Genomic DNA, 114,216 nt, shown 5'->3' on the forward strand with positions numbered 1-114,216 from the left:
CCGGACGGTACGCTCTAGCGGTTACAATACCGCCCATTCCCCAATGCGAGACCTTATAAGCTCGCCGCCTCCTTTCTCAGGCCTCTATTCTGACATCGGCTGCAATGTCGCGGCTGAATTCGAGAAGGAGGCTAATATGGAACGTCAAGACCATCTGGAGGCTGAGCTGATCGACCTGGGATCAGTGATCGAAGAGACCAGGGGGCCGGGCCCGGTCGGCCTCGATTTCATCGGTCCTCAGCAGACCGAAGCCGGGATCTCCGACGACTGATTGCAAATGGGCACGCGAGCGCGCCGCTCGCGTGCCTTTAACTGGGAAGGCTTCTCATGGCCTTTAGACTTCGTGATGACCTCCACTTCTGCGTCGCCGGTGAACGGGTCATCTTGCTGGATCCGGTCGGCGGCCATTATCGGGCGCTGACGCAGGAGCAGACACCCGCGTTTCGGCGTTGGGCCATGGGAAACGCATTGGTCGGTTCCGATTGCCAGCGCCTTCAGGAGTTGGAGGCGCGCAATGTGCTGGTCGCCAGCAAGTTGGATGATCCGCCAATGGCATTGACATCGGCGCGCGCCGTTGTGGCAGAAGCAGCGCCAGATGTGACATCTGAAACGGCTTCCGTCCGAACCGTCCTTGCCGCTGTGGCTGCACAGCTGGTTTGGAGCAGAAGGATCAGATACTGGCCTCTCGGCCGACTTCTTACCCGACTTTCGAACAGATCCCCGCACGGTGATCATAAGCCTCTGTGCGCCGTAGCCATAAAACGCAACGTGATCGTACGAGCCTTCGCTACGGCGGACATGCTGCTAGGCAGTCATGACCGGTGCCTGGTTCGATCACTCGCGCTCGCAGCGGTCTGCCGCAGGCAGGGCTTTCTTCCACGCTCGTAATCGGCGTCCAGCCGAACCCCTTTGCCGCGCACTGCTGGGTGCAGGATGGGAGCATGGTCTTAAATGACAAGCCCGACCGCGTACAAATGTTCGCTCCTATCCTGGCGGTGTAAACATGCGATATCTTCTGATCGTTCCGCGACCCTCAGGGGCGATGACCAGGCAGCAAAGCGACCAGATGGCCTCCAGGGTTGGACTGATGGTCGTGCATCACACGCCTGATATGGTTTTGCTCGTAGATAACCCCGCAGACGTCATCGTTGTAGACGATGGCATCGGCCTTATCGTGGGAAAACTCTTCTCGCGCCATGGCCCTCCCGAACAGGTGCGCGGCCTGAAAGACGGTGAAACCAGGAGCGCAGCCCTCAGCTCGGGGCGACACCTGGTCGGGAGTTTCTGGGGGAGCTATGTCGCGGCGTTCAAATCTGCCGCTGGCCTATCCGTCCTGCGAGATCCTTCCGGTGGTCTTCCTTGCTATTACACTCAAGGTGATTTCGGCACCGCCTTTACGTCAGACTTCAAGCTGCTCGCGGCTGAAGGTTTGCTCGTTCCCAAAGTCGACTGGGAGGTCGTCGGCCGGGCGCTCTATCTGCAACATCTCCCTTTCGAGAAAACAGCGATTTGCGGGGTCACCCAGCTTCTGGCGGGTTGCGCCGTCGATGTTGCAACGCCGTCTCGGGCAGCCGGTTGCGTGTGGAGCCCGTGGGACCATGTCGCTCCACGGCCGGACGATGAGCCTGCGAGCGAGCGGCTCAACCGGATCGTAAGAAACACGCACAGGGCTTGGGCTTCGTGTTTCCAACGCCCCATCGTCGGCCTCTCTGGAGGACTGGATTCCTCAATCGTCGTTGCCTGTCTCGCCGGCGCATCCGCGTCCATTTCGTGCGTAACCCTGAGCACTTCCGATCGGCCAGGCGATGAGCGTATCTACGCCCGGGAGGTGTCGACTGCATTCAACGCGACGTTGATGGAAGCCGTCCACGCAATGGATGCCATTGACCTCGATACTTCCGTTGCAGAAGGTGTACCGGTGCCATGCGGCAAGCTTCACGAAATGGCGTATAACCAAGCTATCCGCGAAGCGGTCAACCTCTCAGACGCTGACGGATTTTTTGTTGGGGCCGGCGGAGATAACGTGTTTTATCTCACCCATTCAGCAAGGCCGCTAATCGATCGATACGAAACAGAAGGCTGGTCAGGCGGAACTTTTTCCACCTTCAAGGACCTCTGCGCCCTCACTGGTGCGAGCGGTTGGCAGATGCTGCGTGAGGGGATACGGGTAAGCCGCGCTCGCAGTGAGCGGATGGCTTGGAAAAGGGATCCCGAACTTCTTCACCCCGATTTCCTCGCAGTTCAAGCGGAGCAACCCGTCGATCATCCCTGGTTCGACCATCCAGCCGGAACGCCGCTCGGCAAGATCGGGCACGTGACCCTTCTCCTGCGGGCCATGAACCACATCGAGCACCGTGACAAAAAGCTAACCGTGCCGATGGTAAGCCCGTTGTTGTCCCAGCCGATCGTGGAACTGTGCCTTGGTATCCCGTCATGGCAGGTCTGCGAAGGCGGCATCGATCGTGCGGTAGCCCGTAAGGCCTTCGCAAATGCGCTGCCACCCAGGGTCATGGGACGTCATGGCAAGGGCACGCCTGAAGGCTTCGTTGCCAACTTCATCGAGCAGCGCCGCCCTCATATTGCTGAAAGACTTCTCGACGGAGAACTCGTCAAGAACAGGATAGCCGATCGCAGAAAACTCGAGGCGCTCCTTGCGCCACGTGGAGTGATTGGTGCCGCCGGCCCCAGGCTCATGGCTCTGCTTGATACTGAAGCCTGGGCAAGGCACTGGGGCAGGGCGGGCTCCGCGCTCGCAGGATAGACGTGTGACCACCCGGTTCGATGTCAGCGAGATCGTCCTTCGCCGGCCGCAGGAACAGGGGTTTTCGGAGCTGAGGAGAGAGCTGCTTTCCATTCCTCGCGCATCTCCTGCCATCGCACTGCCTCCTGATGCTCTACAGGATCGGAAGGGAGTAACCCCTTCAACCAGAAATCGAACCAGGCGGTATTGCGCTTGTAAACAGAAAGCTGATGGGCGGGCTGAAGCTTGAGGTGGAATTCGTCGGGGAAAATGAAGAGGTCAGTGGGGACCTTGGCCTGGCGAAGTGCGGTAAAGCTGGGAAGCGCAGCGAGGTATTCGTTGTCCGATGGTTGAAAGAGCAAGGGAAACCTCACTTTCAGCGGGCTCTTCCAGAGAGTCACTTGCTTCCAGATCGCGGCATCGCCATCAGCTATTCTGGGCCATCCGGCCTCCTGGTAGACCTGAGAGATCATCGGTCCCATGAAGGCGTCCTGGGTGGGATCGAAGCAACACGTGCTCAGCGAGCCTGCTGCGAAGAGCGAACTGTGCATCGCGGCAAGCTGGACGGTTTGAGCTCCTGCGCTCAGCCCCGTGATGCCGATGCGACTTCTGTCTACCAGACCTCTCTCGACCAGTGCTGCAACCTGGCTCTCGATCCCCGAGAGAACGTTTCTCACGCCGATCATTTCGCGCTCATAGGCATATTGAAGTGCTGCCGCGCTCTTTTGCGGACCGACTATGGCCTCCGCGTTTCGGATGTCGGCGACCAGTACAAAGTAACCACGGTTTGCAAGCGCCTGGATCGGCACCTCATCACCTGTGCCGCCGCGCAAAAAGCCCTTTGAGCGGTACTGCACGACGACAAGAGGGAAACGATCTTTCCCGTTGTATCCCACTGGATACACCAGATCGCCATAGAAGGGGACGTCAGACGGATTTCGCCAATGAACGCGCTCGACACGTCCGAGGGAATGCGAGGTAAACTGCGGGTTCGGGTCAAAAAGCACCTGCTCGCGGGTCCCGGCAAGGCCCAGCGTGACGAGGCGCCGCGGTATGGTCGAACTCTCTCGTAAGCATAAAAGGTCGCTTCCCAGGGGGCGGCAATCGATCAGCGCATCCGATGTCAGTAAGAGCCGACGAGGGGCCTGCATATCTGGAGCCCACTCATAAACGGCCGTCAAGCTGTCCGCCCACCCCTCTCGGCGAGTGAAACGCACTCTGCTGCCATCAGCGGTCCACCATAGGCGAGAGAAAAATCAGGACGACAAACCTCCGGCGAGCAAACGTTTCTCGTCCCGTCTGAGGCCTGTATCACAAGGTCGAAGGGGGCAGGATATAGAGCATCCTTCTTGGGCTCGATCCACGCCAATCGATCGTGATAGCTTGCAATGCTCTTCGCCTGGGCCGGAACACCTTTTGGGGGCCCGAATACTGCCACTTCTTCAGCGGATGCCGGGCGCGGGGTTCCGCCGGAAACGTCAATCGCAAAGTAGCGCCACGACACTCCAGGAACGCGAGGCCGTGCCCCACGAAGAGGCAGGGAACGCCAGTCGGCTCGCCAACCTCTAAGGCCTTCGCGATCAATTGCGGAGTTTTCGTCCGCAAGCTGGGGGCGTGCCGCGTACACGATGGTACGTCCATTTGCCACGATGCGCAGATCTTCGGCATCCGCGTCAGAATGCGTGAGTTGGCGGGACTTGCCGGTATTGATGTCGGCAACCCATACCTGCGTCTTTCCGGCACTTCGTTTCAGATAGGCAATCCAGCGCCCGTCTGGAGCCCAATGCGGTGTGATGGCGGCTGATACGCCTGTTTCGAACGCGTCCCATCTGAAACCTGGTGTGCGGTCGAGGATCAGTTCGTCCCCAACATCGACCAGGATTGGCTTCGCGCCTGCTTGCAGCGGTACCACTATCATGGCCGTGCAATAGCTGTTCGTCGACGGGTCGCCACGATGAAGCTCGAAGGCGACCGCTTTGGCGTCGGGAGATACCGCAAGGATCCCGCGGGTCGCATCAGCTCGGTAAATTGGTCCAATATCACGCAGGCCGACCAGCGTCTCTTCCGTGACAGGCGCCCCTTGCCGGGTTGGCGTAGGGGCGAGCAGGGCGCTTTCGCACGGACTTGCGGCAATACACGGTGCCGATACACCGGCGACAAGAATTGTCGTCAGCGACTTAAGGACAACTGCTCGTGTCATTTTACCAGGCTTTCGTAAGGGTGAGAGTGACCACCCGACCTAGGAAGGACTGGCTGAGCGAATCGAAAGGAGGAAGCGAGGGCCGACTGGTTCGGATAACGGACGGTTTGGTGTTGAACAGGTTTTGAACCCCGACCCTCCACTGGAGGTTCGCCAGAATTCCGCTTTCTTCTGTGCTGCGGATCGAGGCGACTGTATCGAGTGTCGTGAAGGATGCGACCCGGGGGCGGGATTATAGCGGTTGTCGGTTGTTCCGCCGACGTAATTGCCGATCGCGGTGACCGTGACATTCTCGCGCTCCCAGCTTGCCGTCATTCGACCGCGCCAGTGCGGAGGGGTGAAAACCACTCCCGACTGCGGGACGACGGGAAGGGAAGCCGTTACCTTGCGAGTACTATCGATGTAGCTTGCTGAGCCTCTGACCGACAAGCGGCTGTTCGGCGCGAAGCGGTGATCGTAGTTCAGGGCGATATCCACACCGTGCAAAGATTGTAATGACACGTTCTGGAGGTTGTCTCGAACTATCGCCGAAACCGCCCCAGGGTCGAAAGCGCCGGGTGTCAGGTTCTGGAATACGCCTGTGATTCCATTTACCGCTGAAGTTACATCCTCGGCGCTTGGGTTCAGCTCGACGTAGTCATGGTAGATGGGCTGAAACGCCCGCAAAGAGTTCACCAATGGTGCCGCGACCCTATTGCGGTATTGTACATTAAAGTAGCCGATCTCTGCCCTGAAACCTTCAAGGAAGGCAGGCTTGATTACACCCGAGATGTTCCAGGTTGTCGCACGTTCCGGTTTCAGGTTCGGATTACCGCCAAAAAGATACAGAACGGGAAGGGCGCCGGGCGGGGCGGGAGTGTACGTTGCAGCAGTGACAAGTTGGGCATTGCTGGCCTGACCCAGCTGGAACAGGGTCGGGGCCTTGAATGATTTGCCCCAGTTCGCTTTCAGTTCCAGGCCGTCGATGGGGGCATATACCATGCCCACCTTCGGAGTGGTTACACGGTCGATACCCTCATGGTCTTCGTAACGGATGGCCCCGACGAACTGAAGCGTGTTGGCAAAAGGAACGGTATTTTGTGGCGAAACGAGCGGAACGAACAGCTCGCCATAAACAAATCCGACTTTGCTCGTCTGCTTGAAAACGCCGATCGGGCTCTCGACCCCGTTCGCATAACTGCGAACGTCGTAGTCCAGTCTGCTGGCGCGATAACCTGCTCCCACCGCGAGGCGCGCATCACCACCGGGAAGCCTGAAGAGGGGCCTTCGGCACCGACTTCAAGGGACTTCAGGTCGTTATCGTAATTCGGTTTGTAGACCGCGACTTCTTTTGCGGCCACAATGTTCCGTGTCGTGACGGCCGTCTTGCTCTGGCTGTAGGTGCCCGCCACCCGGGCTACCCAGCCGGATCCGACATCCAGGCGCAATGTGGGCGAGAGGGACCAACTGTCGACGGTCGAGAAAGCGACACTGCCATTATCATAGCATGAGTCCGGAGCCAGGACGGTGACCGTCAGGCACTGGGGCTGGGTGCGATGCAGGTAATTGCCGTCCACCTCAAGCCGGATTCTGATCCGTGAGGTCCTGGTACCCGGCCATGACCAAGCTGATTTGCTTTTGCCCCGCCATCAATGTTCCGTCGGGTGAAAGCTGGCCGGTATAGGAACGATGCCGGCCCGCAATCTCGCTCGCGTGGCGGTAGTTTGCAGCTGCCATGAAGCTTCCCGATGACCAGCTCGGACCGGTGACAATATCGACTTGCCGTGTCACAGCCCCGCCCTCGGTTGCAGCACCAAGGGTAGCAGAGGTGATAACGCCATCGACACGGCGGCGCAGGATCACATTGGCAACGCCGCCAACTGCGTCGGAGCCGTAAAGTGCTGAAGCTCCGTCAGCAGCCACGTCAATGCGCTCGATAGCCGCAAGCGGGATCGCGGAAATGTCGACACCCTGATAAATGGCGTCGAATGCAAGTCTATGGCCGTTCACCAGCGTCAGGGAGGCATCAGGTCCCAAGCCGCGTAGATTTATTGCGGATGAGCCTGACCCGTTCTGTGTTCCTCCCTGGCCGGAGCCTGCAATCGTAGGATTTGTGCCACCCGCGAAATTCTGGGGAAGGTCGCGGACGATCTGTCCCAGATCGATCTGACCGCGGGCCTCTGCCTCCTCTCGGCTTATGGTGGTTATCGGCGATGTCGAAGGAGCTCCGCGTATGCGCGTGCCGACGACCTCAATAGCCTCCTGTGCATCACCTGCCTGAGGTGGCGTTGGCGGGAACCGGGCCTGAATAACGGTGGCATCTCCGCTCTGTGAAGCCGTGAGACCAGAACCGCGAAGAAGGACGGTAATCGCTTCATCCGGGCTGTAAGTGCCATCCAGCGCAGGGCTTCGTTTCCCTTCGACAGCCTGCACCTGAAACATTATCTCTCGGTTCGAAGCGTGACCGATTGCGCGCAGTGCACTGCCAAGATCCTGCGCGGGAAGATGATACTCCTGTCGATCGTCCTCGGCGCAGGCAGGTGCTGCCATGACGGCAGCTAACCCCATCGCAGATATGAAAAGTCTTGCTTTGAAGTTCCCCATGACGCTCCCCTGTTTTACGGCCGAAGCGATCGGCCTTCCGGGGAGACGACAACTGCATGACGCGATTTATGAGGGCGGCTGACAGATTTCTCGTTCAATGCCGTCGCAGGACCGTGTCAACACCAAGGCGGTGGGTGAAGTTACCAGCGAGAGGCTGAGTAACTTGGCCAGACTTCGCGCCATGTGGTGCGGGTCGGATAAGCGAAATGTTCCGGACACCCTCATATTATCCAGATCATTCGAGGCGGTGCGGACCGGAAGCGAACTGTTGCGGTTTGCCTCGGACAAAAGGTCGGCAAGGCGCACATTCTCGTACTCGTGGAGCGGGCGGGAGCCTGGTGCAGGGACGGTCAACTCCCGCATCCCGCGTTCGGGTTGTGCCAGAGGAACGTCAGTGAACGCGTAGTGTTCGCCGGGACGGAGACGAACGCGGCTGAGTTTGCCCTCTTGGCCCTGATCCGGAAGATCTACGTCCACGGAGCCCTTGACCAACTCCACCGTGATGCCGCGACCTTTTGAAACGGTGACGTCAAAGATCGTGCCACGCGCAGTGACCGCGCCGCGCCCGGCGGCGACCACGAAAGGGCGGGCCTCGTGCGCCACCTCGAAGCGGACGTGTCCGCTGACGACGCGCAAATTTCGATGCTGCTCATCGAACGAGACCAGCAGGACGCTTCCAGTGTCGAGCGTCACCGTTGAACCGTCGATGAGCTTGAACGAGCGGCGAGGGCCAAGTTCGTTCGTCAATGTCGTGGAGTTCGCACCAGGCCTCGTCAATGCGAACCCACCCACCGCGTTCGGGCTACTGGTCGCGGAAGGGGCGGCCCACAAGAAGGACACGGCCCAGCAAACCACGATCACGGCGCCCAGTACAAATGCTGCACGGACCCTCCTTATGCGAGTGCTGGGAGATCCTTCCGTGTCGCGGGCTGTTGCCTTTGATAAAGCGTTGTCATATTTCAAAAATTTGCCGTAGCTGAACGTCTCGGCGATACGATTGTAGGCATGGCGATGGGCGGGACTCGCTGCAAGCCAGGCATCAAATTCGGAGCGGCGGTCTTCGGCCTCCGGACCGCGCATCACTGCAAACCATTCCGCTGCCGCGCTCCTGAGGAGACTGTTGTCCCTGGCCGATTGTTTGTTTTCCATCATCCCTGCTCCAGAGCGGCGTCAATGTGAGCAAGGGCGCGCGCAACGTGATACTGCACCGTCGGGACCGATATTCCGAGCCTTTCTCCGATTTCTCTGTACGTCAGCTCCTCCACCCGGTGAAGGAGAAATACCTGCCGCGTCTTTTCCGGAAGCTCGCTCAACGCCCGGCGGTAGATCCGCATCATATCTTCAACCTCGATACGGTCACATTGATCGGGTGGTGTTGCATGCTCGTAACCGTCATCGAAAGACACGTGATACGGCGCCAGCTGATTCTCGAGCCGCTTGCTGCGATTGAACAGCAGATTGCGCGCGATGCGCTGAAGATAGGCGGCAGGGCGTTGCGGCCGCTCGCGTGCCATGACGCGCAAGAGGCGCGCAAATGCCTCCTGAACGAGATCGCCCGCTTCATCGCCGCTGCGCAGGCGTGTGCGAAAGTACTTCCGCAGTCGTGGAGCCTCCACCGCATAAATGGAGCTGATGTCCGTCTCCTCGACCGGTGTTGCTGCCGGCTGTCCACATTGATCTCGATGATACGTGAGATTGGGCACCCGCGAATTCTCGGCATCAGCTGTCATCGGGGCACGCTTTCAACAAAGGCGGCGCGATTGCCATGGGTACTTCAGGTACGGGCGGAACTGCGCACGCTGACTGGCTTCGCATGACCGATCTAAAAACGATCTCGAACGTTCGAGTTCAACGATCATTATCGCATACGAACGGGTGCGTGCTCGATCCCCGATCAATTTCAGTACCATGGCGCAGACGTAGTACCAGATCAAGAGAAAGGTACTAACATGATGACAGTACAAGCTCTGGCAGGGCCCTGTCTGCTTTTGGGCCGGACGGGCTCGAAGGCTTGCCGCGCGTGCAGCCCGATGGCCACGCATTCGAGCGTGGGGCAGCGGGATCGACGCACTCAGCAAAATGTGTGTGTCCGGCAGCGCGCATATCGCCCAGCTGACCCCGGGTATCTATGCGTCGAGCCGTCTGGGCGGGGCAGAGCCCGCAGGTCACCGTGCGCGGCCTGACGCAGTCGGACTTCAACAAATCCGTCGAAGTCTTCAAAGGGCCTTGAGGAACGCTGTTCGGGGCGTACCGCGACCGGTGGCCTGGTCAATACGCCGGTCGTCGAGGCGAGTTACCGCCAAATTTCCGGATCTGGGGATGCGAGCTGTGGCCGTTTTGACGAAACTGACGTCGCAGGCGCCCTCGATGTATCGCTTGGCGAGCATGCCGCCGTGCGGGCCTCCGGAGACTATGGTCGCCTGCAACTGCGGGAAGAACGCCTATCCAAAGGGCGTGGCGGCCGGTACACCGCCCAAGCTCGGACCTCCCGGCGTTCAGCCCGCGCACGTGCTGCGAAAACGAGGGGCGGAGGCGAGACCTGCGCGGGCCGCCTGCAGCTCCAGGGCCGAGCTGGTCGATATCGTGACGTTCCGCCTCGTGGGTCAAGGCGCGCACCGGAAACTATCCTCCGCGCCCATACCGCGGCGCCTGCCATCGGCACATACGAAGCGCAGGGACGCCTGATCCAGTCCGAACGCGCCGCGCCGGGCGAGACATGTCTGGCGATCGGGCCTGACGGCGGGGGTTACACGAATTTCGCGGCGATTGCCTTCACAGGTCCATCCAGGAGGTTCTCCGGATCGCTAACAGGCTTGCCCAATGTCAGATCAAGCCGGCTTACATCATCGCATGGTAATGTTGGCGGCGCGCTCGCCAAGCTGCGCCCCCACGCGCTCATGCAAAACTGAAAATAGAACCGTAATGCCGGCGCCTGAAGCCAGAGTTTTGGCCCGCGCCATTGGCGCGAGACGAATATATAGTGTGCTGGATCGGGTGCCCCATTGTATGGGGCACCCGGATTTCGGTAGTTTTCGAGTGACGAAGGGCTCAACGAAAACGGAAGCTTCCGGTGACGCCGTAAGTGCGCGGCCGCCCGGCGTAGCGCATCGCTGCGTCGGGGCCGTTGAAGGCCACGTTGTTCCAGTAATAAGTATCGCCCAGATTGCGCACGAAGCCGGAGACACGCCAGCTATCGTCGTCGGCATGAACGCCAAAACGCAGGTCGACAAGGGTATAGGCCTTCACGTCGAAGAGCGGTTCCTCGCCCAGCGCGGCATTGGTGCTGCTTTGGTGTGTGGCGCTGGCTCCAAAGAAAGCGTTCATGCTGTCGCTGACCGGGAAGTCATACTGCGCATCGCCCGAAAGCTGCCACTTGGGGGTGAGCGGGAAGGCCTCGCCGCTCATCAGCTTTTCGGCGCCCAGCGGGGTGTAGTTGGAGAAGTTCCCCTGGATCTTGGAATCCACGTAAGTAGCGCCGCCGTTGAAGGTCAGCCCGTGCACCGGCTCCCAGATCAGCTGTAGCTCGGCACCTGCAATGCGAGACTTGGGAATGTTGATCAGGCGGTTAAGGCCGCCCAGGGTGGGGTCGATCACGCGGCCGCGGATCTGCTTGTCCTTGTAGTCATAGTAGAACCCGGCACCGTTGAGCTGCAAGGAGCGCCCAAGGAGGCCCAGCTTGAAACCGGCCTCGTAAGCAACAACGGATTCCTGCGTAGCCGGTTCCAGCTGCGCGGCAAAGGTAGCGCCAGTGGTGATGAACAGGCCGTTCTTGTACCCCTTGCTGACACTTGCGTAGAGCAGCTTGCGCGGATCGACCTGCCAGTTGACCCCGGCCTTCCATGAAAGGTTCTTCTCGTTCAGCGAGTCGGCGAAGATGCCGGGCTTGAAGGTCACCGAATCCAGCGTGACGCAGGCACCGGGCGCAATCGTGGTCGGCGTGCCGCTGAGCCGGGTGGAAGTGGCAGCGACAGCGGCGGAAAGGTCGCCAGCGCCGGAGTCGTACAGGCAGCCCACGTAATCGCGGTTCTGCCAGGTATAGCGCAAGCCCCCGTTGAGCGTGACGTCTGGGACGACTTCCCAGTCGACGTTGCCGAACACGGCGTAAGTATCGATCTTGTTGGCACCTACTGCCGTGGCGATGTCGAACGGGAAGCTCGAATCCTGAGCATGGGGAGAGAACGCGTCGTTGGTGCTGTCGTGCTGGTAGTTGCCGCCGATCATCCAGTCCACGGTCGCCCCGGCCTTGCCCGCGACGCGCAGTTCCTGCGAGAAGGTCTTGATCGATCCCACGTTGCGCGCGGCGAAGTTCTGCACCGGCGTACCATCGGCGTCGACATAGGTATCGCGCTGCATTTCTTCATAAGCGCTGATCGATGTGACGGTCAGCTCGTCGGTGACTTCGTAGTCCGCTCGCAGCGAAGTCTGCCAGAAGTTGTCATCCGTATAAAGATCGGCGCCTTCGTCCCAGTCGGCAATGCGCGGGCTGCCGATGGTCAGGGTTGGGCCCGCAGGGCCGCCGGCGCGCGTGAACTCAGGATGCCGACGTATTGCCCGGCCTGGCCGTCGGACTTGTCCTGCCAGCCGTTGATATTCAGCGACAGCGAAAGGCGGTCGGTAGCGTCCCAGTCCACCAGCACGCGGCCTTGCACGCGGTCAGTTCCGCCCATCGTATCGCCAGGGCGTGAAGCGCTTTTCTGCCAGTCTCCGCCGTATTCCTTGCGTACCGCGACGCGCGCACGCAGCGTATCGCTGAGCGGGCCGCTGACGAAGGCGCTGGTATCGATCTGGTCGAACCGGCCGACGGTGAGGTCGAATCCCGCTTCCAATGACGTGGTCGGCTTGGCGGCGATGTAGTTGATCGCGCCGCCGGTGGAGTTCTGGCCGAACAGGGTGCCCTGCGGGCCCTTCAGGACCTCCACGCGTTCCACGTCCAGCGCGGCACCCTGCGTCATCGCGGAATAGGGCAGCGGTACTTCATCGACATAGACCGAAACCGTCGGCGATGCGGCCAGCGTCGTCTCGTTGAAGCCGATGCCGCGCAGGGTAAAGATGGGCGAGCCGTAGATGCTGCGGGTGAAGTTGAAGCCGGGGACGATTTTCACCAGCTGTTCGGGACTGGTTATGCCCTGCTGGGTCAGCGTGTCACCGGTGAAGGCGTTGATCGACATGCCGACGTTGTTGCTGGTTTCCTGCCGCTTGCGGGCAGTCACCACGATATCGCCGACGCCGCGCTGTTCGGCGCTGTCATCTGTCGCTTGCGGGGCCGCATCCTGCGCGAAGGCTGCCCCCGCCATCATCAGCGAACAGGCGCTGCCGCCGAGCAGCAGTACACGCGCGAAATTCCTCATGCTCATGGTACTCCCCTTGGGATTTTTAAGCCGCCGTTCCTCCTGCTCAGAACGGGTAATATATTATGCTTTTCACTTAATCTTGACCATTTCGCGGGATTGTCAAGCGCTATCCGGAGCGGCGGTGTGCGGAGCTTGAGAGGCTATTCGAAAAGGCCGTCCGGCTCCGTTGGAACCCCAGAATACGTGGGATTTTTGGCATGACGGAAGACCGTTCTTTACCAATGCTGTGGTCCATGATACATGATATTTCAAGAAATTATGATATTTATGCCACAGGCCGGATGCGGGCGTCACGCCTGTTGCTCCCTTGCGCGCATCGTCCGCAGGACGCGCGGTGAATCCGACCGTCGCTTCCCTGCCTAAAACGAACGGTGCTTGCGCGATGCGCATAGCGTGTGTGCAAGCCGTTATGGTCAAAGAAGGCGTACTTCCTGCCAGAAAGGGTCGCGATGCGCTTTTCCTTCAACACTGCCCGGATTGCGGCTGCAGCAGCGTCTTTCGTCGGATTGGGATCGGCCGCGATCGGCGCTCCGGATGCGCCGTCGGGCGAAGCTTTGTTGAAACAGCGCGGCTGCATGGTCTGTCATTCGCTGACCATGGGCAAGAATCTGAACGGCCCTTCGCTTTCGGGTGTCTACGGCAGGGCAATGGGCAAGGCGGTTGGGTACAAGTATTCGCCCAGCCTCGGGGCGGCGAAGGGTAAATGGGACGCGGCCACGCTGGATCGCTGGCTGGCCGACCCGCGCGCGATGGTGCCGGGTACGAAGATGGCGGTAAAGGTCGCCTCACCCCAAGACCGGGCGGCTCTTATCGCCTATCTCAGGAGCGCGCAGACAAAGTAGACCGGCGGTTGCGCAGCGTTTCGGAGGGACTGCAACCGTACTGCTGCCGGTAATACTGCGCATAGCGGCCGAAATTGGTGATCCCGCAATCGAGCATCTTCCCGGTGATGCTCGATTGCGGATCGCCGGTGCTGAGAGCGGTATGCAACTGCTCCAGCCGGTGCCGCCGCACGTATTCGACGGGCGTAAGGCCAAGGAACTGACGGAAGCCGTTCTGCAGGCTTCGCACGCTGACCCCAACCTGCATGGCAAGATCGGTGACGGAGATGGTATCTTCCAGGGCGCCATGGATGATGTCGCGCGCGCGCCGCACGTGCCATGGCGTGATGTCGTTCCCATGCAGCGAAAGCTGATCGGAATAGCTGTTGGGATAATGATTCAGCAGCAGGTCGACCATGACCGTCGCATACTGCCGCTGGGTTTGCGCAGAGGCCATCAGTGCGGGCGCGATCTCCAGTTGCGTGATGATGTGCGAAAGCAGGTTGCGCCAGACTTGCGGCAGTTCGCGGCCACTATCGGAACCGGCGCGAAAACGCACCGGGCGACTGGCGGGGATATGCATGAACTGCGTCAGGTAATCTTCGAAGGCCCGCGTGGCGATGCGCACGGTAAGGTGACGGCATTCGCGCGTCATGCGGATGCGCGTGCCCTGTCCGGGGCAGCTGATGTAGAGGTTATCCGGCTGGATGAAGTGTTCCACTCCGTCCCCCCAGATCGACGTACGCCCCTGCATCGCCGCATGGATCAGGAAGTGCGCATCCAGATCGATCGCCTCAATCGCCACATCGGCGCCATAGGCGATATCGACCAGATGGGCCTGCGCAATCTGGAAGCTGCGCAGCTTGAGATCCATCGCCTCCGGGTTGGGCATGTCCATCCCGTGGGGCGCTAGGCTGCGGCCGACATAGTCGACGATTTCGTCTGCATTGCGCGAACGAAAGTCGCTGACGGCAGGTGGCCTTGCGATGGCGGACGTCATGGTGGCGGTTGCAGTAAGCACGGCTCCTCCTTGCCGTCATTGCATGGTGACGGATCGATTCGAGGCAGTATTTCGAGCCTGGATTTTCTTCCCTGAACGCCAAGGAAAACGCGATTTAGTTGAATTGTCAAGCGCTCGTTGAGCTTGCGGAACGTACAGCGTTTACCTGCCTGATCGGTACTGGAACTGCGCTTTGTGCATAGCGGCGTGTAAACGGCGCCTTAGGCTCAGCACTGCTACTTCATCAGTTCCCGAGAGGATTCCATGCGCGAAACCGCTGACCAGACCAGCCTGCTTTCGGAGGCCGGGCGGGCCTTCGTCTCCACGCCGCTGTCGATGCTCATCGACGGTGAGTGGACCGCGTCCGAGACAGGCCGCACCATCACCGTAACCGATCCGGCAACGGGCCTTGCGATCACGACCGTTCCCAAAGGGTCCGCGGCCGACGTCGACCGCGCCGTCGCGGCGGCGCGGCGGGCGTTCGAGGGGCCATGGGCGGCGACCCGGCCGGTTGAGCGCGAACGCCTGCTGTTGCGGCTGGCCGACATGCTCGAAGCGCGTGCGGATGAGTTCGCCGAACTGGAGACGCTGGATAACGGCAAGATCCTGAAGATGGCGCGGTATGGCGATCTCAGCCTTGCGGTGGATTCGCTGCGCTACATGGCGGGGTGGGCAACCAAGATAGAGGGCACCACGATATCGCCTTCGTTCGCATATGTGCCCGACATGCGCTTCACCTCCTACACCCTGCGTGAGCCGGTGGGCGTTATCGGCCAGATCATCCCGTGGAATTTCCCGCTCGTGATGGCGATCTGGAAGATCGCGCCGGCGCTGGCGGCGGGCTGCACGGTGGTGCTCAAGCCCGCGGAAGACACGCCGCTCAGCGCACTGCGCCTGGGCCAGCTGATCTGCGAGGCGGGCTTCCCGGTGGGCGTCGTCAATATCGTAACCGGCGATGCGGAGCCGGGGCAGGCGCTGGTGGATCACCCGGATGTCGACAAGATCGCCTTCACCGGCTCGACCGAGGTGGGCAAGATCATCCAGCAACGCGCGGCGGGCACGATGAAACGCCTGTCGCTCGAACTGGGGGCAAATCGCCGGTGGTGATCCTGAAGGACGCCGATGTCGGCATGGCCGTGCAGGGCGCGGCGCAGGCGATCTTCTTCAACCACGGGCAGGTCTGCACCGCCGGATCGCGCCTGTTCGTCGAGCGGCCGATCTACGATGCGGTGGTCGACGGATTGGCGCAAGTGGCGGACGGTTTCCGGCTGGGATCGGGCTTCGACCCCGACGCCCAGATGGGGCCGCTGGTATCCCCGGGGCAGCGCGCGCGGGTGCAGGGTTTTCTTGACCGGGGCCTTGCCGAAGGAGGCCGCCTGGTCGCGGGCGGTGGCGAGGTGGACGGGCCGGGCAATTTCCTGCGTCCGGCGGTTTTCGCGGACGTGAGCCCGGACATGACGATCTACCGGGAGGAAATCTTCGGGCCGGTCCTTGCCGCCACGCCTTTCGACGATGTCGATACGGCAATGGCATTGGCCAACGACAGCAGTTACGGCCTGGGCGCCAGCGTCTGGACGGGCGACATGCGGCTGGCCAACCACTTCGTCCGCAAGCTCAAGGCGGGCAATGTCTGGGTCAATGCGCACAACCTGCTTGATCCTGCGGTGCCGTTCGGAGGCTATCGCATGTCGGGCTATGGCCGCGAACTGGGTCACGCTGCGCGCGATCTCTACACCGAATCGAAGTCGGTAACGATGGCGCTGTGACCCAATGGGCGCGCGCGGGCCGTTATGGGCACCAGCTGCGCGCCCTTATTTCCATACCCAAGGTGCATAACCGCTGCGCAATCGGGATAGCCCGCGCAACCGCAGCCTGACAGCATCACCGTGCAAGATCGGCATCAAAAGACCGACAACGCCCGCAGGACGCGCCGCCGCAGCGGCTCAGGGCCAAGAACCAAGTGCTTCGCAGGATCATCGATCACGCGTCTCGTCGGGGAAACGGTTCCGTCGGGGCGACAGGGTTTCAGGGGAAATCACATGACACTTGCCACAACACGAAAAGCAATGCGCCTGCGCTGCGTCATCGGGATGCTTGCACTGGCTGGCGCCGGGGCCGGATACGCTGCGCCGGCACTGGCGCAGGACAGTGCCGAACCCGAAGGGCTGGAAACGATCACCGTCACCGCGCGCAAGCAGACCGAGAACCTTCAGTCCACGCCGATTTCCATCACCGCCTTCAGCGCGGAAAGGCTGGAGGCGCAGGGGATCACGCAGGTCAACCGCATCCAGGACTTCACGCCGAACCTGACTTTCGCGAACATCCCGTCGAACAGCGGCATCGCCTCCAACGCGGCGGTCTATATCCGTGGTATCGGCCAGAACGACTTTGCACCCACGGTTGAGCCGGGCGTGGGCATCTACATCGACGGCGTGTATCTTGGCCGCACGGCAGGCGGTGTGTTCGACCTGATCGACGTGGCATCGATCGAGGTTTTGCGCGGGCCGCAAGGCACGCTGTTCGGCCGCAACACGATCGGCGGCGCGATTAATCTCACCACCTTGCAGCCCGATGACACGCTGCGCGCCAAGATGGACATGAAATACGGCACCGACGATCTGGTGAACGTGCGCGCGATGGTGTCCGGGCCGCTGGCGGATGGGCTGTTCGCCAAGGTCAGCGCCGGGATTTCGCGCCAGGACGGCTATGTCGATGCACCCAGCCTTGGAGTGAAGTTCGGTAACAAGGACACCAAAACGGTGCGCGGCGCCTTGCGCTTCGCCCCCGGCGGCAGCCCGCTGGAGGTGACGCTGGCAGGGGACTATACCCGCGACAAGAGCAACGGCGCGCCGGTAGTCGTCACCGGCATCGACGAGACGGCGACCGGCAGCTTCGTGACCCTTGCCAACGTGATCGGCAGCGGCACCGGCAACCCCGGTGACTGCCTTACCGCAGCGGCCGCCAGCAACATCGCCTGCTACAATTCGCGCCTTTACAGCCGCGATACCAACTATGCCACGGATCCCACCTTTTCCGACCTTGAACTGTGGTCGGCCGCGCTCACTGTGTCCTACCGGCTGGCGGACGAGATCGAGGTCAGGTCGATCACTGCGCTGCGGCGGATCAACGGCACTTTCGCGCAGGACCGCGACGGGTCGAACCTGGGTATCAACTACGTCTACGACACCTTCACCCAGAAGCAGTTCAGCCAGGAACTCCAGATCGTCGGCGAGGCACTGGACGGCCGCCTGAACTGGGTCACGGGCCTCTACTTCTTCAAGGAGAAAGGCAAGGATATCAATCCGATCGACTTCCTTGTCGTCTACGCCAATTCGGGCGGATACTACGATTACAAGAACTGGGCGGCCTTCGCGCAACTGGGTTTCGAGATCACCGACGGCCTGACTCTGACGGGTGGTATCCGCTATACCGACGATCGCAAGTCCTACCTGCCGGATCAGTACGTCATTTCTACGCTGGAGCCGTTCCTTTCGATCCCCACCGCAACGCGTATCGTTCCTTATGAATGGGTGGATGCCAACGTGAAGAAGTGGACGCCGATGGCGAACCTTTCGTGGCAGGCAACCCCTGACCTGATGGCTTATGTAACCTATTCGCAGGGCTTCAAGGGCGGCGGTTACACCCAGCGGGTCTTCCCGCCGGAGGAATCGCTGCCAAGCTTCCGGCCGGAAACGGTCGATTCCTACGAAGCCGGCTTCAAGCTGATGGCGCTTGGCAACCGGCTGCGCTTCAACGGAGCGGCGTTCTACACCGATTACAACGACATGCAGTTGCTGGTTGCCGATGCATCACGGGTGGGACCGTTCATCACCAACGCAGGCAAGGCGCGCATCCAGGGCTTCGAACTGGAAACCAACATCGCGCCCGGCCGCGGCTTCCGGTTCAACGCGGCGGTCGGCATGACCGATGCGAAGTTCAAGCGGCTGGAAGATGGCGTGCAGGGCCTGACGCTCGATTCCAAATTCGTGATGGTGTCCAAGTGGACGGTGAGCGCATCTGCCGAGAAGGAATTCGTGATGGATGCGGCAGGCACGCTGACGCCCCATCTGGACTGGTCCTATCGATCCGGCTTCTACACCAATGCCAATGGCATCAATACGCCCGAACTTTATCAGCCGGGCTACAGCGTCTTCAATGCGAACTTGCGCTGGCTGGATGAAGGGCAGCACCTGTCGCTGACGCTGGGTGTGGACAATATCGGCAATCGCAAGTTCCGCACTTTCGGCGATTATCAGCCGTCTTTCGGCTTCTACATGCAGGCCTTCGATCGCGGCCGGCAGTATTACGCAAAGCTTGGCTACAGCTTCTGATCAGGGACATGACCATGACTTTCATGCTTACCCGCCGCGCCGTGGTGGGCAAGATGGCTCTGGCCGCAATGCTGCCAGCCATCGCCGCCAGCCCGCTGTCCGCAATCGCTGCTACGGCCACACCAAAGCCGACGCCGGAGGAGCCGGCCACTGCCGCGCTGCTGCACACAGCGTTCCCCACGGCCGGCTGGATGCGGCATTCTATTCAGGGGTCGCCGGCCGCTATCTGGCCGAGATCGCGAAAGACCCCGCCGCGATGGCCGAGCATCGCCGCGGGCTGGCGCTGCTTGACGGCTCCTACATCGCCCCCTTCGCGCAACTGCCTGAAATGGTGCGCCGCTCGATGGTGGCCAGGTATGATCAGGAGCCGTTCTTCAAGGCGCTCATCTGGCGCGGGGCGGAGCTGATCTATCGCGATGCGGCAGTCTGGAAGATGGTTGGCTACGAAGGGTCGTCGGTCGAATACGGCGGCTACATCGAACGCGGCTTCGACGACATAGACTGGCTGCCCGCTGCGGGAGGCGCGAAATGACGCAGTTCTCGCTGGATGACAGTTCGGTCTTCGTCGTTATCGGCTCGGGCGCGGGCGGCGGCGTTCTGGGCAATGAACTGGCGCAAAAGGGGCACAAGGTGGTGTGCCTTGAGGCGGGGCGGCGGCTTGAAATGTCGGACATCGTCAACGACGAGGCCGAGATGTTCGGCAAGCTCACCTGGCTCGAGAGGCGCATGGCGACCGGCAAGCCGGACCCCAACTTTCCGGTATGGGGCTGCAAGACGGTAGGCGGCACGACCATGCACTGGACCGGGGCCTGCCCGCGCTTCGAACCGCATGAAATGCGGGCGCGGACTACTTACGGCGCACTGCCGGACACCACGCTGGTGGACTGGCCGGTGACGCCCGAGGAAATCGCGCCGTGGTACGACAAGGCCGAAGTGCGCATGGGTGTCACCGGGCGGCAGGGCATGCCGTTCCTGCCGCCGGGTAACAACTTCAAGGTGCTGGAAGCGGGCGCGCGCAAGTGCGGCTATATCGACATCGACACGCACAACATGGCGATCAATTCGATCGAGCGGGACGATCGCCCTTCGTGCCATCAGCTGGGCTTCTGCACGTCGGGTTGCGCGGTCGGCGCGAAGTGGTCTACGCTCTACACCGAAATCCCGAAGGCGGAGGAGACAGGCCGCTTCGAACTGCGCCCCGAATGCATGGTGACGGGTATCGAACTGGGGCAGGACGGACGCGTTTCGGGCGTCACGTATCTGCATCAGGGCAAGCGGGTGACGCAAAAGGCGCGCGCGGTCGCAGTGGCGGGCAACGTGGTGGAAACCACGCGCCTGCTGCTCAACAACTCCAGCGACCGGCATCCGCAGGGACTGGCCAATTCCAGCGGACTGGTGGGGCGCAACTACATGCGCCATTTCACGATTCAGGTCATGGGCGTGATGCCCGGCAAGGTTCACTTCCACCGCCAGACGCATCTTGCGGGCGTGGTCCGGGACGAGCGCGGCCACCGGCCGGAGCGCGGCTTTGCGGGCGGCTTCCTGATTTCGACAGTGCCCTTCACGCCTGAAATCCTGGCGAAGAACATGATCACCGGCGGCTGGGGGCGCGATCTGACCGAAGTGCTCGACAAGTATGACCAGCTTGCCGGGATGCTGCTGACGGGGAGGATCCGCCGCAGCTGTCCAACCGCATCACCCTGCACCCCACCGAGCGCGACGGCTATGGCCTGCCGGTGCCGGTGATCCATTACGAGGACCATCCCAACACGATCGCGATGAAGGAATATGCCTGGCAGGCGGGACGGCGCATCTACGAGGCGCTGGGAGCGGAGAACGTGATCGAGATGGGTGATTACATCCCCGCCACCCACAACATGGGCACTGCGCGCATGGGCGATGATCCCAGGGCAAGCGTGTGTACACCGTTCGGCCGCACGCACGATGTCGCCAATCTCTACATCGCCGACGGCAGCCTGTTTCCAACGGCCGGCGGCTGCAATCCCACGCTGACGATCGTTGCGCTGGCCTTGCGGCAGGCGCAGCACATCGACCGCGAGGTCGCGGCGGGGCGGTTGTAGAAATGGCTTAACATGCGGTGGCCGCCATGCGATGCAACTTGAAACTTCAACTAAAATCGTGTGGGGCGCGCATGAAGATTGCAGTCGTTGGAGCAGGCGCAATGGGCGCGCTGTTCGCCGCGCGCATGGCGGCTGGCGGGCTGGCCGTCACGCTGGTCGATATCGATCCGGTGCGGATCGCGCAGATTGCCGCCGATGGTCTGCGGGCAAGTGTCGCAGGGCAGGCGCTGTGCAGCGACACCCTTTGCGTGGCGCCCGAAACGCTGGGTTCCGGGCAGGATCTGATCGTCCTGTTCACCAAGTTCGCCGCCTTGCGTCCGGCTCTGGCGCAGGCGTGCCATGCCCTTGCGCCCGATGGTATCGTGGCCGTGCTGGCGAACGGGCTGGACGCGGCGGGGCAACTTGACGGGCTTGTGCCCGCCGAACGGCTGGTCATCGGCGTTACCGACGTGGCGGCGGATTTGCGCAATGGCATCGCCCATAGCGACGGCTCTGGCGTGGTCAAACTGGGCATGGCCGATCCGGCGTCGTCGGCCCGTCCCTGCGGGCGTGTTGCGGCGTGGTTTGAAAGGGCAGGCTTTGCGGTATCACAGCAGGCGGATATCCGGACTGCCGTGTGGGAAAAGGTGGCGTTCAACGCCGGCTTCAATGCACTGGCAACGCTCGCCGATGCCTGCGTGCGCGATCTCGACAATGAGCCCGGACGGCGGATCGTCGGTTCGGTGCTGGACGAAGTGGCCGCCGTCGCCAAAGTCGCTGGGGTGCCTTTTGACCTGGGTTCGGTACGCGCGCGCGTGGATGCGGCGTTCGCGCTTCAGGGCGGGCACCGCCCTTCCATGGCGCAGGATCGCCGGGCAGGCAGGCGCACGGAAATAGAGGCGATCAACGGCGCCGTGGCCGCCTGTGCCCAGCGGTTGGGAATGGCCGCGCCGGTCAATCGGACGCTGACGGATCTGGTCCTGCTGACCGGCGGGTAAGATGATTTCGGGCACGCACTATTTTACTTGAAATATCAATTGAGACCTAGCAGCATGCGGCCACAACCAAACATATAAGCACCTTCGGGGGTAAAGTGGTTCAGCAACAGCATCGGCGCGCCTGGCTGGTCGTGGCGCTATGCATGATCGCCTACGTGTTTTCGTTCATCGACAGGCAGATCCTTGCGCTGCTGATCGAGCCGATCAAGGCCGACCTCTCGCTAAGCGATACGCAGTTCGGGCTGCTTCAGGGGCTGGCGTTCTCGTTGTTCTACGCGACGATGGGCATACCCATCGCCAGCCTGGCGGACCGCTATCCGCGTCCGCTGATCATCGTTGCCGGCGTCGCCTTCTGGAGCGTTGCGACGATGGCCTGTGGGTTTGCGCGCAGTTTCGGGCACCTGTTCGTGGCGCGCCTTGGTGTGGGGGCAGGGGAGGCCGCGCTGTCTCCAGCAACGTATTCGCTGATCAGCGACCTGTTCCCGCGTGAGAAACTGGGGCGCGCGGTTGGCGTCTATTCCATGGGATCGTTCCTGGGTGCGGGGATCGCGTTCCTGGTCGGCGGCAGCGTGATCGGCATGGTCGCTTCGCTGCAGGGGATGGAATTGTTGGGGCAGCCGATGGCGTCGTGGCAGCTGGTCTTCGTGATCGTCGGCCTGCCGGGCGTTGTGCTTGCCGCGATCATCGCCCTGCTGGTACGAGAACCGCGCAGCGCCACGGGCGAAGTGCGCGGAAAGGACGTGCCTTCCACCCCGGCGGTGTTCCGGTTCCTGTGGAGCAGGCGGGCGATCTTCGTGCCGCACATGCTGGGTTTTTCGCTGATGGCGACGTCGCTTTATGCGGTCCTTGGCTGGTCCCCGGCCTATCTGATGCGCACCTTCGGCATGACGGCTGCGGAGTGCGGCCTCAGACTGGGCGTGGCTGCACTGACGGCGGGCGCTGCGGGCGTCTTCGCCAGCGGCTGGTTCATGGACCGGCTTACGATTGCCGGGCGGCGCGATGCGCCGTTTGTTACCGGCATCGTCGGCTCGGCGGGCGCCATTGCTTCGGTCGCAGCGCTGCCGTTCACGACTTCGGGCAACGTGGCGACGGTGCTGCTGGGCTGCGCGCTGTTCTTCGTATCGACCCCGATGGCCCCGTCCACCGCCGTGATGCAGGTAGTGCCGCCCCCTTCCATGCGATCGCGGGTTTCGGGCATCTTCCTGTTCTTCAACAGCTTCGTGGGGCTGGCGATGGGCTCTGCCGTGGTTGGCCTGCTGAACGACAAGGTCTTTTCCGGCGTGGGTCAGTCGGTAGCGACGATCGTGGTGCTGGCATCGATCCTGGCGATCACGCTGCTGAGTGCGGGGCGCAGGCCCTACGCCGCAGCGGTGGCAGGCTGAATGCAGATCGGCCCGGCTTTTCCGAGGAGGAAGGCCGGGCCGACATAGGGAAAATTGACGCTGCGCGTTACTTCAGATCGGTCAGCCTGATCCGGTAGATGGTGGCGACCCCGCGTTTCGGCAGCGAATTGGCGAAGACCTTTTCCGACAGACGCGCATCGGCGATGTAAAGGTATCCGCCCGCGACGGAGAACCCGTCACCCCAGGCGATCGCTTCCGTTTGCGGCACCACATGCGATGCCAGCGTCCTGCCGGTGGAGCGCAGGCCGACGATGCCGCCATGTTCCAGATCGCCGCCATAGAGCGTGCCCTGCGGTGTCATGATGATCCCGCCGGTGATCGGACCTTTGCCAAGGAACTCCACACTGGCAGCGAGCTTCGCGACGGGCAGAGCTGGATCCGCCAGCGCGGCGGCGGGCACGCGCCAGTAGTTGTGATCGGTCAGCGTGCGATAGTAGACCCACTGGCCATCGGGGGACATGTCTATGCCGTCCGCATGGACGAGCGGGAGCTTGCCGCTGCGCAGCAGGCCAACCTTGCCGCCGATGTGCAGGTGTTCTGCCGGGTCTGCGCGGGTAGAGCGGTCTGCGATCAGCACCTGCCGTGCCTTGCCGGTCTTGAGGTCAAGCACCACAAGACTGCCTTCGCGGTCGATGTTGGTAAGGTACGCCAGCCCGCGCCGGTTATCGATCCTGAGATCGTTGAGCAGATCCCCGGCATCCACCGCACCTTCGAAATCGTAGGTGCGTTCCACCAGGTTGCCCGCCAGGTCGAATTTGACAAGCTTCGCCGGGCCGGTCGGCGCGGGCGAGGGAGAGTCGGGCGACCTGAGTCCAGCACCCACAGGGTGCCGGCATCGTCCACCCACAGCGCTTGCGGCGCGAACCAGCAGTGCCGGGTGTCTTGCCCCGAAACCTGCCAGCCGACGGCAGGAAAGGGGGTGATGGCGCCGGTGCGGGGATCGATCTCGATCACCTTGTTGCCACTGGTCGCGGCGGGAGCGCTGGCGAAGATGCGCCCCGCCGGGGTGACGGCGACCCCGATCAGGCCGAACCCGTCCAGTTGGCGCACAACTTCCAGTCGTTTGGCAGCAGGGGCCGGTGCATCGGCAAGCGCGCCCCAGCCCCCGCCAGAGAGTCCGCCAGCACCAGTGAGACGGCCAGTAGCGATGCCTGCGCCTTCATTGCACCGCTCCCCGGATCGCGGGCATCATGTCACGGTGGCGAAGCATGGCGACGAATTCGCTCAGCCGTCCGGCGCGATAGGCGGCAAGATCCATGTCCTGATAGTCATAGAAGCCCTTGCCGTCGCGCACGCCGTTGTGCCCTTGCGCCATGTTGCGTTCGACCACTTCGGGTGCGGCGAAGCGCTGCGGGTCAAGCGTGCCGGAAAGGTAGCGACTGGCATGGAACAGGATGTCGCCGCCGCCCCAGTCGATGAACTCCAGAAGGCCGAGCACGGCGAAGCGGAACCCGAAGCCGACGCGGATGGCGGTATCGACATCCTCTGCGCTGGCCACGCCTTCCTCTACCAGTCGCGCCGCTTCGTTCATGGCCAGCGCCTGGATGCGCGGCACGATGTAGCCGGGTGACGAACGGCACACGACGGGTACTTTGCCGATGCCGCGCAGGATCGCGCAAAGCGCCTCCACTTGCGCGGGATCGGTGGCGTTCGCGGGGCTGACCTCGATCAGGGGCACCAGATGCGCCGGGTTCAGCCAATGCGCGTTCATGAAGCGCTGCGGTTCCGGCAGCATCTCTGCAAGCGTATTGGCATCGATGGTGGACGTCGTCGACGCGACAAGGGCATCGGCGCGCGCGGCCTTGCCGATCGCGGCGAAGGCTTCCTGCTTGGCGGGGATGGTTTCGGGCACGGCTTCGAACACCAGATCGCAGCCCGCCAGAAGCGCGCACGCCTCTGCGGCCGGAGCGACAAGGACGTCATCCAGCACGCGTGCCATGGTTGCGGCGTCAAGCAAGCCCGCTTCCGCAAGGAAAGCCACGTCGCGTTCCACGTCGAGGCGGGCGGCGGCGGCAAGGTGCGCAAAGTCTTGGGCACTGCGCTGGCGCAAGTCGAGCAGGCGCACCGGATGGCCGGCCAGGGCAAAGGCGGTGGCGATGCCCCGGCCCATGCGCCCCGCTCCGACCACGCCGATCACGGCGTCAGAACCCGTCATGGAGACGTTCCTGCAAGGTTGCCCGATCGCAGTCCGCAAGGCCCAGACGTTCCAGCGTGCGCCCCGCAGCATAGAGGTCTTCCCCGGTGATCGCGGAGGCCAGCGCCAGCAGTCCTTCGCCCACCGGCATCGGCTTGCCCGCCCAGCGTGCGATCGAGGTAAACAGGGAAAGCCCGATCGCGGTGTCTTCGCGCATGTAGCGGTGGCTCTGCAGGTTGATCTTCTCGCGCCAGTCGCCGCTGTCGGTCAGCTTTTCATGCGCGGCATTGCCGTACATCCACTCATCGCCATCGGGGCTGTAATGGTCGGCCAGCGGGAAATGCGGAGCGGCATAGCCAAGATGCTCGCGCACTGCGATGCGCTCGGCATCCAGCGCATTGGTGACCGCGCGGATCGACGCCTGGGTGCCTTCGTTGTGGATGTCCCACGCGTCGAAATGCTCAAGCGGCCCGGCGTTCATCATGATCAGCGGGGGTGGATGATCGGCCCGGCATTCATGAGCGCGCCGGAAAGCACGTCACCGGCAGGCTCGACGCAGGGGTAGGCCTGCTGCAGCAGCGCGATCACTTCGTCCGCATCGCGCGCGGGGAACACGCCGGTCGGCAGGCGCGTGGCATAGACGCTGACGACGATGCTGGCGGGGCCGTGCTTGCGCACCAGGTAGGGCAGGGTGCCGGTTTCGGCGAAGCGAACGCGGGCCTCGTTTCCGGCGGCGCGGGCGGCTTCCACGAAGATCAGCGAACCCAGTGTGCCGGGTGGCAGGAACACCACCTGCCCATCGCGCCAGTGCGGGGCGCAGGCCCTGGCAAGATCTTCATGCGCGGTGGCAGGCAGCGGGATCACGACCAGTTCGGCTGCCGCCAGAGCCTCTTCCAGCGAAGAGGTGAGGTGGGCGATCGGCACGGTGCGCGTTCCCGCATGGTCGCGCACTTCGACGCCGCCCTGCGCTTCGATGGCGGCGAAGGCACCCGCATCGCGGCGCCAGAACCAGACCTCGTGACCCCTCTCGCTCATTTCCGCCGCGGCGGCGTAAGAGCCGTGTCCTCCGCCCAGTACTGCGATACGCATGATGCTCTCCTTGATGTGACGGAGGGCATTGTGCGCAGGCGCGCCGCCATGTGCTATCCGCTTCGCGCAACGCCGTGCGCGAGGTGCAGCAAAATGCGGCTCAATCGTCTTCGAGGCGCACCACCACCTGACGCAGCTGACGGTTGAGGGCGTCGAAGTCCATGCCCTCATCGCCCGTGAACACGCGCGAGAAGATCTTGCCCGCAGTCTGCCAGGCGCGGGTGCGGGCGGCCAGACCGTCCTTGGTCAGCGAAACGTCGGTGACGCGCCCGTCGGTGGCGCGCGCCTCGCACGAAACAAGGCCCTCTGCCTCCATGCGCTGGATAAGCTTCATCATGGTCGGCAACTTGACGATGGCGAGTTCGGAAATCTCGCTCACGCTCAGCGCCTGACCAGGCTGCACGCACATCAGCACGCGCCAGCGGCCGATGTCGAGACCGACCTTCTTCAGCCCGCGCTCAAGCCGGCTGAGGTAGAGGCCGGTGGCATGTGTCAGCCAGAAGAACGGCCATTCGCGCGCGTCGAATTCGCTGCCGTCCGAATTCGGATCGGGCGGGGTCGCGCTGCGTCGCTTTGCCTTTGTTGCCTTGGTGGCCATAGGCTCCTGCTCCACGTCCTTCATTTTTACAGTCTTTCTCCGAGTATCCGATCGCTGCGCCGGAGGAAATACCCGGCATATCTCACTTGAAATATCAATTATTATGCGGCAGCCATACCAGAACACGGTAGGCTTCTGCAAACCAGTGCGATTTCCTTGGGTTTTGCGCCCGTGCAGGCGACGCCGGGGCGATCGGCGAATCTTCAGGTAAGCGAGGGCGAGTTGAAAATTCGGGCGAGCCGATCATCCAGATCCGGGCATCATCGGTGCTAGGCGCGCCGCTTCTGCCCTCGCGCCGGTATCGCCTTCGCGGTGATCCGCAGCGAGCGCTGTCGATCGCCGAACTGCGCGCCATGGCGCTGCATCGATTGCCTGCGCTGGCGGCGGAATATCTTGAAGGCGGGGCCGAAGACGAGATCGCGCTTGCCGCCAATCGTCAGGCTTTCGACCGCTTGCGGTTCCGTCCGCGTCTTGCGGAGGGTGACGCACCTGCGGGCAAATGCCGGTTTCCCTACGTTATCGCACCCACCGGGCTCAACGGCCTTTACTGGCACGGAGCCGACCTTGCGCTGGCGCGCGCTGCGGCGAAGGCCGGGGTCCCTTTCACGCAAAGCACCGTCTCCAATGTACTGCTGGAGGATGTGGCAAAGGTGCGAGGGCTGGAGCACTGGTTCCAGCTTTACATCTTCAGCGAGATGGCGCTGGTCGAAAGGCTGCTTGGCCGGGTGGCTGCGGCCGGTGTGCGAACGCTTGTCGTGACGATCGATGCCAACACCTTTGGCAACCGGGAATGGAATGCGCGGCTCTACGCGGCAGAGGGTCAGGCAACGCTGGCTGCACGGATGGATGCGCTGCGCCACCCCCGCTGGATGGCGCAGGTCTTCCGCAAGGGTCTGCCGGGCTTTCCCAACATCGCCGAATGGTTGGGCGCCGGTTCCGCCGATCTGCTGGAGGCAAGCCGCTGGCTGCGGCAGAACATCGCACCGACCGTTTCCTGGCGTGAACTGGAGCATGTGCGGGCGCTCTGGCACGGGCGGATGCTGATCAAGGGGATCGGGCACCCTGCTGACGCGCGGCGTGCCGTCGACATGGGGGCTGATGGCGTCGTGCTGGGTAACCATGGCGGCCGCCAACTTGATGGAGCCGCCCCGGCCTTGAACTGCTGCAGGCGACCCGCGCGGAACTGCGCGCGGACGTTCAGGTGCTGGTGGAAGGCGGTGTCCGGCGCGGTGCCGATATTCTCAAGGCATCCCTGCTGGGCGCCGACGGGGTGATGGGCGGCCGCGCAACGCTCTATGGAGTGGCGGCGGGAGGCGAAGCAGGCGCGACGCGGGCATTGGCGATACTCGAACAGGAATACCGTCGGGCGCGCATTCTGCTGGGTGACGGCGACATGGCCTGCGAGAAAATATAATATTCAATTGACATTGTTATATCGCAGGGCATGCTGCGGCACTCAGGGAGCCAGCCCGACAGAGGCGGCACGGCAACGCACCGGGGAGGTGTCCGGGCATTGGTGTTCAGGCAGGAGGGCTGTTTGATGATCTCGTGGATGTTCCCGCGCCGGCAATGCAGCGCGGCCGGGCAGTTCAAGACGTGAGGGACGGGGGATCGCTGCGATACGCGCTTGATGACGGCCCCTGGACCCGCTTCCAGAAGCAGGCGGGGATCCTTGCGATTCTCGCGGTCGTTCTCGACGGGTTCGACATCCAGCTGATCGGCGTTGCAATCCCGGCGTTGATGAAGGCGTGGTCGCTTCCGCGAGAGGCGTTCGTGCCGGTGTTGGGCCTGGGGCTCGTCGCCATGAGCGTGGGGACGGCGATCAATGGCTGGCTGGGCGACAGGATCGGTCGCAAGGCAACGCTGCTGGCCAGCATGGTGGTGTTCGGGCTGGGCACCCTGGCGTCGGCATTCGCGGGCGGCATGACGCTTTTCCTGGCCAGCCGTCTCGTCGCTTCGGTCGGACTGGGCGGGGCGATGCCAAGCGCCGTGGCGCTGCTTTCCGAATTCACGCCCGTGCGCCGGCGCAGTTTCATGGTGACCTTCGGGATGATCTGTACCCCCGTGGGCGGTGTCATGGCGGGCTTGGTTGCGGCATGGCTATTGCCTGCCCACGGATGGCCCGCGCTGTTCCTTGTTGGCGGCGCCCTGCCGCTGATCCTTGCACTTGTCGTCGCGGTGGTCCTGCCGGAATCGCCCCAGTTTCTTGCGACCCGCCCGGCGCGCCGCGCAGAGCTTGAACGGATCGCACGACGCCTTGGCGCGGCAGACGCAGGCGACTTCGGCCCCATCGCCGGGCAGACGCCTGCGGCAAAGGCAGGTTACGGCGCCTTGCTGCAAGGGGAGGAACGCCTGCCCAGCATCATGCTGTGCGTCCAGTTCCTTGGGGTGCTGACGGCTGCCTACACGGTGTTCAACTGGCTGCCGGTGTTCAGCGTAAGCCGGGGGCTGGACATGGCGGCGGCAGGCACCTTGCTGGCGGCCTTCAATTTTGGCGGCATGGGCGGGGCGCTGATCGGCGCGCTGCTGATCGACCGGACCGGATCGCGCAAGCTGACGCTGACGTTCGGGATCGGCGGCGCACTGAGTTGCCTGCTGACGCTTGCGGCCTTTGCGGCGGGCGCTTCGATGCCGGTGCTGGTGGCGGGGCTGGCGCTTGCCGGACTGTTCATCGCCGGGTTGCAGCCAATGCTCTTTGCGATCGCGGCCAACGCTTATCCTGCTTCGATGCGATCGACGGGCATCGGGGCTGCGCTCGCGATCGGACGGTTCGGCGCGATCGCCAGTTCCTTCATCGGCGCGATGCTGGTCGGTGCGGGGGCGGGCGCGTTCTTTGTATTTCTGTGTACCATGATGCTGATCGTGACGGGCGCCCTGTGGTTCATGCCAAGGCACGTACCGGGCCGCAGCCAGACGGGAGAATGACCATGACCAACTGTTCCGACGAGGAGTGGAAGCTGCGCCACGATCTGGCGAACTTCTATCATCTGATCGAATATTTCGGCTGGCACGAGATGATCATGAACCACATCTCGGTGCGGTTGCCGGAGGGGGATCGTTACCTCGTCAATCCGTTCGGCCTGAACTATTCCGAGATCACGCCCGACAACCTGCTGGTGGTCAACGTCGATGGCGAACTGGTTGGGGAATCCGAATACTGGGCCAATCCGGCGGGCTTCGCCCTGCACGGCGCCATCCACACGCATCGCCATGACGTGCACTGCGTCGCCCACACGCACACCATTCCGATTTCGGCGGTGGCGATGAAGGATGCAGGCTTCGACCATAACAACTTCTACGGGGCGCAGCTGATCGACCGCGTCGGCTATCATGAATTCGAAGGCATCACCCTGTTCGCAGACGAGCGTGACCGCATGGTCGCCAGTCTTGGCGACAAGCACGTGCTGGTCCTTCGCAATCACGGTGTCGCCGTGTGCGAACGGGACATTCCATCGACGTTCATGCTGCACTACATCGTCCAGCGCGCCGCCGAAGTGCAATGTCAGGCAGGCATGATCCCCGGCCCCGACCGCAAGATCGGCGCCGAAGTCATGGAGCGTTGCCGTACTTCCGCCGCTCGTCTCAACGAAAGCAATCGCTTCTCTGCGCTACTGTTCGAAAGCCAGGTGCGTGCCATGCGCAAGGCGAAGCCTGTCGACTGGTATCGGCCCTGACCATGCGGCAGACCGTGGCCGCCTTGCCGCAGCGGATCGAGACGCGCGATGCCGATGCAGTGGTCGCGATGCTTTCGCGCATACTGGCCCCGCACGAGATGGACATGCGGAAAACAGGCCGCACGATCCGCGCGCAAGTGCGCCACGTCGCGGCAGGGCCGTGCCGTCTGGCCGACCTGACTTATGGAGCGCCCGTGCGGATACGCTCGCGCGTGCCGCAGGGGCGGATACTCGTCCATGCCGTTGCCGAAGGGCGCAGCCGCATGGCGCTGGGCGATCGCAAGGTTGCCGTGCTGGAAGCGGGCATGATGCACGTGTCCCCTCCGGGATCGCCGCTGGACATCGCATTCGAAAGCAGCAGCCGGCATTTCACGGCAAATCTGCCGTCCGGTCTGTGGCCTGCGGTATCGGGGCGCTACGACGCGCTTGCCGGCGGTGAGGCGATGGTGTGGATCGACCTCATGCGCTTCATGCTCGGCTGGGCGGAGCTTGGTCCGGGAATGCCGGACCTGTTCGGGGACCGGGCGGCAAGCCTGATCACCGAATTCCTGCGCGACCGGGCTCACGTGTCGAGGCCCGAGGTCGGCGCAGCCGTGCCGTGGTTCGTGAAGCAGGCAAAGGCGGCGATCGCCGGTCTTGTCGCGAATGGTGCACACACGATTTCCCTGTGCGAGATCGCGGCCGATGCGGGTGTAAGCGTGCGAACGCTCCAGTCCGGGTTTCGGCGCTTCCTTGGTCACACGTTTGGAGAGGAAGTGCGGGAGCAGCGGCTGGAACGGCTCGATCACCTGATCGTTGAACGGGGTGACCAGTTTGACGTCACCGCATTGATGCAGGCTTGCGGAATCGTCAGCATGGGCCGGTTCGCAGGATACTATCGTGACCGATTCGGCGTGGCGCCATCGGACCGTCTGCGCCGCCGCCATTGATCGCCGGAACGCGCGCGGATCAGCGGAAATCCGCTTACGGTATAAATTGACATTTCAAGTGAAACAAATATGAGTCTGGATATGTCACGCAACAACGCCATCTTCACGCCGGTGGATCTGGGAAGCGGTGCTGTCACCGTCGCGGTCAAGGACTGCATCGATATCGCAGGGATGCCGACGAAGGGCGGCAGCGCCGCTCTTGATGACGCACCTGCTGCCCAAGCGAATGCCGCAGTGGTCGAAGCGCTGCTGTCGGGCGGCTGCCGGATCGTCGGCAAGGCGAACATGCATGAACTGGCTTACGGCGTTACCGGCATCAATGCCTGGACGGGTTCCGCGATCAATCCGCACTTTCCCGATCGCGTCCCCGGTGGTTCGTCAAGCGGATCGGCTGTCGCGGTGGCCGAAGGGCTGGTGGACTTTGCCATCGGCACGGATACCGGCGGCTCGATCCGAACGCCCGCCGCTTGCTGCGGCGTGTTCGGGCTCAAGCCCACGTTCGGCAGGGTGAGCCGGGCAGGGGCTTGGCCGCGCGCATCGTCGCTGGACTGTATCGGGCCGTTTGCCCGTTCCATGGCGCAGATCGAGGCGGCAATGCGCATTATCGCGCCCGGCTACGCCCCGTCGGCAGATGCTCCGCCGCGTTTCGCGATCGTCCAGGCAGAGGGCGTCGATGCTGCCGTGCAGGCGGCGTTCGATGACGCGATGGCGCCGTTTTCTGCGAATGCACAGGTTAGCCTGGCGCAGCTGCCGGACGCCTATGCCGCCAACATCGCAGTGATCGCGGCGGAAACTTACGCTGCCTTCGGCCACCTGCTGGCGGGCGGAAAAGTCGGTACGGACGTGGCGGCGCGGCTTACCGCGGCGGCAAACGTCGATGCGCAAAAGCTGGCGCAGGCCGAAGTGGTGCGCACGCGCTTTACCGCTGAGGTCGATGCGCTGCTTGAACAGCATGAACTGCTGGTGATGCCGACGATGCCGTGTTTCCCGCTGGCGCTGTCCGAAGCCGGCGATGCTGCCGCAGCGCTGCGCATGACCGCGCTGGTGCGCCCGTTCAACCTTTCGGGCCATCCGGCGCTGACCGTTCCGGTGCTTGCCGCAGAAGGGTTGCCGATCGGCATTCAGGTGATCGGCCGGCATGGTGCGGATGAGGCTGTCTGCGCCTTTGGCCGCATGCTGGAAAATATAATTTCCGTGATCATGGACCCAGCAGGGGAGGATACCAACCGATGACCGTTGCCGATATCTCCAAGCCGGGCGAGGCGGCGCCGGGCAAGGCTGAGGCGCTGGAGCGACTGCTTGCCGCCGCGCGTGAACGCCATGCGGAGTTTGCTGGGCAGACCCATGTAAGCGCCGACGTGATCGAACTGATGAAGCAGGCTGGCGTCTACCGCGCCATGGTGGCCAGGCGGTTCGGCGGCGATGAAATGCACCCGTCCGATTTTCTGCGCCTGATCGAGACAATCAGCGAAGCGGACGGGTCTACCGGATGGGTGGCCAGCTTCGGGTTCTCTGCCGTCTATCTCAGCTCGCTGCCGTTGCCGACACTTGAAAAAATGTACGCAAACGGCCCGGACGTGGTCTTTGCCGGCGGTATCTTCCCGCCGCAGTCCGCCGTTCCCGTGGAAGGCGGGGTCGAAGTTTCCGGCCGCTGGAGCTGGGGTTCGGGCTGTCGCGGCGCCGACGTGATCGGCGTGGGCATCAAGGTGGAAGGCGGCGGCCCCACCGGCGGCCTGCCGCTGATCGCGGTCATGCCCGCATCCAGCATCGAGATCGTCGACAACTGGAACGTCACCGGCATGCAGGGTACCGGCAGCCACGACATGGTGGTAGACAAGGTAGTCGTGCCGCAGGATTGGACCTTTATCCGCGGCGGTGCATCCAGTCTGGATACCCCGCTCTATCGCTATCCCTCAATGCCGCTGGCGGCGCAGATGCTGGCGGTCGTCGGTCTGGGTGTGGCGCGTGCTTCGCTGGACTGCCTGATTACGCTGGCGGGCGGGCGCACGTCCATCACCGGGGCGCCGACGCTGGCCGACCGCGCCTATGTCCAGACCGACATTGCCAAGGCCGAGGCGGCGCTGCGTTCGGCGCGCGCGTTCTTCTACGAAACGACCGATGCGGCCTTTGCCCAGCTGGAAGCGGGGGCGGAAGAACTGGACGTGACCACGCGTTCCCTGCTCCGGCTTGCCTCCACCAATGCGGCGCATGTCGCGGCTGAAGTGGCGGGCACGGTCCACAGGCTCAGCGGCACCACCGGGATCGGCGCGGATCACCCCATCGCGCGCTACTTGCGCGATGCGATGGTGGTGCCTCAACATGCCTTCCTGGCCGATGGCACCTGGCAGAACGCCGGCAAGATTATCCTGGGACTTGAAGCGGCCCCCGGCTTTCCCTGATCGAGAAGGATGCAAAAGACATGACCGATACCCCTGCCACCAAGCCCCTCCGCGTCCTGTTCTGCGGCGCTGTGCTGCAGAACTTCTTCGACCTGCCCGCTGCCGAGATCGGCAAGGTCTGGGCCGCGACCGGAGAAATGCTCAAGGGCATTCGCGACCTGCCCGGCGTGACCGTGCTGGGCACGCTGGACGATGACGAAACGATGGTTGGCACCTCGCCCAACGGCTGGCCCTGGACGTTCTATATCCTTGCCGACGTGCCCGACCGCGCCACTGCCGTTGCCGCCTGCAACCTGTTCCGCACGATCGAGGTCGGCGAATACCGTCTGTGGAAGTATATGCGCGTAGAGGCGCGCATCGGCCGGGAACTGGTCATCCCTGCATGAACGAAATGGCTCTTCTGGCCCGGCGCCTCGCGCTGCTGGAGGCGGAAGTGGCGGTGCGCCGCGTGGCTATGCGCTACTTCCGCCTGTGCGACACGCTTGGCCCGGAAACGCCTTTCGACGAGTTGGGCGACTTGTTCGCTGCGGATGCGGTGTGGGAAGGGCGCGGACGCTACCGCAAGGCTTTCGGGCGGCACGAAGGGCGCGACGCGATCGTGGCGATGCTGGCAAGCTATTCGAACCCGCCCCACTTCGCGCTCAATGCTCACTACCTTTCGTCCGAGGTCATCAAGGTTACCGGCGATGACAGCGCTACCGCGGGCTGGATGATGCTTCAGGTGTCAACTTACCGTGATGGACGCTCGGACTTGCGCAGCGCGGCCCTGACGCTGGATTTCCAGCGTCAGGACGGCATCTGGCGCATCGCCCGCTTCGTTACCGAGAACATCTTTTCCCGCGATGTCGGGCCGTGGAACGACGAGGCGCCGATCTCGGTGCCGGACGCATCAGAATAACGACACACATCAGGAGGCAGCTATGAGCGACCATGACTACGCCACGCTCGTCCGCGAAGACCGGGTCCACACCTCGCTTTATCGCGACGGGACCATCTTCGACGAGGAGATGGACCGCATCTTCAAGAACACTTGGGTCTGGGTCGCCCATGAAAGCGACGTTCCCGTAAAGAACAGCTTCAAGACATCGTGGGTCGGCCGCGAGCCGGTGATCGTTACCCGTGACCGCGAGATGAAGGTCAACGTCCTGCTCAACCGCTGCCGCCACCGCGCGGCCAGCGTGTGCGAGAAGAAGAAGGGCAAGGCCAGCGTCTTCGTGTGCCCCTACCACGGCTGGAGCTACGATCCCGACGGCACCTTGCGCAAGGTGCCGCACGCCGCCGGCTACCCGGAAGATTTCGACAAGAGCGAATTCCCGCTGATCTCGCTGCGCGTCGAAACGTACCAGGGCATGATCTTCGCCACGTTCAACAATGATATCCAACCGCTGGTCGATTACCTCGGCCCGGCGCGCAAGTGGATGGACCTGTTCATGAAGCAGGGCGCCGGTTACGGCGTGAAGACCCTTGGCGAACACAAGTTCCGCTTCCCCGGCAATTGGAAGATCCAGCTGGAGAACACGACGGACGCCTACCACTTCCCGATCGTCCACAAGACCTTCCTCGACAGCCTCGATGCCGAGACGGAGAATGTGTTCGACGTGCTGGGGCAGGGCGGCTGGGTCGAGGATCTGGGCAATGGCCATTCGGTCATGGTGATGATCCCCGATCTTATCGACCTTGAAGACAACCTCGACGCGCCGATCCCTGATCGCTTCGCGGAACTGGCGCAGGAACTGCGTGACGAGGGCCACGATGACGCCACGGTGCGCAAGGTCGTGCGCGCAGTGGGCGGTTCGGGCTTCAACCTTAACCTGTTCCCCAACGTCGCCTGTTCGATGGCGTTCTTCCGCGTGCTTCGCCCGGTCACTGTCGAGGAAACCGAGATCATGCACGTGGCGATCGGCATGGACGGCGGCCCGGCTGCGGGCAACCGCGAGCGTCTGCGGCTGCACGAACACTTCCAGGGTCCGATGGGCTTCGGCACCCCCGACGATGCCGAGGGCTGGGAGCGCGTCCAGCGCGGCGCCCATGCGGGCGAGGACTTGTGGATCATGCTCAACCGCGGCGTCGATGCGCCCGCAGGTGTGGCCGAGCCGGGCCATAACGCGGGCGACGTCAGCGCCGAAACCGGCATGCGCGCCGCCTACCAGCAGTGGAAAAGGATGATGACGGCATGAGCGAGGCGCTGGAAATGACCGCAACGATCACGCTGGCCGAAGCCACGCAGTTCATCTGGGCCGAAGCGGACCTGCTTGACCGGCTGGACTACAAGCCCTGGCTCAAGCTGTGGACCGAAGGCGGCAAGTACATCATCCCGACCGAGCGCGATCCGGCCGACTACGCCGAAGTGCTCAACATCGTCTACGACAACAAGGCGATGCGCGAAGCCCGTGCCAAGCGGTTGCTTTCGGGCTTCTCGATGTCCTCTGCGCCGCCCGCGCGCACGGTGCGCACGGTGTCGCGCTTTGTGGTGACGGCATCGGGGGATGATTTCATCGAACTGCGCGCGGCGCAGATGCTGGCCGAATACAAATATGGCCACATGCGCTTCCTGCCTGCCGACATGCGTTATCGCATCGTGCGCGCCCCTGACGGCACCCTGCTGCTTGATGAGAAGATCGTCACCCTCATCAATGCCGAGGATTATCAGTTCGGCATCGGATACCTGCTATGAGCAGCGGACGGACCGTTTTGATCACCGGCGGCGCGCAAGGGCTGGGGGCGGCGCTATCCGCTGCCTTCCACCGCGCGGGCTACTGCGTGGGTGTATCCGATATCGACGAAGCGGCGGCGATCGCCTGTGCCGAAGCCCTTGATCCAACCGGGGAAACGGCGGTGGGCTTCGCGCTCGATGTGCGCGATCAGGCCGCCTTCGAGGCCGCGCGGGACCGGCTCGTCGCGCTATGGGGTTCAGTCGACGCGCTGGTGAACAACGCCGTGGTCACCGTGGCGCGCCCGGTGCTGGAGATCGACCCGGACGAATTCGACCGCGTGGTGCAGGTGAACTTGCGCGGCACGTTCGTAGGCTGCCAGGTCTTCGGGCGCTACTTCAAGGAGCGGGGAGTGGGGCGGATCGTCAACATGGCCTCGCTAGCGGGGCAGAACGGCGGCACTGCCACCGGGGCGCACTATGCCGCGTCCAAGGGCGGGATTATCACGCTTACCAAGGTCTTCGCGCGCGATCTTGGTCCGTTCGGGGTTACGGTCAACGCGATTGCGCCGGGGCCGCTCGACAGTCCTGCCGTGCGCGCGCTGGTGCCGCAGGACAAGCTGGCGGGCATCGTCGCAGGGATTCCGGTGCAGCGCCTGGGCTCGCTCGATTATGTGGCCGACACTGCCGTGCATCTTGCCGGTGAAAACGCCTTCTTCGCCAATGGCGCCACCTGGGACGTCAACGGCGGGCTGTTCATGCGCTGAGGGCCGCTACACGATGATCGAAAGCCCGGACTTCCGTGCGGCCATGGCCCGCCTTGGCGCTGCGGTGAATATCATCACCACTGATGGTCCGGGCGGCCGCCACGGGATGACCGCGTCGGCCGTGTGCAGCATCAGTGATACGCCCGCTTCGCTGCTGGTGTGCATAAACAAGAGCGCGCGCATGCACGCCCTGGTCGAGGCCAACGGCGTTCTGTGCGTCAATGTGCTGAGCGCTGGGCAAGAGCCGCTCTCGGCACTGTTCGCGGGACATGCGGCAAGTGCGGATGAACGATTTGCGCAAGGATCGTGGTCGGCCATGGCCAACGGCGCCGCAGCCTTGTCCGGTGCGCTGTGCACATTTGGATGCCGGGTTACCTCGATCCACGAGGTCGGGACGCACAGCATGTTCGTCTGCGCGGTTGAGGAACTGCGCATGCGCGAGGACGGCGATGGGCTGGTCTACTTCGGCCGCGCCTATCACCGCCTGCCGCAGACGGTGACAGGCTAGGCCAGCCCTCGCCTCATCCCTGCCCTGCCCGGAAACGGCACAGGTCATGGATCAGGCGCGCCACGGGCATGGCAACGCCCGCGTCTTCGGCCAGATCGAAGACCGACTGGCAGATCGCGCCCAGTTCCAGCGGTGTACCGCGCCGATAGTCCTGTGCCATCGACGTGTAGAACGGCCCGGCCCGGCCGCCGATCTCAAGCATCTGTTCCAGAGTGAGGCTGGGCTCGATCCCGTGCGCGCGCGCTACCCGGATGGCCTCTTCGAGCGCCGAGATGACTACCGGTCGCAGCGAGGGTGAATGGAATTGCTGTTCCAGTGTGGCATCGGCAACCACGGACAGCGGATTGGTTGCAAGGTTGAGCGCGACTTTGGCCCAAAGTTCCGGGCGCAGGTCCGACACCGTGCGGACCTCGATCGGGGTGTTCTCGAACAGCGCGGCAACGGTCCCTGTGCCCGCGATTTCCCCGCTTACCACGGGGCCAAGGACAAGGCGTTCCGCGCCGCGCACGTCGATCGCGCCATCCGCAGCCAGGGCACTTGTAAGGAACACGACTGATCCCACGACGCGGTGCGGGTCTAATGCCGCAGCCAAAGCGCCTTCCGGATCGACCGCGGTAATGGGCGCGGCCGTGTGCGGCTGCCGATACCACCAGGGGATGCCGTTGATCAGCGGCACCAGCAGGGTGCGGGGCCCGACGAGCCTGAGCAGGTCGGGCAAGGCTGCGGGAAGATCGCCGCTCTTGAGCGCGATGAAGACGATATCCTGCGGTTCCACATCGCCGGCCTCGCGCGCGTGGACCCTGACGGTGTGGCTGGTCCCATCGGCGCCGCGCATGCGCAGGCCGTTGGCGGCAATGTCCTGCAGACGCGCGCTGCGCGCCACCACTGTCACTTCGTTGCCGGTCAGCGCCACTCTGGCCGCCACCATCGTGCCGATGGCCCCTGCGCCCATCACGCAAATGCGATGCGCCGCGTTCATCGGTGCCCCGCAACGCATATCTGTTGCAGCAGGTGTGGTGGTACAATGTCGGACACGGTGCTTTCCCGGTTGCGAATGGGCTTCAGGCGAGGACTACGCAAAAAGCCGTGCGTTGTGTGTGCGTTATCGCGCCGTTCCCTCTGGATTTTGCAACGAGCGTGCATGGTTGTCGCTTGTCGGTGCAAGCGCCCCTCACGCCTGCCGGCCCGGATCGTTCAGCAATATTCCAGGCTTAGTGCGGTCGTGCTCTTGAGCTGCTGCATGATGATGAAAGTGCGCACGTTGTCGACCTCGTTGCCCGCGAAAAGCTTGGAATTGATGAACTCGCTGTAGGATTGCAGATCTTTGGTGTGGACGCGGAGCATGAAATCGATCTCTCCGGTGGTGTAGTCGCACGACACAATTTCGGGCAGCGTTTCCACTCGCATGCGAAAGGACTGCACCAGTTCCGCAGCCTGCGATCTCAGCCGCACCGAAACATAGGCCGATATTCCAAGGTTCAGCTTTTCAGGATTGAGGATGGCTGCCGTGCGTTCGATATATCCTTCTTCCCGCAGCCGCTGCAGCCTTCGCGACGATTGAGAGGGTGACAGGTGGATGAGAGTGCTCAGTTCGCTGGGGCCAAGGTCGCCGTTGCGTTGGACCAGTTCCAGAATCTTGCGGTCGAAGTGATCGAGGCGGTCCTTGGGCACAATCGAGCTCCTGTTTCGAAAAGAGATGCGGCCTGCGTGCGCATATTTCCATGATTATGAGCGATCCGTGTGAATTATCGGCTTTCGACGCGGAAAAAGCAAACCGTACGCAAGCCCATGAGCGTACAAGGCCCCAAGATTTTGTCGATCAGGGAACGCAATGTTTTTCAATTGTTTGGATGCGCACAAGCCCGACCCCTTGTTGTCGCTTATCGAAGCCTTCGCCAAGGACCAGCGGCCGGGCAAGCTGGATCTCTCGGTCGGGGTCTATCGCGACGATCAGGGCCGCACGCCGGTCATGCGCGCCGTCAAGCTGGCCGAGGAGCGGCTTGTGCGCGATCAGGCTTCCAAGTCCTATCTCGGTCCCGACGGGGATCGCCGCTTTGCCGAATGTCTTGGCGAGCTCGTGCTTGGGCGCGGCCTTTCGGGTCATGCGCGCGGAATACAGACGGTGGGCGGAACCGGGGCGCTCAGCGTCGCGGCAGGGCTGCTTGGCGCTGGCGGTATGCCGCGCACCGTTTGGCTGGCGACGCCGACCTGGAGCAACCACCTGCCGTTGTTCGCGGCAGCGGGCCTGCCGGTCCGCACATATTCCCATGTCGACGAACAGGGCGGAGGCTTCGCGCTGGACGCATTCCTTGCAGCGGTGCAGCAGGCCAGTCCCGGTGACGCTTTCCTGTTGCAAGGCTGCGGTCACAATCCGACCGGGATCGATCCCAACATTGCCACGTGGACGAAGATCGGCCGCGCGCTGGCGGACAAGGGGCTGATCCCACTGATCGATCTCGCCTATCAGGGTTTTGGTGCTGGTGTGGAGGAAGACGCACGCGGTATGCGCGATCTGCTCGGCGTCGTGCCGGAAGCTGTCATCGCAGTGTCGTGCAACAAGACCTTCGGGCTGTATCGCGACAGGGTTGGTGCGCTGCTATGCTATGGAAACGATGTGGCGGGGTTGAATCTGGCGATGGCCAACGCGCGCGCCTTCGCCCGGTCTTCATACTCCATGCCACCCGATCACGGTGCAGCCGTGGTACGCACCATCCTTGATGATGCCGGTCTCGCCGCGATGTGGCGTGAAGAACTGGACGCCATGCGCAACCGCCTGCGCGCGACACGCCGGGCCCTTGCGGCCAGTCCCGGCGCCGACGCCCTCGGCCTTGGCGGTGTGGCAGGGCAGGGCGGCATGTTCTGTCTGTTGCCCCTTGATGACGCGCAGGTGGAGCGCCTGCGTTCGCGCTTTGCCATCTTCGTGGCGCCCGACGGGCGGGTCAATCTTGCCGCCCTGCCGCTGGAGCGCGTCGGCGCATTCACTGAAGCGCTGGCAGACGTTGCGCTGCGGGTCGCTTCATAGTTCAGGGCTAAGGCGCAAAGAAAAAGGCCGGGAGTGGGGCGCCACTCCCGGCCTTTTTCATTTGTCCGGGTCTTACTCAGCGCTGGCCTTCGGGCACCGGCGGCGGGGCAGAGGGCGCGGCATCGGTTACGCCCAACTGCTTCCAGTTGAGCATGGCGTTGTAAAGCATGCGGAATTCGCCGAAGTTCTGCCAGCGCCAGATCGGGTTCGTGGCAAACATCAGTATGCGGCCGTTGCCCTGCGGCACGTTGATGATCGCCGCCCGGTCCTTTACCGCTTCGGCTTCGCGCATGAAGCCGCTCATCACCCCTGCCTTGCCGCCGGCGAACTGCATCAGCACCTGCCCTTTCAGGCGATCTGGCAGGGCGTAGAGGGTGTTATCGGCCCAGCGCACCGGCATTTTCGCGTCGGTCAAGTCGCCCTGATAGCCGTAGAATATCGGGCTTTCGGGCTTGAGCACCTTCGCCGATACGATCGGGCCGGGCGCATAGAAGTCCTTCGGCGGGGCGCTGGTGGTGATATCATCGACAAGGCCGAACTGCACCGGCACCGCGCTGGCATTGCCCGTGGTGATCAGCGTGCCGCCTTCTTCGACGAACTTGCGAAGCGCCATCAGACCTTCCAGCCCCATACCGCCGCGGATATCTTCCGAAGAACCGAAGTCGCCTGAAAAACGGTACTTTTCCGTTTTGGTATAAGGCAGCGGCTTGCCCTTCATCGGCAGGTCGAAGACGATGTCGCGCGCAGACTTGCCCTGATTGGGAAGGATGATCACGTCGAAATCTGCGCGCAGGTTACCCTGCCGCACACGCTCCTTGTAGATCAGGTCGTAGTCGATGTCCTGCTGGTCGAAGGCATATCGCAGCCAGCCCACCTTTTCGGTGGCACCCCATGTGCTGAACACTGCGGTGCGTGGCAGCTTGCTGTCATGGGCGGTGACTGATCCGGATTTGCCAAGGCTCACCGCCTTGAGGCCAAGTTCCTCGACCTGCGGCTTGAGCGTGGCGTAAGCGCTGCCCGGCACCAGGAACGACCCCGCCGGGATCGTCTGGCCGCCGGCCTTCATGGGTGCATCGACAATGCGCACGCCCACGTCCTTCAGGCGATAACGGAGCGTCGCCATATTGACGGAGCCTTCGTCGAGCACCGCATAGGTCGCTGCGCCCGGACCGCTGATCGATCCGGCCAGCACGGCCTTCGCATAACGCGTCACCGGTACATCGAGCACGGCCTTGTCGGTGATTTCGACGATCTTGGTGTGGGTCATCAGACCCATCGTCCATGCAGCGTCGTCGTAAGTCATGAGCTTTTCGTCAGGGTAATTATCCTGCAGACGCAACAGCATCTTGGCAAGGCGCCCATATGGCTGGTTCAGCTTCACCACAAGCGAACCGGCGGGGTAGGTCGCGTCCTTCAGCCTGATCGCCTGGCCTGCCCGGCCGATCTCGATACCCTGCATCTGCAGCACGTCGGTGACGAACTTGAGGCGCGCTTCATCCGCCTGTCCCGCCGGGATGATGTAGGCATAGGGAGCGTCCTTGGTGCCTGCCTCGACCGCGTTGGCGCTCTTCTTGTAGAAGTTTTCAAGGATTACGTTGGGAAAGCGCGATGCCAGATCAAGCGCGGTCAGCACCCCGGTCTCCATGTAGTTGGTATTGTTGCGCATCGACCACATGACTTCCTTGTAGGGAGGCAGAGGGCGATACCAGTCACGCTTGGTGTAGTCGCCGCCGCGCACGGAAGACTGCACTTCCGGTGCCACGTGACGCAGCATGGTAGTTGCGCCGGCATTTCCGAAGGTTTCGTACATGCGCAACATGCCGTTGTGGTTCGACGACATGAAGGCAAGGTAGCCGGGGGTCCAGGCATCGACGAAACCGTGCGTCCACACGCCCGGCATGCCGTACTTGGTCATCTGCGCCATCTCGAAGTTCGAGAACCAGGGCAGTTCGCCGAAGAGAATGGGGTCCAGATCGGGGTTCTGCGGCGCCTGCCCTGAATAGGTGTACATGAAAGGGACGGATTCATGCAGTTCGTGCATGATCGGCGGATGCCAGTCGAGGTAGAACTTCATCAGTTCGCGGGCACTGACGTCCGAGAAATTGATATCACGGTTGTTATCGTGATAAATGTACTTTCCCCAGTACGGAGGTCCGCCGGGTTTGTTCATGTCATCGCGTTCGTCGATAAGGTTGCGATAGTACCAGTCGACGTAACGATCGCGTCCGTCGGCTTCAAGCACCGGCGTAAGTGACACGACGAGGTTTTCGCTGATGGATTTCATCAGCGGGCTGTCTTCCGTCAGCAGACGATAGGCCAGCTCCATCAGCATTTCCGGCGGCCCGGTTTCGGCCGAGTGCAGACCGCCCGAGATGTGATAGATCGGCTTGGTCGCGGCGATGATGTCGGCCGCTTCGGCGGCGCTGATCTGGCGCGGATCGGCAAGGCGGCCAAGGTTCCGGCGGTAGGTGTCGAGCTTCGCGATGTTGGACGGCGAGGAGATCATGACGACCACGTTTTCGCGGCCTTCTTCGGATTTACCGATTTCGATGATCTTCACCCGGTCAGGCGCTGCGGCGGCGAGCGCGCGATAATAGCTGATGATCTGTTCGTAGTAGTGCAGCGTGTTCGGCGCGCCGATGTGCTGGCCCAGCACCTGCTTGGGCGACGGGATGGTGGACGAGGCGGGAAGATGATCCACCAACGGGCTCATGAACTCGGGCTTGGTGGTCCAGTTCTTGACGGAACTGGCGAAATCGCCGTCCATTTGCTGTGCGGATGCTGCGCTGCACAACAGGACGGCGGTTGCGGCCGCGGCAAAGCTCTTGGTGATCATCAGTCCTCCGGCTTCGAGATTGCACCGGCAGGAAACCCGCTCCGACCAAGGCGTCGCAAGGGTGTCCTTCCGGTGTAGCTGGTATGGTTGCCCGCAGGCATCTTTTCCTTTTGGCTGCCTGGATGCAACAATATTTCTGTTTTTTGCCACAGGCTTGGCTAACCGATCGCGCAATCCTGCGGCAAAAATCGGTTTTCACGGCATTGTTTTGCCGATGATCGGCATAAAATTGAATGATCGCGCAAGAAAATTCCATCTTCCGTTTAAAAAATGTGATTTGGATGCGAATTGCCGCGGCAGTTCCGAAATATTTTGTTGACCTCCCCTCGCTCATATTTCACGCTGATCCGGCCTAAGGACCTGGAGACAGCATTGGGCCAAGCCACCGGAATTGAGGCGGCATCATGGGGAGCGACCGTCCGGTCCAGCAACACGGGGTCATTGGAAGCTTTGTCAGGTCGCCATCGCAGATAAGGGCGATGGTGGGAAATATTGCGCCCGCGAAACATGGTGGGCGTGGCAACATGAGGGGTTACAGATGTCGAAATCGAAGTTGCGTCCTGCGTGCGGGCGCCGCGCTCTTGCGACTGTGCTGCTGTTCGGGACGGCTGGAGTGGCGCCTTTTTCGGCGACCGCTCAGGAAAGCGCGGAACAGCCGGTGGGCAACGAGATCGTCGTTACCGCGCTGAAGCGCAGCACGACACTGCAGGAAACCCCTATCTCGATCTCGGCGATTACCGGGGACACGCTGTCGAAGTCTGGCGTGCAGAGCATCGGCGACCTTTCGGCAACCACGCCGGGCCTCAATCTGGTCGACGGCGGCCCTTCGCAGCGTCGTGTCGTGATCCGTGGCATTCAGGGCGCGGGCGAGCCGATGATCGGCACCTACTATGATGAAACCCCGGTCACAGGCATGATCGGGGCCAGCAATGACGCGGGTGGCTCCACGCCGGAACTGCGCCTGTTCGACGTGGAACGGGTCGAAGTGCTGCGCGGTCCGCAGGGCACGCTTTACGGCGCAGGTTCGATGGGCGGCACCTTGCGCATCATCTACAACAAGCCGGTGCTCGACAAGGTCGAAGGCACGGTCGATGCGGGTCTTTCCAACACCGATCATGGCGGCTGGAACTACGAAGGCAGCGCGATGGTTAACGTGCCGCTGGCGACCGACAAGATCGGCGTGCGCGCGGTCGGCTTCTATCGCCGCCAGGACGGCTTCATCGACAATACCACGCTCGATATCGACAACATCAACGTTCTCAAAAGCTACGGCGGCCGTATCATGCTGCGCATGATGCCGTCCGAACGCTGGACCTTCGACGTTGCCGCTTTCATCAACCGTACCCGGATAGACACCGCCGGCTGGGTTGAGGACGCTGGCAAGTACAAGTCCGATGCCTACACGCGCCAGCCGGTGCGCGACGATGTCGAACTTTACAGCATCACGTCGAATTATGAGTTCGATTTCGCCACGCTGACCGCCTCTGGCTCTTACATGCACCGCGAGCTTTCGTCGGTGAGTGACGTTTCCCGGTATATTCGCGGGCAAAGGACTGAAGCGCGCTGCCAGGCACTTGTGGGCGGCGGGGCTCCGTGTAGCGATACCCAGCTTACCAACTTCTACGATCTGGTGGATTCTCAGTCGACGTCCGCGCTTTATCCGCAGCAGGAAATGGACGCCTGGACCGCCGAACTGCGCTTGAGTTCGAACGGCAACGGCCCGCTGAACTGGACGGTCGGCGGCTACTATTCCGATCGCAACATCTTCGTGCAGAACCCGCAGGTGAACGCAGATCCGACCACGGGCCAGATCATCCGCCCGCTGGAAATCGCCACGATCCGCACGATCGACGACACCCTGACCCAGCTGGCCGGGTTTGGCGAAGTTTCGCTTGATGTGTTCGAGGGCTTCAACCTGACCGCAGGTGCACGGTATTTCCACTATGAAAAGGACATCGTCGGCGAGACGACCGTTCCTTCCATCCTTGTCGGCGCAAGGCTGACGCCGCCCACGCGGGTGGCGTCTTCGGAAAATGGCTGGGTGTTCCGCTTCAACGGTTCTTACAAGATCACGCCTGACATCATGCTCTATGCCGAAGCGGCGCAGGGCTTCCGTCCGGGCGGTGCCAACCAGGTGCTTGGTCTTGATGCCGGACTTACCGCCTATAATTCGGACAGCCTGTGGAACTATGAAGTCGGCCTCAAGACCAGCTTCCTCAACCGCATGGGTACTTTCAACGTCGACGTCTATCGTATCGACTGGAGCGACATGCAGATCACGCTGCGCACGCCCAACGGTGCGTTCTCGTACCTGGGCAATGCGGGCAAGGCGCGCGTTGAAGGTGTCGAGGCCGAACTGGGGCTCTTCCCGATCGACGGTCTCGTTATTCAGGGCAATCTGACATACATCGATGCGCGGCTTACCGAAGACCAGAACACGGGCGTGACCGCGACTTCGGGCCTCGATGGCGATCGCATCCCCTACGTGCCAAAGTGGATGGGCGGCGGTTCAATGCAGTACAGCTGGGCGCTGACTGACAAGCTGGGGGCGGTTGCCCGCGTCGATGGCAGCTACGTCGGGGGTTCCTGGTCCGACTTCCGCCACACCTACGTCTATGCGCGTGAAGTGGACGGTTACGCGCTAGTCAATGCCCGCGTCGGCATCGAAGGGCCGGACAAGGCTTGGGGCGCTTACCTGTTCGCCACCAATCTGTTCAACGCCACCGCCATCACCCGCGCCAGTTCAAGCGCAATCGCGGTCGGCCGCACGCTGGTGAACAGCGCCACGCCGCGCACGATCGGCATCAACGTACGCCATAGCTTCTGACGCCGTACCCCCTTTCCCGCATTTACGGATAGATACGATGAATGTTTCGATATTGACCAGGTCCCTGGCGCCGGCGATCGCCATGCTAGTTGGTGCATCCGGTACGGCAATGGCGCGCGATGTTGTGATCCACGCTGGGCAACTTTTCGACGGAACCGGAACCGCGATGCGTGCGAAGGTTTCGGTGGTAATCCATGATGACAGGATCGTCTCGGTGGAGGACGGCTTCGTCACGCGTGACGGCGCGGAGGTCGTCGACCTTTCAGAAGAGACCGTGCTGCCGGGCCTGATCGACACGCATGACCACATCACGATGGGATACAGCGGCAAGAACCCTGTGGCCGAGCGAGCGCAGGAAAGCTCAATCGACAACGCCTATGGCGCGGTCGGCTATGCAAAGGCGACGCTGGATGCCGGCTTTACCACAATCCGCGACGTCGGCGCCGAAACGAAGGTGATTGTCGGGCTAAAGAAGGCGATTGCCGCAGGCAAGTTGCCCGGGCCGCGCATCTGGGCGGCAGGGTATCCGCTCGGCCCGACCGGGGGCCATGGCGATCCGCAGAACGGGATGAGCCCGGAACTGGACTTTCATTCCGAGGGGCGCGTCATCGACGGCGCGAATGAAGCCGCAAGGGTCGTGCGCGGAATGCGGCGCGACGGTGTTGACCTGATCAAGATCATGCCCAGCGGCGGTGTCCTGTCGATCGGTGATGATCCGAATCATCAGACGATGACCGACGAGGAAATTCGTGCCGTCGTCGATACCGCGCACGGGCTCGGCATCAAGGTTGCGGCGCATGCGCACGGGAAGGCGGCCATCCTTCACGCCTCGGAAATGGGCGTCGACTCCATCGAGCATGGTTCATTCGGGGATGCGGAAACCGACCGCGCAATGAAGGCGCATGGCACGTATCTGGTGCCGACGCTGCTGGTCGCGGATACCGTGGTGCAGATCGCCAGGACGCATCCGGAAACCCTAAACCCCTCTTCGGCGGCGAAGGCGCTTGAAGTTGGCCCGATCGTGATGCGTAACCTGAACCGCGCCTACAAAGCCGGAGTGAAAATTGCCTTCGGCACCGATCAGGGGCTTTCGCCGCATGGTCAGAACGCGAAGGAATTCGCGCTTATGGTCAAGGCAGGGATGACGCCTCTCGACGCTATCAGGGCGGCTACGGTGAATGCTGCGGACTTGCTCGGGGCGAGCGATAAGGTGGGTTCAATTCACCCTGGCCGTTACGCCGACATCATCGCTGTGACTGGTGACCCTCTAGTCGACGTCAGCAGCCTTGAGCATGTCGAATTCGTGATGAAGAGCGGCACGATCTATCGCGAACTTTCTCGCCGGTAAGGGAATTCAACTCAGGCCCTCCGTCCTGGCATCCTGCAGTTTCCAAATGGTCGGCGCAATGATCAAAGGCGCATCTCCGAGTCTCGGATGCAATGGTGAGCCCAGGGAATGCATTCAGTGCCCCGGTTGTTTCTCGTCCTGTCGTATCGCCTCGATCTCAATGCCGATCTCAAGAGAAGCCCACGCGCTATCGGCTGTGACCGCCACTGCTGCTTGAGCCATCGCCAGGGCGAGGCAGGACCGATCTCCTAGCGACAATCCCTTTCCGTGTGTGTGGCTACGTAGCTTGGCTCCCATGTCAGCCTGCTCACGATCTGCCGCAACGATGCGGATATCCAATTCGCCAAGCAGCAAGCGGGCTTCCTCCGCCTCGACGCCGCGATCGATCAGCTTTGCCAGGACCTCATGGTAGCTTACCGCTGACACTAAGGCACGGCCTAGGCGCTCCTCCACCTGCTCACAGCCCGGCTCGCCAAACAGCAGGCAGAGCAGCGCCGAGGCATCCATCACATATACCGGCTCAGGCGTCGGCATAGTCAACAGCTCAGGCACGCGCGGCTTCGGCCCGGCGCTCTGCAATCAATTCCTGCGATATCAGCCCGTCGTCGGGAGCAAACGTACGTAACCGCTCCTGAACGCGTCGCAATGCGGATTTTGCGGGTCTGATCCTGACTTCATCGTCCTGAAGCTCGAAAAGCACGGTATCGCCGTTTTCAAAGCCGAGCGCTCGCCGAATCTCCGCAGGCAACGCGATGCGTCCGCCCGCGATAACCTTGCCCCGTACTATCGCCATGTCACTCGGTCCAAATCCCGTAGCATCGTGGGGCTGATACGACGCACGGCATTTGGGTATCAAGGCGCTCGGTACCCGCTGCCGTCCTGCAACAAGCTTACGACCTTCAGGCTGTCTGCCGCCACCAAATCAATCAACAGCGCGACGGCATCGCGCATTCTGGGCGTGAGACTGAGATCAGTGCGTCGATGGTCGAGCGTATCTCCGCGCGGCGCTTCACTTTCCTGTTCAGACGTTCCAGCCGATTGGTAACCGGTATGAGGATGTCGGTGCCGATGTTTCTGCCGCGGCTCGGGTGTTGGCGGTATGGCGCGACCATCCGCGACAAAAGCACCGGAAGCACGAACTTGCGATCAGGTCGATGTGCTCCATGAACTGCGAGCTTGCGTTTGGTAGCTGCCCGCCTCCGTGACTCACCTGGTTGCGCTGCGAGCGCGGATCCGCAGTTGTCGTGTCGCTCGCCGGTCGCGTGACTTTGGCTGACAGGAGCCGCTTATGCGACGCGTCACTGGCATTGATGTTCTCTGAACCTTTGGCGAGGTGGTGATGCGGTAGGAAGGGCGGCTCAGGAATAAGCGCGGCCATTATCCTGTGGTGAGGACAGGACCCCATCTTGCTGCATCCATTCCTGATGCGATGACGGATAGCGCAGCCGGGGCGCTCCAGTTGAATACGACATTGTTGACTTGGGCGGCGGCCATGGGTCGGCCGAAGAGGAACCCTTGCGCTATATCGCACCCCTGCCGCGCGACGTGCGCCGCCTGGAACGGCGTCTCGATACCTTCCGCGACGGTGGTGATGCCCAGCTTCCTGGCCAGATGTATGACCGCGCCGACAATGGCTGTATCTTCGCGGTCGCACGCGTCGAGACGGGAAATGAACGAGCGATCGATCTTGAGCGTGTCCACCGGGAACTGCTTGAGATGGGTGAGAGAGGCATATCCCGTTCCGAAGTCGTCGAGCGCAATCTTCACGCCGGCCTCGGACAGGATGTCGAGGGTCTGGCTAACCGTTTCGGTGAGTTGCCCCATGAACACGGATTCGGTCACCTCCAGCTCGAGGAGGGCTGGTGAAAGTCCCGCTTGTGCTAAGCGGTTCAGTATCCGATCCGCAAAGTCGCCTCGTTGAAAATCCCCCGAGGCGCCGTTGATAGCGATGCGTCCCACTTGTACGCCGCAGTCTTGCCACAATTGCAAGTCGGCGATGACCCGCTCGATCATGCGATCGGTAAGCTTCGAAGAAGTGTCGGTATCGTTGAGAGCAGCACTGATGGCGCCAGGCGAGCGCAGGCCGCCGTGGTGGTGCCAGCGAAGAAGGGCTTCGAAACCCAGACAAGCCCCGGAGCGAAGACAAACCTTGGGTTGATAGAAGGGAACGATACGGTCATCGTGCAGAGCTTCGCGCGCGTCATAAAGCATCTGCGTCTGACGTTCCGCAGCGATCTTCAGTGCGGGCTTGAACCAACAGACCTGACCAGGGCCCTCGCTCTTGGCAGCGTATAACGCGAGATCGGCGTTTTTATGGAGCTCTGCTGGAGTTTGGCCATCACAGAGGGCTGTCGCTGAACCTGCGCTCAGGCTCACATCGAGCTGGCGACCGTTGAAGGTCATCGGCTCGCTCGCTTCCGCAAGCATCTCTTGAACCGCAGTAACTGCGGAATGGCCGTCCTGTGTGCCTGGGCAAATGATCGCGAATTCGTCCCCGCCCAGACGTGCTACGGTTGCGCGGGCTGGGGCGGCTTTGAGGAGCCGGGCAGCGATCTCACACAACAGGGCGTCTCCCGCATCATGCCCAAGCGTGTCGTTCGTGGCCTTGAAGCGATCAACGTCGAGAACGATCAACTGGACCTGACCGCCACTACGGCGCGCCTCATGAAGCGCCGTCTCAAGACGCTCGCTGAACAGGACACGGTTGGGCAGGTTTGTCAGAGCATCATAGTGAGCCGCCTGCCGCAGTTTCTCTTCGTAGCGCTTTTGGCTCGTTACATCCTGGAGAGAGCCAATGAGCCGAGCGGGCCTACCATGCGCATCGCGCACGACGTAACCACGGGCAACCAGATGCAGGTAGGCCCCATCACCGGCCAGGAACCTGAATTCCTGCGTCCACTGCGTGAGGTCAGGCGCATCCAGGTTCTGAAATTGCCCAAGAACGCGCTTGCGATCATCGGGGTGAAGGCGCTCCACCAACCAGCCTCGCGACGTGCTGTGCAGCGCTTCGGGATATCCAAGCACTGTTGCCGCAGCGCCGCTCCATTCGATCCGATCATGGCCGAGCGACACGTCCCAGATCACATCGTTGGTGGCAAGGGAGGCCAGGCGGTAGCGCTCCTCGCTCGCCTGCACGGCTTGTTCAGCAGCAACCTGGTCGTCGATGTCTTCAAGGTTCCCGTACCAGGAGAGGATCTGACCGTCCGCATCGAGGCGGGGAAGAGCACGGGCGCGGAACCAGCGAAAATCGCCAGCGGCAAGCCGAAGGCGATATCGAACGTCGGCATGTCCGCGCCCATCCGAGCATTCCAATGCAGCGGCCCAGATTTCCTGGACGTGCGGCAGATCGTCAGGGTGAACCGCCGCCGTCCAACCCCAGCCGAGAGCTTCCTCACTTCTCATACCGGTCAGCTTCGTCCAGCGGGGACTAAGTTCGATAACGGCGCCGGTTTTGTCTGTGATCCACGGGATCTGCGGGTTGAGTTCAACGGAGTGCCGGTAGTGTTCCTGACTGGATTGCAGAGCATCGATGAGGGCACTCATCTCTGAACGCGAGTGCAGAGTTTCCCTGAAGGCGGCGTGGCTTTTGGAAAGCGATCGCAGGATGACGCCGGACGCTACAAAGAACGTGAGGCCGATGCCCATAAGATAGGTGTCGGATGAAAACACCAGTCGCGCCGTGACGGGCAGAGCGCCGAAGAGGAGGACGCACCATCCTGCCACCGGCAGCGCATGCAGACAGTAGCAACAGCTGATGGACCCCACAAAGACAAACAACGCTATCGAAGGAATACCGACAGGCTCGGCTTCGCTCATGAGCAGATACCCCCAAGCTCCGAACGCGGAACTCAGGAGTACCGATGCCGCGACCGTGCCCATTAGGTAGCGACGAATTCTGGCGGGATCGGGATTTCTTCCGCGACGAAAGAGCCAGGCCGCGGCCCGAACCCCAATCAACGTGCAAAGCACACCCGGCACCCCGACGCTATGCGCGAACGGAACCTGCCCGTACGTCGCGGCCGCCAGGAAGAGCACGTTGACCGCCATGAGCGCGTACATCAGCGGAATTTGCGTCCGCAAAGCAGAGTACTGCGCCTGAAGAACCGCATCGGAGCCATGCGCGATCTGATTACGCGGACTGAATTTCATTGGCGGCATCACTATTTGGCGACTCTACAGGGCCTGATAGAGCCGTTCGGTTAAAAATGAGTGTGGGTTATAGTGATCATAGAGGTTCTTGGGCGGAGGTGAGTGCCTACTAGGCCAAGCGCCTGCACCCCGTGCGATTACCCTTCTCGGATTATGCACGGAGGCGCCAGCGATGCTGCTCCAACGCTGGGAAATCGTTGGCAAACGCGGAACGGTTCACCGCAGCGGTAGGTTTGTCTTAACTTCTCGGCGAGAGATGCTGATCCATGGAGAGAAGACAAGAAGAGCAGATGCGAACGGGAGGGGTATAATGCCGTGGTCTGGACGCGGCAAGGTTCCGGTCTCGGACGCAGTTTACCGCGACCTGGTGTCGACCCTCTTCACCATGCGAGTGCCCATCGCTGGGTTCGGCGCGCTCTACGCCGTTGTCGGTTCGTTGATCTACCTGAAATGGCCCGACACCGTGATAGCCGGTTTGACTGTTGCTGCGGTCGTGGTGACAGCTGCACGCGTCGTTCTCATCAATCGCTATCATCGGGCCGGCGGTGCTTCCCAGGAGGTCGCCGCCCTGCGCCGCTGGGAGTCCGCCTATGAGCTGCTGACGTACCTTTTCGCAATTCTGCTGGCGGTTCTCAACGTTCGGGGGCTGACCGCCCATGCCCCCTGATCCACCTTGCGACGATTAGTCTTGTCTTCACGTTCGGAGCGGGGATCGTCTCGCGGACCTCCTCGAGATTGCGTCTTTGCATGGTGAGCGTCACAATCGCGGTGCTACCGACGGTGACCGCCATGCTGGTCCACGCCGCCAGCGATCATGCCGAGCGGCTCCATTCCGAATTCTTCCTGCTTGAAGCTTTTCTGCTGGTCGCTGTCGGGCTCATGAGTCTGCAGTCTGCCGCGCACCTCTATGCGGCGGCGGTCGAGCATCTATCCACCAAGCAGGATATGGCAAAGCTCGCGAAATATGATCCTCTTACCGGCCTGCCAAATCGGCTCCTGATTCGGGAAGCCTTTCACGAGCTCTTCAATTTTTCCCGGCGGTCGCAAAGCCAACTGGCCGTGCATTACCTCGATCTGGATGGCTTCAAGGCGATCAATGATCGTTATGGGCATCCCGCCGGCGACAAGCTGCTGGTTGAAGTGGCCCAGCGCCTGCTGTCAACCGTCCGGACCTCCGATCTGGCGTGCCGACTTGGCGGTGATGAGTTCCTCGTCATCCAGTCCGATGTCCGGCACCGCGATCAGGCCGAGCTTTTGGGACGCCGCATCATCAGGCAGATCAGCGAAGCCTATGAGATTGAGGGAGCGTCCATGCGGGTCACAGCAAGCATCGGGGTTGCGATGGTACCAGAGTGCGGCATTGAGCTGGAAACGCTGATCGAATGCGCTGACGCGGCACTTTACCAGTCGAAGGCGCGGGGCAAAGCCCAGGTGCTATTCTGCGATCCTGACGATAAGCCGCTGCCTGGGCGGGCAGTAGCCTGAGAACGGAAATGCATGCTGTCTAAAGATGCGGCCCGCCCCGGTACTGCGGCTCGAGGCGAACAGGTTCGCACGCGCTGTCACGGCACCGCCTCGATCTCGATGCCGATTCCAAGGGAAGCCCAGGACCTGTCAACCGTGACCGCAACTGCTCTGCGGGCGAGTGCCAAGGCGAGGCACGACCGATCGCCGAGCGATAGGGCAATTCCGCGTGTAGCGCCGCGCAGCATGGCTCCTGTATCGGCCTGCTCCCGATCAGCCGCTACGATGTCGATATCGAGTTCGCCGAGCAATAATCGGGCCTCATCTGCCTCGACGCCACGATCGATCAGCTTTGCCAGGACCTCATGATAGCTTACCGCTGACACCAAGGCGCCGCCCAGTCGTTCCTCGACCTGCTCACAGCCTGGCTCGCCAAACAGGAGGCAAAGCAGCGCCGAGGCATCCAGCACATATACCGGCTCAGGCGTCGGCGTAGTCAACAGCTCAGGCACGCGCAGCTTCGGCCCGGCGCTCTGCAATTAATTCCTGCGATACCAGCCCGTCGCCGGGAGCAAACAAGCGCAGCCGCTCCTGAACCCGTCGCAATGCGGATTTGGCGGGTCTGATCCTGACTTCATCGCCCTGAAGCTCGAAAAGCACGGTATCGCCGTTTTCAAGGCCGAGCGCACGCCGCATCTCTGCAGGCAACGCAATGCGTCCGCCCGCGATGACCTTGCCCCGTACTATCGTCATGTCACTCGGTCCAAATTCCGTAGCATCGCGGAACCGATACCACGCGCGGCATTTGGGTATCAAGGCGCTCGATGCCCCGCTGCTGCCCTGCAAAAAGCTCGCGATCTGCATGCTGTCTGCCGCCATCCGATCGATCAACGGCGCGATGGCATCACGCATAAGGGGTGTCAGACTGAGATCAGTACGTCGGTGATCGAGCGTATCTCCAGTTCTTCTGATGGCGCCCAATTCTTCCAGCCGCCCGGCGCGGCGATGTGCCTTGGAGGCGATCTCGTCAACCGTCAGGCAGGCCTGGAAGAGCTTCCGTCCCTCCAGTTCGGCAAGGTAGATGCTGAAGAGGGAATAGAAGTAGGGTTTCGCTGAAAGGACCGGACCCATGCGCTTGCGGGCTTCTTCCTCGAACTGCAGCACTAAACGGCAGATAGCTGCGCGCGCTTGTGGAGAGAGGCGGTCATCCCGCGTGGCCCCGGTCGCCAGAACAGCCGCTTCCATCATTTCCTCGCCACTGTCCCGATGCGTGGCAGGCGTTGCCCGGGGCGCACAGACTGCAAGTGCCAAGTGCACGCGTTGCGACAAGAAGCCGCCGGGGGCGAGAAGAGCGGCCCGCTCATTTCAGATATCCGACGCGCCGCAAACTCACCCCGCCGCCCCGCGCGACGATAAAGTAGTCGTGAATCATAATGTGGGGAGGACTTGCCGCCTGCGCGACGCGTGATGTCTCGATCGAACTGCGAGGGGGCCGGATTTCCCGACAAGCGGTTGTGCCCCAGGATGATGGCGGTCGCTTCCAGCTCAAAACATCCTTTCAGGATCTCGCGTGGATAGGCGTGCGCTGCCGAAACCGTGCCGATGGCTATTAGCCCGTCCGCAACGAGGCCGCTGCGTGCATTGAGGAAAAGTATCCGGAACTGATCGACGGGATCAAATGCGAGCACACCGCGCGAGTAATTCACCGCGTGGGTGTGACCCGGCCGCGGGGGCAGCCTGAAATCTGGTCTCGCAGCAGGTGCCGAACGGCTGCCTCGACCCGCTGTAACGTCTCTTCGACGATCTTGGCATCATCCAGGATCATTGTGCGGTTGCGGCCCCGCGCGGCCGGCACACTTTTCAGCGAACCGAACCTGCTCAGCAGCTGTGAAGACAGGAAACCGGCATCTTGGGGGCGAGTGACGGCGATCAGGTCTTCCAGGATGCGTCGGCCCCGCCCAGAGCCACCCGTCTGCGGTGGCGCCAGGTTGCCACGAGCAGAAAAACCTGCGCGGCCCAACTCCACATCGCTGCAGCTGTCATGTAGGCGGCCCAGTCCGAGCGGGGCGCGAAAAGAACGCCAATGTGAACCAGCACTTCTGCTCCAAGAAGCGCCGTGATCCAAAGCGGCCAGAAGCGGGTGCTTCGGATGGAAAGCCATAGGAAGATACCCCATATAGCAACGTCGGTCACGAGGATGCCGGTCTCGACCTGATAGAACCGTGATCCCGCGGGATTCACCATCAGAGCGCTGGTCCACGCGGCAGCAAAGAGGGTGAGAGCGCCAATCTGCTCCGGCCTGCCGCCGCGGGTCAGCGCATAAAATGTGCTGAGTGTGAGCAGCCCAAAAAACAGGAGATGTCTTGTCACGAACCCCCAGGAATAGGGCGGGCGGCAGCGCGGCCCGCCCTGCGTTTCAGACTACGTGCAGCTGTGGCAACTCGGCCGAGTTCGGTTTGATGAGATCGCCATAGCTGGTCGGTGGCAATCCGATCTCATCGCTGGCGTGCTTGAGGTTCGCATGGGCTGCGACGATCTTGCTGCGCGTTTCCGCGACCAGCATCAAGGCAGATGCAGAACTTAGAATGGCATCCTGACCGACGATCGCCGATATCCTGCCATCAAGCCGGGCCAAAGGCAGCGCGGCGTTTAACTCGGCAATACGGGCCACTGCGAGATCAAGGGCATCTTCGGCGGCGAATAGTCGCTCGGCTACCGTACGGGCAATGGCTTGGCGTTGAGCACGCATGGTTTCTCCTTTTCCGCTCCTTCGGGAGACGGGCGAATGCGATTGGATGAAAAAGGTGCTCAGGGACGCAGCAGACTGGTCAGTCCCGTGAGCAGCGATGCGGCGGATCCGACCCCGACAATAGTTCCGAGGGTCATAGCGCCTATGACGATCATGGTATGGACGGACGTCAGGTCATTCTGCGATCTCCCGCGAATACGCATCGGCACGAGGTCCATCAAACCTTGAACAGCTGCGGCAATGGAGTGATCTTGCTGCTGCTCTGCGAACTGGATTGCAGGTGCATCCGCGTCATTGGTGACGGTCACACCTGAGGGAAGATCAGCCCGATCGGAAACACCCAGAAACTGGGGGGATAATTTCTTACCCGCTTCATCCTCGGAAAGTTGCTGCTCCCAAAGTGCGAGATAGCGAGCCGCCTGTCCCCGGGCGGGCACACCAAGCGTCTGGCAAGCAGAGGAGATATGTTTGTACGCTACGCCGACGGAGATACCCAGCTTGATTGCGATCTCCTTGGTTCGATAGCCTTGCGCGACCAGTCGCAGGCAGTCTCGCTGGCGGGGAGTGAGGCGCCGCAGCAGCGCCTCATTTTCTCGGACCCAGGTCATCGCGTGCTCGTCCACTACGTTCTCCTGCGTAGGACCTGTCCGCCCCGGCCAGCCGCAGGTTGCAGGTCAACTCGATCTTCTCTCCCGATCACACAATTTATCGTGCGAACGTAACTCCATAATCCGGCGGAGGTAAATACCTGACGGTGTAGCTCAATTATCCCTACTTACCAGGAAACCATACCTCTCGAAGGAGCGTGGCGAAGGAGGGGAGTGGGGGAGGAACGGGCAGGAATACTGTTCCGGAGCACACCCATGACAACCGAGCATGACCATATACTACGCACATACGTTCGCGCGCTCGCCAGACGTTCGCGACGCCTTCTGGATATCATTCGTCGGGGGCGACGAAATATCATGCGATCATATGCCAGGGCCGCGCTGCCTGCGCAGAGGAAACCTTCAGCCCGCCCATTCGCAACCCCTAAATCCGAACGCAAAGCGCCGCAGCAATGGCGCATCGGCGCCGTGCCCCCGTTGGAAGATTGGCTGGCCGGGGCGGATGGGGCGGGTCACCGATCGGGTAATGGTCAACATGCTGGCGGTGGCCCCACGGCAAAACATATTGCGCGCATGCAAGACACCTTGGACAGTCTGCCACCGATCACCCGCGCTATCTTCGTCGCGCACTGTCTTGACGACCTCACTTTCGAAATGATTGCCAAGCGCTTCGGGATTCCCGTTTGCGACGTGGTGCGCGAATTCTCCCTTGCGCTGGTCGCCCTTGATTGCGTTGACAGCGAAACCGGGGACTGAACGACAGCACACTGGGTCCCCTTGATGGCCAGCAGGGTCGTGCTCCCGCCTACGGCCGTCCAGTATCCACCCTCACGCATCGGGACGAACCGGTACCATGGTTCGTGAACATGCGGCGAACCGTTGACGGCAGGGATGGCGAAGGGCCCCTGGTGACTACCCTTTTGTGCTGCCCGCGTGTGCGACTGTCGGTGTCGCCGCAGTGAGGGTCATCCTCGATATCCCATACCTTCAAGCGCCAACGGACTGCCGCTTCGACACGTTGGATCGGCACTTTTCTGGGCAGGAGCTTTCCCATGTCCCTCCGCTACTCTTTTATTAATCCCGACCTCGATGCCCTCGGTGCCGATATCGTGAAGCGCCTTGGCGGAACGTGGCAATCCGGAAAAGGCCTGTGCTTGTGCCCCGCCCACGACGATCGGCGACCCAGCCTCTCGGTCCGGGTCGGTGAGCGAGCCTTGCTCTTCAAATGTTTCGCCGGCTGCGACACGCGTGATGTGATGAAAGCGGTGCGATCGTTAACCGGGGAAGCGCTCTTCCGCTGCGAGTACCATACCACGCGCCGCGAGTGGATGAGCACCGAATTGTGGCGCCGCCGGCGTGCCCTGGCGTTGTGGCAGGAGGCGACGGAGATTTTCGGAACGCCCGCGCAGTTCTACCTTCGGCGGCGCCACATCACGATCCTGCCCCAAGCGCTGCGTTTCCATCCTCGCACGCCTATCGGAAACGGCTCCGCACTCGAATATCGTCCGGCGATGATAGCCGCGTTGTGCGCCGATGCGTCAGGCGGCAGGCGCTTCCACGCAATCCAGCGAACCTTTTTCGATCGGGAGGACGCGCGGCGAGCACGGGATCTCCCGGATCCGCGCATGACCCTGGGGCGCCCCGCAAATGCGGCTGTGATCCTGGCCGAGGCCACCTCGGAGCTGGGTCTTGCCGAAGGTATCGAGACCGCCCTGTCGGCCATGATGCTGTTCGGCATCCCGGTATGGGCGACACTTGGCAGCGAACGCCTTCATCAAGTCACGATCCCCTCACCCGTGACCCGCCTCGTCCTGTTTCCCGACAACGATCGAGCCGGTGTGCTCGGCAGTATGAACGCAGTGCAATCCCACCGGAGACCGGGCCTCACGATCGAGACCGCTTTCCCGCCTGGGCTTTTCAAGGACTGGAACGACGTGCTTCGCGTTGGAGGGGAGAGAGTGGGGAAGTGGTGGCGGCCAGGGGCCTGACGGTCAGGCTGTCCCCGCCAGGAGATTACCCACATGACCAAACTTCCCATCCTCGTTTCGGCGGCGAACCTCGCCAAGTCGCTGAGCAACGTGCGCACTGTCAGCGATCCGGTGGCCGATGCCCAGCTCGAAGCGAACATCGCCGCGAAGGGCCTGCGCCAGAACCTGATCGGCGTGCCCGTTTCGCGCAAGAAAGGGCACTACCGTATCATTGCGGGCGGCCGCCGCCTCGATGCCGTCCATCGTCTGATCGAGAAGGCCGTGTTCGATGCCGACTACCAGCTTCCGGTGCTGGTGCTCGGCAACGCCAGGGACGCGATCGAGACCAGCCTCGAGGAGAATTTCTTCAGTCTCACGATGAACCCGGCCGACACCTGCCGGGCCTTCCAGGACATCATCGAAAGCGAAGGCAAGACGCCTGAGGACGTGGCCAAGCGTTTCGGCCTCACCGAACGTTTCGTTCGCAGCCGGCTTCGCCTCGCTGATCTGGCCGATCCGGTCTTCGAGGCGCTGCGCAACGGTGAGATCACGCTGAACGTGGCCGTGGCCTATGCCAGCAACAGCGACCGCGCCCGGCAGTCGGAAGTGTTCGATTTGCTGAAGGACGGCTATTACCGGACCAACGTCAATGAGATCAAACGTCAGCTCGCCGAAGATACTTATATCGGCAGCGATCCCAAGGCGCTGCTGGTCGGACGCGACGCTTACATCGAGGCTGGCGGCCGGGTCGATCTCGATCTCTTCTCCGACTCGGCCACCGAGCGCTGGATCGATGGTTACCTCCTCAATCGTCTTGTCGCGGACAAGCTAGCGGTTGCAGCCGAACAGCTGCGCGAACGTGAGGGGCTGGCGGAAGTCCGGATCATTCCTGCGACACATGTCACCTACAATGACACCTGGGATCTGCGTCCGCTCAAGGGCGAGACGCCCGAGCTGACCGCCGAGCAGCAGACGCGCCTGGAACAACTCGAGGTCGAAATCGAAGCGGCCAATGAGGGATGGGACGAGGCCGATGGAGCGGGCCAGGCAGACCTGGCGAACCGGGTCGAGTTGCTCGAGGCGGAATATCGTTCGATCGAAAATCAGACGCCGATCCTGACCGACGAGCAGAAGGCCGGGGCGCTCGCCTATATCGTCATCGGTCATGACGGAGAGCCCCGCCTCCACGAGCAACTCTACATCGCGCCGGTCGAGGACGAAGCCGACAAAGACAGCGCCGAGGAAGGCAGGGATGTTGATGCGGTCGAAACCGGGGTCGTCAATGCGTCGGGCAAGCCCGCCTACAGCCAGCGCCTGTCGCAGGAGCTGGCCGAGATGAAGAGTGAGTTGCTGCGTGTCCATATCGCCAGCGATCCGCGCTTCGCCCTCGACCTGGGGACCTTCTGGATGGTCGACATGGCGACCCGGCCGTCCGGCACCTATGAGCTCGCGACCGAGCTGAAGGCCGACACGCCCTGCTCATCTCTCACCGGCTTTCAAAGCGGTACGCTGGCGGCCGAGGAATGGGGCAAGATCGACGAGGCGCTCGATCGCAGCTGGACCGAGGCGGGCAATGCCTGTCAGCGCTACGATGCCTTCTGCGTCCTTCCCGATGAGGCGCGTGCGGCCTGGCTCGCCTGGGCAGTTGCCCGAACGTTGCATGCGGTCACCGCGGACAGCAAGGCGGTGACCTTCATCAATCATCTTGGCACCAAGCTCGACATCGACGTCGCGGCCTGGTGGCGCCCGACCGCGAACAACTATTTCGACCGCCTGAGCACCAAGGTTGCGATCCTCGCCCATCTCGACGAGATCGGTGGGCAGGAGTTGTCGAGCCGCTACGGCGCATCGAAAAAGCACGATCTCGCGACCTCGGCGGAAAAGATCTTCGCGGGGACCGTTCCGATCGAGGCGGGGATCCGGGATGCGGCTCTCGCCTGGGTTCCGAGTGTCATGCGCTACGCCGCGGTGCCGATCGAGGTCGTAGAAGTCGAGCCGTCGGCGGTGAACGACGAGGAACAGGGTCCGACCGACGACCAGCTGCCCGACGCCGCCTGATCGCCGGTAATGAGTTCGGGGTCGCGGCCATGCGCGGCGACCCCGGACCTATGGGCCTTCGATCGCACGTCTCCATTGCGGACTGTCATCGGCGGCAACGCCTGATCAGTTTGTTCTCCCACTGCACTTTCCAAGGGCCTGGCCTTGCGCCACCGCCCTTTTCGTCTGCCGCAACTCCAGCTCCTCCCGAACGAGGCGCTCGTGAAGGATCTACGCACGGATTACCGCGCCATGGCGCTCATGATGTTCGACGAAAGACTGCCGCCCTTCGATGACATACTGGCGAAGCTCGCGGCCGTACAAGAAACAATAAACGTATAGCACGAAGAAGCCTCGCGGAGTCAGCTCGTTACGTTCCATTGATCTGCGCTTGATTGGGACGCCGCGCGAGACCCTATTCTTTCCACCAGCAAAACGGGTGGAGGGAAGGGGGGATGGGTTGGCCGGTCCGAAGGGGATCGGTCCTTTCCATCAAGGAGATCCTCCCATGGCAACGCTTGCCCAGCAGATTGAAGCGCCTCGAGTTTCCGGCGCGTACAAGGTCGATATCTCCCGGGGTCGCAACATCGGGCGGGTTTCGTCCGAGTGGTTTTCGCGCCCCGATGACGAGAAGTTCCTGTCGCTCGATGATCTTTACGACAGTGTTCGCCGCCGCGCCGATCGCGCCCGCACCCGTGTGGTCGAAAGCCGCGACGTGCGTGTCGCGGCGAGCATGGAAGATGCCGAGCGCCTGAGCCTGATCGTTCCGGGCGAGGCGGAACCGATCTCACCGACCAACTGGTCCTTTGGTCAGCTCTCAAGCCTGGTTGGCGCGCCCGCCTCCTACCTGCGTAATCTCCCCGCAGCTCTTGCCGGGATCAATCTCCAGCACGGCCTGCTCAGTCATCGGGGTGAACAGGTGAAACTGCTCAAGACCCATGAGGGCCGCGCCGAGCTGCGGGCCGTCACCGGTCCGGATTACGGGCGCATCTGGGACCATGAACTGGTCGCGGCCGTCATGAAGATTGCCGGCAACGGGGTGTCGGATACGCGGTGGAAGGTACCTGGCATCCTTGACTGGGGCTCCATGCACTACAACCCCTATGTCGACGTCACACGCGAGACGACCACGCTCTACGCGTCGGATCGCGATGTTTTCCTGTTTCTGGTCGACGATACACATCCGATCGAAGCCGGAAAATTGCCCAATGGCGAGCCCGATCTCTTCTTCAGAGGCTTCTATTGTTGGAACTCGGAAGTCGGCTCCAAGACACTGGGAATCGCGACTTTTTACCTGCGTGCTGTCTGTATGAATCGCAACCTATGGGGCGTCGAAAATTTCGAGGAGATCTCGATCCGGCATTCCAAGTTCGCGGCCAACCGTTTCGCCCATGAAGCCGCACCCGCCCTCGAGACCTTCGCCGACAGCTCGGCCTTGAGCTTCATCGAAGGCATCAAGACAGCACGCGGCCGCATCGTCGCGCGCACCGGTGAAGACCGCGAGAATTTCCTGCGCAAGAACGGCTTCTCGAAGTCCGACACTGCGAAGATCATCCAGTCGGTGATCGCCGAGGAAGGCCATCCGCCCACAAGCCTGTTCGACTTTGTGCAGGGTATCACGGCTTATGCGCGCGCGAAGTCCAATCAGGACACGCGCCTCGAGATCGAAGGCAAAGCACGCAAGCTGTTCGCCAGGGCGAACTGAGGCGACTTCACGAACGAAATGCCGCTCCCGGTCCTCGGGGGGAATGTGTTCCCCAGTCCGGCCGGGTTCCGGCTTCCCAGTCCTGACCACTGCGAGGCGGCTTCGGCCCAGGTCGGAGCCGCCCTTTTCGTTTCGAAAGGATCATATCATGCACGTTTCCGCTCAGACCGAACTGCACAGCTTCACCGTCGACGTCGAATTTTCGAGCGGTGGCGACGCTTATGCGGCCGAGACCTACAAGGTCGAAGCCAGTGACTGGTATCGCGCCCAGCGCGATGTCCTCGAGATGTCGCTCTGCAGCCCCTGCGACAACGTCCGCGTTCCGGATTTGACACGGCGCGTTATCCTCCGATAGCCGGGTCTGGGCTTCGCCTGCCGTCTTCCTGGCCACGGGAGAAGTCCCATCGCTCCGCAATAATCACCACCAGAATCCAGCACCGGCGAGACCGCCGCTCGCTTCTGGATGCATGGCACCGGCTTAACGGTCCCGACCCGAATGAATTTCCATACCTCTGATTACAGAACCCATGGCGGCGATTGCCGCGACAAGGAACCGTCCTTTGATCGGGTACTGCCTGTTACGCCCCAACAATACGACCTCTCTGTTTCACGGCAGCGCGATTGGCTGCGCTCAGAAGACCTGAGCGCAGCTGGAGTTCCACGTCCTGAATTATGTCACGGCCACGGACCGGACAAGGCCAGTGCCGCCCGCCGCCGCCCTTGGTGCAGATATGGCGGAGAGACTATGCTGACCTGGGACGGGTGCCCATCAACGATGGGGAAAGGCACACCGCGCCGTGGCAGCATGCGGACCCATCCACCTGGGACGGGCGTGACTCCGGCCCCGCATTGTCCCGCGCAAGGCACTTTCGCGCAGTTGTGTCGGCTCCATCCGCCCAAACGAAGATCGAAGGCGAGTCGATCAATGCGCGGTAACGTTCACTCGCAACCAATGGCGGGGCGGCGTTGCGCGGCCACGGCGCGAAGCCGTTCAAACACTTGACCATTCGCAGCTCACTGCCCCCATCCCAAACCACACTCATCCCGTGGAGGGACCACCGTCGAGCAGAACGGTTTTGCGAAACACGATCATCTCCTCTGATTGCTGACCGGATCGCCATTTTGAACATCAGGTGTCCGTCGCGGTTCCTGACGAGCCCTTGGAAAGGCCTTGCTCGCCGCATTTAGGTCGCCTTTCGGCTCACCTGCCGGGGCTGGCTTGATGACTGCTGGCTATCGCCGTTCGCGTCACCCGTTACATTCACAGTCTGGCGGCATCGAGAGCCAGATTGGCTGGCAGTGCTTGAAGCCCATGAGTGGACGGGCATCGCTGCCTCCGACTTTTCGCGGATTTATAAGACCATTCTGGGCCGCTTTACCGGGGATCGCGTCATGACCACCCTCGATCGCCCTGGCGGCGATGGCCATGTGTATGTTTCAATCCGGCCTTATCCACGGCACTTACCTGCGTATGTCCATGCTCATGGAGGTTTGATGGCGCCACCCTCCATCCAGTCACGAGCCCACACGCGATGTGATTTTCGACGGATTGCGGTGCCGCAATGGCGACAGGTGCCGACATAGTTCAGTCCATCCCAGGTGACCCCGGACCGAATTGGCGAGTGCCTGTCAAACAGGCAAAACCGAACAGATAGACGCACGCTTGACCCTCGGAGCTTTCTGTTATCGCGCCCGGCAGGAATCACCTCCCATACAATGGTTTCACGGTCATTACCGCTCGGGGGAGAATATGGTGCTAAACCTGCTCCGGCAACCCAGGCGCAGCTCCTTGCAAACCTTGAAAGTACGGCGTCGGAGATGTAAAGTCGCAGCACCTGTAGCTCAACTTAGACGTGCCTTGGCGATGTGATCGCCGAGGCACTTTTTATGGCGTCGCCACCGGACGACCACACCTCGAAAATTGGTGGCCAGGCATCGACCCCACGGCTCGCGTTTCTCAGTTGGAGGGCTCGGCAGCCCCGCTGGAACGCGTCAAACCTGGGGTAAACGCAGACCACGCAATGCATGCCACGTTGCGACCGCTGCGAGAAAATGCCCCGGCAAGGTCGCCTTGCCAGGGCAGGTAGGTCGCTAGACTGTCCCGGTAAGAGGACAGCGCATTTTTACGTCCCGGCAACGGATCGGGCAACAGATTCCGTGACGGCGCGGGACTAAGGCGAGCCGGGCTTCTCAGCACCGAGCGTGGCGATAAGGTCCGCGAAGTCACTGGGCGCAATCAGCCGTTCAAATTGAAATCCAGCCCTGCCACCATGGCGCCAAACGACGTGGGCCTCGATCCGGCCAATCGCTGGCAGCCTGATCGTCAACCGTTCACCGGGCATCAAGTCGAGTTCCTGATCCACCATGAACCCGTGCGGTGATATGTTCGCCATATGCATATCGATCTCGCCGAACTTCGTATGCTCGGCGAGAAAGCGATAATCGACCGATTGGCGGACGATCCGTCTATCATCGACGGGTGGAGAGTGACGGCGACGCACTGAAGGCTCCAAAAATTGCAGGCCTATCCTCGGGGCGAAACCTTACCGGAATGATAATTCATACCCACTCGCGCCCTTTCAGTACAGGCTGAGTTGCCGTTCCGACTGTTCTTGAGCATGTCACTCAGGCGAAAGCGCTTCGTCATCAAGCCACTCGATCACATCCGCCGCCACGGCGTCGCCCAGGATTTCGATGGTTCCCCGGTTGTTGGCAGCAAGACGAATAGCCCGTTTCGGCGATGGGAGCGGCGCGCTTGGGCCTGCGGTGACGTGTTGGCATCGAACGTTCTGAACTATCCGACTGCCGGAGATGGCGACTCCATGTTCGGTCGGGCTGCGACGAGGACGCTTCTCAGCATAAAGCCGTGCGAAATGAACTATATTTCGCTGGCAAAAAGACGTTGTTTATGGCTCTTGACGTCCGCACCGCCCGCAACCGTTTGGTGGCGGTAGAGTTGGATGGGGGCGCGTTCGCACCTTTGAATGATGGATTTCATGGCAACTCTTCCCGAATTTTCTCCTGCATCGCTGTCTTCCGTCTCGCTCGCCAGCGTGCTCGACCAGAGCGTCGATTGCGTAAAGCTGGTCGGGTTGGGCGGTGACGTTCATTACATGAACGCCAACGGCCTGTGCTCGATGGAAATCGACGACTTCGATCTGGTTCGGGGCAAGCAATGGGCGGATCTCTGGCCAGAGGCAAGCAAGGCCCAAATCATAAATGCCTATCTCGAAGCCTGCGCGGGCGAAATCGTGCGCTTTCGTGCGTTTTGCCCGACGATGAAGGGTAGTCCTCGCTGGTGGGACGTGACGGTATCCGCTGTCCTTAACGAGAGCGGGCAGCACGCCGGATATATGGCGATTTCGCGTGATGTGACAGAGAACCAGCAGCGTTTGGACACGGCGATCGTCACGGCAGACGAGCTTCGCCATCGCCTCTCTAACGCCTTCTCGGTTATGTGCGCTGTCATGAACCATTATGCCCGTGGCGACGACAACCGCGTCGCCTTCGCGGAACAGATGTCGCTCATTTTCGCAGCCATGGGCAGAGCGAAGACGCTCTTTGCCAACATGGACGCCCCGCGCCATGTCGATGATCTGATCCCGGCAGTCCTTTCGCCATTCGGAAATCCCGAATGTTCCATTACCATCGAGCGACTGCCCGCCGCCACGGTTGGCCTCGAATGGGCCAATGCGATCGCACTGGTGCTTGGAGAACTGGGCGTAAATTCCACCAAGCACGGCGCGCTCGGATCGGGCGGGAGCATTGTCATAACCGGCAGACGCACTGGACGTGGTTTCACGCTGCTATGGACAGAAAAGTCCAGGAAGGTGGTGCAATGCACCGAGCGGGCTGGCGGCCAGGGCATGCAGATCATGCAACGGGCCATGCATACGCGCGGCGGTACATTGGACATGCGCTGGAGGCGAGATGGGTTGACCGCGGAACTGGCCGTCCCTTTGTGAAATCATTCCCTCCGCGGTGCCTTGTAACGCCATCCAGAGTAGCCGAACACTGTTCGTACCAATGTGGGCCGACGCCAAAGCAGCTATGATCGGCGACCGGGCGAGATGCCTCGAACGCTTTGTCCGGATACGGGAGATCGAACTGTGAAGACCCTGTTCAGCGCGATGTTTTTGGTGGTGCTGGCACTAAACTCTGGTCCTCCGATAGCCTCCGCAAAAGCTGACGAATGGACGGTCTGGGAGAGTAAACCGTTCCCATTTTCGATCTGCTACCCGACCAACGTTTTCCAGCAGCGCAGGGTATCGGACGCGGGTCACGCGATCGCGCTGGAATCGAACGACAGCGCACAACTGATTGCGGGGAGTATCGACTACACCCGCGAAACGCTGGCTGAGCCGCTCCGTATAGAGCAGGAAAGACTTACCCATGTCGCCTTGGTCGCGCGCGGAGAGAACTGGTTTGTCGTATCCGGGACGCGGGTGGACCAGGCCCTCTACACAAAGGCCGTCAGGGTCGGCGACCGGCTGATAGCGATGCGGTTTCGCTACCCCGAAAGCCTTGCAGCCAAGTATGCTCCGATCCTCGAGCGAATGGCGGAATGCCTCAAATTCCCCGAGGATGCCTACTGAGCCCGCGGGGTGGTCACGCGCAGCCCGGCAGCCCTATGGCGCTCGCTTCGATGGTCCCGCGATTGCCGCGTACAGCGCCATTGATCCAGCTGCGAAGACGGCCATCCAGATCGCGACGTTGCCGGCCCGGATGAAGATGAAGGCACCCAAGGAAGCCCCGCAGACCAGGGACGCCCACAAGATCAGATAGGGCACCCAATTCCACCTAGGGCCGCCCATGAGAGCCGACGCCAAATGCTGTCCCAGCTTGACCAGGGCGCCGGTCATGTAGGTCACCCCGATCGACACTTCGCCGTTGCGCTGGAACACGGCATTCACCGCGCCCATGGCCGCCGCCAGAACCATCGCTACCGGCAGGTGAGAAGTCACCCCGCTCAACAATGCGGCGGCGGTAAGAAGCCCGGTCACGAACGCCAGCACGGCGGGTTTACGATGTCGGGTGGCGCGGGAAGCGACGCAGCTTCCGGCAATCACGCCGAAGACGAACCACAGGACCACAGATCCCGCAACGAGTGCGGCCGGGATATCCCGAACCAGCCCGACCGCCACGCGCGTCGAATTGCCGCTCATGAATGAAACGAAAAAGCCGCCAAGGCTGATGAAACCAATTGCGTCAACGAAACCAGCCAGAGCCGCGAGCATCGCGGCCAATACCCAGAACCGCTTCTCGTAGGCGATCATAGTCAGGGGCCTGCAGGGGATCAGTGCGTGTGAAACTTCGGCAGGTCACCCGCCATGCCTGACAGCATCCCGGACCAGACGGCCAGAATGAGGCCTTCTTCCCTGCTGGTTTTCGCGCTGATCACCCCATAGATGCCAAGCTCGCCACCGAGTTCCTTCATCCACAGCAGGCCTTCTCTCTGGAGCAGGGTGGCGACCATCAGGATCGCACCGCCAGGGCCCGAACGAGCGCCTGTTCCGTTTGCGAGAGTGAAGAGGCTTCCGTCATGTCGCTTGGCCTTTCGCCTTGGGCCGCCCCTCAGCGGGCGCAGGGATATTGAACCATAGGGGATCGTACGCCGGCAAGGGCTTCGGCCGCCATCAGGGCCTGCGCCGGCCCACAATCGGATCCTATGCCGATGACTGTCTGAAACTGTCGGCCAGGAAGGCCGGCAAAACATGCCGTCAGCGCCCTGAGCGATTGTTCGCGCCAGACTAAGTCTCTGCCTGTTGCTGGAGATCAGCGCCAAGCATGCATCCTGCGTTGGCGACGCCAGTCCATCCAGCACCGGTGGCCATGTCCGTGATATCAGCGGTAGCCCCCAGGACCTCGATTGCTCCCTTGGAGCGCTTGTCGGCTGCCTTGTTACGGAGGAGCGTGAACACAGGGCGGACCTTATCTCCTCGCGTCTCTATCGTTTCCATCGCGCGCAGTGACTTTCGCGCGAGCGCTCTCGCCGCACACCGTCATTCGAGCAGCCAGGTTCGTTTGCTCCGCATCTGGCTGACTGTGTCAGATTAGCGCTGAGCGGAAAGCTAGCACCTTGAAAAGGATGGCAACTTCCGCAATTATTCCGACGCGGCGACTCATTTGCCGTTCGAGGAGAGTTGGAAGAAAGGAGGCAACGCAATGTCCCTCTCCAAATTTCATCACCCGCTTGACCCGGTTGCGCACCCCCAGTTCGAACATGAGGTCAAACGCGCCATTCTGCAGGCCTGGGCGTCAGATGCTTCCTTGGAAAGCGACCGGCTACCTCCCAGGCAGGCGCAAAGGCAATCCCGACACAAGTCAGTGGGCGCGGTGGTTCGGCGGCAAGCCGACCGAAAGGTGTGACCATGGCAGAGAAGCTGTTCGACTTGTTCCGCAAGGAGCGGAAGCGTCTGGAGCTCGCTCTTGCTGAAGCCGCGGCAAGGGGTTGCACTGACCACTCCGAAATCCGGCGGTTAAAGGCTCTCCACGCTGCCGTCGGCGATCAGATCGTCTGTTGGACGCGCGACCTCTACGGATCGGAACCCCGGAAATGGCGAGCGCAGCGTAAGCGAGCGATGGGCCGGAAGGCAACCTCGGACCTCCGGCCCATCCTCGCGCCGACGCAAGTCATCCGCCAACCGGCGGTACATACCGGCTGGTGGATGCCCTGACCAATATGCACTGCGGCTTCGTGAACTCAGGCTCCTCGGTGCCCGCGGTGCGTTGAAATAACGAGGTGCCTGTGGCCCTGCGCGGTGGCACGCCGTTGCGGTGACGGGGCAGCATTCGCACCCGCGCGCTGGAAGGGGAGGCCGGACTAGACCTGAAAGCGCCACGTCCCCTTGCCGGCAGACTTTGCCGCATAGAGCGCATCGTCAGCGACACAGAACGCCGCACCGAGGGTGTTTTGAGCGGAAGCACCAAGGTTGCAGGTTGCCTTCGATTGCTGCTTTGTCAGTGCGGCTGAGACAGATTCATGAATCTCCTGACATTTCATCTTCGCTACATGCTCGTTGAAAACGAGCAGGCAGAAAGCAAACTCGTCACCGCCTATTCGGGCCAGGGCGTCGTCCTGTCGAGCGGCTGCGCGAAGAGCGCCTGCTGCGACCCGTAGCGCTTCGTCCCCAGCAGCATGTCCGTGGAGGTCATTGACCTGCTTGAAGTTGTCGATGTCGATCAGCCCGCACAGAAGGACCGGGTTGTCGGGATTTCGCTCGCGGCTCAGCCGTCGGCTTTCTATCACGAACGAGCGCCGGTTTCCCAGTCCAGTCAAAGAATCGACGCGTGCAACCGCCCGTTCCCGGTCGAAGGTTCGCCGAAATGCCCCGACGAACAAGATGACGAAGACTACTGCGAAAATGCGCATGCCCGCATTCCACGCTGCGACCGTCAGCGGAATGCTCGACGCCTGGGCGGAAAGTCCGTCCCCAAAACCGTTTATGAGGAGAGTAAGGATCACACCGGCGCCGCCCGACACAAGACCTGCTACCCGGCCCAGGCACCATGTGGTGAAGCACAAGGGCAGCAGATACAAGCTGCTGACGGAGACCAGGCGGCCAGTGCTGGCATCGAGCCCAAGAACGCCAGCCCAGAGCAAGGCGAGGAGTAACGATGCCTGCGAGGCCCGCAAGGCCGATGTCCATTCAAACGCACGCTCCAACGGTGAGCCGGCGTAGGCGACTGGAACGTCTTCGTTCGAGGCAAAGGGCATGGGTCTGCCCTATCGTACAATGGTTAATGGCACATGTAGGTAATCTGGCCCGTGATCGAAAATCAGGAAGTGCGGCGAGATCACGGGACAGGAGATCTCGCCGCAAGGTGTAAAGGCAAGCGAGTCACGCGCTGTGCCCAGATCTTCGACGGGTAATCCCCCCGCTTGAAGCGGCGCGCTCTTATCATGCGTGAACAGCATTTCAAACGAAATAAGATTACATAATGGCGTGTCCAGGCCATGGAAATCACGCCTATCCGCACTTTCCACCGACAACAGGCGTGTCCTTTGTCGATAGGGCCGGGCAAAGGCGGATGCCTGAAGCGTTGCGCACGGTCGCGGGCTGGTGGGCGGGGTCAGTCTGCCGCTTCGTCCGTGAGAGACAAAGATGATCCTTATGGGCGGCGTCTGGCAACAGCGCCGACGCCCGCAGTGTGACATGCAAATTGCCATCGTGCCGGTGACCACAGGGCGCTCGCGGCTAGGTTTCATGGCCTTGGACCATCGTTCCATTCTTTGTAGTCGCGGCAGCATTTACTCCGGCTCGTGCTGGGGTGAAACGCGAAGCCTTTTTCCGGGCACCCTCACGTCGTGCGTACAGGCCAGCCATTGTGCGTCCTCGCGCGACGAACAGCGTCGATAACCATGGTGTCCCGAGCTTAAGCGTGGCCCCAAAGCAGGTCGTAACTTGCGAATTGCGCTGCGACGGCACGAACGGGTCAATCCAAAGGCAAGGTGTAGAACAACCCCGTGGGATGGCAAAATTGCGACCGGCGGATCGACGAGGACGTAGCAGGTTCATGACGCCGTGCTGGCGGCTGCTCTTATGGAAGGTGACTGACGCCGTGACCCACGTTCACGGAGGACACCGGGCAAACGCGGCCGTCCCGCCAACCTTTCGGTCATCGAAACGAGGGCAGCACGATGTTTCGGCCCGAACGGATCAAGTTCGCCCGCAGCTGGTTAAACCATTTCCCCCACAAGGAGAACATCATGACCACGGATAGCACGATCTCCACGCTTAACAGCCTGATCAAGACGACCCTTGATAGCATGAAGGGCTATGAGGACGCTGCCAAGGATGCGTACAGCACCCAGTTCGCTACAATGTTCGCGGAGTTCGCGCGTGACCGTAGTGCGGCGGCGACCGACCTGCAGGCTGAAGTTCGCCGACTGGGCGGAACCCCGGAAGACGATAGCAGCCTTCTGGCCGCCGCTCACCGGACCTTCATGGATCTGAAGCAGGCAATTACCGGCAAGGAAGACAAAGCGATCATTCAGGAAGTCGAGCGTGGTGAAGACCACATCAAGGCCAAGTTCGAAGACGCCTTGCGCGACACAGACCTGGATTCGTCTTCACGTTCGGTAGTGGAAAAGGCTTTCGTTTCGGTCAGGGAAGGCCACGATAAAATGAGCGCGCTCAAGCACAGCATCGCATGACAGCTTGAGGCCGCCCGCTTGCGGGCGGCCTCATGCCGTATCGACGCCGGTTCATCTGCTTCTCCGTCGTCATCCCGTTGAAGGGAGTAAATGTACCCCTGACGGCGAGACGCGACGCGGCGCGCCATGCCGGTTGGCGAACCGCAGCATCCGCGCGCAGGCGTTCCGGCGTCGGTTTCCGCTCAGAGCCCTACCTCAGCACGTTTTGGGCGCAGATGTTAAACTTGATCCCGGCACCAGTGTTGAGTGAAGCTGCTGACTCTGAAGTACCAGCAGCCCATGGTTGTGAAGCCATCGATGGAATGGCGCTGCAAGGCGCGGCCAGTTAAGTGGCGCCTGCTTCGGCACCAACAAACATCCCATACCATTGTCCGGTAATGGTGCGGATCATTAACATCTCTCTATCGTCTCCCTCGGGCTGAAGCCGATAGCGGTCGTGATCGGCATTGTTCCCGAGCCATTCCCGCGCCCAGGTCATCGCTGCAAACTTGCTATCGAGGTCACCCTTCCTCACCGCGATGCTGCCGTTGTCCTCGCGAACCAACTTCCACTCCATTGCCTCGAACCTCCTTTCTCAGGCGCAATCGCGGGGTAAATTTCCGAAGGCAGATCATCGTTCACGAACAGGCTGCCTTCATCCAAGGCGCGAACCTTCATCGGCTGCGCTGTTCTGCACGAGACCTTCATCGCAGGAGGCGGTTCCAGACTAAGGTGCGAAGAGCGCTGCTGTTCGCGGACAGGCGGGCTGTGAGGCTCGCGGCCAGAAAGGTTCGGCGCAGCTCTTGCTCGTTGACGGTATCACTGGCCAGTATCAGGCCGCCGTCATGGATGTGTGCCTGCAGTTCCGGATGAAATCGGGCAATAATCGATCGAACGACCGGCAGAGCCGTCGTGTCGTCCGCACGTGGCCGGCACCATACGCTATTCATCGGATTGCCCCCTGTTACTGCCGGACTATTAGAAAATTCCCGCTGGGGTGCAAGTGCCAAGACACAGATGTCGGACATGGCACTTGCATCCGATGGCGCCAAGGCCGATAGCAACCATCCAGTGGGGGCTGATAGAGATCCAGAATGTCAGGGGCAAATACATCGAACCCGAAAGGCGGCCTGTCGGGCTGGGGAATTGTCGCAGTCGTCGGCGCGGTGTTGTTCGTTATTGCCCAATATTCCGGCACCCCGAACAGCGACCAGCAGGTGGCGGCAGCCAGTTTTACCTCGGAATCCAGCAAGGCGATCGCGAGTGTCGCCCACGCGGTTGTCGAGCCTCTCGAAATGACCAGCGTTCGTGCTGCGGCAAAGGACTTCAAGGCCGTTTACGCAGCACAGCAACTGCCCGGTGCGAAGATTTTCAGCCAGAACTGCTTCGAGGGTCTGGCGCATGAATTCTCATGGTCGCGCCTTGACGAGTGCGGTGCCTTCGACGCCATTGCGGCGGGGCAGCTGGAGACCGAGGCGGACAGCACCTCAAGCGAGTACGCCTATTTCGATCAGGAAACCGCCGCCGGTCGTTATCTTGCTACTGTATCGAGTGCCGGCGAGAGCGCCGATCATGCGGATCTGCGTCTGGAGGATATGCATGCGAAGGTCGTGGCGGCGCCTGCGCCCAGGCCGGCAGCCTTGGCCGATCAAGCGACTGAACCGGCTCCCTCCAGCGACGGCGATGAAGGCTGGGAAGCGAGCGCCTGAAAAAGGGCGCTCCTTCGCCAACAGGCGCGCTTTGGGGTTGTACGGTGCTGCCCTCAAAGGCGGGATCGATCCGGCGAAGGGCATCAGGAAGCAGGGCGCGCCGCGGCCATACTCGAATGAAGGAAGTGCGGGGTCAATGACTTGAACCCGCGACCATTCTTTCTGGCGACACATTTCCCGCAATCGCTCGCTGCTGTCTACCTTCTGGTAATAGACCTCGCCAAGTGCGGCCGTTGCCTTTTCATCGATTATCGGCTTGCCTGATTTGCCAGGAGGGGAGCGGAGTTGGACGTCGTTCGAGACGGGGACTTCATCTGCCGTCGCGATGCCTCCTGCGCATAAAGCTGTTGAGGTACAGTTCGATGCAGGTGTCGGCGATTTCTGTCAGGGTTTCCGTGCTCCATAGTGTTGGAATGCAATCCGAGCCTTGTCGTCCCCTGGTCTGCAAGACTATCGAGGGTATCGGTTTGAGATATGCGGAGTGGGCATGAAGCAGAAGGCCAAGGTTGCGAACGATGCAGCCGTGAAGGCGTTGATCGAAAAGTACGCATGCCCGGTGCCATTCCATGAAGTGCGCACCCGGTTCCTGGGCAATATCGCGACCCCTGAGCTGTCAGCCTCGCCCCTGCAGATAATCCAGGATTTGTGGGGCGGCGAACGATCGAGGACGAGATGGCAGCCGTTGCCAAAGTCGATGAGTTTTTCCCGATATTCGGGGTCCATATCCTCCACCGGACGACCGATACGCGGCGAAGCCGCTCGGATCCTGACCCCGGCGCAGATCGCCGCAACCGCGCGGGTCGCGGCTTCGGCGTCTTCGGGAGAGAGCCAGCGATAGAGACGCTGAACATCGGCCAGCGCATTCGGCGTCCAGATCAGACGTGGCACTTAGGAGGCTCAGGATCGCCTCTAGCCTCGAGCTTCGCCAACCGGGCGTCGGCTTCCTCAAGCGTCAGATGCAAACCCGTCTGCTGGTACTCGTCCCATGCACGAATGGCTTCCTGCCGGAATGCTTCGCGCTTCTCCTCGCGGTCGACATACAGTGCGATCGCTTCCCGCATGATCCAATGTGCGCTGAGCTGCCGCGCATCGGCGAGGTGCTGGACGCGCCCCTTGAGCGCATCATCGAGCTTAATGGATGTTGCTGCTGCCATGATGCGACCTCCGTAGCAAAGGGTACTACCTTACGCTAAGGTAGCCTGAGTGGGCCGCGGCCTCCATCCCCGAAGGCGACGGCAACCGGGGAATTGCGTCTGCGATGCTGACCTGCAAGTCCATAGCCTAACCGCTTCACGCTTTCGGATCCCGGTGCAGCACCCATCCCTTGGATGCCCCGACGCAAGAACCGCGGGTCCTATAGCGCGCGACGAGGCAATGGCCCGTAACGCGACCGCGTTACCCATCGCCGCTTTTGGCCGCTTGCCAGCCGCGCGTAGACCATGGCGCGACACCCTCAGCCGATCGGTCGCCACTGACGGAGCAGGTTTTGCGGTAAGGCCCGAGCGCCGTGCAGCCGTGCAGCAGTGCAGCAGTGCAGCAGTGCAGCAGTGCATTTGCGAAAGTGACAGTTTTGAAAGCGGCTGAAGACGGTCTCGTCATCGTTCCCGATACCAATGTTCTGATCCAGGGCTTGGCCCTGCAGGCGTTGGCGCGGGGAGAACATGGGCGGACGCGGATCGAAGTGGTGATTTGCGGCCCGGTCATTAGCGAACGCGACAGGCTAAAGAATATGCCCGGGCGGGTAGGGCGCCGCGCCCGCCATGAGCGGGACCGTCCGCGATCCGATGGGATCGCCCGAGCGCAGCGACATCGTTCGTCACAACGATCCGCAAATTCGCCGGCGATTGAAAGCGCCATTGCGCTCGGCCAGCTTGGGCTTGAGTTGGCCCGGAACTCTTTGCACAATTCGTCGCCCGGCATCTGCTGTCGCCCCACCGAGCCATTTGCTCCCTGTTATCCAGCTCCTGCTGAGATCTGCGGAAAGGACCGACCGATGGAATACCGCCAGAAGCTTGTCGATGCGGCCGTGGAGCAGCGTTGCTACCTTACCGGTGAACAGGTCGACCAGCACGGTACGTTTGTGCAGGTCGAAAGCAGTTTCAAGATGGCGCGGGTGATCGAGGCGGTGATGCGGGTGGCGTTCGATCATAACGAACCGCTTGTCCGCGAGTTGGCGATCAGTATCACTCCGCCCGGCGAAGACTGGACGGACTATCGGGATCAGGCCGCTGACGGCTTGGTCGCTGTGAGCCGCTCCATACTGTCGCAGCTAGATCCCTTGCCGTGAGGCTGACCGCGTTCGTCGCCAAGGAGATTTTCGCCCTTATCGCCCTGCTCGATGCCGCCGTCGGGCGTCGCATCGAGCAGGGCGATAAGCACGGTGCGGACGTCACGCTTCAGACAGACCTGCAACATCGGAGCAAGATCGTCCCACTCCTCGGCGGTTCGTTCGTAAGCCAGTGCCCGGGCTGCGTGCTCGTTCAGGTCCATCCGTAAATCTCCATGTCCGGACGTGAAATCTATCACCGTCGAGCATTTCCGCTAGCCATATGTGGACGGCCCCCTCTTGCAAGAGGTTTGAGCGGACATTTTGATCAGATCGCTTGCCACCATATGTCCGACCTATTGACGCGGCGCGAACGGCCGCTGGCCAAGATGGTTTTCGCAAAGCGAGTTCCAAACACCAAAGCGACCTCAGACGGCCAGTGGCTAGCGCGGAATGTCTCGCCTCGTGATCGATCGATCAGTCCATCTGCTCGTTTCCTGCAAGTTCACGCATCAGCTCAGCACGGTAGCATTCTGTATCTGCTCACCATGACAAGCCAATCTCAAGCTGCCTTTGCTAACACTGTTTCAGTCGTGCCCCGATACCTTTCACCGCTCACCATCAACTTCCAGGCGATGCGGGCAGTTCGGTTTGCCAGGGCGACCGCCACAAGTTTGGGTTTCTTGTGCTCCAGAAGCTTCTGGAGCCATGGCGATGCGTTTCTGCCTCGACCCGCTCGAACCTGCTTGAGAACAGAAGTGGCGCCATTGACCAGTACGCTTCGCAAGTGTTCGTCTCCAGCGCGCGTTATGCCGCCAGGGCGGGCTCGGCCGGCCGTTGAATGATCCTTGGGCGTCAGGCCCATCCAGGCGGCAAAATCGCGTCCTGACTTGAAGAGTTTGGGGTCGGGCGTTTTCATCATCAGCAGCGATGCGCCAATGGGGCCTACGCCCGGTATCTGAGCAAGGCGTCGGCTGCATTCGTCATTGCGATGCCAATCCATCAGCTTGGCTTCGACCTTTTCGATTTCGGTCTGCAACATCTCATATTCGCGCAGGTGAATCGCAAAGAGATCGCGGGCAAGCTTTGGTACGGTATCGTCGGAGGCGATCTCGTAGAGCAGGGATTCAATGTTACATATGCCCTTCGCCGCAGTAAGCCCGAACTCGGCGCCATAGCCGCGGATCGCGTTGGCAAGCTGGGTTCTGTTCCGCACCAGCCTGTCACGCATGCCAACCAGCATCAAAGCGGCCTGCTGGTCCGCGGTCTTGACCGGTACGAAGCGCATCGTCGGGCGGCTCATCGCCTCACACAGCGCCTCGGCATCGGCGGCATCATTCTTTCCGCGCTTCACGTACGGTTTGGCCAATTGCGGGGCGATCAGTTTTACCTCGTGCCCGAGCGAGCCCAGATGCCTGGCCCAATAGTGCGCGCTGCCGCAAGCTTCGATCGCGATGACGGTCGGTGGAAGATCCTTGAAAAAAGCGATCATCTTTGTGCGGGTCAACTTCTTGCGAACAATCGGATTTTCCGCTGCATCCACACCGTGCAACTGAAACACATTCTTTGACGTATCGACGCCAATGCGTGTAATCTTCTCCATGGACGGTCTCCCTCGCTTGAGTCCTTTGACAAACTCAATCTGGCACATTGCGATGCCGTTGGGAGCCGTCCACCCCAACACCAGCTTCCACCGATTGAGGTGGATCTGAATGTCGCGGGTCCGGCAGTACGGGTCCATTCCGTGCGAACCGGCAGGCTTTGTGAGGCAGGTCCAGAACCGCTCGACCTGCCATCCTTCCGCGACGCCATTGATGGACAGCCAGGCCAGCGCCAGGCGCACCGCGGGTCGCGGCGGTATTGGTGTCTTGTCAGCCTCCACGGCGGCGGCATCGAGGATGTCGATTGCAAGGCGGTTCATGAGCGAGGGCAAGGGCGGCGGAATGGATGCCTTAGCCATCATGGGCGTGGTCGCGATGCGCGACCTTCAGGAACGCGGCGGCGTATTGCCGGAACATCCGTTGCCAATATGGCCCCGCGTTCTCCCATGGCTCCCATTCACTGCCGGCATCGCTATCGATGCACGAAGCCCACATCTCCTGCGCCAGTTCATCAGCAAGTGCTTCGTGATCGTTGGTGGTGCAGATCCGGCAGGCCATCAGTCGCGCCCGACCGGCGAGCATTCGACGTCACGACGTCCGCTCGCCGTGCACTCAGCGGCGCCTTGATAGCTGGCATGCGGGTGTCCAACCCCTTCGTGATGCATGTCTTCGCCAAGGCCTTCGGACCAAGACGCGCGGTATGACCCGAGGGGCATGGTACGCCGACGTCGACGCCTTGCCTGCTGTAGTCGAAGACCGTTTCGAGATCGCTTCGTTCCTATGACGTTCTGCATAACCGATTGTGGAACGAATATGGAACATATAGGTTGAAGACTTTCCAAGATGGAGTGATTCTGAGATGCCCCACCTCGCCAGAATGGACGGCCCACTTGACCTCGGAGCCTCCGGGACCAGAACGAAGTCGCTGCCGTTTGGGCAGTGGATCCTGGAGCAAACCGGGCGGGGCGGCTTCGTCGGACAGCTTGCTTCCATCGCCAAGTCGGATCGCGGCTTTCCAAGAGACGGCACTCCGGATGCGGTACGCAAGCGCCTGGGCCACACGGGCGCCGATCCGGTGATGTTCGACGCGGTAGACGATGCGGAGCTGGATTGGGTGTCATGGTGACGGACGACGCGCTGATTGCGTTGGCGCAGCATCGTTTCGAGCAGGCCGATCGCGCAGACGCCAGCCGTGAAGACTGCCGGCAGCTCCGCGACATTTTCCCGGCGGTGCTACAGCGCCTCCGTGAGAAGGTGGAGATTACCCGCCATCTCGTCGAGCCCGACCCCATGGTAATCGCAAGGCCGAAGGGCTGGGAAAAACAAGCCGCAACTGCTGATGCACCCTCGGATGACGACCAGATGCAGCTCTCGCTGCTTCCGATCTGAATAGGGTCAGAGTGGCATAATGGCGGCGATGGTTAATCACAGAACAGGATTGGCTGAAATCAAAGAGAGGTGCAGGGTCAACGCGGGATGCCGTGATACGCTGGGCTGAATCCGGCAAAACGGCGCAGGCGAGGGCGGATGCCCGCACACGGGCCCGGCTTCGGACCGCGCCGCTTGCGGCTCCGGCAGCCTTGGGAAAGAGCCGACGATAAAGCCGTTGAACATCGGCCGGCGCATTCGGAGGCGAGATCAGACGTAACAAGTGGGCGGCTCTGCATCACCGCCAGCCTCGAGCCGCCCCAATCAGGCACCGGCTTCCTCAGGCGTCGGATGCAAACCCGTCTGCTGGTACTCGTCTCATGCCCACATGGCGTCTCCTCTCGCAACCGAAAGGCCGATTGCCCGTCGTGCCCAGGCGGATTACAAACGTCCTGCGAGCCCGCTGGAACCTTCGAAATGCCCGCGGTTATGTCCAAGCGAGTGCTGCGGGCGATCCCTGCATTGTCGTTTGCCCTTTCGGGCTATCACGCCGCGCAGGCCTGACCGTCGGCAACGTCCGCTTAACAGGCTTGGGCACTCTGACCTGGCGCGTGATCACCGCTCACGACAGGTTCCGGGAGGAGTGGTTCGGGGCATGGGCGTGACGGGGGCGGATGTGAGCGGGGGCCGCTGCCCGCCAGGGCGGGCACCGGGCTCTATCTGCGCTTCGCTCCGACCAAGCCCCTTGCACGGTCTTGTCTGCTTCGCGGCAACGATCCCTGCCGCGGGTGTGTGACGCCCGTCTGGAGCTCGCCCCGGGGTATGGGGATAGTGCGCCCGACCATCGCCATTGAGGCTTCGCCTGAGGAATCGCGCTGACGCGCGATGCGGATCGTGGAGCCGGCAGACACGCCATCACCCCCTTCGCCGCCTCTCAGGATCCGCGCGTTGCAGAACCGGTTTCGGACACAACGAGTTGCGTCGGGGCCAGGCTGCGCTAGGCGAAAAGGGGCCGGCGGTGCCCGTCTGCTGTCAGCAGAAGCGCCGGCCCCTTTTCACCAAGCTTCGCCAGGCCCCTCCCGTGCCTGTTGTGTCCAAGAGCCCGGTCCGGCGCCTTCGGACCTGCGAGGGTGGCTCCGGGTGCGATGGCGTGTCAGCCGGTCCACGCTCCCTTTCCATTCAAGCAGGACCGGCCGCAGGCGGCCGGTGCGTCTTCGTCGTTTGCGGGCCGCTGGTCGCGGCCGGTGGATGCTCGGGCTCACCAGGTACGATGGGATTTATGTCAAGAAATCAATCGCATGGAGGTTTTTGAGGGGAGGTGGTAGAATAAGGGTGTGGTCGGGAAAGAGAAACGGCCACTTCCTAAGAGAAAGGATCAAGTCATGAAGATCGGTTCATTCAAATTCGACGAACGCGCCAGTGACATCATTGGCAAGATCGCCACGCGCGAGCTGCGTTTTCCCTATCTTATCATGCGCCGCGTCGAGGATCGGCAAAGTGAAAGCGCCCCGGTCTACGAGATTTACGAGACGAACCGGGCGGGCGACGAAATTCAGGTCGGCGTCGTCTGGGAACGCAAGATGCGGGCAAATGACGAAGTGTTCCTGTCCGGCATGATCGACGATCCCAGCTTCCAGGTACCGCTTTCCATCGCCCTGTTCGGGGACGAAACCAACGGCTTCGACGTGCAATGGCGGCGCGAGCGGGAGCGCGACGGGCAGGGCGCGGGCTTTGGCGGACGCGGCAATGGCGGGCGTTCGGGCGCAGGGTTCGGCGGACGAAACGGGGGCGGCTTCTCCGGTGGCAGCACCGCAGGACCGGACGGCGGCTATACCGGCGGCAGCCGCAGTCTCGATGAAGAAATCCCCTTCTAGGCGTCAGAAAAAGGCGGGCCGGGGGAGCGCTGGAACGCTTCCCCGGACCCTTGACCGTCACTCGTCATCAGGAGCCCTCCCATGAACAAGCCGACAGCCCTCCCGCGCATTAGCAGTTTTGCCGACCTGCCGGAACTCTACGCAACGTTCACCACGACGCCCGAATTTATCGCCTCGTTCGGCGATCCGCTCCCGCTGTCCATCGTCGAGCCTGACGGTGAACCGGGCGAATATTGCATGCCCGAACCTGTCGCAGCACAGGCCGAGTGCGGCGGTATCGTCGCCGCCATTTTCGACCTGCTCGGCGATACCAGACTGGACCCGCTCGCCGCCGAACTCGCATGGGGCTTCGTCAACAGCTTCCACTTTGTCGCGAGCAAGCTGGAACGGCGGGAAGATCAGCTGGCCGACACCTTGCGCGACATGACCCGCCGTCTGGAACCGAGCGAGGTGTTCACCAAGGAACTCGAAGACACCCAGCTTGAATGCCAATCAGTCGCCGAACAGCGCGAGGCGATGGAGGCCATGCGCGACTATGCCGCCGCCATGTATCGCGCTTATGCCGGGCGGCCATGGTCCCCCGCCAAGGGATCGCGCGCGTCCCACGTTACTACCGCAAGCCAGATCTCCGCGCTCGATTTCCTGCGTGCAAGGTCGGAAAGGCGGCGCGATCGATATGACCCCCAAGGCCCGGTCGTCGTCGTTTCCGGCCCCCAGGACTGGCACGATTGGCGCATTATATGGAACCGGCTCGACCAGATCAGAGCCCGCATCCCGCATATGGTCCTCGTGACCACCGGGCAGCGCCTCGGCGTCGATGCAGCCGCCGCCGCATGGGCCGCCCAGCGCCGTGTCGTGTGCATCGCCTTCGGTCTTTATGGCAGGGCCAAAGGGAAAGGCTTCAAGCGTAATCGCGATATCGCCGAACTTATGCCGGTCGAGGCGCTGCTGTGCGAGGGCTCCGGCATTCAGTCGAGCCTCTACGACCTGTTCAACCCGCAGCAGGGGCACCGTGTCCCCACCCATGTCTTCATGCGGGCGGATCAGGAACCCCCTGTGCCGATCAAACGCAGGCGGCGCGTCATAGCAGCCTGACGGGCAAGCACCTAATGAAAGGCCGGGGCGGGCAACCGCTCCCGGCCCCTTGTCGTGCTTGTCGCACGGGCAAGCGAAACCCGAACTGTTTCCCCACGCCGGTCCTTTTGCGGGGCGTTCCGCCCGTCAACGTCGCTCTCCCTTCCGCTAAAGACGCACGGCCTTTGCGCCGCCATCTTCGCCAAACGGGGCAGCGGTCGCGCGCTTGCGTGACGGCCCCGGCGAGGTTTCCGCCTGGATACTGGAGGCCGCCAACCCCTTGAGCGCGACAATCGCGACGCCGCCGCCGACCCGGATTGCCTGGCTCAGCACATCGCGAAATTCGCGCTCGCTCAGCTTCTCGACCGGCAATTCCGTCGCCAGCTGTCCATAATGCGCGCGCAATCCACGCCTCACCGTCTCAGCCTCTTGGGCAAGGTTGCGCTGATCGGTCTCGATCTTCGCGAGCCGTTCACGATCCGTCATCTTGGGCATTCTTGGACTCCTTAATCAAGGAGGTCTGCCCGCCAGCGCCGACTATCCATCAAGGACCATCGCCATGCAATGCCTTACCCGCAAGTCGGAGCGCGATCGCGCCCGCAAACGCTCCCAACCGGGGAAACCCGCCCACGGTCGAGTCGACGGACGCAGCAGGCAAGCGCGCTGCGGAAGGGGGACGCACGCCGAAGGCGATTGTAATGCACCGTACGCACGGGTGCTGCAGGCGCAAATCGACCGGATTTCTGCGGTTTTCCACCGGTACAGGGCGGCAGTCGATCTGGCACCGGTCGGCAGCCGGTGGCAGCCACACCATGCCGCATAGGTCGCTAAGTGTCTGATACACCTTGGCACTTAGTGGCAGCCAGCGGCAGCTTAGATAAATTATTGAGATCACGGCGTAATTCTGCTATAATGACTGTGCTTCACCACGTTGCTGGCGTGCCGGACAAGGAGTCCGCCGCTTGGCACGCATCACGATCCGCATAGACGACGACCTCTATGCGCGCCTTTCTGTTCAGGCGCGCAATGCTGGTCTCGGCGCCGCGACCTATTGTCGCGACATCCTCGAACGCTTCGAAGGCACCGATCCCTCGGGCTATCATGCCCGCTTCGACGAGATCCATGCGACGGCCATCCAAGCCTTCGCCATCCTCGCGACATCGGTGGGCGAGCGTTCCCCCGACATCCTCCAGAAGGGGCTGGGCGACGCCCGGCGCCTCCTCCGTGAAAGGGGCTGCTCGATCCCGAGCAGGACCGGCCATGAGCATCTTTCGCCACGACACGCTGGGCTCCTGGACGCGGGGCGGCCAGGCGATCGTCCACAATGTCCGCATGACCACCCAGGTCTTCTACCAGACCTTCCTCGCGGGGCTGGTGATCTGGATCGGCGGCATCATCTGGTACGCGTTCGAGAAGTCGTCCGAATATGAGCGCTTCGTGATGTTCAAGATCACGCAGGCCTATTTCATGGGCGACACTCTGCCGGGCAACGCCACGCCGATCCTGTTGAAGACCCCTACAGGCCAGCAATATTGGACCACGCCCAAGGCACTCATCGGTTCCGGCGTCGCGCACAAGACGCTCGCCGCCTTCGAGACCTACCTGCTCCACGGAGCGCTGCTCGCCGGCCTGTTTGCCCTCGCCATGCTGGGATGGGCGTGGTTCTACTTCACCCGGACGGGCAGGGGGCTCGGCTCCAACCAGTTCCTGCGCGGCGCACGGTTCGGAACGGTCAAGCAGGTCCGCCGGGCGCTGTGGCGTTACGCCAAGGGCAGCTTCGACATCGGCGGGGTCAATGTGCCCGACGCCTTCGAGCCCGAGCACATCCTCATCTGCGGCGCACCCGGCACCGGCAAGACCAATATCATCGTCAAGATGCTCCACGGCATTCGGAAGCGGAAGCGCCGCGCCATCGTCTACGATACGGCCGGAACCTTCGTCGAGAAGTTTTACCGGCCGGGGATCGATGTGCTGCTCAATCCGCTCGACGCGCGGGCGGACTGCTGGTCGCCCTGGGTCGATGTTCCCCGCGACTATCATTACGATCAGATCGCCGAGTCCACGATCCCCGACAAGACCGGCGATCCCTTCTGGGCGAAGGCCGCGCGCGGCACGCTGGTTGCCGTTCTGCGGAAGCTCGCGAAGCAGGAACGCACCCTGGTTTCGATCCTGCTCGACACGCTGCTGCGTTCCAAGCTGAAGGACCTTGCCGCCTTCGCTGCGGACACCGATGCGGCAGCCTTCATCTCGACCGAGGGAGAGCGCACCAGCGCTGGCATCCAGGCGGAGCTCGCCTCGGTGATGCGTAGCTTTTCCTATCTCGATGACACCGCCGACGGATTTTCGATCCGCGACTGGGTCGCCAACGAGAAGGATGAAGGCTGGCTCTTCATCACCGTCAAGGCCGACCAGCTTCCCTCACTGCGCCCCCTGATCACGGTGTGGCTCGACATCGCCATCAGCGCGATCATGAGCATGACGCCTGATCCCAACCGGCGCCTCTATTGCGTGATCGACGAGTTGCCGACCCTCCAGCGCCTGCCCTCGCTCGGCGACTTCCTCGCCCGCGCCCGAAAATATGGTGGCTGCGGTATCCTCGGCTTTCAGAGCTACCCGCAGCTCGAAGCGACCTACGGTATCCAGGATGCAGCTGCGATCACCGGCTACTGCTCAACCTGGGTGGCGCTGCGTGCCAACGACACCCCCACCGCCAAGCATGTCAGCGAGAATCTCGGCCAAGTCGAGCAGGTCGAAGCCAATGAGGGCATGTCCTATGGCGTGAACGACATGCGCGACGGTGTGAACCTCTCACGCATGCAGGTGACGCGGCCTCTGGTCATGCACACCGAGGTCACCAATCTGCCCAACCTCATGGGCTATCTGCGGTTCGGTCGAAGCCTGCCGGTGGTTCGGTTCGAGGATAGTTACAACAAGGTCGCTTCTCTCGGCGCAGCCTTCGAGGAGCGGACGACCGCGCCGATCAGGATGGCTGTTCTGGCGGCTACGGTACCCGCAGCCCCGGTGCCATCATCTCCTCCGGCCAAACCGAAGCCCGCGCCTACAAAGCGTCGTCGGCCTACTGCCGACGGGCAGGATGCCGAGCTGCCGCTTTCCCCGCCAGAGGAGCCAGCGAGCGTTCCGGAGAACACGCCGGATGAGGGCACTGTTCAGCCGTCTCCCGAGCCGCAGGGTGATCGTGATCTGGCAACGCCGACACCGCCGCTCGAGCTCTTCGGCAAGCCTGCCGGCTTCCGCCTTCAGCAACATGGTCGCCATGACGGTGCCCGTAACAAGGCGAGGCCGGCATGATCCATCCCCGTCGCCTGAAAGGCAAACCCGCCAGCATCGCCCGCTATTATTCGGTAGGCGACTATTACACCAAAGGCGCCGATGAGCATTCCGAGTGGGGCGGCAAGATCGCCGCCGAACTCGGACTCGAGGGCAAGATCGGTCCCGCCATTTTCGAGGATCTGCTTGCAGGGAAGATCGGCGATCAGCAACTTGGCCGCCGCCGTTCCAACGGCGAGATCCAGCATCATCCCGGCTGGGACTTTGCCGTCAACGCGCCCAAATCGGTGTCGATCATGGCGCTGGTGGCCGGCGACGACCGGATCGTCGCGGCTCACGAAAAAGCTGTCGGAGTGGCGCTCTCCTATCTCGAGGAGCACGCCACGATGCGACACCGGGTCGATGGCGAGGTCGTCGAAAGGACGACCGGGCGACTGATCTTCGCGCGCTTTACCGAGCATGCTTCGCGCAAGCTCGATCCCCACCTCCACACCCATGTCGTCATCATGAACATCACCGATGAGCGGGACGGCGCCAGGAAGGTCAGCCTTGAAACCCGGGCCATGTACGCCGAGCAGATGGCAGCGGGGCAGGTCTATCGTAACGAATTGGCCCACCGCGTTCGTGGACTGGGTTACGCGGTGGAGTTCGACCCGCGGCGCGGCCTCTTCGAGATCAGCGGCGTGCCCAAGAATCTGATCTCGGACATGTCGCAACGCGCCGAGCAGATCGAGGCGCACGCCAAGGAACATGGCCTCACCGGTCAGGCCGCAAGACGTAAATCCTTCTATGAAACTCGCGGGCCCAAGGAGAAGGTCTTGCTGGAGGATCTGCACGCGCAGTGGGACGGCAGGCTTGGACAACATGCCGAGGCGTTGAAGGAAACGCGCGAGGACGCCGACAAGCGGGGCCAACAGACGATCGACGTCGATCCCGCCACCGCCGCGCGGGCGATGCTGTTCGGCATCCGGCAATCGGAAGGGAAGGAGGCCGTCAACAATCTGGGGCGGTTGCTCCAGACGGCGCTGGCCTCGCATGTGGGGGAGGTGCGCCTTGTTGACGTGCGTCCCGTCGTCGAGGAGCATCAGGAGCGCGCCAAGCTCCTCGAAACCCGGCATCGCACCGGGGACGAGATCCACACACGCGGGCGCACGACACGCAGAACGGCGCGGCTCGAACTGGCCTTGTCGGACCAGCTTGCGCTCGCCCTCAACGATGCGCGTCCGCTTGCCTCCATCGAATCCCTTCGCGATGCCGGGATTGCCCATAAGCTGACCCCGGAACAGCGAACGGCGCTCCTTCACCTTGGCACGTCCGAGCATCGTGTCCTGTCGGTCCATGGTGTCGCCGGATCGGGCAAGTCGACCATCATTGGCGCCTTGCGCGACGCGGTAGGCGACGAGGCCATGCTGGTCGCGGTGGCGCCCACGTCATCGGCCGCCGCCGAACTTGGCAAGAAGGCCGGGATCGAATCGCGCACGGTTGCGAGCCTGCTCGCCACTGGCGGGGCAAAGCTCGACGAGCGCGATGTTCTCGTGGTCGATGAGGCGGGACAGCTTGGCAACAGTCAGGCGATGCGATTGCTCGAGATCAGTCGGACCACCGGCGCGCGTCTCATCCTGCTCGGCGATACCCGTCAGACAGGAGCGATCGAACAGGGCAAGCCCCTCTGGCTGATGATGCGTCTGGGGCTTCCTACCGCCGAATTGAGGGACCCAGTCCGGCAACAAGCGGAGGGCATCACCAGGGCGGTGCGTCTCGCGCGCCTCCAGAACTACGATGCCTCGATCGGTGCGCTCGACAAGGTCGTCAGCGGCGAGACCAGCGAGAAGCTGGCGGAAGCCATGGTCGCGGACTGGACGAGTTTGAGCCCCGAACAGCGGGCCAGGACCAACATCCTGGTGCTCGAGAACGCCACTCGTCTGATCGTCAACACCAAGGTTCGCGAGGCGCTCAAGACCGAAGGGGTGATCGCGTGCGAGGAGACCCGGCTGTCGATCCTGTCCCCATCCGGCATGACCGATCAGGAGAAGCACTTCGCGCGCTTCTATTCGCGGGGTCAGGTCGTGACCTTCTCGCGCGACAATGTCGGCCTCGGGGTCGCCCGCGACGTAGAGTATAAGGTGATCGGGGTAGGGCGCGACGCCCGGGGCCGCCAGAAGGTCAACCTGGTCGACGAACATGGGCGAACGATCCAGTGGGATCCACGCGTCGGTCGGGCATCGCAGATCAACGTGTTCAAGGAAGAGCAGCGCGACCTCGCTGCCGGCGACCGTATCCAGTGGCGGCTGGTCAACAAGGACCTGAAGGTCAAAAACGCCGAGCGCGGCACCGTGGAACGGCTCGATGGCGCCGTTGCCACCATACGCTGGGACCGGGGCGGGAAAGGCCAGGAGGTTGACCTTTCCATCTACAAGAACTGGGATCATGGTTATGGCGAAACCGTCTACTCCGCCCAGTCCAAGACCTATGCGCGGGTCTATGTCCTGGCGCCGGTCAACTCACCGCTGGTCACTGGCCAAAACTATTATACGGCTATCACGCGCGCGGAGTTTGGTGCGAGCCTCTGGACCGAAAATCGGGAACGACTCGTCGCGAAACTGAAGTCCCGTTCGGGCGAGAAGACTTCTTCGCTTCAAGGTCTCGGTCGGGTCGATCAGGACAGCGTCAAAGGGCGGATGGTCCGCCATGAGGAGAGGTGGGGCAGGTTGCGCGAGGAGCACCGCACCGATCGCGAGGACCGCAAGGAACAAATGGCGCGCCAACATGGGCCGGCGGAACTCGCCCGAACTGAGGGTTTGGCCGAGCGTATCGCCGACTGTGCCCAATCGGGGGCGGCTTTTCTCGATCGCTGGGTAGTCTCGCTGCTTGACCGAAGTCCCCAGAGGAGCGCCGGTCGCGAGGGCGGCGTTGGTACAACGCCTGCGCAGCAGCCAGCTCCGCAACCTGTTCGAGCCCACACGGATGATCGTGGAGGTGGCCATGATCGTTAAGGCCAGCCACATCCTCTGCCTGAGGGCGTCGGCCATTCTAGCGCTGGCGCCTGCGAGCGCAGATGCTCGGCCGCTATCGTCGCCTGCCCATGAAGCGCGGATCGAAGCTTGCATCAGACAGGCATCTGGAGGTCGCATCTGGCTCGAGAAAACCCTGTGGGGTTTACGAGATCAGGAAGGAGGCTGGATCGGCGCCGAGGTGCCGAACAGCAACGGGAGTCATGATCTTGGGCCGCTTCAGGTCAACAGCTTCTGGGTGGCAAGGCTTGCAACCCTGACAGGACGCCCGGGGATCTGGTTCGGGGGTGGCTGATCAACGATCCATGCTTCAATGTGCAGGCTGCTCGGTGGATTTTCCTGTCTGGACTGGCCGCGACTGAGGACTATTGGAAAGCGATCGGGGTCTATCACAGTCCCACCGCTTGGCGGCAAAGGCGTTACAGCGCCAGCGTTGTGGACCATCTCCGGCGTCGATTTGGCGCTGCGACGTTCGAAAAATAAGGCTGAGAATGCGGACCGGCCTAGCGTGCGGCTTCACCGCCACTTTGTCGTTCGGCGCAGCGCATGAAAATTCAGAGCCGAGATAATCGCGGTCATCGAGGCGCAACTCGCCTGATGCCCACCGACCTTCAGGCCATCTCGCTTGTCACGAATGTGATTGGCGTGGTGGATCATCCACGACGACAGCCATAACAAACGGGTCTCGATATGTTCCAGCGCATTGATCACGCCGCGGCGCGGATGGTCGACAGTCGTTTCCATGGACGTGATGTCAGCCTCTCGAGTTTCGGGTGCGGACGCCTCGCTCGGCATCGCTTTCTTGCGACGGGGCGCTTTCATCAGATCCGGGGGCAATCCGCGCCCTTAAGCCCCAGCATGGCGCGTGCTTCGGCTGGAGTCGCGGGCTCATGGCCCAATTCGGCTAGAATCCTTTTGATCTTCTCGACCTGCTGCGCATTGGATGCGGCAAGCTGGCCTCTTCCCAGATAGAGGCTGTCTTCAAGTCCCACGCGGACGTGGCCGCCGAGCAGGGCCGCCTGCGTGATGAAGGGCATCTGATGCCGGCCCGCGGCGAGCACCGACCACTGATAGGCTTCCTTTCCGAAAAGCCGATCAGCGGTTTCCTTCATGAAAACGAGATTTTCGAGATGCGCGCCGACACCTCCGAGAATGCCGAAGACGATCTGCACAAAAAATGGCGGCTTGATCAGGCCTCGGTCGACGAAATGAGCCAAATTGTACAGGTGAGAAAGGTCGTAGCATTCGTGCTCGAACTTCGTTCCGATATCGCCGAGAGTTTCGAACATGTAGGCAATGTCACGAAAGCTGTTCCGGAAAACATAATCATCAGAATTAAGAATGTATTCCTTTTCCCAAGGATATTTCCATTCCGTGATCTTCCCGGCGACCGGGAAAAGCGCGAAGTTCATACTGCCCATGTTGAGAGAGCACACTTCCGGTTGAAAGCGAACGGCGGCCGCGAGGCGTTCCTGCACCGGCATGGTGAGACTTCCGCCCGTCGTGAGGTTCAAGACAGCGTCGGTTCGTTGTTTGATGACGGGGAGAAAGCGGGCGAATACCTCCGGATCGCCGGTGGGATGGCCATCTTCCGGACGCCGTGCGTGAAGATGAATGATCGCGGCACCCGCCTCGGCGGCCGCGATGGACTCCGCGGCAATTTGCTCGGGCGTGATCGGCAGCGCATCGGACATGGTGGGAGTATGGATGCCGCCCGTGATGGCGCATGAAATGATGACTTTCGCCATGTAACACCTCTCTCGTGATTTTTCGCTTCGCCCGATGGCGCGGAATGCGGCCGATCGAGGCTGTTCATCGGATTTGCTTGGTTGGCGGGGGCGCTGTTGAGGCTAACCGCCCAAACCCGTCATTCTTACGTACGCGTTTCTATCCGTCCGGCAGGAACGCGGTATGGCAGGTGTTCTGTCGCCAAAGGTTTCCGGTTCTCATCCAGGTCTGGGTAACGATGGCCGCGATGTTGAACTGCTCATCGCTCCCGATCGGCCTGAGGGTTTGCGTCAAAGGGCCCACGACGATCGCCACCTCTCCGTAAAGCCGGAAGTTCAACTCACCGCGCTTGATCGTCAGGAACTGGTATTTGTTGCGCACGCCCTCGAGATAGCCGGCCTTGTCGTCGATCTTGCCGGTGCCATGGACATGCACGAGGTCGTCCGCGAGCAGCCGGTCAAGCTCATCAACATCCGCGGCCACCAGGGCGGCGCAGCGACGATCCTCGAGCTCCCTGATCGCTTCCACCATCGGTCGGGTCATTTCATGCGCCCATTCCAGGGCGAGGATCTGATCGAGGCTTCTCGCTGTTCCATCAGATCTTGACCGCTTCAAGTCCGACCGGACCACTCGGCGGGCGCCTTTTCAGCACGCGCTCGTCTTCACCCGCGAGCAGGCGGGCGTAATGGTCGTCGGGATCGAACTCGACGCCGATCGGATTGATGCCGAACTCCTCGCTGAAGAAGAATTGTGTCGACTCGGCGACTGTCTCGAAGTTCTCGACTTGAAACTCGAGGTGGTTGCCATCGGGATCACGGTAATAGAGCGACGTCGTCGGACCGTGATTGATGGACCATGCTGGAACGATGCCAAACTCTTTCAACCTGGCGTGATTGGAGAGTAGGTCGTGCAGCGAGGCATAAGTAAACGCCACATGGTGCAGGCCTGAACCCGATCCGTTTTGTTCTTGGAGATCAGGCATGGCGGCGATCGCGATTCGATGATGCTCATCGTCATACGTAAGAAAGGCCAGACCTGGATTTTCATAGGATGCGCTTGCATGCATCACCAGCTTGTACCAATCGACCAGTTCGTCGAATCGCGATGTACGAAGCACGAAATGAGCTAGTTTGACCGGGGGCACGATCGCGGATGCGATCTCCGACCGGTTCGCGACGGCTATAGCCATGCTTTCTGTCCTCAATTATTGTTGAAATAAATAATAGTGAGGCATGTAGTAAAGATTTATAAAATAAAAACATGTTTCCCGCTATCGCAGAAATAATGGATAATACCTGCGGTCTTCATAGCGGATTATTTACCAGACTCGCGCACGTTATGCGCTGAATTGAATTTATGTATTCAATGCTCGCGGGATGCTATTTCGAGGATCCCGTCTCCATCATCAGCAGCCCCCGCATCATTGCTTGCCATTGCCTCGTGCGCTGCCTTCTCGCGCAACATTCCAAGGTCGGCGGATGAATAGAAGCGGCCGTCATGGATCACGGCGGAGATTTGGTGGAGATTGCGAGCGGACGTGATCGGGTTGGCCTTCAGAAGGACGAGATCGGCGCCGCGACCGGGTTCAACCGTTCCCATCGTGTCCTCGCGACCAAGGAAGCGAGCCGCGTTCAGTGTCGTCATCTGCAGAATTCGCAACGGTGCGAGTCCGGCCTCCGCCAAAAGATCAAACTCTTGATGCAAGCCGAACCCGGAAACGATCCAGCCTCCGCCATAATCGGAGCCGGTCAGCATGGGCACGCCCGTGTCATCGAACAGTTTGACCACGCGCTGTTGAAGCGCGAAAAGTCGTCGCATGGTCTCGCGTCGCGGTGGTGTGAGACGCGCGCCATAATCCCGCGCGACGCTATCCCACATTCGCCGGCGCGCCGCCGGAATGTAGCGTAGGTTTGGATCTTGCGAATAGCGTTGGTCATCGCCGAGTTCCATCGTGCGCAGACGGATGAGTGTCGGCTCCTGCCAGGTGGCATTAGCGACGAATGTCCTCGCGAGGTCCAAGCAGCGATCTGCGCTGAAGGTATCTATGACATGGCCGATGCTAAGGAACGCGCTCGGGTCCAGCGCGGCCATCGGATTTGCGAGCATACGCTCCGCGCCTGTGTTGGCCTGTTTTGCCGGATCGGCGGCAAGGAGGTTGCCGGTTGGTAGGCGGCCCGCCGCCGCCATCTTCGCCCGCATTGCCGTTTCGTCCGAGGAACATCCTAGGAGCAGCGGTATGCCCGGCCCCAAATGCTCGATGGCGCGCATGCCCTGATCCGAAGCCTTCCGCGCATCGACGGCGGGGGCAAGTGTCCCAGGATGGGAAGCCCCAGCCTTGAGGCCTCCGCGAGTGATGCGAAGAATGCCGGTGGTGGCAACTCGACGATCTTGATGAAGTCGGCGCCATCCTCTTTCTGTCGACGGATTTCCGCTAGCGCCGCGTCCGTGGTAGGATCAACGAACGGCGGCGTCAGAAGCTTACCGGGCATAGCGAGAAGTGTGGGTGCGTCCTGCGGCATCAGGGTCCCTGAACGCCGCTGGGCGAGCATCTCGGGCGAGCCGGACATCTGCCGGAATCCGGTTACCCCATTCGCCAGCATCAGTTCCAGCCCTCCGGAGGGTTGACCGGGGTTGAGCTGGTGGGAATGCATGTCATTGAAGCCCGGCACCACGAAAGCGCCTCGCCCGTCGACATGCCGTAAACGCGGCCAGAGCTTGCGGCTTCGCGGGCTGATCTGGGCGATCTTCGCGCCATCGATCAGGATCGCGCTTTTGGGTGAGAGGTGTCCGCTACGCGTATCGACGACGGTGACGTTGTCCAGCACCCATCGCGGAGAGGTCGACGTCTGCGCTTCGGCCGACCCCAGCCCTAGGCCGAGGGTGGCAAGGCTTATGCAGGCGTAGCGCCCCAGCGGTTTGGGAAAGCGCATTGGTAATCCTCTCCTGGCGTTATCGGCGTCTTCCTAGGCTTAGCCTCCCCACTCGCCATCGACAGCTGTCAGAACTCCGGGAGCGATGCGACTTTTCTATCGCACACGCCAATCGAGAAGCTGCCACGGGGAGGTCCCACCTCTTAAGTCATGAAAGGTCGCCGGCGGCAAAGCCCCCACACGGGTCGCGGCTGCCATTGTCGGGTGTGAGCTGAAGCGGCGTCCGGAGACGACCTAGAGGGAGGATTTTTCTCATGAAACTGTTGCGTTTTCAGCGGGACGACACCGCGCATCTCGGCGCGCTGGCGGGAGACCGCATAGTTCCGCTCCATCCGCTGCGAGAGAGTTATCCAACGATGCTCTCACTGATCGAGGGGAGAAACGGCGCTCAACGAGGTTCGCGAACTGACGCGTTTCGCAACGGATACGATATCACTGGCGGATACCGACCTTCTCGCGCCGATCGAGCGGCCCGGAAAATACCTGGCGATCGGCATGAATTATGAAAAGCATGCCGCCGAGGCCGAGAAAATGGGCGTTCCAAGGCCGGTTCATCAATACTGGTTCAACAAGCAGACGAGCTGCATTGTCGGACCCCATGACCTTACCGATCCCGGCGTGAGCACGGCGTTGGACTACGAGGTCGAGCTGTGCGTCGTGATCGGTCGTCGCGCACGACACGTTAAGGCGTCGGACGCGAAGGACCATGTCTTCGGTTACACGGTGTGCAATGACGTTTCAGCTCGCGATTGGCAAAAGCATGCGCCGAGCTTCACCGTGGGCAAGTCCTTCGACACCTTCGGCCCGATCGGACCGTGGATCGTGACCTCCGACGAGGTCGGAGACCCTCACAATCTGGCACTGCGCTGCCTGGTGAACGGCGAGACGCGCCAGCAGAGCAATACCGCGGACCTGATCTTCAATATCTGGGAACAAATCGAGTATCTCTCGACCGCCTTCACGCTCGATCCGGGCGACCTCCTGGCGACCGGGACCCCGGAGGGTGTCGGCGTCGCGATGACCCCGCCTCGCTTTCTCGCCGCAGGCGACGTGGTGCGGTGCGAGATCGACGCCATCGGCGCGATCGAGAACAAGGTGGGGCAGCGGGTATGAAGTCCATCGAGACAGAGGTGCTCGTGGTGGGCGCCGGACCGGCCGGCCTCGCATGCGCGATCGAGTTGGGAATGCGTGGGGTGCGGGTCGTGGTCGTCGAGATCAACGCCCGTGTCGGCGGCGCGCCCCGCGCCAAGACGACGAACGTTCGAACACGCACGCATCTGAGGCGCTGGGGGATCGCCGACCGCCTTGCCCAGGAATCTCCGTTTGGGATCGATTATCCCAACAATATGATCTTCGTGACGAAGCTAGCCGGTCACGAGCTCGCGCGCTTCGAAAACGCATTGAACGCGTCGCCGGAGCGTTGCGACCTCTACCCCGAACATGCGCAGTGGATACCGCAATATAAGCTGGAGCAGGTGCTGCTTGAGAAGGTCCGCTCGTTGCCCTGCGTGGAAGTGCGGTTCGACACCGCGTTTTTGACGGCAACTCAAGACGAGGACCATGTGACGGCCACATTGGAGACCGGTGGAGATCGATTTTCCGTGGTGTCCCGATACCTGATCGGTGCGGATGGTTCGCGAAGCGCGGTGCGCGCCCTGATCGGCGCGGAGATGCAGGGTCGCCGAGGCCTGTCCTACAGTTACAACATCATCTTTCGCGCGCCCGGACTTGCCGAGGCGCACAGCTTCGGACCCGGCGCGATTTATTGGCAGATCGGCAAACACGGCTGGAGCGCGATCGGGCCCATGGACGAGGGCGATCTGTGGTTTTTCATGCCTGGCGGCGCCAAGCGCGGAGAAAAACTGACCGATCAGCAGGCCATTGCCTTGATCGTTGAGCGAACGGGCATCGAGTTGCCTTACGAAATCATCAGCACCGATGCCTGGACGGCGAACGATCTGCTCGCTGACCGCTATGCCGACCACCGTATGATCCTCGCCGGCGATGCTTGCCATCTTCATCCGCCTTTCGGAGGCTATGGGATGAACATGGGCGTCGGCGACGGCGTGGATCTAGGTTGGAAGATAGCCGCGACACTTCAAGGTTGGGGGCAGGGCGGCCTTGTCGGGGGCCTCGCAGAATCTGGTCGTAAACGTACGCGAGCCGCTGATGTCTGAATCACCTGTTTGTCGTGCATCGCGCTTCTTATCCGCCTACTGTGCCGAAATCGACGTCATTTTTGGGACATCAGCGGGTTTTCAAAAGGCCCGAGCGGAGGGAATCACAAAGCGGTAGAAGCGCTTGCGATAAGGATATCAGTTCCCTTGATCCACCGCCCGCGCGAGATCGATCGCCATGCTTCTAGCCAACTTGCCCTGAAGCGGCACGTAATCCCGCATGTCGGTTGGGGCAGCGAACTGGCCAGACCATAACACGCGATCCGAACTATGTTCAGCCAGCGTCACGATCACCGTGGTTCGTTGCTGCGTCTGGCGAACGCTGACGCGCGCATGAAAATCCGCGTTTTGCCCGTTCGCCGCAATAAAATAATTAGCCGGCAGCCTGTGGGTCGCTTCGGCGACGAAGCTCTCGCGAAGTCCGGCATTGAAGTTCGGGAACAGCACATATTCGCACAGCCCCTTCACGGGCTCGATTGCGATCCTATGGCGGGCGGGGAACATCGCTCCCTGCGCCCACACCGCTCCGCCAATCAGAAGCGGCGTCAGCAGGGCGCCGGCCGCTACTAATCGACCGACCCTGGATGCCTGCTCCACAGGTTCGGCATCCGTAGCGCCTATGACAATCGTGCCGACGAAGCGGTAACCCGATCGCGGCCGGGTCTGGATGAAACGCGGGGTATCGGCGTCATCACCGAGCAACGACCGGATGCGGCGGATGCATGTGTTGAGTGCGGCGTCGCCCCCTGTGCCGGCACGCGGCCAGAATCGGTCGAGCAGTTCAGGCCTGCCGACCGTCCGCTCCCTGCTTTCGATCAGGAAAGCCAGGACCTCAACGGTTTGGGGCGACGCATCGAGCGGTACACCGTTGCGGCATATCTGCAAGGCTGCGGGGTCAAGATCGAAGTCTGCGAAACGGATCATGTCAGGTTACCGGAAGGACCAGAAAATCAGAGTGGGTAGCACTATGTCAGCTTAGGTCATGAAATGTCATGCGGCTTTGCAGCCTGGGCGGGATACCCGATTCCAACGCAGCTCGCATCCTCCTGAAAGGCTTTCCATTGCGACAGACATTTCACCTTCCCAATGCCGACAGGCGACAGGTGCTGGGCCTCGGCCTGTCCAGCCTAGTGGCATTAGCGGGGTGGACCACGGCTGGGCATGCGGCGACGGCCTCCGCCGATATCGACGATCTGCTCGATCGCGCCGCCACGGCCTATGGCACGGTGGGTCACTCCGTCGCCGTCCTGAGACGCGGCAAGCTGGTCTATTCGCGTCAGGCAGGCCTTGCCAATCGTGAGACGGGCGCTCCGATCAGCGACGCCTCCATCTATCCGCTCTTCTCGATCTCCAAGCTGTTCGTGGTCGTAGAATTGCTGAAGGCGCGGCGCGCCCGGCTGATCGACCTAGACATACCACTCAGCGCGATACGGACAGGTCTTCCGTCGGCATGGGGGAAAATCACGCTCGCGCAGGCGCTCGCCCACGTCTCCGGCCTGCCGGACTATATTCCCGATCATGTCGAACCGACCGAGGATCAGGCATTCGCCGCCATTGAGGGGCTCCCGCTTCGGTTCACACCGGGCACCCGCAACGACTACAACCAGGCCAACTTCCTGTTCGCCAGAGTGGCGCTTGAACAGGCGACGCGAACTCCGCTGACCACCCTGGTCGGATATCAGTTCGATCGCGCCGGAATGGCAAAAACCGGCTACCATGTGGAGGGGCAACCGCGGCTGTCGGGCCTGGTGTCGAGCTATCGCCCCGCACCCAAGCGGGAACGACCGCCGCTGCCCTATGTCTCGCCATCCTGGCCCGCCTACACCTTCGGCTCGAGGGGCGTGTTCACGACATTGCCCGATCTGGTTCGATGGTCTCAGGCGCTGCTCCGAGGCGCCTTCGTGCCCCTTAGCATGCTTCGGCAATCATGGTCGCCCTTCCCCATGCCTTCGGGGAGGCGGCGTGGCACGCGCAGGGCTGGGAATATTACCGGCACGATGATGTTACGATCGTGGGGCATGGGGGCGATGTCCGCCTTGTCTGGCGGCATTTCTTCCGTCAGGCCGATCCCGACGACAGCGCCACAGTGATCTACCTCGACAATGGTGGCCGCACGACCTTCGATCGCCATCGGCTCGCCACGCTCGTCGCCGATCGCGTCATGCCGGGAGCTGCCCGGAAGGGTGAAGAACAAGAGGAAGCACTCTACCGGGGATTGGCGTCCGGCCGGTGGGAGGAGGCCGTTGCGACGGCCGCGGCAACCATGCCGGCCGACCGACTGGAAACGACGGTCAACCGCGTCGGTTACGACGCCATGAACATCCTCGATGCCGACGCCGCCCTGCCGGCGTTCCGATGGAACGTCGAACGCTTCCCCCGCTCCTCCAACGCCTATGACAGCTTGGGCGAAGCGTATCGGGTCGCCGGCCAACTTGATCGGGCGAAGGAAAGCTACCGGCGTGCCTTGGCGCTCGATCCGGCAAGCGAACGCCTCAAGGCGACGCTTCACGACTTGGACCAATCAACGCGCGCCCAATGACGGGCAGCCGCTACACCAAGGATGATGTCGATGATTTTGACCCTGCGCCTGCTCGGCGCTGCCGCGATGCTGTTCCTGGCTACCCGACCCGCAACAGCTGACCCTACCACGATCGACGTTCGCGTGATCGCACGTGGTGCCAAGTTCCTTGGTGGCTATACGACGCCCGTGCGGGTGACGCTGACGGATGCAGAAACCGGCGAGACGCTGGCGCGCGGCATCACGTCCGGCACCTCCGGCGACACGCAACGGATCATGGCTGGCGGCACGGAGAATGGCCGCAAGAGGGCCACCGCCGATTCAGCGGTCTTCCGGACGACGCTGGATATCGATCGCCCGCGAGAGATCACCGCCACGGTGACAGGGCCACTCAGTCAGGCGCAGGCAACGACATCGGCAACCAGCACGCAATGGGTGCTGCCGGGACGTAACCTCACCGCCGGAGACGGTTGGCTAATCGAGTTGCCGGGCCTTATCGTCGATATCGCCGATCCGGTCGCTTACCGCTGGACGAAAGTCGAGGAGAAGGTGCCGCTTCGTGTCAGCGTGACGATGCTGTGCGGATGCGCGATCTCGCAAGACGGGCCGTGGCGCGCGAGCGACACCGAGGTGGACGCGTTTGTCACGAGCAATGGCGGCGCGCCGCGGCGCATCCCCTCCGCTTTGACCCTGCCAGTTCCCTGTTCACGGCCAACGTGTCGGCCAAGGACGCTGGTCTCTACGAAGTCGAAGTGCGAGCATGGATCGCTGCCAGCAATAACGCTGGCGTCGCGCGCACTGCGTTCTTCGTGCGGTGAAAATGAGGAAGGACGAACTTCGTAACTTATTACGTAACTTGTAACAGGAGTTGTATTGCTGTAGCGGGTCAGCATGAAAAATGACGATTTCGTGCGCTCGCTCGGGCCGGCCTTCCTACCGCACATGCTTCGCCGACTGTCCGATCTCATGGTCGATGGCGGCACGGAGTGGACCAACCAATATCCAGCGATACCACCGCTGCGTACGCATTCGACGATGTTCGCGCTCGAACAAAAGGGACAGCTTTCCGTCACGCAACTCGCAACCGTGCTGCGCCAGTCGCATCCGCTGGCCCTCCAATGGGTAGGTGTATTGGAGAAGCGGGGGCTGGTGGAACGTCACGGCGATCCGGAAGATCGCCGCCGTACAATGCTGCGCCTGACCGCCAAAGGGACTTCGGCCATGCCTGCGATCCACCACGCCCGCGCCGTCAACGAACAGGTGACGCGCTGCCTTATGCAGGAACTCGGCGACGACCTGTGGGACCACCTGCAGCGGGCCGAGGCCCTGCTGACGACACGTCCCTACATCGCCAGGATGACCAGCGCGGCCAACGCGATTGCCGAGAAAGCGGCATGACGGCCCGGCTGATCGTGAGAGGTGGATCACCGATCGCCGCTGCGATAGCCATCGGTTTGCTGGCCTGCACGACCGTGCATGTTCGGGCACAGACGACACCTGCGACGACGGAGCAGGCGCAGCCGCGTAACGATCTGCGCGCGCAGGTCGATGCCTATATGCGAGCGGCAGTCGCGAACGATCACTTCACCGGCGCCGTTCTCGTCGCCCGCCATGGCGCGCCGCTGTTTGACGCGGCCTATGGCATGGCGAGCTATGAATTGGGCGTACCGAACACGCCGCGCACCGCGTTCCACATTGCGTCCCTGACCAAGCAATTCACGGCGATGGCGATCATGCAATTGCGTGATCGCGGCAAGCTCCATGTCGATGACCCGATCTGTACCCATCTCGCCAACTGTCCGCCCGCCTGGAAGCCGATCACGATCCGCCACCTGCTGACCCACACGTCCGGCATCAGGAACGTGTCCAGTCTGCCCGACTGGGACGACGATCTGAGCTTGAAGCACTACACCAGAGCCGACTTCGTCGACCTGTTCCGGGCGCTACCGCTGAGGTTCGTGCCGGGCGAGAAGTACGAATATTCCAATTCCGGCTACTTTCTCCTTGGCCTCATCGTCGAGCGCATCTCGGGTTCCGACTTCGGGGACTATCTGCAGGCCAATATCTTCACGCCACTCGGCATGAGCCACAGCAGCTACGACGATAATCGAAGGGTCGTACCCGGCGCAGCCTCGGGCTATTATTCTCGCGGCTCGGCGTTCATCACCGCGACCTATGTCGATCCCTCGACGCGGCTGGGCGACACCGGCATCGTCTCCACAATCGGCGACCTCCTGCGCTGGGATCAGGCACTATACACCGAGAAGCTGGTCTCCCGTCATACGCTCGACGAGATATTCACGCCATACAAGAACGGATATGCGTATGGCTGGGAGGTCGGGACGCGGTTCGATCGCAGGACAGTTGGGCACTCGGGTAGTGACGGCGGCTTCTCCTCCTACATCCTGCGCTTCCCAGACGATGGGGTGACGGTCATCATCCTCGGCAATGGCGACCACATGTCGGCCGCCAGGGCGGCGATCGATCTTTCCGCCATCATGTTCGGTGTGTCGTACAAGATGCCTGCCCCTCAGCTCCGAGACGAGTTATGGGACGCCGTGGAGCGCGGCAGCGTCGCTGCAGCGACGGCCAGGTTCGATCGGGCCCGAAACGAGACACCGGCGCGCGCGGATGCGACCGGCGACACGCTTGTCGAGGTCGGCTACGACCTGATCGATGCGCGCAAGCTGGTGGAGGCGGATGCGATCTTCCGCTTCGCTCTGCAGCGGTTTCCCAACCTCCCCTATGCGTGGGACGGGATGGCCGACAGCGCCGCCGCGCGTGATGACCGGGGCACGGCAATTGACTATTTCGAGCGCTCGTTGAAGCTCGATCCGTCCAATGATTATGCCGTTCGGGGCTTGGCCAAGCTCCGGCCTGCTCTTCAACCAAAGAGGTAAAGCACCGGGCCCGAGTGTGGCGGGCATTACGGCACTTGCTGCGACAGGCGCCTCTCTCGCGCCGTGGAGACCGATTCGTCGTAAAACACATGAAACGCGCCGGTCCATGCTGTCGGTCGTGGCCAGGTGCCTGATCAGCGCCGACGCCCCCTGACGGAAAACCCTGCCACCGGCGTTGCCGGACACCTTCTCAATCCGACAGTGATTTTCGGACAGTGAGGCGAGCAAGATGGCCGCGCAATGCCGTTTATAGCGGTATCACCATAGAATTACGCGCGCGCCCTGTCGGATTCATGTGATTACCGTCAATTTAAGGAAGCGACACGGCGTCGGGCAGCGCCGTGCCGCTCCTGTCCTCACGTCAACGATAGGACGCGTACATTGCTGGTCCGGTCGGGCACATCGACCACGACCTTACGACCGGAGCGGCGCAGCACGACATCTGCCTGGCCATTGCCTACTTGGATATGGCGAATGAGGAACTCATCGAGATTCCCGGGCAATATGGGTTCGGCGAACAATATCTGCTCGGCCTGGGTATCAAAACTCAGGCCTAGACAGGATTGAAGCAGGAACAATGGCGCTGCGGCCGCCCAGGCTTGGGGGACACATGCCACGGGATAGAATGTCGGTCCCTGAGCCGGACGTCGCGGGAAACCGCAAAACAGTTCTGGCAATCGCCGCAGGTCGACATAGGTCGAAGCAGCCATCAGCCCCTCGAAAATCAGGGCAGCCTCCGCCCGGAAGCCATACCGAGCGAAGCCGGCCGCGATCAGGGCGTTGTCATGCGGCCAGACCGAGCCGTTATGATAGCTCATCGGATTGTAGCGCGCCTCCGTCGCGGGGACGGTGCGAATGCCCCATCCGGAAAAGGAAGAAGGCGCCATCAAAGTCTCGATCAGGCGCGCGACGCGTTCCTGCCTGGCCAGTCCCGTAAACAGGACATGACCCGCGTTGGAAGAGCGAACCCGGCACGGGCGCTTGTCTCCGTCCAGAGCCAGAACGTAGGTGCCAAGCGCCTCGTCGAAGAAGGCGCGGTCGAAGCGTTCCTGAAGCGCCGATGCCTTCTCGCGGAACACTGCCGCCTTATCGCTGTCGGCGAAGCTATCGAGCATTGTCGCCGCCGCCATCCAGGCGCCATAGACATAGGCCTGCACCTCAGCGAGGGCAATCGGTCCTCGGGCGAGCCTTCCGTCCGCATGAAAGACGGAGTCGTAACTGTCTTTCCAGCCCTGATTGGCAAGTCCCTGATCGGTATATCGGCCATATTCGACATAGCCATCGCCGTCCCGATCGCCATGGTTGTCGATCCAGCCAAGCGCAGCTTCGATTTGAGGCCAGATCGAACGGATGAAACCAAGATCGCCGGTCCGCTCGAGATACTGCCCGGCGAGCATGATGAAAAGGGGTGTGGAATCGATGCTGCCATAATAATGACGAAAGGGCACTTCACCCAATATCGCCATTTCACCGCGGCGCAGCTCGTGCAGGATCTTGCCGGGTTCCGCATCCGCGTGCGGGTCGAATGCCGTCGCCTGATGCGCGGCAAGAAACGAGAGTACGCCGCGCGCGATACCCGGATCAAGCCATAGCGTCTCCATCGCGGTAATGATCGAATCCCGACCGAAGACGGTGCTGAACCAGGAATCCCCGCATAGGGGAACGGTCCATGCTCCGTATCGGTGACGAGCATATAGGTGTCGGCCACGCAGCGGCGCAGCGTTTCGTTGACGGTCTCGTTGGAGGATGCGAGCGATGCGGCGCGGGCGGAGGCATGGCGCAAGGCTCGCCGCGACTGACGCATGGACTGGCCGAAGGACTGCCGCAGATCCGCATCATGCTCCAACGGCCCGCACCGAATTCGGATCAGCAGCGTCTGCCGTTCCTGCGGCGCAAACGTCAAGGTGAAAAGCGCGTGGTCGGCTTCGATCTCCTGGGGCACTGGCGCAAAGCGGAGGGACGTCTCGCGGACCATGCCATCAAGCCCTTCATAGGCAAGAACGACGTGGTCCCGACCGATCTGCGGCGCGCGCAGATGGCCACGGGCGTCTCGTGTCGTTCCCCTGACCTCGAACAGATCCAGGAAATCCGCGCCAAACTCCAGCCTCAGGTTAATGGAATGAGCCTTGTCGTCATAGTTACAAATGGTCAGCCTCTCCAACAGGCCAGCATCCCATAGAAAGCGCGTGCGGCGGATATGGATCAGGTCATGCTTTAGCCCATGACCGCCATCTGATCCGGGAAAATCCGGATTTGTAAGATCGCATGTCAGGGTGGCATTGTCGTCGCGCAGGGCCGAACTGAGAAGAATCGGCCGCCCGCCTTCCTCCATGGTCAAATAAAAATGCGAAAGATGGCGTGTATCACAATGATAGAGGCCTTCGGGACTACCAGGGCCGCCAATCGCATCACCACTATGATCGAAAAGCGCGAATGTATCTCCATGTTTGAGGGTACGGGGCCTTCTTTCATGCAACGAGGCGGTTGCGGGCACAAGGAATTGAGCTGGCGCCCGGGATATGGTGTCAGATTGCGGCTGTACTTTTGGCCACCTTTCGACAATCGCGTGCATGATAGGCCTCCTCAGGCGACGACCTGCAGGTCCGCGCTCTCCCCCAGTAGCCGCCGATAGCGTGCGGCCTGCGTCCGGGAGCCGGGCAGATTGCGGTACAGATCGAGATAGTCGGCTGCCATGCGGCCCGCAGAGAAGCGGCGTTCGAAGGTCTCGCGAACGCGCCGGCGATCAAGCGCGTCGAGATGCGATACTGCCGTCACCGCCTCCTCAAGCGTATCGACGATGAACCCGGACACGCCGTGATCGATGACTTCAGGGACTGAGCCGCAGCGAAAAGCGATTACCGGCGTCGCGCATGCCATCGCCTCGATCATCACCAGTCCGAAGGGTTCGGGCCAGTCGATCGGAAACAGCAGGCCGCGCGCATTACCCAGAAACTCGGCCTTCTGTCGCTCGTTGATTTCGCCGATGAATTCGACGTTGGGCGATACCCGGATCATCGGCTCTATCACCTTTTTCCAATATTCGAGATCTGCCTGGTCGATCTTTGCGGCGATCTTCAGCTTCATGCCCGCGGCGGCTGCGATTGAGATAGCGCGATCGGGTCGCTTCTCGGGCGAGATGCGCCCCAGGAAAGCGAGATAGTCGCCTTTGGGCTGGACCCTGGCTGGCAACAGGTTGGTGGGGAGCCCATGGTGAACCGTGCGCACCCAGTTGACAGGCGGCATGGGGCGCCGCTGGTCATTGGAAATGGAAACCAGCGGCAGGTCAGGAAATGCGCGGTAAAAGGGCTGCAGATCAGGAAGATCGAGCCGCCCGTGCAATGTCGTCACTGTGCGCCCGGCAAAATCGGCCACCATTGGAGCGTGCAAGAGGTCGATATGGAAGTGAAGCACGTCGAATTCGTCGGCGCGGCGGCGGACTTCCTCGAGCAGGACCATATGATGGGGAAGAGGATCCTTCACCCCGGGTCTAGCCGCAGGGCCGTTTCGCAAGCCGGCACGAGACGCGCATTCGTCCGGGAATCCCCGCTTGCAAAGAGCGTGACCTCGTGTCCCTCCCGCACCAGCTCTTCGGTCAGATAGGAAACAATTCGTTCGGTGCCGCCGTACAGTTTGGGAGGCACGCTTTCAGCAAGCGGTGCAATCTGTGCGATCTTCATCGTCTGGTTCTCCCTGGGCTGCCGGCAGGGCAGGGGAGATCGACGAGCCCCTGCCTGCCGATTGGAACGGAAAGTCGGGGCCGGCTCGAGCGCCGGCCCCGATTGGGGTCAGTAGTCCATCGCCGGCATCGGCGCGGCCTTATCCTCTTTTGGCAGCTCGGCGACGAGCGCCTCGGTGGTGATGAGCAGCGAAGCGACAGAGGCGGCGTCCTGGAGCGCGGTGCGCACGACCTTGGCCGGGTCGATCACGCCCGCCTGGACGAGGTCCTGATACTCCGCGGTGGCGGCATTGAAGCCCCAGTTATAGTCGGAGCTCTCGAGCAGCTTGCCGACGATATAGGCGCCGTCCTCGCCGGCATTCTCGGCGATCTGCCGCGCGGGTGCGCGCAGGGCCCGGCGGATGATGTCGATGCCGGACTGCTGGTCGTCGTTGGCGGCCTTCAATTCATCGAGCGCCTTGATCGCACGGAGCAGCGCGATGCCGCCGCCCGGCAGGATGCCTTCCTCGACAGCGGCCCGCGTCGCATGGAGCGCGTCGTCGACGCGGTCCTTCTTCTCCTTGACCTCGACCTCGGTCGCGCCGCCCACCCGGATCACCGCCACGCCGCCGGCGAGCTTGGCCACGCGCTCCTGCAGCTTCTCGCGGTCATAGTCGGACGTGGTGGTCTCGATCTGCTGGCGCAGCTGCGCGACGCGGCCATCGATATCGTCCTTCTGCCCCACCCCGTCGATGATCGTCGTATTGTCCTTGTCGATCGTTACCTTCTTGGCGCGGCCGAGCATGTTGATCGTGACATTCTCAAGCTTGATGCCGAGATCCTCGGAGACCACATTGCCGCCGGTCAGGATCGCGATATCCTCGAGCATGGCCTTGCGGCGATCGCCGAAGCCCGGCGCCTTGACCGCGGCGATCTTGAGCCCGCCGCGCAGCTTGTTGACCACGAGCGTGGCGAGCGCTTCGCCTTCGACATCCTCCGCGGTGATGAGCAGCGGCCGGCCGGACTGCACGACCTTCTCGAGCAGAGGCACGAGGGGCTGCAGGTTCGAAAGCTTCTTCTCGTGGATCAGGATGTAGGGATCGTCGAGCTCGACCTTGAGCTTCTCGGCGTTGGTGATGAAGTAAGGCGAGAGATAGCCGCGGTCGAACTGCATGCCCTCGACCGTCTCAAGCTCGGTCTCGAGGCTCTTGGCTTCCTCAACGGTGATCACGCCCTCATTGCCGACTTTTTCCATCGCTTCGGCGAGGATGCGCCCGACTTCCTCGTCGCCATTTGCGGAAATGGTGGCAACCTGCGCGATCTCGCTGTTGGCCCCGACCTTCTTGGCGTGGGATTCAAGGTCTCTGACCACCGCGCTGACGGCAAGGTCGATGCCGCGCTTGACGTCCATCGGGTTCATGCCGGCGGCGACCGCCTTCGAGCCCTCGCGCACGATCGCTTGGGCCAGCACGGTCGCAGTGGTGGTGCCGTCGCCCGCCTTGTCGTTCTGCTTGTTGGCAACCTCGCGCAGCATCTGCGCGCCCATATTCTCGAACTTGTCGGCAAGCTCGATTTCCTTGGCGACGGTGACGCCGTCCTTGGTGATGCGGGGTGCCCCGAACGACTTTTCAATGACGACATTGCGGCCCTTGGGTCCGAGCGTCACCTTCACGGCGTTGGCAAGCGTATCGACGCCGCGCAGCATACGGTCGCGCGCGTCCGACGCAAACTTCACTTCCTTGGCAGCCATCGCTGCTACTCCTTTCTATTTCCTTCCTGAATGTTCGAGTGATAAGGGCGGTCGATCAGGCCGCCTGCTTGAGAGGCACGACGTTGTCGATCACGCCAAGGATGTCGCTCTCCTTCATGATGAGCAGATCCTCGCCGTCGATCTTGACATCGGTGCCCGACCATTTGCCGAACAGGATGCGGTCGCCGGCCTTGACGGACAACTCGACCAACTGGCCGCTGTCGTCGCGGGCGCCGGGTCCGACGGCGACGACTTCGCCTTCCTGCGGCTTTTCCTTGGCGGTGTCGGGGATGATGATGCCGCCCGAGGTCTTCTCCTCGGCTTCGATGCGGCGGACGACCACACGGTCGTGCAAGGGGCGGAAATGCATGGCAAAACCTCCAGATGCAAAACAGGTTGTGATGTCCCTGCCGTTCATCTGAACGACAGGTTCGCGTGAACTAGGAAAAGAGATTTTCGGGTTCAAGAGGATGAATGAAATTTTTGTCGCTCGCCTACCTACAGTGCCAATTCAGCTCTTTTCAGCAACATGGCGGACATCATCCCTCTTGACGCAACTCGGATCAGCACCAAAATCTTGAGCCGCGTGCGGCACCGCACGCATGAGAAAGGAGCGACACAAGGAAAGGAGCCACGGCCATGTCGCAGCCATTTTCCCGTTTCTTGCACCCCTTCGGCGTTGCGCACCATCCGAGCCTGGAGCCCGAAGTCAAACGCGCCATCCTCGCCTCCTGGGCGTCCGACCGCTCCGCGGTGAAGGACCAGCCAGCGATGCGAAAGCCGCCCGGCGCCAAGCGCGCCGTTCCGATCGAAGAGGTCTTCGCCGCCATGCGATCGCTCGATGAAACGCGGACTAACGGCCGGCAGCTGCAATGAGCGATCGCGGCTTCATCGCGCAGCTGGAGGGCTACGGTCTCACCACAGCCGAGATCCATTACTACCGGCCCGATGCGCCGTCGCTTCTCCAGTTGTTCATATGGCAGGAATATGATCTTGCGCCCGACTTCCCCACGCTGTTCGATTTCCTCGACCATTGGCGGCGCGAGATCGAGGCCGCACTCCATTCGGTCCGGATCACCCATGGCCGGCTGATCGGACCAACCGAATGGCGCGCGGTCGATGCCGTCATCCCGCTCCCATGACAGGCGGTCTTGGCGAGCGCTGGCGCCGACGAGGCGGACGGACAGTCCGCCTCGTCCTTGCCTTCGACGTGTCAACGGCGGTCAGACTCCAGGCCACCGGGGCGGAGTAAAAGCAGGCCACTGTTGATGCGGGCCTAACGATATGAAGAGGGCCCCGATCGGGGCCCTCCGTCGCGCGTCAATCAGGATGAGAAACCGTGTTGCCTCATGAAGCGATGTTCCCGAGCGGCATAGCCGTTCCCTGGGCGGCAAGATCCTCGCAGAAGCGATCTCGCGCGAGATTTGTGTTGAGGTCGATCAGTTGATCGCTGCGTGCGATCGCGAGAATCTCCCCACCTGCGCGCGGGTCATAGTAGCGCTGGTCCGCGAAGCTCCTGGCAAACGGGCCTTCCTGGGACCGGATTTTGCGCAATCCCAATTCCTTGAGATCGTCACGCGATGCGAACAGCGTGATCTGGAGCTTGGGCGCACCTTCCTGCTGCCCGGCGGCTCCATAAAGGCGCGTCATCAGCGCATGAAGCCGCTCGAGCGTATTGATGACGCGGACCAGCTCGGGTTCGCTGCCGTCGCTGAATATGACGATGTGATCGGTTTCCGCCCGCTTCCAGCCACTGCGCTTCTGAGGCTTGGCCGTCACGACAATCTCTGGATCAATCTGCCGGGTGGTCGATTGGTCCCTGCTCGTTTGGGTGCCAGTTGCAGACAAGGCCGGGAGGGTGCGGCTGCAAGTATCCCTGCAACAACGGCACACCAGGAGCGTCCTCTCGACATACATCAACGTCTCTCGGTTCTGAGCATCGGCGATCGAAAGATAACCGACCCTCCGCGCTTGGCAAATATCCTTCTCTGAAGACCTGCAGGAGCCAGAACGGGTGCATCGCGCCGGACGGTCGGGCGGTTTGCGTCGTCCTCGAATTGCTCGTTAGGTGTTGGTGCTCGCAATCATAGCGGCGTCTGCTTGCCAACGGAGCGGCTTTTTGCTCACGCTATCTGCCAATGGCGTCCGGCACCGGGCTCAGATTAACTGCCAACGTGCTCGCCATCGTCCGGCGCTGCTCGCAATCGAAGGGTTTTGCTCACGTTATCTGCCAATGGGTTCTCTAAACCCGTCAACGGAAGGCGGTTTTGCGAATTGGGTTTCCAGAACAGTTTTGACAAACCGGAAGCCGCAGAATGTCTCGCCTGTCCTGCCTGCTGGCAGGATCGTCAGAAAGGAAGGTTTTGCAGAACCGCCGGATCGGCTGCTCCCGCCCCATTGCGGCCATTCAATCAGCCGATAAATATAGGCAATGGACGTTTCTAGGGACCCGAGAGTAAGGCGCATTCTTTTGGTTGGCCTCGCAATTGCGACGCTGGCGGCGATCTATATCTTCGCGTTCCGTCCCTTTGTCGCGCAGATGGGGGCTACGATCATGAGCCCTCTATCTGCCCGTCAGAGCGATATAATCCTTGATGACGCACAGCGACTTTTGGCTTTCGTTCCGCTGTCGGCTGACCGTGCCAACGATAGCCTTCGCTTTGTTGCGATGCCCTCATTCGGTAAACGCTGGATGGCTGTATCGCTCGCAAGGAACGGCACCAATGCCTTGGGCAGAGTGGCCGTGCTAGATCGGTCAACAGGTATCGTCACCACGCGCAGGTTTCAGATGAATGGCGCGGACTTTGATGAAATGATGGCTCACTGGGACAATGAGACGAGTGGATACTGGGGCGAACTCAGTATGTGGACGGACGGGACGCCTCTAGGGTTCGAGCGCAGAATTGGAAAATACGTGATGTCGGGTATTGGAAACTCTCCCTGCCATTACGATGGACTAGGTAATTTAGCGGCCTTATATATCGGCCCGCATGTGGCGGAATTGCGAGACCTTCAAGCACCTGACTTCGAGAAGATTCGTCGGAGCAAAGCCTGCTAACCACCCTCTCGCGCCGAAATCCTGCCGGATCGTAAACGCCCCAAATCGGCCATTGCAATATACAACACCAAGTTGGCATAAAGCCAACCGCAGTCCGCTAATTAGGCGGCGACTGAGGCCGTGGGTGGAGAGCTTGTGGGAGTAGGGTATTTCATTTTTGGTTCTGCCGGTGCAGCGTTCGCATTCAGTTGCTTAGTCCACGCTTTTCTTCCACAAACTCGAATTAAAGTGATGGTTGGCGCAGCGTCGCTGCCGGTTCTTGCATCACTATTCATCGACCCGATGCTACTGAGCCTCCATGCCATCGTGTTTGGTGTTAGTCTCATCGGATCAGCAATTGGCGCGGCAGCAGCATATCTATTAAGAACAATGCAACACCGACTTAGATGGTGACTGACAACGGCAACTATCCACCCCTTTCCGCCATTGGCAGAAAGCGTGAGCAGATCGTTTCCCTTTGCGAGCAGCGCCGGACGATGGCGAGCACATTGGCAAACAGCGTGAGCACCGCCTCTTGGCCATTGTCAGCCAATCCGAGCAGGAAATCGCGCTGTTTGCAAGCAGACGCCGCTATGATTGCGAGCGCCAACAGTTAGGGCTGCACAGGCGCCCCATCTCGGCCGATTGCCGCAAGCACAGGGTCGTGCATCTCATCCGATTCAGCCTGTGGGAGGAGGATTTGGGGGTGGAAGGCTTCACGAGGAAGGCCGTTGACGGTGAACAGTTGCTCCGTCCCAAGATCGACCTTAGCGGATGAGCCGTCGATCGTCTCGTTGCTCAATGCGCCGAGCAGATGTGCGAGGTCGCTGCCTACTGAACCGCACCGGGATTGCCGGAGGCCCTAACTCCTGAGAGGAAGGGTCCACGATGAGCAAGACGACGAACAAGTTTGCCCCTGAGGTTCGGCAGCGGGCGATCCGGATGGTACTGGATCACGAGGGCGATTACCCCTCTCGCTGGGCTGCGATCACATCGGTTGCCGAGAAGATCGGGTGTTCCGGGCATACGCTGCTGGAATGGGTGAAGAAATCCGAGGTGGACAGCGGCAAGCGCGGTGGTGTGCCGACGGAGACCGCCGAGAAGCTCAAGGCATTGGAGCGTGAAGTCCGCGAACTGCGGCAAGCCAATGAGATCCTGCGCAAGGCGTCGGCATATTTTGCCCAGGCGGAGCTCGACCGCCCGTTCAAACGATGATCGCCTTTATCGACGAACATCGCGATGCCTATGGGGTCGAGCCGATCTGCCGGGTTCTGCCGATCGCCCCATCCACCTATCACGAGCGCCTTGCCAAGCGGCGAGACCCGGCTTTGCAATCTGCTCGTGCCCGGAGGGATGAAGAGCTGAAGCCCGAAGTTCTGCGGGTCTTTGCCGAGAACTTCGGCGTCTACGGTGTGCGCAAAGTGTGGCGGCAGATGAAGCGCGAGGGCTTCGATGTTGCACGCTGCACCGTACAGCGGTTGATGCGAGATCTTGGTCTGCAAGGGGTGATCCGCGGCAAGCCGGTTCGAACCACGATCGCGGACAAGGCGGCGCCATGCCCGCTCGATCAGGTCAACCGCCAGTTCCATGCTCCGGCGCCAAACATGCTATGGGTCTCCGACTTCACCTATGGTGCGCCTCGTCCCGGATGGTCCGGGGGCGTATGTTGGAATGCAAAGGAGAAAGGAGGAATGAACGACTGCCCTGCCCTCTGCTGTGAGGGGGCATGAGCCCAAGCGGCGGTGACCTGTCGTCAACTGACAGGGTGACGTAGCCCGCAGGTAAAGAGGATTGAGGTGAAGCCGTTACGCCGAGATGGTCCCCGAGGCTGTAGCGCTGGAAGGTTGAGGAACACGAACCGGTTAATCCGCATCCGAGGGCTGAAATGTCGCCTTCGCCTACACGGCTTAACAGGCGGAATGCTGATGATGGCGCCGGATACGTAAGTCGGCGACATCCGACTGCGGTCGTACACGTAGCACGCCCGCATGGAGTCATGGAGAGAACGCAGCCAGGCCATGGCATCGGCATCGACTTGCAGGACGCAAGGACAAGGACTGCGACCGGCAGCCTCCCCAGCGCGTGAAAGTCCAGCATATGAACGAGGGAAGGCATGATGGAATGCGAAAGGAGTTGGCCCCGATGTCCACCATGCTGGCGGAGTCCCCGTAGTAGTCCGCGACCGGGAAAGCCGGCCACATGGCGAAGGGGGCAGTTCAATCTGCTTGAAGTGCAAACTACCTGACCAAACGAGGTGAAGACCTTTGATAATCAGCGAAATGCAGCACAAGCTCGCGACATGGGCCGAGAGCGAGCCGAACCGTAGGTTCGACCGCCTTCTCAGGCTCATTGCTGACCGGGCGTGGCTTGCCGAAGCCGCCCGGATCGTATTGGCGTCAAGCGGCGCCCATACGCCGGGCATTGACGGAATGGACAAGCAACGGATGCAGGCAGGCCTTGCAGAACATCTAGCCTGTCTGCGTACGGACTTGCTGACGGGGAGTTATATCCCGCAGCCGGTCAGGCGAATCTATATCCCGAAAGCCAATGGCAAGAAACGTCCACTGGGTATCCCGACACTAAAAGACCGCATCGTCCAACGTGCGATGTTGATGGCCATGGAGCCGATCTGGGAAAGCGACTTCCATCGCCTCTCCTACGGCTTCCGGCCGGAACGCAGCGTGCATCACGCTGTCCGAACCGTGAAGATACAGTTGCAGGATACTGGTGCCGGGACGCGGGGCCGCTGGATCATTGAAGGTGATCTGGCGAGCTACTTCGACACGGTTCACCACCGGCTTCTGCTTCGCTGCGTTCGGCGGCGCGTCCGGGACGACCGGTTTGTTGATCTGCTCCGGCGGTTCCTGAAAGCAGGCCACATTGATCGTGGCCTGTTCGTGGCCTCAAGCGAAGGCGTTCCGCAAGGCGGCGTTCTGTCGCCACTCCTGTCCAACATCATGCTCCATGAGTTTGATGCGTGGCTGGAGGCGAAATATCTGAGCGACAAGGCGCGAAAGGATCGCTGGGCGTGGAACTTCGGCATCCAGCAGGGTCGCCCCATCACGGTTCGCGAGAACCGGCAATGGAAACCTGCTGTCGCCTACTGCCGCTACGCCGACGACTTCGTCGTCATCGTCAAGGGCACCAAGGCACACGCCGAGGCCATCCGTGATGAATGCCGGACCTTTCTGGAGGGCGGCCTTAAACTGACGTTGAATATGGGCAAGACCCATATCACCCACGTCAATGACGGGTTCGTGTTCCTCGGGCACCGGATCATCCGCAGGCGGGGATCAAGAGGACGCATGTCCGTGGTCTCGACGATACCCAAGGAGAAAGCCGAGACCTTCGCCCACCGATTGATCAAGGCGCTCTCCGGCAATCATGATGTTGCCACGGTGGACATGATCGATAGCCTGAACCGTCAACTGGCGGGATGGGCTGCGTTCTACAAGTTCACCGACTTCACAGCGCGCATATTCCGGCGCATCGACACCGTCGTGTTCTGGAAAATGGCGCACTGGTTGGCGCGGAAATACCGGTCACGCATCAAGCCTCTGATGCGCAAATGGTACCGTGTACCGGACATCGGCCAGTCGAAAACTTGGCTGATTTATGGTCGTAGCAATCAGGGAAAAGCTGTCGGCAAGGCGCTGCGCAGACTGGTCACAAGCCAGAAAATGCAGTTCCGGTGGCGGAACCCGGATCGAAACCCCTATATCTTCCGGGACGAAATCCGAAACACCGTTACCTCCCGCTATCATGACGTCGCCATGGCCATGGGCCAGGGTTGAATGGAGAGCCGTATGCGCTGAAAGGTGCACGTACGGTTCGGGGAGGAAGCGCTGATGCGCTTCCTACTCCACTCGCGACCTGGGCGGGGTTCGTCTACGTCGCCTTCGTGATCGACGTCTACGCTCGCTATATCGTGGGCTGGCGTGTCAGCCGGACAGCGCACGCCAGCTTCGTGCTGGATGCGCTTGAGCAGGCTATCCACGACCGACGGCCTGTTCATCGCGGCGGCCTGGTCCATCATAGCGACCGCGGTTCGCAATACGTGTCCATCAAGTACACCGAACGTCTCGCGGAAGCCGGCATCGAGCCATCCGTCGGCAGCGTCGGCGACAGCTACGACAACGCTTTAGCCGAGACGATCAACGGTCTTTACAAGGCCGAGGTGATCCACCGTCGAGGCCCTTGGCGCTCATTCGAAGCCGTCGAATACGCTACCTTGGAATGGGTCGATTGGTTCAACAACAGGCGCCTGCTGGAGCCGATCGGAAACATTCCGCCCGTCGAAGCCGAGCAACGCTACTACGCTATGCTGGACGACGTCCCACTGGCTGCCTAATTTAAGAAAACTGGCCTCCGGCAATCCCGGTGCGGTTCATACTGTCGTCGCGCCGATCGCGTCGAAGCCAATCATTAATCCCTCGCCCATGCTACCGGTCCACCTTCCTCCTGCCACATACACTTTGCCCGGATAGCGAATGCCGAACGGCGTAACAAATTCCACGAACTTGCGTGTCGGTCCGAGAACACGTGTTTCGTAGGGAATAACGTGCACCTGATAAGGCCGGTCATGGTCAACGAAATGGCCCATGATCCCACGGGCGACGCTGGTGTTGCCGCCGCTTGGCGTGTTGCGAAGATCAATCAGAAGAGTTGTGGTTTCCCTGAGCGCAGCCAGGGCTTTGGTGAACTCATCGATTAACTTCTGATCCCCGAGCGAGTTGTTGATCCGGATGATGCCAAGTTCTCCGTCTCGCTCCACGTTCAGCAGCGGTCCGTCCGCAATGCGATTGGCTTGATCCGAAGTAGCCGCCAGAGCGAATGTACGCTGCTTCCCGCCATCGACGACGTCCAGTTTTCGCGCTCTCCGCCGGTGGCCCGCCAAAGCCACGTTGAACGCAAATCCAATTTGCTCCGAGCTTAGCACCGCAAAGGGGCGGCCTGTTATTACTTCGATTGCGGTGCGAGGCGACTCGCCGTCGATTTTTAGCACTGTCATGCCGGGCCGAACGCCTTTGGCCCATGCGTCCCCGCCGCTTCGCACCTCGCCTATTCGGAAAAGCGCCCCGTCATAGGTGCCGAACAGGTCGGACGAGGTCGGTATGATCGCCCAGTCATCAACGTCGAAGGGGCCTACGATGAAATGCGGATCGGCAAAGTTGTGGGATACCAATTGAAGCGTGTCGATGAACTCTTTGTCCGATCGTGCCGCCTTGGCTCTTCCTGCAAATACGG

General features: G+C 61.7%; 103 protein-coding genes, 9 pseudogenes and 1 other annotated feature (1 of these 113 only partly in view). Of the genes and pseudogenes, 61 read left to right on the top strand and 51 right to left on the bottom strand.

Translation table 11 applies throughout. The annotated features are described in order from the left end of the window. Positions 1-136: 136 nt before the first annotated feature. The 3 genes from KZO24_RS29440 (at position 137) to KZO24_RS29450 (ending at position 2,761) form a co-directional block, all read left to right on the top strand. Positions 137-271 carry a benenodin family lasso peptide gene (locus KZO24_RS29440; protein ID WP_486487894.1) on the top strand — a complete coding sequence of 45 codons (135 nt, stop codon included), beginning with the start codon at positions 137-139 and terminating at the stop codon, positions 269-271. A gap of 550 nt (positions 272-821) precedes the next feature. Then, complete coding sequence (locus KZO24_RS29445) at positions 822-1,001, top strand: lasso peptide biosynthesis B2 protein (RefSeq protein ID WP_486487895.1); 180 nt, start codon at positions 822-824, stop codon at positions 999-1,001. An 86-nt stretch (positions 1,002-1,087) separates the two neighbouring features. Beyond that, positions 1,088-2,761: an asparagine synthase-related protein gene (locus KZO24_RS29450; RefSeq protein WP_486487896.1), complete on the top strand. Its 1,674-nt coding sequence runs from the start codon at positions 1,088-1,090 to the stop codon at positions 2,759-2,761. A gap of 23 nt (positions 2,762-2,784) precedes the next feature. On the opposite strand, the gene KZO24_RS29455 is transcribed toward KZO24_RS29450, so the two are convergent. From KZO24_RS29455 to KZO24_RS29490, 8 genes are all read right to left on the bottom strand, one after another. After that, positions 2,785-3,957 (bottom strand): Atxe2 family lasso peptide isopeptidase, encoded by a 1,173-nt coding sequence (locus KZO24_RS29455; protein WP_486487897.1) that lies wholly within the window; start codon positions 3,955-3,957, stop codon positions 2,785-2,787. Beyond that, entirely contained in the window at positions 3,918-4,940 is a 1,023-nt protein-coding gene (locus KZO24_RS29460) for a hypothetical protein (protein WP_486487898.1), read from the bottom strand. The genes KZO24_RS29455 and KZO24_RS29460 overlap by 40 nt, the downstream gene beginning before the upstream one ends. 39 nt (positions 4,941-4,979) lie before the next feature. Then, on the bottom strand, positions 4,980-6,164 hold the full coding sequence (locus KZO24_RS29465) for a TonB-dependent receptor domain-containing protein (RefSeq protein WP_486487899.1): 1,185 nt from the start codon (positions 6,162-6,164) through the stop codon (positions 4,980-4,982). A gap of 333 nt (positions 6,165-6,497) precedes the next feature. Beyond that, on the bottom strand, positions 6,498-7,523 hold the full coding sequence (locus tag KZO24_RS29470; RefSeq protein ID WP_486487900.1) for a TonB-dependent receptor plug domain-containing protein: 1,026 nt from the start codon (positions 7,521-7,523) through the stop codon (positions 6,498-6,500). Positions 7,524-7,589: 66 nt separating this feature from the next. Further along, positions 7,590-8,675, bottom strand: coding sequence for a FecR family protein (locus KZO24_RS29475; protein ID WP_486487901.1), 1,086 nt, complete (start codon positions 8,673-8,675; stop codon positions 7,590-7,592). Next, a complete protein-coding gene (locus KZO24_RS29480) occupies positions 8,672-9,253 on the bottom strand; it encodes an RNA polymerase sigma factor (protein ID WP_486487902.1) in 582 nt (193 codons plus the stop codon). The genes KZO24_RS29475 and KZO24_RS29480 overlap by 4 nt, the downstream gene beginning before the upstream one ends. A 1,318-nt stretch (positions 9,254-10,571) precedes the next feature. Beyond that, a complete protein-coding gene (locus KZO24_RS29485; protein WP_486488447.1) occupies positions 10,572-12,104 on the bottom strand; it encodes a TonB-dependent receptor in 1,533 nt (510 codons plus the stop codon). After that, complete coding sequence (locus tag KZO24_RS29490; RefSeq protein ID WP_486487903.1) at positions 12,017-12,877, bottom strand: TonB-dependent receptor; 861 nt, start codon at positions 12,875-12,877, stop codon at positions 12,017-12,019. The genes KZO24_RS29485 and KZO24_RS29490 overlap by 88 nt, the downstream gene beginning before the upstream one ends. A 446-nt stretch (positions 12,878-13,323) precedes the next feature. Here KZO24_RS29490 and KZO24_RS29495 point away from each other — a divergent pair, with 446 nt between their 5' ends. Continuing rightward, positions 13,324-13,716 (top strand): c-type cytochrome, encoded by a 393-nt coding sequence (locus tag KZO24_RS29495; RefSeq protein WP_486487904.1) that lies wholly within the window; start codon positions 13,324-13,326, stop codon positions 13,714-13,716. Here KZO24_RS29495 and KZO24_RS29500 read toward each other — a convergent pair. After that, a complete protein-coding gene (locus KZO24_RS29500) occupies positions 13,694-14,716 on the bottom strand; it encodes an AraC family transcriptional regulator (protein ID WP_486487905.1) in 1,023 nt (340 codons plus the stop codon). The two genes, KZO24_RS29495 and KZO24_RS29500, sit on opposite strands and share 23 nt — an antisense overlap. A gap of 243 nt (positions 14,717-14,959) precedes the next feature. Here KZO24_RS29500 and KZO24_RS29505 point away from each other — a divergent pair. The 6 genes and pseudogenes from KZO24_RS29505 to KZO24_RS29530 all read left to right on the top strand — a co-directional run bounded on the left by KZO24_RS29505 (position 14,960) and on the right by KZO24_RS29530 (position 23,466). Continuing rightward, positions 14,960-16,461: pseudogene (locus tag KZO24_RS29505) on the top strand (aldehyde dehydrogenase family protein). Between the two features lie 273 nt (positions 16,462-16,734). Further along, the gene (locus tag KZO24_RS29510; protein ID WP_486487906.1) at positions 16,735-19,026 is read left to right on the top strand and encodes a TonB-dependent receptor; all 2,292 of its coding nucleotides are present in this window, start codon (positions 16,735-16,737) and stop codon (positions 19,024-19,026) included. Positions 19,027-19,282: 256 nt separating this feature from the next. Next, positions 19,283-19,558, top strand: coding sequence for a hypothetical protein (locus KZO24_RS29515; RefSeq protein ID WP_486487907.1), 276 nt, complete (start codon positions 19,283-19,285; stop codon positions 19,556-19,558). Then, positions 19,555-21,107, top strand: a pseudogene (locus KZO24_RS29520) (GMC family oxidoreductase). The gene KZO24_RS29515 and the pseudogene KZO24_RS29520 overlap by 4 nt, the downstream one beginning before the upstream one ends. Positions 21,108-21,178: 71 nt before the next feature. Beyond that, positions 21,179-22,084 carry a ketopantoate reductase family protein gene (locus KZO24_RS29525; RefSeq protein ID WP_486487908.1) on the top strand — a complete coding sequence of 302 codons (906 nt, stop codon included), beginning with the start codon at positions 21,179-21,181 and terminating at the stop codon, positions 22,082-22,084. Positions 22,085-22,179: 95 nt separating this feature from the next. After that, positions 22,180-23,466, top strand: a complete 1,287-nt coding sequence (locus KZO24_RS29530; protein ID WP_486487909.1) for a spinster family MFS transporter — start codon at positions 22,180-22,182, stop codon at positions 23,464-23,466. Positions 23,467-23,533: 67 nt separating this feature from the next. On the opposite strand, the gene KZO24_RS29535 is transcribed toward KZO24_RS29530, so the two are convergent. The 4 genes and pseudogenes from KZO24_RS29535 to KZO24_RS29550 form a co-directional block, all read right to left on the bottom strand. Further along, on the bottom strand, positions 23,534-24,220 hold the full coding sequence (locus tag KZO24_RS29535; RefSeq protein ID WP_486487910.1) for an SMP-30/gluconolactonase/LRE family protein: 687 nt from the start codon (positions 24,218-24,220) through the stop codon (positions 23,534-23,536). A 426-nt stretch (positions 24,221-24,646) separates the two neighbouring features. After that, complete coding sequence (locus KZO24_RS29540) at positions 24,647-25,642, bottom strand: 3-hydroxybutyryl-CoA dehydrogenase (protein WP_486487911.1); 996 nt, start codon at positions 25,640-25,642, stop codon at positions 24,647-24,649. Beyond that, positions 25,629-26,710: pseudogene (locus KZO24_RS29545) on the bottom strand (NAD/NADP octopine/nopaline dehydrogenase family protein). The gene KZO24_RS29540 and the pseudogene KZO24_RS29545 overlap by 14 nt, the downstream one beginning before the upstream one ends. Before the next feature lie 100 nt (positions 26,711-26,810). Beyond that, positions 26,811-27,332, bottom strand: coding sequence for a MarR family winged helix-turn-helix transcriptional regulator (locus tag KZO24_RS29550; protein ID WP_486487912.1), 522 nt, complete (start codon positions 27,330-27,332; stop codon positions 26,811-26,813). 329 nt (positions 27,333-27,661) lie between these two features. Here KZO24_RS29550 and KZO24_RS29555 point away from each other — a divergent pair. From KZO24_RS29555 to KZO24_RS29610, 12 genes and pseudogenes are all read left to right on the top strand, one after another. Next, positions 27,662-28,722: pseudogene (locus KZO24_RS29555) on the top strand (alpha-hydroxy acid oxidase). Between the two features lie 182 nt (positions 28,723-28,904). Continuing rightward, positions 28,905-30,233, top strand: coding sequence for an MFS transporter (locus KZO24_RS29560; RefSeq protein WP_486487913.1), 1,329 nt, complete (start codon positions 28,905-28,907; stop codon positions 30,231-30,233). Between the two features lie 2 nt (positions 30,234-30,235). Beyond that, positions 30,236-30,982, top strand: coding sequence for a class II aldolase/adducin family protein (locus KZO24_RS29565; protein WP_486487914.1), 747 nt, complete (start codon positions 30,236-30,238; stop codon positions 30,980-30,982). A gap of 2 nt (positions 30,983-30,984) precedes the next feature. Next, positions 30,985-31,911: an AraC family transcriptional regulator gene (locus KZO24_RS29570; protein ID WP_486487915.1), complete on the top strand. Its 927-nt coding sequence runs from the start codon at positions 30,985-30,987 to the stop codon at positions 31,909-31,911. Positions 31,912-31,980: 69 nt separating this feature from the next. Continuing rightward, a complete protein-coding gene (locus tag KZO24_RS29575) occupies positions 31,981-33,144 on the top strand; it encodes an amidase (protein ID WP_486487916.1) in 1,164 nt (387 codons plus the stop codon). Continuing rightward, on the top strand, positions 33,141-34,310 hold the full coding sequence (locus KZO24_RS29580; protein WP_486487917.1) for an acyl-CoA dehydrogenase family protein: 1,170 nt from the start codon (positions 33,141-33,143) through the stop codon (positions 34,308-34,310). Before KZO24_RS29575 ends, KZO24_RS29580 begins: the two co-directional genes overlap by 4 nt. Before the next feature lie 20 nt (positions 34,311-34,330). Continuing rightward, on the top strand, positions 34,331-34,696 hold the full coding sequence (locus KZO24_RS29585) for a hypothetical protein (protein WP_103096320.1): 366 nt from the start codon (positions 34,331-34,333) through the stop codon (positions 34,694-34,696). Next, entirely contained in the window at positions 34,693-35,208 is a 516-nt protein-coding gene (locus tag KZO24_RS29590) for a nuclear transport factor 2 family protein (protein WP_486487918.1), read from the top strand. Before KZO24_RS29585 ends, KZO24_RS29590 begins: the two co-directional genes overlap by 4 nt. 22 nt (positions 35,209-35,230) lie before the next feature. Then, positions 35,231-36,487: an aromatic ring-hydroxylating oxygenase subunit alpha gene (locus KZO24_RS29595; protein WP_486487919.1), complete on the top strand. Its 1,257-nt coding sequence runs from the start codon at positions 35,231-35,233 to the stop codon at positions 36,485-36,487. Then, positions 36,484-36,984 (top strand): aromatic-ring-hydroxylating dioxygenase subunit beta, encoded by a 501-nt coding sequence (locus KZO24_RS29600; protein ID WP_486487920.1) that lies wholly within the window; start codon positions 36,484-36,486, stop codon positions 36,982-36,984. The genes KZO24_RS29595 and KZO24_RS29600 overlap by 4 nt, the downstream gene beginning before the upstream one ends. Further along, positions 36,981-37,727, top strand: a complete 747-nt coding sequence (locus KZO24_RS29605) for an SDR family NAD(P)-dependent oxidoreductase (protein WP_486487921.1) — start codon at positions 36,981-36,983, stop codon at positions 37,725-37,727. Before KZO24_RS29600 ends, KZO24_RS29605 begins: the two co-directional genes overlap by 4 nt. A 13-nt stretch (positions 37,728-37,740) precedes the next feature. Next, positions 37,741-38,235 (top strand): flavin reductase, encoded by a 495-nt coding sequence (locus tag KZO24_RS29610; RefSeq protein ID WP_103096315.1) that lies wholly within the window; start codon positions 37,741-37,743, stop codon positions 38,233-38,235. Between the two features lie 13 nt (positions 38,236-38,248). On the opposite strand, the gene KZO24_RS29615 is transcribed toward KZO24_RS29610, so the two are convergent. After that, complete coding sequence (locus KZO24_RS29615) at positions 38,249-39,214, bottom strand: ketopantoate reductase family protein (RefSeq protein ID WP_486487922.1); 966 nt, start codon at positions 39,212-39,214, stop codon at positions 38,249-38,251. Between the two features lie 215 nt (positions 39,215-39,429). Continuing rightward, positions 39,430-39,906 (bottom strand): Lrp/AsnC family transcriptional regulator, encoded by a 477-nt coding sequence (locus KZO24_RS29620; RefSeq protein ID WP_486487923.1) that lies wholly within the window; start codon positions 39,904-39,906, stop codon positions 39,430-39,432. 160 nt (positions 39,907-40,066) lie between these two features. Between KZO24_RS29620 and KZO24_RS29625 the strand changes: the two genes are divergently transcribed. Further along, a complete protein-coding gene (locus KZO24_RS29625; protein ID WP_486487924.1) occupies positions 40,067-41,257 on the top strand; it encodes an aromatic amino acid transaminase in 1,191 nt (396 codons plus the stop codon). Positions 41,258-41,333: 76 nt separating this feature from the next. Here the strand turns inward: KZO24_RS29625 and KZO24_RS29630 are convergent, their stop codons facing one another. Next, positions 41,334-44,024: a M14 family zinc carboxypeptidase gene (locus tag KZO24_RS29630; protein ID WP_486487925.1), complete on the bottom strand. Its 2,691-nt coding sequence runs from the start codon at positions 44,022-44,024 to the stop codon at positions 41,334-41,336. Between KZO24_RS29630 and KZO24_RS29635 the strand changes: the two genes are divergently transcribed. The 3 genes from KZO24_RS29635 (at position 43,996) to KZO24_RS29645 (ending at position 48,268) form a co-directional block, all read left to right on the top strand. Then, the gene (locus KZO24_RS29635) at positions 43,996-44,412 is read left to right on the top strand and encodes a hypothetical protein (RefSeq protein WP_486487926.1); all 417 of its coding nucleotides are present in this window, start codon (positions 43,996-43,998) and stop codon (positions 44,410-44,412) included. The genes KZO24_RS29630 and KZO24_RS29635 overlap by 29 nt on opposite strands. Positions 44,413-44,706: 294 nt before the next feature. Further along, positions 44,707-46,920, top strand: a complete 2,214-nt coding sequence (locus tag KZO24_RS29640) for a TonB-dependent receptor (protein ID WP_486487927.1) — start codon at positions 44,707-44,709, stop codon at positions 46,918-46,920. Between the two features lie 37 nt (positions 46,921-46,957). Beyond that, a complete protein-coding gene (locus tag KZO24_RS29645; protein ID WP_486487928.1) occupies positions 46,958-48,268 on the top strand; it encodes a metal-dependent hydrolase family protein in 1,311 nt (436 codons plus the stop codon). A gap of 114 nt (positions 48,269-48,382) precedes the next feature. Here the strand turns inward: KZO24_RS29645 and KZO24_RS29650 are convergent, their stop codons facing one another. The 3 genes from KZO24_RS29650 to KZO24_RS29660 form a co-directional block, all read right to left on the bottom strand. Continuing rightward, a complete protein-coding gene (locus KZO24_RS29650) occupies positions 48,383-48,820 on the bottom strand; it encodes a type II toxin-antitoxin system VapC family toxin (protein WP_486487929.1) in 438 nt (145 codons plus the stop codon). Next, positions 48,813-49,061, bottom strand: coding sequence for an AbrB/MazE/SpoVT family DNA-binding domain-containing protein (locus KZO24_RS29655; protein ID WP_486487930.1), 249 nt, complete (start codon positions 49,059-49,061; stop codon positions 48,813-48,815). The genes KZO24_RS29650 and KZO24_RS29655 overlap by 8 nt, the downstream gene beginning before the upstream one ends. A gap of 584 nt (positions 49,062-49,645) precedes the next feature. Beyond that, positions 49,646-52,417 carry a putative bifunctional diguanylate cyclase/phosphodiesterase gene (locus KZO24_RS29660; RefSeq protein WP_486487931.1) on the bottom strand — a complete coding sequence of 924 codons (2,772 nt, stop codon included), beginning with the start codon at positions 52,415-52,417 and terminating at the stop codon, positions 49,646-49,648. A gap of 310 nt (positions 52,418-52,727) precedes the next feature. On the opposite strand from KZO24_RS29660, the gene KZO24_RS29665 reads away from it, so the two are divergent. Further along, a complete protein-coding gene (locus KZO24_RS29665; RefSeq protein ID WP_486487932.1) occupies positions 52,728-53,084 on the top strand; it encodes a hypothetical protein in 357 nt (118 codons plus the stop codon). 122 nt (positions 53,085-53,206) lie between these two features. Beyond that, positions 53,207-53,902, top strand: a complete 696-nt coding sequence (locus KZO24_RS29670; protein WP_486488448.1) for a diguanylate cyclase domain-containing protein — start codon at positions 53,207-53,209, stop codon at positions 53,900-53,902. A gap of 77 nt (positions 53,903-53,979) precedes the next feature. On the opposite strand, the gene KZO24_RS29675 is transcribed toward KZO24_RS29670, so the two are convergent. From KZO24_RS29675 to KZO24_RS29700, 6 genes are all read right to left on the bottom strand, one after another. Continuing rightward, positions 53,980-54,393, bottom strand: a complete 414-nt coding sequence (locus KZO24_RS29675) for a type II toxin-antitoxin system VapC family toxin (protein ID WP_486487933.1) — start codon at positions 54,391-54,393, stop codon at positions 53,980-53,982. Beyond that, a complete protein-coding gene (locus tag KZO24_RS29680) occupies positions 54,386-55,129 on the bottom strand; it encodes an AbrB/MazE/SpoVT family DNA-binding domain-containing protein (protein ID WP_486487934.1) in 744 nt (247 codons plus the stop codon). Before KZO24_RS29680 ends, KZO24_RS29675 begins: the two co-directional genes overlap by 8 nt. Continuing rightward, complete coding sequence (locus tag KZO24_RS29685; protein WP_486487935.1) at positions 55,126-55,587, bottom strand: JAB domain-containing protein; 462 nt, start codon at positions 55,585-55,587, stop codon at positions 55,126-55,128. Before KZO24_RS29685 ends, KZO24_RS29680 begins: the two co-directional genes overlap by 4 nt. 223 nt (positions 55,588-55,810) lie before the next feature. Beyond that, positions 55,811-56,251 (bottom strand): hypothetical protein, encoded by a 441-nt coding sequence (locus KZO24_RS29690; protein WP_486487936.1) that lies wholly within the window; start codon positions 56,249-56,251, stop codon positions 55,811-55,813. A 46-nt stretch (positions 56,252-56,297) separates the two neighbouring features. Further along, entirely contained in the window at positions 56,298-56,630 is a 333-nt protein-coding gene (locus KZO24_RS29695; protein ID WP_486487937.1) for a hypothetical protein, read from the bottom strand. A 59-nt stretch (positions 56,631-56,689) separates the two neighbouring features. Further along, entirely contained in the window at positions 56,690-57,253 is a 564-nt protein-coding gene (locus KZO24_RS29700; protein WP_486487938.1) for a response regulator transcription factor, read from the bottom strand. 462 nt (positions 57,254-57,715) lie between these two features. Here KZO24_RS29700 and KZO24_RS29705 point away from each other — a divergent pair, with 462 nt between their 5' ends. The 5 genes from KZO24_RS29705 to KZO24_RS29725 all read left to right on the top strand — a co-directional run bounded on the left by KZO24_RS29705 (position 57,716) and on the right by KZO24_RS29725 (position 63,302). Continuing rightward, a complete protein-coding gene (locus tag KZO24_RS29705) occupies positions 57,716-57,994 on the top strand; it encodes a sigma factor-like helix-turn-helix DNA-binding protein (protein ID WP_486487939.1) in 279 nt (92 codons plus the stop codon). Positions 57,995-58,290: 296 nt separating this feature from the next. Beyond that, a complete protein-coding gene (locus tag KZO24_RS29710) occupies positions 58,291-59,226 on the top strand; it encodes a DUF7146 domain-containing protein (RefSeq protein WP_486487940.1) in 936 nt (311 codons plus the stop codon). A 33-nt stretch (positions 59,227-59,259) separates the two neighbouring features. After that, entirely contained in the window at positions 59,260-61,263 is a 2,004-nt protein-coding gene (locus KZO24_RS29715) for a ParB/RepB/Spo0J family partition protein (protein ID WP_486487941.1), read from the top strand. A 487-nt stretch (positions 61,264-61,750) separates the two neighbouring features. Further along, positions 61,751-62,947, top strand: coding sequence for a DUF932 domain-containing protein (locus KZO24_RS29720; RefSeq protein WP_486487942.1), 1,197 nt, complete (start codon positions 61,751-61,753; stop codon positions 62,945-62,947). Positions 62,948-63,095: 148 nt separating this feature from the next. Then, on the top strand, positions 63,096-63,302 hold the full coding sequence (locus KZO24_RS29725) for a hypothetical protein (RefSeq protein ID WP_486487943.1): 207 nt from the start codon (positions 63,096-63,098) through the stop codon (positions 63,300-63,302). Positions 63,303-65,118: 1,816 nt separating this feature from the next. Here KZO24_RS29725 and KZO24_RS29730 read toward each other — a convergent pair. After that, positions 65,119-65,448 carry a PilZ domain-containing protein gene (locus KZO24_RS29730; RefSeq protein ID WP_486487944.1) on the bottom strand — a complete coding sequence of 110 codons (330 nt, stop codon included), beginning with the start codon at positions 65,446-65,448 and terminating at the stop codon, positions 65,119-65,121. A gap of 495 nt (positions 65,449-65,943) precedes the next feature. Here KZO24_RS29730 and KZO24_RS29735 point away from each other — a divergent pair, with 495 nt between their 5' ends. Continuing rightward, positions 65,944-66,912 carry a PAS domain-containing protein gene (locus KZO24_RS29735; protein WP_486487945.1) on the top strand — a complete coding sequence of 323 codons (969 nt, stop codon included), beginning with the start codon at positions 65,944-65,946 and terminating at the stop codon, positions 66,910-66,912. A gap of 144 nt (positions 66,913-67,056) precedes the next feature. Then, positions 67,057-67,542 carry a hypothetical protein gene (locus KZO24_RS29740; protein ID WP_486487946.1) on the top strand — a complete coding sequence of 162 codons (486 nt, stop codon included), beginning with the start codon at positions 67,057-67,059 and terminating at the stop codon, positions 67,540-67,542. 33 nt (positions 67,543-67,575) lie between these two features. Here the strand turns inward: KZO24_RS29740 and KZO24_RS29745 are convergent, their stop codons facing one another. Next, entirely contained in the window at positions 67,576-68,223 is a 648-nt protein-coding gene (locus KZO24_RS29745; RefSeq protein WP_486487947.1) for a YoaK family protein, read from the bottom strand. A 20-nt stretch (positions 68,224-68,243) separates the two neighbouring features. Next, positions 68,244-68,423, bottom strand: a complete 180-nt coding sequence (locus tag KZO24_RS29750) for a hypothetical protein (protein WP_486487948.1) — start codon at positions 68,421-68,423, stop codon at positions 68,244-68,246. 895 nt (positions 68,424-69,318) lie between these two features. Here KZO24_RS29750 and KZO24_RS29755 point away from each other — a divergent pair. Next, positions 69,319-69,624, top strand: a complete 306-nt coding sequence (locus KZO24_RS29755; RefSeq protein ID WP_486487949.1) for a hypothetical protein — start codon at positions 69,319-69,321, stop codon at positions 69,622-69,624. 146 nt (positions 69,625-69,770) lie between these two features. Here KZO24_RS29755 and KZO24_RS29760 read toward each other — a convergent pair whose 3' ends face one another. After that, a complete protein-coding gene (locus KZO24_RS29760) occupies positions 69,771-70,664 on the bottom strand; it encodes a GGDEF domain-containing protein (RefSeq protein ID WP_486487950.1) in 894 nt (297 codons plus the stop codon). Positions 70,665-71,657: 993 nt separating this feature from the next. Here KZO24_RS29760 and KZO24_RS29765 point away from each other — a divergent pair. Continuing rightward, positions 71,658-72,104: a ferritin-like domain-containing protein gene (locus KZO24_RS29765; protein WP_486487951.1), complete on the top strand. Its 447-nt coding sequence runs from the start codon at positions 71,658-71,660 to the stop codon at positions 72,102-72,104. A gap of 325 nt (positions 72,105-72,429) precedes the next feature. Here KZO24_RS29765 and KZO24_RS29770 read toward each other — a convergent pair whose 3' ends face one another. Beyond that, positions 72,430-72,660: a hypothetical protein gene (locus KZO24_RS29770; RefSeq protein WP_486487952.1), complete on the bottom strand. Its 231-nt coding sequence runs from the start codon at positions 72,658-72,660 to the stop codon at positions 72,430-72,432. Between the two features lie 127 nt (positions 72,661-72,787). Beyond that, on the bottom strand, positions 72,788-73,111 hold the full coding sequence (locus tag KZO24_RS29775) for a hypothetical protein (protein WP_486487953.1): 324 nt from the start codon (positions 73,109-73,111) through the stop codon (positions 72,788-72,790). Positions 73,112-73,300: 189 nt separating this feature from the next. Here KZO24_RS29775 and KZO24_RS29780 point away from each other — a divergent pair, with 189 nt between their 5' ends. Next, entirely contained in the window at positions 73,301-73,792 is a 492-nt protein-coding gene (locus KZO24_RS29780) for a hypothetical protein (protein WP_486487954.1), read from the top strand. A 450-nt stretch (positions 73,793-74,242) separates the two neighbouring features. Here KZO24_RS29780 and KZO24_RS29785 read toward each other — a convergent pair whose 3' ends face one another. Both KZO24_RS29785 and KZO24_RS29790 read right to left on the bottom strand, forming a co-directional pair. Further along, positions 74,243-74,680 (bottom strand): type II toxin-antitoxin system RelE/ParE family toxin, encoded by a 438-nt coding sequence (locus tag KZO24_RS29785; protein ID WP_486487955.1) that lies wholly within the window; start codon positions 74,678-74,680, stop codon positions 74,243-74,245. Then, complete coding sequence (locus tag KZO24_RS29790; RefSeq protein WP_486487956.1) at positions 74,668-74,946, bottom strand: CopG family ribbon-helix-helix protein; 279 nt, start codon at positions 74,944-74,946, stop codon at positions 74,668-74,670. The genes KZO24_RS29785 and KZO24_RS29790 overlap by 13 nt, the downstream gene beginning before the upstream one ends. A gap of 377 nt (positions 74,947-75,323) precedes the next feature. Between KZO24_RS29790 and KZO24_RS29795 the strand changes: the two genes are divergently transcribed. Both KZO24_RS29795 and KZO24_RS29800 read left to right on the top strand, forming a co-directional pair. Continuing rightward, positions 75,324-76,079: a PIN domain-containing protein gene (locus KZO24_RS29795; protein ID WP_486487957.1), complete on the top strand. Its 756-nt coding sequence runs from the start codon at positions 75,324-75,326 to the stop codon at positions 76,077-76,079. Beyond that, a complete protein-coding gene (locus KZO24_RS29800) occupies positions 76,076-76,288 on the top strand; it encodes a hypothetical protein (protein ID WP_486487958.1) in 213 nt (70 codons plus the stop codon). Before KZO24_RS29795 ends, KZO24_RS29800 begins: the two co-directional genes overlap by 4 nt. Positions 76,289-76,620: 332 nt before the next feature. Here the strand turns inward: KZO24_RS29800 and KZO24_RS29805 are convergent, their stop codons facing one another. Both KZO24_RS29805 and KZO24_RS29810 read right to left on the bottom strand, forming a co-directional pair. Continuing rightward, positions 76,621-77,661 (bottom strand): IS110 family RNA-guided transposase, encoded by a 1,041-nt coding sequence (locus KZO24_RS29805; protein ID WP_486488449.1) that lies wholly within the window; start codon positions 77,659-77,661, stop codon positions 76,621-76,623. Positions 77,662-78,010: 349 nt separating this feature from the next. Next, entirely contained in the window at positions 78,011-78,217 is a 207-nt protein-coding gene (locus KZO24_RS29810; protein WP_486487959.1) for a hypothetical protein, read from the bottom strand. 301 nt (positions 78,218-78,518) lie between these two features. On the opposite strand from KZO24_RS29810, the gene KZO24_RS29815 reads away from it, so the two are divergent. The 4 genes from KZO24_RS29815 (at position 78,519) to KZO24_RS29830 (ending at position 81,996) form a co-directional block, all read left to right on the top strand. Next, positions 78,519-78,785: a hypothetical protein gene (locus KZO24_RS29815; protein WP_486487960.1), complete on the top strand. Its 267-nt coding sequence runs from the start codon at positions 78,519-78,521 to the stop codon at positions 78,783-78,785. Next, on the top strand, positions 78,779-79,048 hold the full coding sequence (locus KZO24_RS29820) for a hypothetical protein (protein ID WP_486487961.1): 270 nt from the start codon (positions 78,779-78,781) through the stop codon (positions 79,046-79,048). The genes KZO24_RS29815 and KZO24_RS29820 overlap by 7 nt, the downstream gene beginning before the upstream one ends. A gap of 1,361 nt (positions 79,049-80,409) precedes the next feature. After that, positions 80,410-80,901, top strand: coding sequence for a DUF736 domain-containing protein (locus KZO24_RS29825; RefSeq protein WP_486487962.1), 492 nt, complete (start codon positions 80,410-80,412; stop codon positions 80,899-80,901). An 81-nt stretch (positions 80,902-80,982) separates the two neighbouring features. Next, entirely contained in the window at positions 80,983-81,996 is a 1,014-nt protein-coding gene (locus KZO24_RS29830; RefSeq protein ID WP_486487963.1) for a DUF2493 domain-containing protein, read from the top strand. Positions 81,997-82,143: 147 nt separating this feature from the next. Here the strand turns inward: KZO24_RS29830 and KZO24_RS29835 are convergent, their stop codons facing one another. Together KZO24_RS29835 and KZO24_RS29840 are read right to left on the bottom strand one after the other, a co-directional pair. After that, on the bottom strand, positions 82,144-82,470 hold the full coding sequence (locus tag KZO24_RS29835) for a hypothetical protein (RefSeq protein WP_486487964.1): 327 nt from the start codon (positions 82,468-82,470) through the stop codon (positions 82,144-82,146). Positions 82,471-82,898: 428 nt separating this feature from the next. Further along, positions 82,899-83,099 (bottom strand): hypothetical protein, encoded by a 201-nt coding sequence (locus KZO24_RS29840; RefSeq protein ID WP_486487965.1) that lies wholly within the window; start codon positions 83,097-83,099, stop codon positions 82,899-82,901. Positions 83,100-83,235: 136 nt separating this feature from the next. On the opposite strand from KZO24_RS29840, the gene KZO24_RS29845 reads away from it, so the two are divergent. The 3 genes from KZO24_RS29845 to KZO24_RS29855 are packed head-to-tail and all read left to right on the top strand — an operon-like array spanning position 83,236 to position 88,569. Further along, on the top strand, positions 83,236-85,284 hold the full coding sequence (locus KZO24_RS29845; protein ID WP_486487966.1) for a type IV secretion system DNA-binding domain-containing protein: 2,049 nt from the start codon (positions 83,236-83,238) through the stop codon (positions 85,282-85,284). Then, entirely contained in the window at positions 85,281-88,256 is a 2,976-nt protein-coding gene (gene mobF, locus KZO24_RS29850; RefSeq protein WP_486487967.1) for a MobF family relaxase, read from the top strand. Before KZO24_RS29845 ends, mobF begins: the two co-directional genes overlap by 4 nt. Next, a complete protein-coding gene (locus tag KZO24_RS29855) occupies positions 88,246-88,569 on the top strand; it encodes a lysozyme family protein (protein WP_486487968.1) in 324 nt (107 codons plus the stop codon). Before mobF ends, KZO24_RS29855 begins: the two co-directional genes overlap by 11 nt. 201 nt (positions 88,570-88,770) lie before the next feature. Here KZO24_RS29855 and KZO24_RS29860 read toward each other — a convergent pair. From KZO24_RS29860 to KZO24_RS29890, 7 genes and pseudogenes are all read right to left on the bottom strand, one after another. Beyond that, positions 88,771-89,018: pseudogene (locus tag KZO24_RS29860) on the bottom strand (transketolase); the annotation flags it as partial. A gap of 77 nt (positions 89,019-89,095) precedes the next feature. Further along, complete coding sequence (gene kce, locus KZO24_RS29865; protein ID WP_486487969.1) at positions 89,096-90,022, bottom strand: 3,5-dioxohexanoate:acetyl-CoA acetone transferase; 927 nt, start codon at positions 90,020-90,022, stop codon at positions 89,096-89,098. A gap of 139 nt (positions 90,023-90,161) precedes the next feature. Next, positions 90,162-90,533, bottom strand: coding sequence for a nuclear transport factor 2 family protein (locus KZO24_RS29870; RefSeq protein ID WP_486487970.1), 372 nt, complete (start codon positions 90,531-90,533; stop codon positions 90,162-90,164). Positions 90,534-90,597: 64 nt separating this feature from the next. Continuing rightward, a complete protein-coding gene (locus KZO24_RS29875) occupies positions 90,598-91,191 on the bottom strand; it encodes a VOC family protein (RefSeq protein ID WP_486487971.1) in 594 nt (197 codons plus the stop codon). Positions 91,192-91,364: 173 nt separating this feature from the next. Further along, positions 91,365-92,270 carry an amidohydrolase family protein gene (locus tag KZO24_RS29880; RefSeq protein WP_486487972.1) on the bottom strand — a complete coding sequence of 302 codons (906 nt, stop codon included), beginning with the start codon at positions 92,268-92,270 and terminating at the stop codon, positions 91,365-91,367. After that, complete coding sequence (locus tag KZO24_RS29885; RefSeq protein ID WP_486487973.1) at positions 92,225-92,827, bottom strand: amidohydrolase family protein; 603 nt, start codon at positions 92,825-92,827, stop codon at positions 92,225-92,227. The genes KZO24_RS29880 and KZO24_RS29885 overlap by 46 nt, the downstream gene beginning before the upstream one ends. Positions 92,828-93,364: 537 nt before the next feature. Continuing rightward, positions 93,365-93,532 (bottom strand): hypothetical protein, encoded by a 168-nt coding sequence (locus KZO24_RS29890; protein WP_486488458.1) that lies wholly within the window; start codon positions 93,530-93,532, stop codon positions 93,365-93,367. On the opposite strand from KZO24_RS29890, the gene KZO24_RS29895 reads away from it, so the two are divergent. After that, complete coding sequence (locus KZO24_RS29895) at positions 93,464-94,045, top strand: fumarylacetoacetate hydrolase family protein (protein ID WP_486487974.1); 582 nt, start codon at positions 93,464-93,466, stop codon at positions 94,043-94,045. The genes KZO24_RS29890 and KZO24_RS29895 overlap by 69 nt on opposite strands. Further along, positions 94,042-95,109, top strand: coding sequence for an FAD-dependent oxidoreductase (locus KZO24_RS29900; RefSeq protein ID WP_486487975.1), 1,068 nt, complete (start codon positions 94,042-94,044; stop codon positions 95,107-95,109). The genes KZO24_RS29895 and KZO24_RS29900 overlap by 4 nt, the downstream gene beginning before the upstream one ends. Before the next feature lie 138 nt (positions 95,110-95,247). Here KZO24_RS29900 and KZO24_RS29905 read toward each other — a convergent pair whose 3' ends face one another. Next, positions 95,248-96,033: a winged helix-turn-helix domain-containing protein gene (locus KZO24_RS29905; protein WP_486487976.1), complete on the bottom strand. Its 786-nt coding sequence runs from the start codon at positions 96,031-96,033 to the stop codon at positions 95,248-95,250. A gap of 68 nt (positions 96,034-96,101) precedes the next feature. Here KZO24_RS29905 and KZO24_RS29910 point away from each other — a divergent pair, with 68 nt between their 5' ends. From KZO24_RS29910 to KZO24_RS29930, 5 genes are read left to right on the top strand one after another with little or no spacing between them, the layout of a single operon-like run. Beyond that, positions 96,102-97,199, top strand: a complete 1,098-nt coding sequence (locus tag KZO24_RS29910; RefSeq protein WP_486487977.1) for a serine hydrolase domain-containing protein — start codon at positions 96,102-96,104, stop codon at positions 97,197-97,199. Further along, the gene (locus tag KZO24_RS29915) at positions 97,196-97,648 is read left to right on the top strand and encodes a tetratricopeptide repeat protein (protein ID WP_486487978.1); all 453 of its coding nucleotides are present in this window, start codon (positions 97,196-97,198) and stop codon (positions 97,646-97,648) included. Before KZO24_RS29910 ends, KZO24_RS29915 begins: the two co-directional genes overlap by 4 nt. Before the next feature lie 30 nt (positions 97,649-97,678). Further along, positions 97,679-98,470, top strand: a complete 792-nt coding sequence (locus tag KZO24_RS29920; RefSeq protein ID WP_486487979.1) for a hypothetical protein — start codon at positions 97,679-97,681, stop codon at positions 98,468-98,470. 48 nt (positions 98,471-98,518) lie between these two features. After that, entirely contained in the window at positions 98,519-99,025 is a 507-nt protein-coding gene (locus tag KZO24_RS29925; RefSeq protein WP_486487980.1) for a MarR family winged helix-turn-helix transcriptional regulator, read from the top strand. Continuing rightward, a complete protein-coding gene (locus KZO24_RS29930; RefSeq protein ID WP_486487981.1) occupies positions 99,022-100,527 on the top strand; it encodes a serine hydrolase in 1,506 nt (501 codons plus the stop codon). Before KZO24_RS29925 ends, KZO24_RS29930 begins: the two co-directional genes overlap by 4 nt. Positions 100,528-100,883: 356 nt before the next feature. On the opposite strand, the pseudogene KZO24_RS29935 reads toward KZO24_RS29930, so the two are convergent. The 4 genes and pseudogenes from KZO24_RS29935 to groES all read right to left on the bottom strand — a co-directional run bounded on the left by KZO24_RS29935 (position 100,884) and on the right by groES (position 106,302). Next, positions 100,884-103,099: pseudogene (locus tag KZO24_RS29935) on the bottom strand (amylo-alpha-1,6-glucosidase). A gap of 11 nt (positions 103,100-103,110) precedes the next feature. Beyond that, positions 103,111-104,204 (bottom strand): annotated as a pseudogene (locus tag KZO24_RS29940) (glycosyltransferase family 4 protein). A gap of 108 nt (positions 104,205-104,312) precedes the next feature. Further along, on the bottom strand, positions 104,313-105,932 hold the full coding sequence (gene groL, locus KZO24_RS29945; protein WP_486487982.1) for a chaperonin GroEL: 1,620 nt from the start codon (positions 105,930-105,932) through the stop codon (positions 104,313-104,315). 55 nt (positions 105,933-105,987) lie between these two features. Next, complete coding sequence (groES, locus tag KZO24_RS29950) at positions 105,988-106,302, bottom strand: co-chaperone GroES (protein WP_486487983.1); 315 nt, start codon at positions 106,300-106,302, stop codon at positions 105,988-105,990. 269 nt (positions 106,303-106,571) lie between these two features. Between groES and KZO24_RS29955 the strand changes: the two genes are divergently transcribed. After that, complete coding sequence (locus KZO24_RS29955) at positions 106,572-106,808, top strand: hypothetical protein (RefSeq protein ID WP_486487984.1); 237 nt, start codon at positions 106,572-106,574, stop codon at positions 106,806-106,808. After that, positions 106,805-107,074 carry an usg protein gene (locus KZO24_RS29960; protein ID WP_486487985.1) on the top strand — a complete coding sequence of 90 codons (270 nt, stop codon included), beginning with the start codon at positions 106,805-106,807 and terminating at the stop codon, positions 107,072-107,074. Before KZO24_RS29955 ends, KZO24_RS29960 begins: the two co-directional genes overlap by 4 nt. 205 nt (positions 107,075-107,279) lie before the next feature. On the opposite strand, the gene KZO24_RS29965 is transcribed toward KZO24_RS29960, so the two are convergent. Continuing rightward, complete coding sequence (locus KZO24_RS29965) at positions 107,280-107,780, bottom strand: hypothetical protein (RefSeq protein ID WP_486487986.1); 501 nt, start codon at positions 107,778-107,780, stop codon at positions 107,280-107,282. A gap of 622 nt (positions 107,781-108,402) precedes the next feature. Here KZO24_RS29965 and KZO24_RS29970 point away from each other — a divergent pair. From KZO24_RS29970 to KZO24_RS29990, 5 genes and pseudogenes are all read left to right on the top strand, one after another. Next, positions 108,403-108,990, top strand: a complete 588-nt coding sequence (locus tag KZO24_RS29970) for a hypothetical protein (RefSeq protein WP_486487987.1) — start codon at positions 108,403-108,405, stop codon at positions 108,988-108,990. Positions 108,991-109,504: 514 nt separating this feature from the next. Continuing rightward, complete coding sequence (locus KZO24_RS29975) at positions 109,505-109,747, top strand: hypothetical protein (RefSeq protein ID WP_486487988.1); 243 nt, start codon at positions 109,505-109,507, stop codon at positions 109,745-109,747. Between the two features lie 110 nt (positions 109,748-109,857). After that, positions 109,858-110,633 (top strand): annotated as a pseudogene (locus tag KZO24_RS29980) (IS3 family transposase); the annotation flags it as partial. Further along, positions 110,139-110,255 (top strand) — a sequence feature (AL1L pseudoknot). Its footprint overlaps the pseudogene before it by 117 nt. 615 nt (positions 110,634-111,248) lie before the next feature. Continuing rightward, entirely contained in the window at positions 111,249-112,763 is a 1,515-nt protein-coding gene (ltrA, locus tag KZO24_RS29985; protein ID WP_486487989.1) for a group II intron reverse transcriptase/maturase, read from the top strand. Positions 112,764-112,828: 65 nt separating this feature from the next. Beyond that, positions 112,829-113,320, top strand: a pseudogene (locus KZO24_RS29990) (IS3 family transposase); the annotation flags it as partial. 36 nt (positions 113,321-113,356) lie between these two features. Here the strand turns inward: KZO24_RS29990 and KZO24_RS29995 are convergent. Then, positions 113,357-114,216, bottom strand: the 3' portion of a protein-coding gene (locus KZO24_RS29995; RefSeq protein ID WP_486487990.1) for a S41 family peptidase. Its footprint extends 205 nt past the window's final position; 860 of the gene's 1,065 nt are visible here — the last part of the coding sequence; its start codon lies off the right edge, out of view; it ends in the stop codon at positions 113,357-113,359.

Source organism: Novosphingobium sp. NFX11, from assembly GCF_057376415.1.

What these genes read in the sequence shown, in the direction of transcription:
- KZO24_RS29440 (WP_486487894.1), top strand. Translation starts at nt 137, where the DNA reads ATGGAACGTCAAGACCATCTGGAGGCTGAGCTGATCGACCTGGGATCA.
- KZO24_RS29450 (WP_486487896.1), top strand. Translation starts at nt 1,088, where the DNA reads ATGGTCGTGCATCACACGCCTGATATGGTTTTGCTCGTAGATAACCCC.
- KZO24_RS29460 (WP_486487898.1), bottom strand. Translation starts at nt 4,940, where the DNA reads ATGACACGAGCAGTTGTCCTTAAGTCGCTGACGACAATTCTTGTCGCC.
- KZO24_RS29470 (WP_486487900.1), bottom strand. Translation starts at nt 7,523, where the DNA reads ATGGGGAACTTCAAAGCAAGACTTTTCATATCTGCGATGGGGTTAGCT.
- KZO24_RS29475 (WP_486487901.1), bottom strand. Translation starts at nt 8,675, where the DNA reads ATGATGGAAAACAAACAATCGGCCAGGGACAACAGTCTCCTCAGGAGC.
- KZO24_RS29480 (WP_486487902.1), bottom strand. Translation starts at nt 9,253, where the DNA reads ATGACAGCTGATGCCGAGAATTCGCGGGTGCCCAATCTCACGTATCAT.
- KZO24_RS29490 (WP_486487903.1), bottom strand. Translation starts at nt 12,877, where the DNA reads ATGAGCATGAGGAATTTCGCGCGTGTACTGCTGCTCGGCGGCAGCGCC.
- KZO24_RS29495 (WP_486487904.1), top strand. Translation starts at nt 13,324, where the DNA reads ATGCGCTTTTCCTTCAACACTGCCCGGATTGCGGCTGCAGCAGCGTCT.
- KZO24_RS29510 (WP_486487906.1), top strand. Translation starts at nt 16,735, where the DNA reads ATGACACTTGCCACAACACGAAAAGCAATGCGCCTGCGCTGCGTCATC.
- KZO24_RS29515 (WP_486487907.1), top strand. Translation starts at nt 19,283, where the DNA reads ATGGCCGAGCATCGCCGCGGGCTGGCGCTGCTTGACGGCTCCTACATC.
- KZO24_RS29525 (WP_486487908.1), top strand. Translation starts at nt 21,179, where the DNA reads ATGAAGATTGCAGTCGTTGGAGCAGGCGCAATGGGCGCGCTGTTCGCC.
- KZO24_RS29540 (WP_486487911.1), bottom strand. Translation starts at nt 25,642, where the DNA reads ATGACGGGTTCTGACGCCGTGATCGGCGTGGTCGGAGCGGGGCGCATG.
- KZO24_RS29550 (WP_486487912.1), bottom strand. Translation starts at nt 27,332, where the DNA reads ATGAAGGACGTGGAGCAGGAGCCTATGGCCACCAAGGCAACAAAGGCA.
- KZO24_RS29565 (WP_486487914.1), top strand. Translation starts at nt 30,236, where the DNA reads ATGACCAACTGTTCCGACGAGGAGTGGAAGCTGCGCCACGATCTGGCG.
- KZO24_RS29570 (WP_486487915.1), top strand. Translation starts at nt 30,985, where the DNA reads ATGCGGCAGACCGTGGCCGCCTTGCCGCAGCGGATCGAGACGCGCGAT.
- KZO24_RS29575 (WP_486487916.1), top strand. Translation starts at nt 31,981, where the DNA reads ATGAGTCTGGATATGTCACGCAACAACGCCATCTTCACGCCGGTGGAT.
- KZO24_RS29580 (WP_486487917.1), top strand. Translation starts at nt 33,141, where the DNA reads ATGACCGTTGCCGATATCTCCAAGCCGGGCGAGGCGGCGCCGGGCAAG.
- KZO24_RS29585 (WP_103096320.1), top strand. Translation starts at nt 34,331, where the DNA reads ATGACCGATACCCCTGCCACCAAGCCCCTCCGCGTCCTGTTCTGCGGC.
- KZO24_RS29590 (WP_486487918.1), top strand. Translation starts at nt 34,693, where the DNA reads ATGAACGAAATGGCTCTTCTGGCCCGGCGCCTCGCGCTGCTGGAGGCG.
- KZO24_RS29595 (WP_486487919.1), top strand. Translation starts at nt 35,231, where the DNA reads ATGAGCGACCATGACTACGCCACGCTCGTCCGCGAAGACCGGGTCCAC.
- KZO24_RS29600 (WP_486487920.1), top strand. Translation starts at nt 36,484, where the DNA reads ATGAGCGAGGCGCTGGAAATGACCGCAACGATCACGCTGGCCGAAGCC.
- KZO24_RS29605 (WP_486487921.1), top strand. Translation starts at nt 36,981, where the DNA reads ATGAGCAGCGGACGGACCGTTTTGATCACCGGCGGCGCGCAAGGGCTG.
- KZO24_RS29610 (WP_103096315.1), top strand. Translation starts at nt 37,741, where the DNA reads ATGATCGAAAGCCCGGACTTCCGTGCGGCCATGGCCCGCCTTGGCGCT.
- KZO24_RS29615 (WP_486487922.1), bottom strand. Translation starts at nt 39,214, where the DNA reads ATGAACGCGGCGCATCGCATTTGCGTGATGGGCGCAGGGGCCATCGGC.
- KZO24_RS29625 (WP_486487924.1), top strand. Translation starts at nt 40,067, where the DNA reads ATGTTTTTCAATTGTTTGGATGCGCACAAGCCCGACCCCTTGTTGTCG.
- KZO24_RS29630 (WP_486487925.1), bottom strand. Translation starts at nt 44,024, where the DNA reads ATGGACGGCGATTTCGCCAGTTCCGTCAAGAACTGGACCACCAAGCCC.
- KZO24_RS29645 (WP_486487928.1), top strand. Translation starts at nt 46,958, where the DNA reads ATGAATGTTTCGATATTGACCAGGTCCCTGGCGCCGGCGATCGCCATG.
- KZO24_RS29655 (WP_486487930.1), bottom strand. Translation starts at nt 49,061, where the DNA reads ATGGCGATAGTACGGGGCAAGGTTATCGCGGGCGGACGCATCGCGTTG.
- KZO24_RS29660 (WP_486487931.1), bottom strand. Translation starts at nt 52,417, where the DNA reads ATGAAATTCAGTCCGCGTAATCAGATCGCGCATGGCTCCGATGCGGTT.
- KZO24_RS29665 (WP_486487932.1), top strand. Translation starts at nt 52,728, where the DNA reads ATGCCGTGGTCTGGACGCGGCAAGGTTCCGGTCTCGGACGCAGTTTAC.
- KZO24_RS29670 (WP_486488448.1), top strand. Translation starts at nt 53,207, where the DNA reads ATGCTGGTCCACGCCGCCAGCGATCATGCCGAGCGGCTCCATTCCGAA.
- KZO24_RS29680 (WP_486487934.1), bottom strand. Translation starts at nt 55,129, where the DNA reads ATGATGGAAGCGGCTGTTCTGGCGACCGGGGCCACGCGGGATGACCGC.
- KZO24_RS29695 (WP_486487937.1), bottom strand. Translation starts at nt 56,630, where the DNA reads ATGCGTGCTCAACGCCAAGCCATTGCCCGTACGGTAGCCGAGCGACTA.
- KZO24_RS29710 (WP_486487940.1), top strand. Translation starts at nt 58,291, where the DNA reads ATGTCCCTCCGCTACTCTTTTATTAATCCCGACCTCGATGCCCTCGGT.
- KZO24_RS29715 (WP_486487941.1), top strand. Translation starts at nt 59,260, where the DNA reads ATGACCAAACTTCCCATCCTCGTTTCGGCGGCGAACCTCGCCAAGTCG.
- KZO24_RS29720 (WP_486487942.1), top strand. Translation starts at nt 61,751, where the DNA reads ATGGCAACGCTTGCCCAGCAGATTGAAGCGCCTCGAGTTTCCGGCGCG.
- KZO24_RS29725 (WP_486487943.1), top strand. Translation starts at nt 63,096, where the DNA reads ATGCACGTTTCCGCTCAGACCGAACTGCACAGCTTCACCGTCGACGTC.
- KZO24_RS29735 (WP_486487945.1), top strand. Translation starts at nt 65,944, where the DNA reads ATGGCAACTCTTCCCGAATTTTCTCCTGCATCGCTGTCTTCCGTCTCG.
- KZO24_RS29745 (WP_486487947.1), bottom strand. Translation starts at nt 68,223, where the DNA reads ATGATCGCCTACGAGAAGCGGTTCTGGGTATTGGCCGCGATGCTCGCG.
- KZO24_RS29750 (WP_486487948.1), bottom strand. Translation starts at nt 68,423, where the DNA reads ATGGTCGCCACCCTGCTCCAGAGAGAAGGCCTGCTGTGGATGAAGGAA.
- KZO24_RS29755 (WP_486487949.1), top strand. Translation starts at nt 69,319, where the DNA reads ATGGCAGAGAAGCTGTTCGACTTGTTCCGCAAGGAGCGGAAGCGTCTG.
- KZO24_RS29760 (WP_486487950.1), bottom strand. Translation starts at nt 70,664, where the DNA reads ATGCCCTTTGCCTCGAACGAAGACGTTCCAGTCGCCTACGCCGGCTCA.
- KZO24_RS29765 (WP_486487951.1), top strand. Translation starts at nt 71,658, where the DNA reads ATGACCACGGATAGCACGATCTCCACGCTTAACAGCCTGATCAAGACG.
- KZO24_RS29770 (WP_486487952.1), bottom strand. Translation starts at nt 72,660, where the DNA reads ATGGAGTGGAAGTTGGTTCGCGAGGACAACGGCAGCATCGCGGTGAGG.
- KZO24_RS29775 (WP_486487953.1), bottom strand. Translation starts at nt 73,111, where the DNA reads ATGTCCGACATCTGTGTCTTGGCACTTGCACCCCAGCGGGAATTTTCT.
- KZO24_RS29790 (WP_486487956.1), bottom strand. Translation starts at nt 74,946, where the DNA reads ATGGCAGCAGCAACATCCATTAAGCTCGATGATGCGCTCAAGGGGCGC.
- KZO24_RS29805 (WP_486488449.1), bottom strand. Translation starts at nt 77,661, where the DNA reads ATGGAGAAGATTACACGCATTGGCGTCGATACGTCAAAGAATGTGTTT.
- KZO24_RS29810 (WP_486487959.1), bottom strand. Translation starts at nt 78,217, where the DNA reads ATGGCCTGCCGGATCTGCACCACCAACGATCACGAAGCACTTGCTGAT.
- KZO24_RS29815 (WP_486487960.1), top strand. Translation starts at nt 78,519, where the DNA reads ATGCCCCACCTCGCCAGAATGGACGGCCCACTTGACCTCGGAGCCTCC.
- KZO24_RS29820 (WP_486487961.1), top strand. Translation starts at nt 78,779, where the DNA reads ATGGTGACGGACGACGCGCTGATTGCGTTGGCGCAGCATCGTTTCGAG.
- KZO24_RS29825 (WP_486487962.1), top strand. Translation starts at nt 80,410, where the DNA reads ATGAAGATCGGTTCATTCAAATTCGACGAACGCGCCAGTGACATCATT.
- KZO24_RS29830 (WP_486487963.1), top strand. Translation starts at nt 80,983, where the DNA reads ATGAACAAGCCGACAGCCCTCCCGCGCATTAGCAGTTTTGCCGACCTG.
- KZO24_RS29835 (WP_486487964.1), bottom strand. Translation starts at nt 82,470, where the DNA reads ATGCCCAAGATGACGGATCGTGAACGGCTCGCGAAGATCGAGACCGAT.
- KZO24_RS29840 (WP_486487965.1), bottom strand. Translation starts at nt 83,099, where the DNA reads ATGGATCTCGTCGAAGCGGGCATGATAGCCCGAGGGATCGGTGCCTTC.
- KZO24_RS29845 (WP_486487966.1), top strand. Translation starts at nt 83,236, where the DNA reads ATGAGCATCTTTCGCCACGACACGCTGGGCTCCTGGACGCGGGGCGGC.
- mobF (WP_486487967.1), top strand. Translation starts at nt 85,281, where the DNA reads ATGATCCATCCCCGTCGCCTGAAAGGCAAACCCGCCAGCATCGCCCGC.
- KZO24_RS29855 (WP_486487968.1), top strand. Translation starts at nt 88,246, where the DNA reads ATGATCGTTAAGGCCAGCCACATCCTCTGCCTGAGGGCGTCGGCCATT.
- kce (WP_486487969.1), bottom strand. Translation starts at nt 90,022, where the DNA reads ATGGCGAAAGTCATCATTTCATGCGCCATCACGGGCGGCATCCATACT.
- KZO24_RS29870 (WP_486487970.1), bottom strand. Translation starts at nt 90,533, where the DNA reads ATGGTGGAAGCGATCAGGGAGCTCGAGGATCGTCGCTGCGCCGCCCTG.
- KZO24_RS29875 (WP_486487971.1), bottom strand. Translation starts at nt 91,191, where the DNA reads ATGGCTATAGCCGTCGCGAACCGGTCGGAGATCGCATCCGCGATCGTG.
- KZO24_RS29880 (WP_486487972.1), bottom strand. Translation starts at nt 92,270, where the DNA reads ATGCGCGCCATCGAGCATTTGGGGCCGGGCATACCGCTGCTCCTAGGA.
- KZO24_RS29895 (WP_486487974.1), top strand. Translation starts at nt 93,464, where the DNA reads ATGGGCGTTCCAAGGCCGGTTCATCAATACTGGTTCAACAAGCAGACG.
- KZO24_RS29890 (WP_486488458.1), bottom strand. Translation starts at nt 93,532, where the DNA reads ATGGGGTCCGACAATGCAGCTCGTCTGCTTGTTGAACCAGTATTGATG.
- KZO24_RS29900 (WP_486487975.1), top strand. Translation starts at nt 94,042, where the DNA reads ATGAAGTCCATCGAGACAGAGGTGCTCGTGGTGGGCGCCGGACCGGCC.
- KZO24_RS29905 (WP_486487976.1), bottom strand. Translation starts at nt 96,033, where the DNA reads ATGATCCGTTTCGCAGACTTCGATCTTGACCCCGCAGCCTTGCAGATA.
- KZO24_RS29910 (WP_486487977.1), top strand. Translation starts at nt 96,102, where the DNA reads ATGCGGCTTTGCAGCCTGGGCGGGATACCCGATTCCAACGCAGCTCGC.
- KZO24_RS29920 (WP_486487979.1), top strand. Translation starts at nt 97,679, where the DNA reads ATGATTTTGACCCTGCGCCTGCTCGGCGCTGCCGCGATGCTGTTCCTG.
- KZO24_RS29925 (WP_486487980.1), top strand. Translation starts at nt 98,519, where the DNA reads ATGAAAAATGACGATTTCGTGCGCTCGCTCGGGCCGGCCTTCCTACCG.
- KZO24_RS29930 (WP_486487981.1), top strand. Translation starts at nt 99,022, where the DNA reads ATGACGGCCCGGCTGATCGTGAGAGGTGGATCACCGATCGCCGCTGCG.
- groL (WP_486487982.1), bottom strand. Translation starts at nt 105,932, where the DNA reads ATGGCTGCCAAGGAAGTGAAGTTTGCGTCGGACGCGCGCGACCGTATG.
- groES (WP_486487983.1), bottom strand. Translation starts at nt 106,302, where the DNA reads ATGCATTTCCGCCCCTTGCACGACCGTGTGGTCGTCCGCCGCATCGAA.
- KZO24_RS29955 (WP_486487984.1), top strand. Translation starts at nt 106,572, where the DNA reads ATGTCGCAGCCATTTTCCCGTTTCTTGCACCCCTTCGGCGTTGCGCAC.
- KZO24_RS29960 (WP_486487985.1), top strand. Translation starts at nt 106,805, where the DNA reads ATGAGCGATCGCGGCTTCATCGCGCAGCTGGAGGGCTACGGTCTCACC.
- ltrA (WP_486487989.1), top strand. Translation starts at nt 111,249, where the DNA reads ATGCAGCACAAGCTCGCGACATGGGCCGAGAGCGAGCCGAACCGTAGG.